The sequence below is a fragment of the Nostoc sp. ChiVER01 genome, from assembly GCF_034531155.1.
In the GTDB taxonomy this organism is placed as follows: domain Bacteria; phylum Cyanobacteriota; class Cyanobacteriia; order Cyanobacteriales; family Nostocaceae; genus Nostoc.
On the sequence record NZ_JAVRBS010000033.1, the window covers coordinates 1 to 91201 of the forward strand.

A 91201-nucleotide genomic window follows, 5' to 3' on the forward strand; every position below is an offset into this window, starting at 1 on the left:
TGAAGTACCTCAATACGACTTTGAAGTACCTCAATACGACTTTGAAGTACCTCAACATGACTTTGAAGTACCTCAACATGACTTTGAAGTACCTCAACATGACTTTGAAGTACCTCAACACGACTTTGAAGTACCTCAATACGACTTTGAAGTACCTCAACATGACTTCGAGGTAAGTAGAACGACGTGAAAAAACCACACTGTGTAAAGATAAGTAAATAAGGCTGAAACTCTTTCTACCCCTGCCCCCTGCTCCTTGCCCCCTGCCTTATGCCAACAATAATTATTTACGCCGCCCTACTTATCTGTATGCTGTGGAATAGCTAAACTTCTGAGGCGATCGCTTGGGGTTTGCTCTTGGTTCATAATTATCTCTACTTGGAGTCTTTAAACTAAGTTTTGCATCAAAGCCCAGCAGGTGCGTAGTTTACAGCCGTAGGCATCGCTTATACTTTAAGTAACGTAATTGGTGATGGACTTATTTTGATACCATTATCTTACTTGTTGACTTAATATGCTATTATTAGCATAATTAGCAATAGATGAGTAAAAAACAAGAAAAACCCCTCAAATGGATTGCAAGCGCTCTTGATGATTTAAAAAATTTCCCTGAAGATGTGCAAGATGTAATGGGTTATGCTCTGGATTTAGCACAACATGGTGAAAAGCATCCTGACGCAAAACCTTTGTATGGATTTACAGGCACTGGGGTTTTAGAAATTGTAGATGATTTTGAAGGAGATACATACAGGGCAATTTACACTGTTAAATTTGCAGGATTTGTTTACCTATTACATTCATTTCAAAAGAAATCAAAACACGGTATTGCTACACCAAAACAAGATATAGATTTAGTTAAGAAGAGACTCAAGGTTGCTCAGGAAGATTATTTACAAGAAATAGCAAAAACAATGGAGTAAAAAATGAGCAAAGAAAATGATGTTTATATTAGTAACGGAAATGTCTTTGCTGATCTAGGACTGTCTAATCCTGAAGAGCGCTTAATTAAAGCAGAACTTGCACGCAAAATTAGTGAAATTATTGCTAATCGCCAATTAAATCAAGTCCAAGCAGCCGAAGTTCTTGGAATAGATCAACCAAAAATATCTGCTTTAACTAGAGGGAAACTAAAAGATTTTTCAATAGATAGATTGATCAGATTTATAAACATTTTAGGTAATGATGTAGAAATTACAATTAAGCCTAAACCAGAAAGCCGTTCAATTGCTTGCACGACTGTAGTTTGTGAATAATTATTAACCTAAAAGGCATACAGATAGTAATGATTTAACGCGCATTATTTCTGCAAGAAAGGCAACCAAATATGAGCAACGAGTCTATTTCGAGCAATTCTCAGACTGATTGGCAAAGGCTTGATGCGATGAGCGATGAAGACATTGATTTATCAGATTGCCCGGAAATTCCACCAGAACTGTTTGCTAAGGCTACAGTTCGCCGGGGTTTACCTGCGGCAGAAAATAAAGCACAGGTTACATTACGCATTGACAGTGATGTATTAGAGTGGTTTAAGTCGCAAGGACGGGGTTATCAAACGCAAATCAATACCTTACTGCGAGCGTATATGGAAGCTCATCGATAGTCAGTAAATCGATGCTGTGGAATAGCTGAACTTCTGAAGCGATCGCTTGGGTAAGCTCTTTGTTCATAATTTGATCGACTCTGTTTTTTGAAAAAAATTAGATCGTTCCGCTTCGCTACACTCAAAAAGGATAAAGAAAAGAAGGGTAAAGGGCAAGAGAGCTAAAGCATAAAGGGCTAAAGATTCCTTCCAACCGCGCACACAACACGAAAACCAAAAGCGCTGTTGCGGACGACGCGCGAGTCGTTGAAGTTGCGGGACGCGGAACGGCAGTATTCAGGAATGCTGAACCAGGAACCACCCCGCAGCACTTGACGTTGATTATCATTATTTATCCATGCACTTCCATCACTAGGCGCTCCTTTATAGGTGTCATGCCAAGTATCATGGCACCACTCCGAGACATTCCCGTGCATATCGTATAATCCAAAGGCGTTAGGTGGAAAACTTCCTACTTCTGTTGTTTCTTGACGAGATTTTCCTTTTGGTGCAGAAGCGTAGGTGTAATTCCCATTGTAGTTGGCTAACTCAGTCGTAATCGTCTCGCCGAAGTGAAATGGTGTTGTTGTTCCTGCACGACAGGCGTATTCCCACTCTGCTTCACTAGGTAGCCGATATTTACGCCCAGTCTTTTGACTCAGCTTTTTGCAAAATTCCACTGCATCATTCCAGGACACTAGCTCTACAGGACGTTTTGCTCCCTTGAAGTTGGACGGATTGCTACCCATTATTTGCTGGTACTGTTCCTGAGTCACTTCAAACTTGCCCATAAAAAAAGCAGGCACATTCACAGTGTACTGTGGTTCTTCACTGTTGGTTCGACCATTTTCAGCAGGTGGCGAACCCATCTTAAATGAACCAGCAAGAATCTCAACCATATCTAAAGTTATGTCATTGCCTAAGTCTTCTTTAAAGAACTTAGCTTGCTTGTTAGAATCTCGTTTAATTACCTGTCCCTTTTTATCTACCGTTACCGTTTCAAACTTAAAAGAATCAAGTGTTGGTGATTGACGCTTAAAAATTTCACTACCTACTACTGCTGTCACCAAACTTACACCTCCCAAGCCAGCCCACTTCAAAAACTTTTGTCGGCTTATTCGCTCTTGAGTCGGCTGAGTGAATTGAGTACGACTTGGCTGTTGAATATACTGCTGTAATTTTTGTTGTTTTTCTGCTTCCTCTTGCTGCCGTTGTTTTTCTGCCTCTTGTTGCTGTCTGATTCTCTCTTGCTGTTTCCGGTATTCTGCTTCTGAAAACGGTCGAATAATAATTGCTTCAAGTGCAGCTATTTCCGCATCATCTAATTCTAAAATTCGTTGGAAGCGCTTAAGTTCTTCACGAGTAACATTACTAAGAGGATATTCAAACTGTATCGACTCTCTAAACACCTGCTCATATTGTTGCAACTTTTGCTGATGTTCCTTGATCGCAGCCACAATTCGATTTTCAATTGCAGTCACATTCTCAGCAGTCAGATTCAACGCTTGATGACGTTGCGTTAGTTGAGAGCGTTTTAAAGCACTGAGCGGATATTCTTGCTGAATAACCTCTGTAAACTCCTGCTCATATTGCCGAAAGTTTGCTTGATGCGTTTCAATCTCCGCATTAATTCGCCTCTCGATCGCACCCACATCTCCCTCACTCAACCCCAACGTCTGCCACGTTTCCTGCAACTGCTTTTGCGTCACTTCATCTGGATAATGCTGGCGCTGCGTCGCCTTCACAAACGCCTGCTCGTACTGCTGGAGTTTTTGATGATAGCTTTCAATCTGTGTTGTGATTTGGGCTTCAATTGGTGCAACATCTACATCCGTCAGTCCCAAATGCTGCTGCTGCTGGCGTAAATCATTGCGGGTTGCCTCACTCACGGGATATTCCTGCTGCGTGGCAGTAAAAAACAGCCGTTGGTAGTTCCGGAGTTTTTGATGATATGCCTCTACCTCAGCCGTAATCTGAGATTCAATCGCCGCAACATCACTATTTGCAAGCTCTAATTGCTGCTGGGTTTGCCGTAAGCGATCGCGGCTTGCTGCACTCAAGGGAAACTCTTGTCGCAGTGCCGTTGTAAACGCTTGCTGATATATTTGCAGGTTTTGCTGATGCGTTTTAAACCGTGCAGTCACTAGTGCCTCAATCGGCATCGTGTCCTCATTCCGCAGCCCCAAAATTTGCTGGAGATTTTGCAAATCGTGGCGATCGCTATCGGTAATCGTCTCGTCTCGCTCCAGTAACTCAGTGAACACCTGCTGATACTGCTGGAGTTTTTCGCCAAACTGCTTGCGGTACGGTTCCAACACCTGATCTTCGATCGCTTTCGCCTCAGTTACCTCTAACCCCAAGCGAGTCCTCTGATAATCCAATGTGCGACGACCAACAAGAGAAATTTCGCCTCGATGAATAAATCGCGCTACCTCTTTACGGTATCGCTGTTTGGAATCACCCGGAGCCACCTTTGCCAGTCGAATTTTAAAGCCTTCTCGAATTGCATAGATTTCCGGTTTCATCGCAGGTTGAAGTTCTCGCACCTTCTGACTGGCGTATTCATGAAGTTCATCGATGGAGATAAATTCATCTTGATCGCGATCGGCTTCTCCCGACTTAATACCTTCAACCAAAAAACGAGTGTAAATTGATAAATCTTGCCCTTCTTGCTCAAAGGAATATTGAGTTGAAGTAGAAGAAGTCAATACGGCTCGTCCTTCACCACCCAACTGCTCCCGGATGTCAATTGTGCCGTCATCTTTGGCAGACATTCCCTCAGCAAACGCGCCACTAAAGCAGCTATCTAGGATTACCACCTGCCGACGCGAACGGCTTTCGCTCATGCGATCGTGAATAAAACTAGCAGACACCGATGTTGAGCGAATCAATTCGCCTTGCGGCGTTTTACTGGTGTTGCGAGTCGCCAGATACAGCCTACCGCGATCGTCTTTGATGCCGTGTCCTGAAAAGTACAGCAGCAGCAAATCATCTTTGTGCCGTCCAGAGAATAGCGTTTCGATCGCAATTTCTACAACTTGCCGTTCAGGATTTTTTAGCAGCTTAATATCTGAGGCAGCAAATCCGCCCATTTCTGGATTCAGCAGTACCTCGTACACTGCTTTCACGTCTCTAACTGCACTGGGCAAAGGGTTTAGCCCTGGTTCATACTCACTGACCCCAATCAGCAACGCTACCTTTGCCATTTAACTCACCTATGCTGCGATCAAATCCTATGTGGCTTTAATCTCTGTGTTGTTTCGCTCATACTAAGTTTTAGAATATCACTTATATCAATTGGACTAGTTATGAGCTAAATCTTTACAGCAAAATTTAATTAAGGGATGAAATTTTACCTATTTATGCAAGAAAAATCCAGGCAGCTACTGTATCATTATCCAACCACGACTTAGTATATTTTTTGCATCTATAATTAACCCTCTTAGCTGTTATGACCCTCCGCCCTGATTCTACCCTTAGCTTGGTTTCTCCTAGCATTAGCGATATATGCCGACAAGTCGCCCCTTTAAAACTGGGAATTATGGCTTCTGGGAATGGCAGCAATTTTGATGTAGTTGCCCAAGCTATCCAAGATGGACAGCTAAATGCCCAAATTCAAGTTTTAATTTACAATAACCCCTCGGCGAAAGCAGCCGTAAAAGCAGCTAATCGAGGTGTAGAAGCTGTTTTATTGAATCACCGCAACTATCAAAATCGAGAAGAGTTTGATGAGAAAATTGTGCAGACATTGCAGCACTATGATGTGGAATGGGTAATTTTGGCAGGTTGGATGCGATTGTTAACATCAGTTTTCATAAATGCCTTTCCCAATAAAATTATTAATATCCATCCTAGTTTGTTACCTAGTTTCAAAGGAATTCATGCTGTAGAACAAGCCTTAGCATCTGGGGTAAAAATCACTGGTTGTACAGTGCATATAGCTTGTTTAGAAGTAGATAGTGGCCCAATATTAATGCAAGCCGCAGTACCAGTATTGCCAGATGATACAGCAGAAACACTCCACGCCAGGATACAAATTCAGGAACATCGAATTTTACCATTAGCGATCGCTCTAGCAGCTTCTTCGTCAAAAACTACACTCAGCCCAATACAGTTGGGTTAAAAGAGGACAAGGGGCAGGGGGCAGGGAGAAAGAGGGCAAGGGGCACGGGGCAGGGGGAAAAGGGGAAAAGAAAAGAACCTGCATCAAGCTTTTGACTTTCCCCCTGCTCCCTGCCCCTTGCTTCTTCTACAAAGCTATACACCAGAGTTGGCTTCAGTAGCTTGATACGCTTGTAAGAGCCTAGCATGATCGAGAGTAAATCCTACTTGCATCGCTATCTGGGTAAATAAATCAATCTCAGGCTGTTGCCACTCACGCGGGCCAGAACACTGATGTGCAATTAACAAGCCGAATAGCTGGTCATCTTTAATAATGGGTGCTACTAAATTTGCTTTCACACCAAAGGATTCGAGCAGGTTAATATGACAATCAGCCAAACCGGACTCGTAAATGTTGTTTGTTGCGACAACACGACCAGACTGGTACTTTTCTACATAGTTTTCTGTAAAACAAGGGTCGTAAATTTTAGACCGCAAAACTTTGGGATAACCTGGAACTACTGATTCAGCAATTATAATTCCGAACCAATTAGCGTAAAAGCTATAAACTAATACTCGGTCAACACTCAGTGCTTTGCGAACTTCTTCCACAGTGGTTTTGATGACATCCTCTTCGTTAAGCGATTGGCGAATGCTGCGGGTAATATCCACCAGTAACTGACTTCGCCTACTTTCAGCTTCGATTCGTTGCAAGAGTCTTGCATGGTCGAGAGCAAATCCCACTTGCATCGCTATTTGACCAAATAAATCAATCTCAGATTGTTGCCAATCACGAGGTTTGGAACACTGATGTGCAATTAATAAACCAAATAGCTGTTCATCTTTAAGAATGGGGGCTACCAAATTTGCTTTGACAGAAAAGGATTCGAGTAGGTTAATTTGATAATCAGCCAAACCAGCTTCGTAAATGTTATTTATTGCTAAAACGCGACCAGACTGATAATCTTCTACATAGCCTTGACCAAAATATAAATCTTGGATTTCAGATCGCAGAACTTTTGGATAGGTGAGAACAACTGATTCGGCAATCACAGTTCCAGAGTAATTAGCATTAAAGCTATAAACCATCACTCGGTCAGCACTTAATACTTTCCGAACTTCTTCTACAGTGGTTTTTAGAACATCCTCTTCATTGAGTGATTGGCGAATGCTGCCGATAGTATCCGCCAGCAATTGACTTTGCACATTCTCAGCCTCGATTCGTTGCAGGAGTCTGGCGTGGTCGAGAGCAAATCCCACTTCCATAGCTATTTGGGCACATAAATCAATCTCAGACTGTTGCCAATCACGGGGTCTAGAGCATTGATGTGCAATTAATAAGCCAAACAGCTGTTCATCTTTGAGAATGGGTGCGACCAAATTTGCTTTCACACCAAAGGATTCGAGCAGGTTAATGTGACAATCAAGCAAACCGGCTTCATAAATGTTATTCGTGGCTTGAACGCGACCAGACTGATACTTTTCTACATAATCTTGAGCAAAACATGGGTCTTGGATTTCAGACCGCAAAACTTTGGGATAACCTGGAACCACTGATTCTGCAATTACTGTTCCCGACCAATCAGCGCTAAAGCTATAAACTAGCACTCGGTCAGTACTCAGTGCTTTACGAACCTCCTCCACGGTGGTTTTGATGACATCCTCTTCGTTAAGCGATTGGCGAATGCTGCGGGTAATGTCGATAAATATCTGAGCTGTATCCGCCTTCGTATCAACCTGTTCTAGAAGCTTGGTGTAGTCAAGAGCGAATCCTACTTGTATAGCTATCTGAGTGAACAAATCAATCTCAGACTGCTGCCAAAAGCGAATTCTAGAACACTGATGTGCAATCAATAAACCGAATAGCTGTTTGCCTTTAAGAATAGGTGCTACTAAATTAGATTTGACAGCAAATTGCTCTAGCAACTCAATATCACTATTACTGAGATCGGCTTGATAGATATTATCAATAGCACGGATGGAACCATTCCGGTATTTTTCTATATATCCTGCCTCAAATCCAGGCTCAGAGACTGTAATCCCTAATATTCTAGGTAAACCAGGTGCTACTGACTCAGCGATAAAGGTTCCATTAGAGTTGGAGTTAAAGCAAAAAATGGTTACGCGGTCAATGCTTAAAGCTTTACGAATTTCTTCTGTGGTAATTTTGAGAACATCTTCTTCATTGAACGATTCTCGAACCCATCGCGTAACTTTCATTAATAGTTGGGAGTAATCAGCTTCGGTTTCTTTTTCCTTTGCCAAAACTGAAAGTAGCTCTGTAAATAAGTTTATGTTTCTCTCTAACATCACTAATTCATCTTCGTTAGCGATGAAATATTGAGTAAACTCACTATCTGGGCGTAGCTTGTTTTTGATACTATTAGAAATTGCCGCAGCTTTACTGACCCGACTCATAGCTCGATTAGTCACAAAAACAGCGATCGCACCTGTTAAAATTGCTGTTACTCCCATACCAGTTAACAAGAGCGACAATTGTCTCTGTAGAGCTAGTTCAGTTTCTGTTGAACTTGCCGCACTCTCAAGTCTTACTTGCGGAATTTGTTTAGTAATTAAATTAATGCCGTAGTTGTAAGTAGCTGTTCCAATTGCAACCACAGGAAGGACACTAATACTTAGTGCCCAAATAATTGCTTTAGTTTTTAAACTCCATTTCTGTTGCCGCAGCCTTTGTTCACGATTTCGTCTTGCTTGGTTTTGAGAAAAAGACTGATTCATAAATGAAACCTGGATTGCTGCAATTGAGAATCAAGTAAATAACCTCTTCACCAAATTCTACACAAAACTTATTAAACAAGGATTGTCTTTCAGGGGTATTTTGCGGCACTAAGCTTTTACGTCATGCGCCATAAAGCTTTTGTTGCTTTTGACCTCAAAAAATCAGGTCTAGTTAACGGGCTTGTTAACAATAAAATGGCGTAGTCGTAGCCCATCGTAGATATCGGTTTGTTTAATGTCTCATTTTTTATATTAGGTGTGTAGTTTTCTGACAAAACAGCCAAAAAATCTTTCTTTTTCAACAAGAACTATACAGACCTATCATAAGTTAGCCTCACCCCTCAAAAAGAGAAGAAACAACGCGATAATAAGCCTTTAAGCCGCTTGATAGGAGAGAAATTTACTACTCACCTTAGTTAGATTTGCGTAGCGGCAGAATGTGCAGAAAGAAGTTAGGGTTTAAGTGTATTTATTGTAGTCTACTTGACTAAAAACCTGTGTACCTGCGAACACACAAACACGCTTAACAAAAAAATTATAATATATAATCAAATCTGAATTTATATTTAATATAACTTAATTATAACTTATAAAAGATTGAAGCTGTAGTTACAATTGCTCATAATGCTATAAGTAAAATTGAAAATTGAGTTAATACAACTTAAGCATTGTTTATAAATGCTCAACCTGTAGTTAATACAGCTTCTTCTGCGATTATAAATGCTCAAGCTGTAATTAACACAACTTCTTTCGTAGTTATCAATGCTTGGCTTGGGCTACGCCTTGGCAGTAATTTCTAGAAGCTCAATATTTATTTTTTAATTGCCGTAATTGCGACATTTTCCAGAAATAGCTAGAAATCCAATTGGTAATAATGTGAGCGACAATCGGCACTAATAAGTTGCCAGTAAGCAGGGCACTATATGCAAATATCATCCCGACAATTGTTGCCCAAATCACATAAGGCCATTGTTGGGAACCACTAAAATGCAAGATGCCAAAGCAAAGACTAGATACAATGACAGCTAGATGATCTAAGCCTAAAGCTGGCAGCATTACACCTCTAAATAATAATTCTTCACTCAACCCTGGTAGTAACCCCAGCCAAATTAAGTCTGGTAAGGTTAAGGGTCTTAGTACCATTTCTAGATAATAATCTGCACTTTTACGATAAGCAATCCAAACGCGATAAGCTATGCCACTTAATGCGGTGATGACCAATCCTAACCCTACACCCAACAGCAACTCTCTTTGGTTCAAGTCCCAAGAAAATATGGAAAAGTTGCCAAGGTATAACGAGAGTTTGGCGACTATCAACAAAATGATTGCAGTCGCTCCCATCGCCCCAAGTATTTGGATGCGCGTCAGGTATGGAATTTCTGGCTTTTGCTTTTGTTGTTCAATCACGGGTTTTTAATTTTTAAGGGGCATTGGGCATTGGGCAGGGGAGGCAAGGGAGGCAGGCGGGAATAAACTAATGACAAATGACTAATGACTAATTGACTCCAAAGGTAATAAGTTGGGACGGAGAGCGGAGGGATTAATACCTGCTTTGTGTGCGACTAATACACCCACTGCTTCTAAATATGAGTTTACCTGTATAAATTTGATCCCCAACGGTTGAGGAGGAACTTTTATTAGAGTTTTATTTTCTTCTACTGTAATTATTTGGCATCGTCTTTGGCTTAAACTTAGTAAGGCACTGCTACCACAAGCATTTGCAGGTACGATCGCAACATCTACTTCATCTACCCAAATATCTTCTTGCTGCAATCCGATCGCTCCTCTCTCTATTATAAATTGTGGGGCACGGCTTAATCCTACAAGGACGCACGGCAAAAAGGTATAGCCCAATTCTTCGGCGGCGGAACGGGGAGATAAATCAGGTTGCGGAGGTTCGCTTAAAAGGGCGGGAGAATGGGCGCAAGGAATTTCAAAGGTTCGCACTAGCAAATGGCTAATTACGGCTTCTGCACCCGCTAAAGAATCAACGCCTTCACCCTGGCGATATTTTTGTACTGCTTCCTCATCCATATCATCAGGGAAACGGGCTACAACTGCGATCGCTTCTGCCCCTGCTTTTTTTATTAAAATCTCAGCTGCTCGTAATAAACTATCTGGGTTGCCAATTGTTCCCCAACTCGCTCCTGATGCTGTAGTCCGCAATTCTACATTTAATGGTGCATCTGTAATTACATAATCTGTTAAAGTTAATCCCAGAGTAGCTCTGACTGCATCTGCTGCTTGTATATGCCGTAGCCGTAACTCTGGCTCAATAGCTTGGTCTAAAAGCAAACCTACCTTGTTGCTGCGAACTGGACGCAAACCCCAACATCCAGAAGCGAATTTGTCAAGCCCGTAACCTTCAACATAGAAAGCATTTGGAAGATTCCAGTATAAACTTGCGCCATTCAAGACATTGGGGTGAGTAATTAGGCGATCGCAAACCTGTGCTATAACTTTGGCAACAGGTAAAGCATCTCCTGCATAACCGCCAATAGCAGCCCCAACCCCAGTTGGTACGATTAATATAGCGGTGTATGGACGTTGCATATTGACTTTTGCATAGCGGTACTAGCTTTGCTGCTTTAATTTTCTGAAGATAGGAGTAACTCTCCAAAGCACAGGTCGGTCTTTTGCGAATTCAGCAAATCCAGCTACAAGAGGTTCAAATTTATAATTTTGCTGTTTTGCTAATTCCTTAAGCCAGACTTTATTAGGATTATAGCGGTATAAAAAAACATCACTAAAGCGTTCTAATTCTTCTGCTGGTCGCAGATAAACTTTAAATGTCTTGGAAGGTCGAAGGAGAACTTGTACATTTGGGTTAAGTGAATAGCTTAAAGATAAAATATGACCTATTACTGCATCGCTAATTAAAAGAGGATTAGTTGTCTGATTAACAATTTTTGCAATAGCAATATTTTCCCCATTATGCTCTTTGTTATACCAAACTGTTGCTTTAGCACTGACACCACAGGACAAGATACTTCCCGAAACTAGGGTAACTAAGAATAATTGCCAAAATTTTTGATGCCAAGATTTTAACGAAGGATTAACTAAATTTATTCCTAGTAAGTAGGCAATAGCTAGTTGCACTCCTAATAAACTAGGAATTATGTATCGTGCTTGTGTGGAACGCATTCCTCCGAAAATCAAATCTGGTATTATTAAAGGCAGTGTGCTAACGCCAGCCAGAAGGATAATCAATAACCAAACTGATATGGGTGTTTGACGACAGAGGCAATAAAAAGCATATAGGATTAAGAGTAACAACACTTGATGCACACAAAAATCCCAAGGTTCTTGATTAAGATAAAAAAAGAGCCGACCAAGGTGCTGAATCCAAATATCCCTTAGTTCTGAGTTTTTAAGAGTGTAAATCACCGCCCAATTCAGACCATTCTTCGCTTGAGATTGATTAATAATGACAACCCAAGCCCAAGGAAGAAAAATGATAAAACCTAGCAGAGATGCGACAAGGTAACTTTTAAGAATATTTCGATGGCGGAACCCATAGATAATCATGACATAAAGACCATGAGCGATCGCCACCAATCCACCCAGGAGAAATGTATAAAGATTTAGTATTACAGTAAGTGCATAAATACCCCAGCTAATTCTAGTTTTTAGTCGTATTGCTGATAGTAAAGCTGCGGTTGAAAGTAAAGTAGTTACAGTCCATAGACTGTATTGTCTTGATTCTTGAGAGTAAAGTACATGAAATGGCGAGACAGCAATTAGCGCTATCGTTAACCATGTAGGCAAGTTTGAAATGAAAACACCTGTTTCAACAAATAGCTCTTGACACAGCCAATAAGTGCATGGGAATACTAACAGACTAAGAAGTGCAGGTAACAACCTAGCTAAGGCTACTGAACTACCAATACTCTGAAACCAAAAATTTGCCAAACTGTAGTATAAAGGCGGATGCTGCGGATCTTCCTTGGCTAGGCTTTTGGCTACATCAATAACGCTTCTTGTTCCATCAGGACGCTGATATTTCTGAAGTTCTGTTACACTAACTATTGACTTTTCAAAAAAGTGTTGAGCAACTTCTTCTTGAGTATAACCTGAAGCTCGCAGAGATGTTATGGCTTCATCATACCAGTATACTTTATGGTCAAGGTGAGTAAAACGGAAAAATATGCCCAACACCAGCACAATATAGAGGAAAAAACGCAAGGAAACCTCCTCTTTTATGGTCAATCAATTAAACTTCTAACTGTGGCAATTTTGAATTTTAGATTGTTCCTTCAATCTAAAATCCAAAATCCAAAATCGAATGACTCTTAACTACCGATTTTAGTCACCACAGCTTCAACTGTAGCTTTTTGTTCGTCAGTATCCACAGAAGTAACTGCCCAACGCAGAGGTTCGCCTTGTTTCTTTAACTCTGTTTCAATTACTTCTAATAACTCTGCGGGAGTTTCTTGTAAATCAATTTCTGCGGTAATAAAATGAGTCGTCATTTTGGTAAATCCTGTTGATTTGTAGTTTCTAGAATAGCTGATATCAGTTGCGATGAAATACTTATGTTATTCCTCAGTTTTGGTAATACCAGCGAACAGTTACCAATGATTAAATCAATATCCTGATAATTGATAACTGATAACTGATTATTTGCCTTTGCCAAATTGTAACTGATAAAGTACATCTTCTTTTTCTGTCTGAATTTTCAAATCAGAAAGTGGTTTGGCAATACAAAGCAATACGTAACCTTGCTTTTGCAAATCTGGACTAACGCCCATACCATCAGTTTGATCCACAGTTCCCTTGCTTATTTGTCCGGCGCAAGTTGTGCAAACACCTGCATTACAAGAACTCGGCAGTTCCAAACCAGCAGCATCGGCAACTGATAATATCGTTTCATTTTCAGGAACTTGCAAGGTATGAATTTTGCCTTGGTGATCAATTTCTACGGTGTAAGTTTTGGGCATATACAAAAGAAGCGTGATGCAACGGACAAATGTATTAGTTTATCTGAATTAGTTAAAAATATCCAGATGTTACTATAAAAATTTAGGTTAAATAGTGAGGATTATAGCAACTAATTCTGAATAAGTTATAGATGAGTAACATTATTTACTATACAATACACAAATAAATTAGTTAAATTTGCTTACTATAAATAATATGCGCGATCGCGTTTCTTTAGAGACTGTATCTGTAAGTCTGCCTTTTGGCATTGGTTCGATGTCTTGGAAAGTTGACACCACACAAAAGAAGGCGGCTTGGTCGCTGTATGTGGAATTGGTGACGCGCATTGCTGTACAACCTTTGTCAGTTGACCAGGGTTTGGTACGAGAAGCGATGAATTCTCTTTATAGTTTATTTGGTACAACCCGCGAAGTTCTCAAAGCCGCCGGGCCAGATGTGGGTGCTAGTCGTGATTCAGTGGGGGGAATTGCGATCGCTGTGTTAAATAATGGGTTAAGGCCGTTTTTGGCTAAATGGCATCCGTTGTTGCAAGCATGGGAAGCTAGACGACCTATTGGGGTGAGTCCCAAGGAACATGAGCAGAGTTGGTCGGAGGAACCCAAGTTGCGAAGTGAGTTGGAAGTTTTGCGCGGTGGGTTGGAAGATTACGCTAAGGCGTTGGCGGTAATTGCTGGCGTGGAGGAGTAAGGAATGGTACAGTTTGATGTATTTCTGGCTCACAATAGTTTAGACAAGCCCCAGATTATAGAAATTGCTCGACATCTTAAGCAGAAGGGTTTGAACCCGTGGTTAGATAAGGAGCAAATTCGAGGGGGAGATAAGATTATACAAGCTGTTTTTAAAGGAATTTCCCTTTCTAAAACAGGTGCTTTTTTCATTGGACAAAGCGGTTTAGGGAACTTTCAGGCAAATCTTGAATTAGATACAGTAATACACTCTTTTTTGGAGCGACAATCACAAGGTTTTCGCGTGATTCCTGTTCTACTTCCTGGGGTGAGCGATGTACCTCAAGAACTATGGTATTTGAAACAATGGCGCTGGATTCAATTTACTAAATCGAATGATGAAGAGGCGTTAGATGACTTAATCTTAAGTATTAAAGAACAGAGTACAGAAACACAAGCGCCACAGGAAAATGATGTAATTCTGCCAAAACCACAACCCACTCAAACAGATAACCTAGCCTCAGAAAAAGGCATAGACTACACCAGACTACGCGACCTACTAGCAGCAAAAAACTGGAAGGAAGCCGACGAAGAAACCTATCGGGTGATGATTCAGGCTGTAGGTAAAAAAGATGGCGACTACTTCACCTCAGATGAACTCTTAAATTTTCCTTGCACTGAATTACGCACAATTGACCGGTTGTGGGTAAAATACAGCAATGGACACTTTGGCTTCAGCGTCCAGAAGGAAATTTACTTGAGCGTAGGCGGTAAAGCTGACGGCAAGTATTACGAAGAAGCTTATGGAAAGTTTGGCGATCGCGTGGGATGGAGAGTGGAAAGTAGTTGGATCTCTTACTCAGAAGTTACTTTTGATACTTCTTCCCCTAGAGGACACCTCCCGGGGGGAGTTGGAGGGTTGTGGTTTATGTGGGGGGTGGGGTGGGTTTCTTCTCTCGCATCGAGACTTGTAAACTGTAACATCTAAGGCTTTCCAAAATTTCTAAAGATTTATTACAAGCCCCTAATGCACGGTATAGTCAACATTTCAGAATTCCGATACCTGGCACTGCGGGGTTATAGCAATTCGCTTGAATAAATTTTTCTGCTACCTCATCCACCTCCGTACTTTCAGTTAGCCTCTGCTTATCCCAAGGTAAACTCATCTGTCCCAGTGACTTCTTCTTACCCTTATTCTTCAAAGAAGGCAAAAACCGACTACCCCGCCCTAACGGGAAGTCAAAAGTCAAAAGTCAAAAGTCAAAAGTTTATTTTCCTAGCTTTGTTTTAGTCGTTACAATTGATTTGGCAATAATTTTAATTAATTGTTCACATTCATCTAAAATATTTCTAACTTGTGCCTCAGTCATCATTTCTGATTTAATTAACAGCTTCAACCAGTATCTTGTTTCTTTTGCTTCTTTTAGTGCTATCGATTGCTTGCTAATAAAATCCCTATCACTCTCAGCAGACTGAGACTCTTCAATATTTGCACCAATTGATGTCCCTGATCTGAATAACTGAGCAGCTAATAATCTTGGTGTTCCTGGTTGTTTATCTAGATGAGAACAAATTTTAGTTATTCTGACAGCGAATTCAAATGCTCTATCAGGAATTGAGATATAATTACTCATACTAAAAAGTATATCAAAACTCAATTATTATTTTTGACTTTTGACTTTTGACTTTTGACTTACCCAAAGGGTCAATGTAGCCCTAAAGCATCCAACAAAGAATTTAGACTGTAAAACTCAATTTCGCCTTTATCTGATAGCATCTGGTCAAGTTTATCGTAGAGTTCTTTGACTTGTGCAGAAAGTCGGTCAACCCCACCATACGCTTTTATAACATTTTTCAGCGCCTTACTCAACATTTTCGGGTCGCCTTCTTCTAAAACAACTTCGATATAAGCTGCTGCTTCTAGTGGATTTTTTAAATCTTGAATCAGTTTTTCATGATAACTTGTACTTCTAGGCATCATCTCTACTCCTGTAATCTTCCCAATATTCCTTGGCTTTAGCAATATCTTTATCTTGAGTGCTTTTATCACCACCACACAAAAGAATAATAACTGTTGAGCCTTGCTGTCCAAAGTATATGCGATAGCCAGAACCGTAGTCTATTCTCAGTTCAAAAACTCCATCACCAACTGATTTGCAATCACCTAAATTACCTGCTTCTACTCGGTCAAGCCTAGCTCTAATTTTAGCTTTTGCTCTTATATCGCGCAAAGAGTCAAACCACTCAGAGAAAGGATTTATACCATTAACACTTAAATAACTTTTGATCTCCTTTGGTGAAACTTCCATCGTGAAATTTTTTCCAACTCTGCGATCGCTGTAAATCAACAATATACACTATGTAGCGATGATTGCACTCACCAACGAACTTTGGTCATCAATGTTATAAGGTTGACTCTTAAGGTTACAGCATTAAGGCTTAAAGCTAGAACATTAAGCCTTAAGGTTACAACATAAAGGCTTTAGGTTATAACATTAAGGCTTAAGGTTACAACATTAAGCCTTAGAGTTAGAACATTAAGGCTTAAGATTACAACATTAAGGCTTAAAGTTAAAGCGATCGCTGTTTACATAGAATACAGACCATTTGTAGGGACATAGCCATGCTCATAGGTGTCAACTTAACGTAAAAACCATGTCCCGCAAGGAACTTCAATTCCTTGCTAATAGCTCAAGTCATCTAAAGATGACTAAATAATCCGAAAAATCTTTAGTCTACTTGAGTAGACTTTAGCTAAAAGCCAAAGAACTTTATTTCTAGGCGGGTGAGTCAGCTAACAGTTAAGCTACCTTTGCTTATTTGGACACCAATGAGCAATGCTTGACTGAAAATCAACCTTTGATGATTAAATTCCGAGAAATCACGGACATAAATAAAAACTTTTATTCAAAAAATGCGCTTTTTCCTGAACCATAAACCAGGCTAATTGAGACACAATTGCTCTGTAAAGCTTTTAACAGTGTAAAATTATGGCTCGAAGAAAACGTAGTTCCCGGATTTTAGAAAAAGCTGAGTTTAGAGTTGCTGGGCTAAAAGCAATCGATCCAAAAATCAATTTTGATGATACTCACAACTTGCAAAATCTGACTCATTTAATAGACAATTTCCACAATATGCTTGATGATTATAACGCTGCGATCGCTATGATTGACTCTTCTAGAAAAAAGCTGGATGAGATGGAAAAAAACTTAAGTCAGGTTTCAGACAAAATGCTGATGGGGGTTGGTTTCAAGTACGGCAAAAACAGCAATGAATATGAACTTGCAGGCGGCGTTAGAGACAGCGAACGTGTCCGTAAAAGCAGATTGACACGCTTAAAATCTAACATAGATACATCAGATGAAAATGCAATAACTGCCACGTCCTAACGGGAAGTCAGCCCCTTTGGGGAAGTCAAAAGTCAAAAGTCAAAAGGCTTATAGAATCTGCTTTTAACTTTTTTAGAATAGTATCTGTGAAAATTAAAGGTGTCCAGCAGATCCCTGACTCTTCAAAGAAGTCGGGGATCTATTTCATCACAAATGATTCAAGACTGCTATATAATAAGACTTTGCATTAACCCAGAACTTCCGAAATCTTAAAATTGAATGACCCGTTTTATCCATGATAAATTTGCCAAAGACTATTTAGAAGAACTACTAAAAGATTACGGTGAAGTCAAGGCATCAGAAAAAGTCTCAGGAGAGATTAAAGAAATAGATGTTTTATTCACTCCTACTAAACAGCAAAGCTCTAATATACAAATACTGGGTTTGTTAGGAAGATTAGCTGAACATCCTGCCATTATAGAACCCTTTCGCAATCCAGCTTCTACCGATGAAATCTGCGACTGTATTTTAAAATTATTATAAATCAAGGCTCTCCTGCGACGAGAAGCTAAAGCCAACAAAACCAAACTTCAGCATTTAGAAATTCCCAAATTGTGGGTTCTTACACCTACCATATCTGAAACTAGATTGTCTAGCTTTGGAACTATACAAAAAGCAGGTTGGTTATCGGGAGTACATTTTCTCCCAGATGCCTTACGAACAGCAATTGTAGCGATACACCAACTACCACAAACACCAGAGACATTATGGTTGAGGCTTTTAGGTAGGGGAAACGTGCAGTCACAAGCAGTTATCGAGTTGCAAGCGTTACCATTAGATCATCCATACCAAAAAGCAACTCTTGAATTAGTTTACAACTTGCGCGAAAACTTGAGAGTAAACCAAGAATTAGAAGCAGATGATAGGGAGTTAATTATGCGACTAGAACCACTTTATCAAAGAAACAGAGAACAAGCCAAAGAAGAGGGAAAGCAAGAAGGAAAACAAGACTTAATACTGCGTCAACTTAATCGCCGTATTGGTGAGATTGATACATCATTAATCGAGCGAATTAAAGGTTTATCCATTGAACAACTAGAGAATTTAGGAGAAGCATTGCTAGATTTTTCTAGTGTTGCTGATTTAGAAACTTGGTTAAACCAACAATCAATCTAATTTATTATTACTACACCTGGCGACTAGAAGTCGCGGCTATACAGACAAAACCCACCTCCGTGGGTTAAAAATTCTTGATTTACTCTTAATCCACGTAGGTGGACTTTTTTTGTGTAGTAGCAAATTTCATTCGCCTCATACTTTTCAAACTTTCAGTATAAAAAAACCTGCTAATAAACGATTACCAGTAAGGCTTTCATCATAAAAGTAAGCTAAACTTTTATAGCCAATGATTGCCCAAAAATTTCATAATTAAAGATAGAACATCCCAATGGAGAATATAAAAATGCTAGAACAATATCGTAAACACGTTGCCGAAAGAGCAGCACTCGGTATTCCCCCTTTACCATTGGATGCGAAGCAAACCTCAGAATTATGTGAATTACTGAAAAATCCGCCAAAGGGTCAAGAGGAGATATTATTACATTTATTGCGCGATCGCGTTTCTCCTGGTGTTGATCCAGCAGCTTATGTCAAAGCTGGATTTCTCACCGCGATCGCCAAAAAGGAAATCACCAGCCCTTTGGTTTCGCGCATAGAAGCAGTGCAATTGCTGGGCACAATGGTAGGTGGTTACAATGTGCAAGCTTTAATCGATTTGCTGCAATGGCCCACCGTATCCGTCTCAGACTCATCTGAAACACCTTTAGTAATGGGTGGACAAGGAAAGGAACCCATCGCCGCTTACGCCGCCAACGCTTTAAGCAAAATCCTTTTGGTGTATGACGCTTACCACGATGTTTTAGAATTGTCTAAAACCAATCCTTTCGCCAAGCGGGTGGTTGACTCTTGGGCGGAAGCTGAATGGTTTACCAGTCGCCCCACAGTTCCAGAAGCGATTACTGTCACTGTTTTTAAAGTTCCTGGCGAAACCAACACCGACGATTTATCCCCCGCCCAAAGCGCCACAACTCGTCCAGATATTCCCTTACACGCCTTAGTAATGTTAGAGTCACGGCAACCGGGAAGCTTACAAACCATTGCCGAACTGAAGAAAAAAGGGCATCCTGTAGCTTACGTGGGAGATGTAGTTGGTACAGGTTCCTCGCGGAAATCTGCCATCAACTCAGTATTGTGGCATTTGGGAAATGATATACCTTTTGTGCCAAACAAACGCGCAGGGGGTTATGTTTTAGGTGGTGCGATCGCGCCAATCTTCTTTAACACAGCAGAAGATGCCGGTGCTTTGCCTATTCAGTGCGATGTCACCAAACTCGAAACTGGCATGGTAATTACCATCCATCCTTACAAAGGCGAAATCACCAACGAAACAGGCGAAGTTATTTCCACCTTTGCCCTTAAACCTGACACCATCCTTGATGAAGTCCGCGCAGGTGGACGCATCCCCTTACTTATTGGACGTACCCTCACCGATAAAACCCGTCTTGCACTAGGTTTAGAACACAGCACAGTCTTTATCCGTCCTCAACAAGCCTTTGATACAGGCAAAAGCTACAGCCTAGCACAGAAAATGGTAGGTAAAGCTTGCGGATTACCTGGTGTGCGTCCCGGCACATCCTGCGAACCCATCATCACCACCGTTGGTTCTCAAGATACCACAGGCCCCATGACCCGCGACGAATTGAAAGAACTCGCTTGTCTTGGTTTCAGTGCAGACTTAGTGATCCAAAGTTTCTGCCACACAGCAGCTTATCCCAAACCAGTAGACATCCAAACCCATCACGAACTCCCCGATTTCTTTGCTTCTCGTGGCGGTGTCGCCCTCCGTCCCGGTGATGGTATTATCCACTCTTGGTTAAACCGGATGCTACTACCCGACACCGTGGGAACTGGCGGCGACTCTCACACCCGCTTCCCCTTGGGTATTTCCTTCCCCGCCGGTTCTGGATTAGTGGCTTTTGCAGCCGCCTTGGGTGTGATGCCTTTAGATATGCCAGAATCAGTTTTGGTAAGATTTAAAGGTGAATTGCAACCAGGTATCACCCTGCGCGATGTCGTGAATGCCATTCCCTACGTAGCAATTCAAAAAGGTTTGCTGACAGTAGAGAAGCAGAACAAGAAAAACGTCTTCTCTGGGCGAATTCTAGAAATAGAAGGTTTGCCAGATTTAAAAGTTGAACAAGCCTTTGAACTCACCGATGCTAGTGCCGAACGTTCTTGTGCCGGATGCACAATTAAGCTGAGTGTAGAGACAATTTCTGAATATCTGCGTTCTAACATAGCGTTGTTGAAAAATATGATAGCACGGGGCTATCAAGATGCGCGTACCATGCTGCGCCGTGTGGCAAAAATGGAAGAATGGTTAGCAAATCCGGTGTTATTAGAAGGCGATGCCAATGCAGAGTATGCTGAAATAATTGAAATTGATTTAAACGAAATCAAAGAACCAATTGTTGCTGCTCCCAATGACCCCGATAATGTTAAATTATTATCGGAAGTTGCTAACGATCCAGTGCAAGAGGTGTTCGTCGGTTCTTGCATGACAAATATCGGTCATTATCGGGCAACAGCGAAAGTTTTGGAAGGCGCTGGTGAAGTGAAAACTCGCTTGTGGATAGCACCACCAACCCGCATGGATGAACACCAATTAAAAGAAGAAGGTGTATACAGCGTTTTTGGGGCTGCGGGTGCTAGAACAGAAATGCCAGGATGCAGTTTGTGCATGGGTAATCAGGCGCGAGTTGCTGATGGCACAACAGTGTTTTCTACCTCTACCCGCAACTTTAATAATCGCATGGGTAAAGATGCGCGAGTGTATCTTGGTTCAGCAGAATTAGCCGCAGTTTGTGCGCTGCTGGGACGGCTTCCGACAGTGCAGGAATACTTAGATATTGTGGCGAGTCGAATTCATCCTTTTGCAGATGATTTATATCGGTATTTGAACTTTGATCAAATCGTCGGTTTTGAGGATGAAGGAAGAATGATTTCTAAAGAGGAGCAGGCTTTGTTGGTCTAATCTAAATTGAGGTGGGCTTTTTTAGCTCACCTTGACATTAAATATTTTGAGGACGCGATCAATCGCGTCTCTACATGTGGCGATCGCCTTTCAAAGGCATCAACTTTTTCTCGGCTTGATGAAGATAAACATACAAACCTCATCCCTAGTAGTGTACCAACCCAAAATTGCTACGTGGAGGTAAGCAAGGGAGCAGGGGAGAACAATTGCAGTAAGTCTTTCCCCCCTGCCCCTCTGCCCCTCCGCTCCTCTGCTGACCACAACGCAAAGTTTCCTTGACAGACTACTAGTAAGAGAGACTCAAGCTTTCGCCAAAAACTCATCTAGGCAGTCAAAAGTGGAGTTCCACCCTTCGATCACACCCATCTGTTCATGCTTACGCCGATCCTCAATAGACTCATGCATAATTTGGAGCGTGAGTTTGGTATTGCTATCTAAATCCTCGAAAATGGCTGTTACAACCATTCCCTTTGGTAAATCAGCATTTACGACTTTTTCAAAGCCTTCATCAAATTCATCAGTGGTAACAATCCTCTCAAAGGGTACGATTTCACGAAAAACACCTTTGGCCGGGTACTCCTTGCCGTCTGGGCCAGTCATCACGTAGCGCCATTTCCCGCCTGGACGCACATCCATCTCAATCACACGGGTTGTGAAACCTTTGGGCCCCCACCACTGCGCTATGTGTTTTGGATCAGTCCATGCCTGGAACACAACTTCGCGCGGCGCTTTCAAGATGCGGACGATCGCGATCTCACGTTGAGATTGAGCATCAGTGTCATCCTCAATGTTGCTCATTTTGTTTCTCCTGAGTTTGTAATTCGTGCAGGTAATCATCAAGCCTCTCAAGCCTCTGTTCCCACAATTGACGATATTGCTCAATCCAATCCGCCGCCTCCCTGAGCGGCTGTGCTTGAATCTGGCATGGTCGCCATTGAGCTTCGCGACCCCGCACAATCAGTCCGGCACGCTCTAGTACCTTTATATGTTTGGAGATTGCAGGAAGACTCATCTTAAAAGGCTTTGCTAACTCACTCACCGATGCCTCACCCTTGGCAAGGTGAGCCAGAATTGCACGCCGTGTAGGATCGGCTAGGGCAGCAAAGGTAAAGCTCAGTTGTTCGTTAGACATATTTATTTAACCTAATGGTTAATTAACTACTAGGTTAAATGCACTCTTGAAGAATGTCAAGCCCCCACTTAAGAGAAATCCGCGTGCAAGTAGCAATGGAACGAATCTCAGTTTGCAGTCCTCCAGATTCAGGGCGATCGCACGGCATTTCTGAAACCCCTACTGGATAAGGATCTTGACGAAAAAATAGGCTAAATTAAAAAACGCCAAAACCCTTGCTATTAAAAGATTCTTATACTTTTAGATGCGTTTGCCCTGTCTAACTACGTTAGAAAGAAGGCGCGTCCATGTCGATTTATTTTCATCGTTAGACTGTAAACTCTATAACCCACAGAGTACACTCAATCTAAGCCCTAGCGATAGCCGTTTCTACGTCAATTGAAACAAGTTTATTTAATTTTGAGAGATTAATCTCTGAAATAATGAGATATTAAGTTGAAAATGGTTCTTCAGATAGAAACTTATGGCAACCGAGCAAGAGCTTCAATCTCTTTTTAATAAATTAGATACCGATCAAGACGGCAAAATCTCCCTTAATGATCTTTTTTTAAGTCCTGGCTTAAGTACAGTCATTTCATCAGAAACAAATATCAGTACTCCCCAGGAATTAATAGTAAATTATGATTCAGACGAAGACGGTAGTATTACCTTTGAAGAGTTAAAGTCAGCAGTTGAAAAAGCAAATAATTTAACCTAACAGTCAAAAAACCCAATACCAAATATTAATACCCAAAATCCCTCAAAGCGCCCACGCTTTGAGGGATTTGCACGAAAAAGACAATTACAATTGTGTGTTCGTTTCCAGAAATTAAATTATTCAATTTTCTGAGCGAAGATGATTGTTAGATTCTTCCTCCCCTGCTTCCCCTGCTTCCCCTGCTTCCCCTGCTCACCAAAGCGATTGTATATTTTTTTAGTTGGAAGTCCCTTAATAAACTTTTTTTAGTGCGTCCGCCTGCCCTTGCTAATATTCCTCTTCAAATTGTCCCAACCCTAAACGCTGCAAAACTCACAGGCGTTGAGCATATCGTGTTTCTTTCAATACTTGGAGCCGAACACAACCGTTTTCTGCCACACTCCCAAATTGAACGCTATATCAATCAATTAGGTATTAAAGCTACCTTTTTACGCCCCAGCTTTTTTATGCAAAATCTTAATACCATACACAAAGAAGACATCAAAATTCGTGGTGAATTGCTTCTTCCGGCTGGTAATGGTAAAACAAGTTTCATTGATGTGCGGGATATTGCTGCCGTTGCAGTTCGTACTTTAATTGAAGATGGGCATGAGGGGAGAGCATATCCCCTTACGGGTGCAGAAGCCTTAACCTATTACGAAGTTGCAGACATCTTCACATCAGTTTTAGGTAAACGGGTACGCTATAATCCCTCTGTGATAAACTTTGTTCGACAAATGCGCTCCAAAAAGTTGCCAATAGACTTTATTTTTATAATGGTAGCAATCTACACTAGCGCCCGTTTAGGATTTTCCGGCAACATCACACCTGAGACAGAGCAATTACTCAATCGTTCACCTCTGACCATACAGCAGTATATCGAGGACTATCGACAGTTCTGGTTATAAGTTAATCTAGTATATCTAATTGGCTGGAATTTCTTTGTTTGTTGCTATGTCATTAATTCCAAATCATATTAAGAAGGTTTTCTTAAAATCACTGTTAAGCTTATTAATTGGCAAGGATAAACTCAGATTTTATGAGACTATTGATTGGTCACAGTCAAGTGCTTGCTTCCATAAAACAGATTTCAACTACCCACTTTATTACAGCAGCCAAAACTTTCATGGTATTTCAGGCGGTTACTTAAATCCTGTGGCTGCTATCACTTACGATTTTGTAACAGCTTTGGCTTCTCCACCTCATGAAGCCTGGACTCGTCAACAACTAATTTCTAATATTTTGGGTCAGCCACAAACTGTTCTTGATTTAGGCTGTGGTACTGGTTCTACAACGTTACTATTAAAACAAGCTTTTCGTGGCGCGGTTGTCACTGGCTTAGATTTGTCCCCTTATATGCTAGTTTTAGCTAACTATAAAGCACAGCAGCAACAATTGAATATTCGCTGGCTACATGGTTTATCTGAGGACACTGGTTTTGAGACAGCTACAATTGATTTAGTAACTGCCTCTTTTTTATTACACGAAACACCACCTCAAATTGCTCAATTAATTTTACAAGAATGCTTCCGTTTAGTTAAACCAGGAGGACAATTAATTCTTCTGGATGGGAATCAAAAAAGGCTCTCTCATCTCCAATGGTTGATCAAAATTTTTCAAGAACCTTATTCAAAATTGTATGCTGCTGGTAATTTAGATGTATGGATGAAAACTGCCGGATTTGAGCAGGTGCAAACAAAGTCGGTGGGCTGGCTCAACCAAATAACACAAGGTATTAAGCCAAATAATTTCGCTTCTTGCCGTGAAACCACGTAAATTTTTATTCTGAGATGAACATAGGAATAATTGAGCCAAAAAATGATGGGTTTTAGAAGTGAAGCCAGAGGGGGCAGGGGGGCAGGGGAGCAGGGGAGCAGGGGAGCAGGGGAGCAGGGGAGCAGGGGAGCAGGGGAGCAGGGGGCAGGGGAGCAGGGGGAAAGATACGCTCATTAGACCTGCCACAAGAGTTTTAGGGCAAATAAATTTATGCAACTAACTAATGGTTAGTGGTTGAACCACCAACCACTAACCACTAATTATTGTTATGTTCTAATGAGCTGCTACTACCTCTCCTTCAAGGCGAACTAGTCGGTCTGCTAAAAGTTTCTCAAGGTCTTCTAGTGCCTTGGTGAAACCTTTGATACCCTCATCTAGTTTGTCGGTTGCCATGCGGTCTGCGGCGTGCATCTTGTCATAAGTAGCTTTGTCAATGGATATCTTTTCGATTTCCAAGTTTGCTGCCTTAGCGGGGTCGAGTTTGCGTGGCAAGTCTCCAATGGTTGCTTGCAATTCAGCTAAAAGTGATGGCGAAATGGTCAGCAAATCACTACCTGCAAGTTCAGTAATTTCACCAATGTTACGGAAGCTAGCTCCCATAACTTCGGTTTTATAGCCGAATTTCTTGTAGTAGTTGTAGATTTTGGTGACGGACAAAACTCCTGGGTCTTCGGCTGCTGGGTAGCTATCGCGTCCGGTATCTTTTTTGTACCAGTCGAGAATCCGACCGACGAAGGGAGAAATTAGAGTAATGCCGGCTTCTGCACAGGCGATCGCTTGGTGAAGACCAAACAACAAGGTAAGGTTACAGTGAATACCTTCTTTTTCGAGAATTTCCGCAGCGCGAATACCTTCCCAAGTGCTGGCGATTTTAATTAAAACGCGATCGCGGCCAATTCCAGCTGCTTTATACTGAGCAATTAATTCCCGTGCCTTAGTGACGGTAGCTTCGGTATCATAGGACAAACGAGCATCCACTTCCGTAGATACGCGACCGGGAATAATTTGCAAAATCTTTAATCCAAAGGCAACTGCCAAACGGTCAAAAGCTAGAGAAACTATCTGTGCTTGAGTGGCTCCGGCTCCAGCATCTTTCTTCGCTTGCAGTAAAGTTTGATCGACAATTCCCTGATATTCTGGCATCTGCGCCGCAGCAGTAATCAGCGAAGGATTGGTGGTAGCGTCTTGGGGTTTGAACTTTTCAATTGCCTGGATATCCCCTGTATCTGCGACCACAACAGTCACTTGTCGCAATTGTTCCAGTAAATTCTTAGACATAAAATACTCCGTGATGAATGTTACAGGATTTACTTATTCCCCAGTTTTTTACACTTTTTACTCTTCCTTCAATTCTGATTCTGGCAATTTTTCTTAATCATTGCCCAATTTTGCTTACTATCTTCAGCCACAGCCCTATTCTAAGTGCCTTATGCAGAAATTGGCTGTCCAATGGAATGCACTTTAATTAAACTAGTTGTTCCTGATTTACCAATTGGAACACCAGAGGTAATTACTACTTTATCGCCCTTATTGGCTAAACCCATGTCTACAACTGTGTTCACTACATTGGTAAACATCTCTTCAGCATTGTGGACTGGTGGGATCAGCAAAGCTTCTACACCCCAAGAAAGGGCTAGTTGGCGATAAGCGGTGATGTCAGAGGTAAGGGCAATAATGGGAGAAGTAGGGCGATATTTAGACACCATTCTCGCCGTACTTCCTGATGAAGTGTTACAGAGAATTGCTCGTGAGCCTGTTTCATAAGCGATGCGACACACGGATTCTGCTACAGATTCAGTAACGCTGAGACTGCCTGCTTCATGACACCAGGCATGTTTGCTACCCTCATCTAAAGCCTGTTCTGTCCGCACAGCGATATTGTGCATCATCTCGACGGCGGCGATGGGATATTGCCCGACAGCTGTTTCACCAGAAAGCATTACTGCATCTGTTCCATCTAAGATGGAGTTGGCTACATCGGTGGCTTCGGCACGGGTGGGATCAGGGGCGCTAATCATCGACTCTAGCATTTGGGTGGCTGTAATCACCGGCTTGCCAGCACGATTGCAACGACGAATAATATCTTTTTGAATTAGGGGGACTTCGTGAATTGGCACTTCTACCCCTAAATCGCCACGGGCAATCATAATCGCGTCGGCAACATTCAGAATGGAGTCAAAATTCTCTACTGCTTCTGCTCTTTCAATTTTGGCAATTAAGCGAATGGAAGCACCAGCAGCTTCAATCATTCGTTTGGCGGGTTCTAAGTCTTGTGGCGATCGCACAAAAGACACCGCTACCCAGTCTACACCCAACTGAATCCCAAAGCGCAGATCCAGCAAGTCTTTTTCGGTGATGGAACTAACAGGTAAAGGAGTTTGTGGTAGGTTTACTCCTTTGTGTGTGGAAATTAACCCGCCAATTTTCACTTGTGCCCGAATGCGATCGGCATCGCGATCGGTAACAATTAACTTGACGCGACCATCATTAATTAAAATCGGTTCGCCTGGTCGCACCATTGCGAACAAAGTCGGTAATGGTAAAGGTAGTTCGTCGATACTTTCACCTTTTTCTTGCAAAACAAAGGTAACTTCAGTACCAGCTTCTAAATTTAACCCTTCCGGTGGCAAAGTTCCCAAACGAATTTTCGGGCCACACAGGTCTTGCATAATTGCGATCGGCTTTTGCTGCTCATTACTAATTTGTCTGAGATAGTGAGCAGTTTGGGCGTGGAATTCATAAGCGCCGTGGGAAAAATTCAGCCGTGCCACATTCATTCCAGCTTTTACTAAGGCTTGCAGCTTTTCGGGTGCAGATGTAGCTGGGCCAACAGTACAAATGATTTTGGTTCGACGCATAGGGATTAGGGGTTGAGGAGTAACCTGCAAATTTGGATGGTTTATACCAATTCGTAATTCGTAATTCGTAATTCGTAATTAAGAGACTTCGCATCCAAATTCACATGTGCTTCATATCACTGGTTTGCTAAATAAAGATACTAGATTGTGTTTTGTTTTCGCGGTATTTACCATTTGACCCAAATCCCAAAAGTCCCTAGTCAAGAGTCAGCAGTCAAAAGCTAACGACTAATGACTAATGACTAATGACTAATGACTAATGACCAATCAAACCACAGCAGCTGTCGGTGCAAGTTTTTCCTTTTGTGACATAGACAACATCAGGTCAATTACGCGATTCGAGTAGCCCCACTCGTTGTCATACCAGGCAATTACCTTAAAGAAGTTTGAGTTTAACTCAATCCCAGCACCTGCGTCGAAGATACTAGAATGGGTATCGCCTTGAAAATCTGTGGAAACTACTTCTTCATCTGTGTAACCCAGGATACCTGCAAACGAACCTGTGGCAGCCTCCTTCATGGCAGCACAGATTTCTTTGTAACTGGTGGCTTTGGCAGTTTTGAAAGTTAAATCAACTACAGAGACATCAGGAGTCGGAACTCGTAATGCCATACCAGTCAACTTACCCTTCAATTCTGGTAAAACTAACGCTACAGCTTTAGCTGCGCCTGTGGAGGAGGGAATAATATTCTGGCTTGCACCTCGACCACCCCGCCAGTCTTTCTTACTGGGGCCGTCTACAGTTGGTTGAGTGGCGGTCATGGCATGAACTGTAGTCATTAACCCTTCAGTCAACCCAAAGTTGTCATTGATGACCTTAGCTATGGGAGCTAGACAGTTTGTAGTGCAGCTAGCATTAGAGACAATGATATCCTTGCTGGGGTCAAACAAGTGATGATTGACACCCATTAACAGGGTAGTAACTCGATCTGGATCTTTGGTAGGAGCGGAAATTACCACTCGCTTTGCACCTGCCTTCAGGTGGTTTGCGGCTCCTTCGTGGTCAGTGAAGAGTCCGGTAGCTTCCACCACATAATCTGCACCTAATTTTCCCCAAGGTAACTCTGCTGGGTTCCTCACCGACACGCAAGGAATGAAGTGCCCGTCGATGAGGATACCATCTTCCTTGGCTTCAACCTTATGCTTTAATCTGCCGTGGGTTGAGTCGTACTTTAATAGGTAAGCGAGGTTATCTGGTGGTACTAGATCGTTAATACCTATAAATTCAATGTTGGGGTTATCGATGCCAGCGCGAAGCACAAGTCGCCCGATTCGACCGAAGCCATTGATACCAACCTTCAATTTAGTCAAGATTAAACCTACCCTTGTGGAAAGTTGAACAAAAGGAGAAAGTTAAAAGTCAAAATAGATTGCCTTTTACTCTTTACTCTATGATCGTGACAGTCTCAGTCAGCTAAGGCATATTTGCTTGGCATATTTTAATGATTGGGGCATTGGGGATTGGGAAGAGGACTTGGGGACAAGGGAAAGACTTGTTGCAAGTTCTCACAAGTCACCTTGTCCCCTTGCCTCCCCTGCCTCAAGAGCTTATCCGAACGGTATTGGGGGTGATTCAAGGATTTTTGCAAGAGGTTCATTGACAAAATCATGAGTTTCATTGACAAAATCACGATTTTCATTGACAAAATCATGAGTTTCATTGACAAAATCACGAGTTTCATTGACAAAATCACGAGTTTCATTGACAAAATCATGATTTTTGCGCTAAATGTTTAAACAATTTGCCTTTGTAACCCACGATTCGTTAGGAGGTAAACAGCAAAAGTACCTACCCAGTGACTAGCTGCATAATGTTCACTTACAATATCTACTAATCCATGCTGACGATGGTGAAGGGCAGTAGAGCGAAGTGTTTCGATACGGCGATCGCTATTTGCCAATCCAGATATGATACCCTCAAGCATCCAAGCACGACTGAGATTAAGACCGTAGAAATGGGCTTGCATATAATCTTTAGGATTATCTACACCGGGTGATTGTAACCAATTTGCTGAATTCTCAATCGGTATTTGGGGAAGAAAATCGGTCAGCCAGTCAGCGAAAGCTGTTGTTGGCAGGACTCGCCGCATTAGGTCTGCTTCAGCAAGGCCAGGAGAGAGAAAATCGTAACCAAGCGGCTCGAATTGTAACGAGTAGTTGCGATCGCTAAGATAAAATTGCTTTGCTTTGTTCTCTATTAACTGAATAAACTCAGTATTTTCGGTAATCCTTGCCCAATCTAGCATCAAACCAAGTGCAAAAGCTGTTTGGCCATGCATCCCTGTGCGATTTGGGAGTTTCAGTCCGTTAATCCAGCGCTGTAAATTACCTGCAATTAACTTTTCTAGCGGTTCCAATACAACCCGCCATTGTTTCCCTTGAGGATGATTCCACTCGTGAAGTTCGGCAGCCAGTTGCAGAAGCCATGCCACACCATAAGGAAATTCAAAAAAGGGCACTCGTTGGAAATGGGCAATTTCTCCTTGAATCTTCTCAGGTGTTAAGCTTTGCCCAAGTGCTTGCTTTGACGCTGCATTAAAGGAGGCTTCAGGAAAGTGATGCATCAGACGTACCAGCAACCAGTGACCATGTACGGCTGAATGCCAATCTAAACAGCCATAAAAAGCAGGAGTCAATTCACGCGGTGGTTTTATATCCTCGTCGCTATCAGCCCAATACAGACCACTATGGGGATATTCCCGCCCGATACAATCCAGCACTAATTGAGCAAATTGTGCCGCAGTCGTTTCATTTATCTCCAATTTATTGGGTGGCATAGTAGCCCCTTTGGGGAAGTCAAAAGTTAATAATTTTGAACCCCATAAATAAATTTAGGGGCTTTCTCGGCGCGGATAGCTTGGTAAAAACGTAGCGTTTCTAATGCAGACGGATACATTGGCATTGCAGGGCGACGCATTAACATTGTATCGGGATACATTGGCATTGCAGACGAACGCATTAACATTGTATCGAGATGCATTGGCATTGCAGGCGAACGCATTAAGATTGCATCGGGATGCATTGGCATTGCAAGGCATTGCCAAATTTAATTCGCTACGAATTAACCATCACTTGTGCTTTGGGTTTTACCTTAGCTTCTGCTTCCAAAAATTCAGCGACTTGAGCCTCAATTTCATCCCGGACAATTTGGCGATACTCCAAGAAATGCTCAATTTGGGCACAAACAGCTAAGTAACTACTCACCCCGCCCGGATTATGCTGATACATGTTCCACAAGTTACGCCAGAATTGCCAGCGCGTCTGACGACGTACACCCTGCCGCCAGCAAATGATTAGAAACGCTCGGAGGACTTTCCAGTTCAATGGTTTCTTAGCAGCTTTGCCTTTTTTGGGGTAGGTTGCTTCGCCCAAAAGCCGGAAGTGTTTGTATGTACGCTCCAAAAACCGCTCTGGCTCATACAAATCACAGAATGCTTGCACATATTCACGAGCGATGTCTTCTAACGGTCGAGTTGGGACAAAGTTCATCAACGTAGTTTGATTGATATTGGCTGATTTATTGCGGAGTCGTCCTTCCTTTTCTAATCTATGCCAAAGCGCTGTATCTGGAAGGGCTTGCAACATACTAAATAAGGCCGTGGGTATTGCTGTTTGCTCAACAAACTTGACAATTCGCGCCCCGGCTCCCGCCTTCTCGCCATCAAACCCAATGATAAAGCCTGCCATAACTCGCAACCCTGAGCGGGTAATTCTATTTACCGCCTCACTGAGTGAGTCTCTGGTATTTTGGTATTTCTGAGTGAAAGTAAGACTTTCTTCGTCTGGGGTTTCAATTCCCAGAAAAACAGCACCAAAATTACACGCTACCATCAAATCCATCAGTTCTTGATCTTGGGCTAAATCAACTGAAGCCTCTGTGGCAAAGGAAAAGGGATAGTTATGTTCTACCATCCAGGGCAGAAGGGACTTTAAAAATAATTTGACATTCCGCTTATTGCCAATAAAGTTGTCATCCACCATAAAAATACTGCGTCGCCAACCCAGTTTGTAGAGATAATCTAGTTCTGCTAAGAGTTGCTCTGGGTTTTTGGTGCGGGGTTTGCGACCATATAGCACAATAATGTCGCAGAATTCACACTGGAAGGGACATCCACGCGAAAATTGCACCGACATCTCCGCGTAGGCTTCAAATTCTAGCAAGTCAAAGCGAGGAGTTGGAGTGTTGGTAACATCTGGTTTTTCACCACCAGAGCGAAATATACCTGTGCGATCGCCCCGTGCGATCGCTGCTACAAATAAGGGTAGGGTAATTTCCCCTTCGTCCAATATCAAGTAATCTGCTCCGGCGGATGTCATTTCATTTGGTAGCGCTGTCGGGAAAGGGCCACCCACGGCTACCCGTTTACCTCTACGTTTTGCTTCTAATATCTGAAAGAGTAAATCCTCTTTTTGCACAATCATCGCCGACATAATAACCAAATCTGCCCAAGCCCACTCTGCTTCCGTACAAACGCGAACATTTCGATCTACTAACTTATACTCCCATTCTTGAGGTAATATCGCAGCTACAGTTACCAAGCCTAAAGGCGGTAGCATTGCTTTCCGATCTAATAAAGCCAGTGTTTTTTCAAAAGACCAAAAACTTTTTGGAAAACGGGGGTATAGAAGTAAAACATTCATATTTGACGCTTGTAAACCTTCATCTTAGCTGCTAGTTGATTTTACATACAACTTAGTTACTCTGACGACACATTAGAGCAGCCTTTGTATTTAGTAGCAGTAACCTCTACTATGACTGATTGAGACAAAGCAATGTTTTTTAAGCGCATTCATGATAGATATTTAATTAAAAATTTATTTACCGATAGATTCAAAAAAATAGAGGAAAATACGGTATCCTAATGACAAGCTCCTAAATCTATTTATGCGGATTGTAATGTGTAAATTTTGACTTATGAGCGTATCCACTTTCTTAAGCAAGCACACACCGTCTCGTATAGAAGCGGCGTGACCTAATTACTTACCATTTATTTAAGAGATTTTCAGAGAATAAATTATCTAATTTTTTAGAGTAGGCATCTTAACTTGTCCGCAAACAGAGGCAAGCTTTTTGGGTCAGCCTACAATAACTAGTTGGATATTTTTTCTTGAGAAGTTTCTAACAAAATAATTAATGTTTTCTAACTTAGATTACGCAAATAGCAAATAATCTGTATCTAAGTGCTCAATAGTTCTTGGACTGAGGCTCAACTTACGTATTGGTGAGAAATTCAGGAGAGATAATATGGCTTTTACTTTCGGCACTACAAGTCCTGACAAGATAAATGGGACTTCGGGAAATGACACTATAGTTGGTTGGGCTAATGGTGGTAATGTCACTAGTCTGTCCGGTAACGATACCTTGAATGGTTTAGCTGGTGACGATTCTCTCGCCGGTGGGACGCTAAACGACAGTCTAATTGGTGGCAGTGGCAATGACATACTTAATGGCGGCACTGGTATCGACATCTTGGATGGGGGAACAGGCGACGATACTTACATTATTGACAGTGTTAGTGACACTATTCGGGAAGCGATTAATTCAGGCACAGATAGCGTTCGGTCTTCTGTCACCTACACACTGGGCGCAAATCTGGAGAACTTAATACTGCAATTCTCAAGTAACGCCATCAACGGTACAGGTAACAGTCTTAACAACTTTATCAACGGTAATGGTTTTAACAATACGCTGAATGGAAGAGCGGGCGATGACACACTAGATGGTAATTTAGCCGATGATATCCTCAATGGTGAGGACGGCGATGATAGCCTACAAGGCGGGCCAGGCAATGACGTACTCAATGGGGGGGCTGGAAACGATATTCTCATCGGTGTTTATCCTGGTAGTCTACTTCCACCTGGAGTAGGGGAAACTGATAGTTTAACTGGCGGGACTGGCGCAGATACATTTGTCTTAGGGGACGCTGCAAATATTTTCTACGACGATAACAACTCTACGAATACTGGTTTTGCGGATTTTGCTACTATTACTGACTTTGACTCTAGCCAAGATAAAATTCAACTCAAAGGAACTCCACAAGACTACCGTCTGCAAGTTGCTGGAAGCAACACACGAATATTCTCACAGCAACCGGGACAGGTAAATGAACTTATAGGTATTGTGCAGGGAAAAAACAATCTCAGACTTAGTAGCGATGACTTTCTTTTCTATGAGCGGGAAAATGCTGAACAAGCTACAAACAACACACTAGGAAACGCTGAAAATTTAGGTTCTTTCTCATCAGGCTCAAAAATTAATATTTCAGGCCAGTTAGCAACAGTTGAATCGAGTCGCAATCCCGATGTTGACTTTTTTACATTTTATTTACCAACTTCAGGAACCGTCACTATCGACATAGCGACATCGGGAAAGGCAAATATCGGACTGTTTAACTATGGGACTTTAGTGACTAGTCAAAATTCGTCATCAATCACTGGTTTAGTGAGTGCAGGTGTATACTCAGTTTCAGTGAGTAAAGATTCTTTCTTGCCTCAAAATAATGGAGCTTTCTTTGGTACCAACTCTGAACCTGATTTTTCCTATACGCTAGGAGTCGGTTTTACAAAATAAGAACTTTATCAATTTAAGGGGTACTGACATTAGAAGGCAGATTGAAGGAGACTACTTTTTCTGTTGACTAGGGAGACACGTTACTGTGTCTCCCTTTACCATAAAAGTTGTTTTAAAAGTATTAGACAAATAGAATCCGCTTCTTATTCAAGCTCGTCAATCGTCAATATATTAAATATATATTTAATATATTTAGATACCTTTACCCTGATAGAGTCCAAGCCAGTGTGGGTAGTTCACGCTATTACTCCGGAAAGCGGGTGCAATATTGTTAAATGAAAGCTATGCTTAGTTTCAGCTTTCAGATACCGTTCTTGTAAGGGTTGCCACTTCTGCCACGACTGGTAGCGATTTTCAGTTAACAAAGCAGCAAGGGTAGGGAGTTCAGTCTGGATTTCTGACTTGAACACATCTGTAAGCCAGTCAGTTAATACAGCACTATCTTGCATCGTACCCAAAATTTCTTGGATATTTTTCACTTCTGTAAGATAAGCTGCGTAAGACTCGCCATATAAGTCAGTAAATAACTCCATTTGATAACGTAGACGTTTTGCTTCTTTTCGCAAACTGTGAATAATTTCACCTTCTGTGGTCAATTGTTTTTCTATCTTTTCTGGTTTCCAGTTTTTCTGGATTATCACTTCTGATTCTACAAATTCAGTGCCAACTAACCAAGCCGGATGCAGTAAAAAACTACTTACTTCTGGTAAAAGTAAATCTGGTAGTACCTGCTGAATGGTAAAAGATGCTAACGGTTGATAACTAGGTTTCTCTAACCACTTATCTAATGCATCTTTTAGAGACTTGTAAGATTCATCTTTTAACGTTTTCTGTACCCTTGATTCTACATCTTCACGTTGTTTAGCTAAAGCGTTGAAAGCTGTTTTTAGAGATTCTTGCTCTTTACAGGGTAAGTTTGGTTTGTAACCGTTTTCCAAACTTTCTTTAAGTACGTCTAAATCTCTCAGACTACCAAGACGACGGGCTATTTTACCAATATTTTTATCGTTGACTGGTTTCGGCACATCCACCGCTAGCCCAAAGCTAGTTACAGATGTTCGTAAGCGGCGCATTCCCACTCGCATTTGATGCAACGCTTCTGGATCTTCATCTTTCTTTACTAATTTTTCCCACTTCAAGGTTTTCTTAAAGTGTTTTTCAATCGCTTGGTAGGCGTAGTCCCCTAGAGTTTTTACTGTAGTTTGTGTGGCTAGTTTCATAATCGATCTTAATTGACATTACCTTATGAGGTTATTGCATAATAACATTAGTTAAAAATTTGTATCTGGCTTCGATATTTTTTATTCAATAGAGTACTATCAATTATGTTAGTAAGTATTAATACCTGCATCCTCTTTAAGAAACATCCAATATCTATCAAAGGTCTAAAGAAAAATTTATTATAACGATTCCATATAATATCAATAGCTTTTGTAAGTTTTAATTATTATATTAAATTGTTTATTATAATAACATGATTAATCTTTCTAAGATCAAAAAATGTCAAACTTAAATTTGCTCAATCAAGTTTTCTTAACTTTTGTAGACAACTTTAAAGAACATAGAGAAGACTTATCTGCGCTGCTGATAACACACCATCAATATTTATGGTTGGGGTCAGATAAAACCTCAACTATATTCAGATAGTCGCCTTGGAAATTGGCTAATTCACCACTAGCGATCGCTCGCCATACTGTCAAGTTTTGTCCTTTTAAGAGTAAAAGTTGGGTTTTGGCAGTTGATCGTTTAACGCCCAATTTCCTATATCTTGGATTTTGTAATCTACTGGATCGTGGAGAGTGAATGTGCGGAGATTACGCCAATAGCGGTCAAAACCATATTTGGCATTAGTAGCGCGTGCGCCCATAACTTCAAAGATGCGGTTGGTAATGTCTAAGCCGACTTTAGTAGCGACGACTTTGGCTGTAGCGATAAACAGCGCACATTCTCCCCGTTGTTCTGCGGTGAGCGACCATTCCTGCTCCCAAGCTGTTTGTAGTAATTCTCCTGCCTGTTCAACTAGACAAGTGGCTGCCTGAAGATCAACCCACATATTGCCGTAATGCTGGATAATGTATGGATCTTGGGTTGCACTTTCTACACCTGATGTCAGCCAAGGTTTTGTGCTAGTGCCAGTATACGTTTTAGAAGCTTCAAATGCTCCTTGTGCAATTCCCAGGTAGATATTAGCAAGATTCAATTGAGTTAAGCAGGCGCGAATAGTACTGAAGGGATGACTGGGTTTATCTCTACTACCAAGAATTTCGTCAGGGTACACCAGCACATTTTCAAATGTCACACTACCACTGTCTGTTTGGCGTTGCCCCATATTATCCCAATCATGATGAACAGTAATGCCTTGCCTTTGAGTAGGAATTACCAAAATACTCAATTCACCAGTTTCTTGATCAGTGGCAGTGATCGGTAATATATCCGAATCGTGGGAGCCAGAGCAAAAGCTTTTGATGCCGTTAAGACGGAAATAATTACTTTCCGGTGTCAAAGTAGTTCTTTTATCTAAAGGGTTGAGAGCATTGCACCAAAACCAATTGTTGTGAATAGTTTCTGAATAATATCGCTGTTTCTGCTCTGCCGAACCAAAGATGTGAGGAACTACTACACCTAAATGATGGTAAGAAAAGACGTGAGCAATAGAACTATCAACCTTGGCAAACTCGCGGGTAATTTGTAGAACAGTAATCCAGCTTTCTCCTAAACCACCGGACTCTATAGGTACGATCAGTTTCAGCAAGTTGCTTTGGCGGAGGCGATCGCGTTCATGCTTTGGTGTTCCCCCTTTTGTATCCCGTGCTACAGCAGTAGCAGCAAATTCCTTTGCTAAAGACTTAGCTATCTCAAGATAATTTTGAGACTCTTTAGTTTTGATTAATTGCATATTTTGCAACTTCTCCTGCGAATACATTTTTAAGGAGTAAATATAATTTTGATAAAATAAATAGATTCAGAATAAGTTTTTAAAGCTATCTTTATTATTGCAAAATTAGTAGCTACATCTGAGTTAGTTACCAAAAAAAACTTAACTACCTTACAAAGACTGCAAGAAAAATTATGGGATTGGTTTGACTTATGTAAATGCTTATCAAAATCGGGTAACAATAATAGTGATGTAAGTTAATTTTGTACCCATATTTAGCTGAATAATTTGACCAAAGATGAGTTCAAAAATATAGCTAATGAACAGCAATGACAGCAATAGAAAGCAACGCCTTAAATGGCTGGCTTTGCCAAATGCTCCGTCTCTGGGTTGAGTTCGTAACGCTCATAGAATCAACTAAAGTGATGTTGGATTTATTAGGGGCAAAACATTCTGGTAATCATTCCCTCTGAATGCTTCACCCCAACAGAGAATGGGGCAATTACAGCCAAGGATGGCGTGGGGGATAAATACCATTGAGGAAGTAGTTACCAACAGCGTAGTATTTCCAACGCACAGGATCGTGGAGTGTGTGAGCGCGGGCATTTCGCCAGTGGCGATTATAGTTAAATTCCTCCAATGTGGACTTAGTACCTGCTAGTTCAAACAGTTTGTTGGTAGCTAGTAATGCTGCTTCCGTGGCTAAGGCTTTGGCTTCAGCAACTGCAATTGATGCTTCAACTACCTTGGGTTCTTCTAAACCTGACTCGTTAGCGATATCAAGAAATTCGCCTGCACGACGCAGCAATGCTTCTGAAGCGTGAACCTGAATTTGTACATTGCCTAAGTTGTACAGTGTCAGGGGGTCTTCGTAGCCTTTTTCTAAATTACTGTCAACCCAAGGACGGGTATGCTTGCGAACAAAGTGGATGGTGTCACGGACTGCGGCTTTAGCAATTCCCACGTCTACAGCGGCTTGGATGATTTGTGCGATCGCACCCATTGGTGTTGCCCGTTCAAAGGCTAAGTAATGCGGTATGACGTGTTCTGCCTTGACTTTGACATTTTCAATAATGGTAGTACCACTGGCTGTGGTACGCTGTCCGAAGCTCGTCCAGTCATCAAGTAGGGTTAGTCCTTCCGCATCTCTTTCGACAAATGCTACCACTGTTTTACCATCTGGATTGCTGGCAATGACGGGAACCCAATGTGCCAGTAATGCCCCAGCAGAATAGTATTTGCGTCCGTTGAGTACGAAGTCAGAACCATCTGGCTGTAACTTTGTTTGCACATCAATAACAGATTTTGTGCCAATTTCCGAGAAGGCATTACCGAACCGCTTGCCTTGTAGAACCAAATCAAAGAAGAATTTCTTTTGCTCATCTGTACCATCCAAGCGGACTGCTTCTACCATGTAGAGGTGGTTTTGGGGAATTTGACCAAGGCTAGAGTCAGCTTCAGAGATGATTTTAATGACTTCTGCGAGGGTGGCGTTCGATACAAAAGCACCGCCATACTCTTTAGGGACTGTAATTCCCCATAATCCACTCTGGGAGAACTTTTCCACCTCTTCAGCAGGTAAACGCCGAGTTTGGTCGCGTTCTGAGTCTCCCTTGGCAAACTCAGCTGCTAATTCGTGAGCGATCGCGATCGCTTCTTGGTCATTCTGAATTATATGTGCCTTCTGGTCAGTATTAATTACTGATGTCATAGTAAAACTCCTTGATTGTGATTGAGTGACTCATAATCGCCACTACTATGAGACAACACAAAATATCTGTATTTGATCAGCACATCCCATTTGAGGAATGGACATCTTGTCCATCACTAATACTTAGATGGGCAAGATGGCCATCCTTCAAATTGAATTTGAAGGAGTTTGCAGCTATAAAAGATGCGCTCGCTGCCACAACTCCCTCATTCATCCCAAAAATCGCTGCCACCATCAGGGAAACACCTTTCAAATTCACTGTCACAATTTGCACAACCCAAAAAGGATACCTGCAACTACGACAATCCGCGCCAACTTTGTACCGCTATAACGCACAGATACAAATTCACTAATGGTGTAGCCATGAGGCATTAGCCTTTTGAGCGAATGCAATGACGGCAACGACTGATAAACCATTGGTACGGTAAACCACCACAGTCCTGATAGTCCATATTTGTACGTCACATAAATGGGCAATAAAACACCAATTATCTATGTCCAGACTGAAAGTAAATCTGCAATCCCAAACCCTAATTTAATTTGCTACGAAATTTATGCAATTATGAAGATGATTTGAGTTAGGCGAATCGATTTTGTTAATGTTGACATCTGCGTAGCGTTTCGCTGTTGCAGTAGAAGTGGGTTTAGCTATGATCTCAACAGATTGGCCCAACAAAACCCACTCTTACAAAGGATGTTCCTGTTAATCTACACTACAACTAACTCATCAGCTGTCCGACGATTAGATTTAAGTTCGCGCACAATGGGTATTACTGTTTTACCAAATGCTGGCAAATCATCTGTGTAGTGTAAGAAGCCACCAAGAATTAGATCAACTCCCGCTTCATGAAACTGGCGAATCTTCTTTGCTACTTGTTCAGCAGTGCCAATCAAGCCTGAACGGAAGCCATCGTTATACTGCACCAAGTCTTCAAAATTGGAATTTGCCCACATTCCTTGACGTTCACGAGTCGAAGATCCTGCCTGTTTCACCGCTTCGCCAAATCCTTTCACAGCTTCTACATCAGCTTGGGCAATAATATCACGCAATACTTCATGGGCTTCTGCTTCCGTATCTCGCACTATGATAAAGGAATTCAGACCAAATTTAATTGTGCGTCCTTCAATACTCGCTAATTCAGATACTTCTGCAATCTGCTCTTTCACACCTTCTATGGTGTTACCATTCATAAAATACCAATCAGAGACACGGCCAGCCATCCGCCGCGCTGCTTTGGAATTACCACCTTGGAATATCTCCGGGTGGGGATTTTGATTAACTGGTCTAGGCTTCACCCAACCGCCGTTAATGCGGTAAAAGTCGCCCTTAAAATGAAACTCATCCTCAGTCCACAAACCTTTGAGAACGCGGATAAATTCTTCTGAACGACGATATCGTTCGTCATGGTCTAACCAATGTTCACCATATATAGTGAATTCATCTTTGAACCAACCACTAACTACATTTAAAGCAAACCGACCATTAGAGAGAAAATCAATGCTAGCACCAATTTTAGCAACTACTCCCGGATGCCACAATCCAGGGTGAACTGCTGCAATTAGCTTCAATTTCTTGGTGACTGGAGCTAGGGCTGACACAGTTGTTAATGCTTCTAGCTGGTACTCAGCACCATAGCTGGCGATAAATCTAGCTTGTGCTAAAGCATATTCAAACCCAACTTCTTCAGCTGTTTGAGCTAGTTGAGCATTATAATCATAAGTCCAATCTGTCCGTTGGGGAATTTTACTAACAACTAACCCACCGCTGACGTTAGGAATCCAGTATGCGAACTTAATATCTACCATAATTGTGCGTTTGTAATTGAAACTGCTTGGTTATTTATCTAAGTTTGCAAGTAAAGCAACAAAGCCTAATTTTTCATCATTAACAAATCAGCTAAAACTTGATACGGCAAAATCTTAGTCAAAATCGAAAGCTTGAGAGCGGCTGTAAACTACTAGTCCGCCAACCCAAAAATCCGCTTGTGAGGTCTGGGGAAAGGGGAAAGGATTTAAAAGCTTTCCTCCTTACCCTTTACCCCGCCAAGTTCACTTGGCAGACTACTACTCTAAGTTTACAAATAGACAATTTTATGATCTGATTGTGACAATATACCATAGCCCGACCGTGCTACCGTAGTTTTTTATGAATCAGACTTTATCACGATAAATTTTCTAATGTCGTGATTCGATATACTTAAATTCCATTTTCATATTCCATTTTGGAATACAGCCCAATTTTGCTGGGTGTTGAATTATGATTTGATATTTGCTGGTTATTAACCTGATTTAGTCAGAGCAACCAGAAATCAGGACTCGATAAAGTATCGATACTATTCCATATCGTGATAAGTAAATGCTTATCATGTATCATCTGCAACTATACACAGCAGAAATAAATATGGTAGTGTGAACTATTAAACCACGGCAAACCTATATAAATACCATAGTTAATTTAATCTCTCGTAAAAAAAGTTATAGGAGAAGATTTATGCCACTTCAGTTTGGAATTTGGTCGCCCGTCTGTGGTGGATGGTTGCGAGTTGCCAACCATGAGGCTAATTTATCCACTCAAGATTTGGTAAAACTGGCAGTTCAGGCAGACGAGTTAGGTTATCACTTCTATTACATTCCTGAACATTACTTGAATGCAGTTCATGGGCCTAACTATAATGTCGCTGACGCATGGATTACAGCAGCTTTAGCAAGTTTGAACACTAAAAATATCAAGATTGTTGCGGCTGTACAGCCTGGTTTTAAACTGCCTGCTGTGGTTGCCAAGCTGAGTGCAAACATTCAAAATCAGCTTAGTAACGGCAGATTTGCTCTCAGTGGTATTGCAGGTTGGTGGAAGTTAGAAGTAGAAAGCTATGGAGATATCTGGCTACCTCACAGCGATCGCTACGCACGATTAGAAGAGTACATTGATGTAATCAAGGGGCTATGGACAGTCGAAGGCTTTAATTACGTTGGCAAATACTACACTATTAAGGGTGGTATTCTCGCGGATAAGCCTATACCAACACCACCCATTTTCATTGCTGGTGAATCAGATCGTGCAATTAATCTAGCGGCTCGTCTGGGAGATTATTTATTTATTAATGCTGATGCTCCTGAAAAAACGGCAGCATTAGTGCAGAAAGTAAAACGATTGGCTAGCGATCGCTACGGTCGTCAGATTAAAGTAGCAATGAGTGCTTTTGCGATCGTTCATGAACATACCGCCAAAGCCGAAGCTAGATTAGAAGCGATTTATCGTTCTGCGGATCAGCAACAAATCAAATACTTTCAAGAGCAAATCGATCCTAACGTAGTTGCCCACAACAAACTAGATATCAGTCAAACCATTGAAGCCAATCTCGGTTTATCTGCTCAACTGGTTGGCGATCGCTATACTATTATTCAACGTCTGAAAGAATACGAAGCCGTTGGCGTTAACTTAATCGTACTCAAATTTGAATCTATGTTAGAAGACACTATTCGCTTCAACCAACTAGTGATTTCCGAATATACACAGCAAAATAGCTTAATTTCGTTGTAATTAAAAATCTTGCCCTACTCAGCATGAATAAGATTAAACTCGAAGATATTACCCTAAATCACCTCAAAATATTAAAAGCAGTAGATGACTGTGGTAGCTTCTCCAAAGCAGCACAAAAACTAGGGTATAGTCAAGCCTTAATTAGTAAAAAAGTAAAGCAAACAGAGGATTATTTCGGAGTAATTTTGCTAAATCGCTCTCCTGGCTCTATATGCTTGACTAATAAAGGCAAGAAATTGATTTCCCAGACACTTAATGTCGTAGAAACTGTAGAAAATCTGCGAGAAGAATTTCATGCAACATTTAGCGCTGAGGGCGAAGATTTGATATTGGGGGCTACAAGTTTAATTCTAGAAGTCTGGCTCAAACAATATTTGCAGCGATTCCAGCTTTGTTTTCCAGGTAGAAATATTAAAGAGATTGTGGTGCAAAATAGCAGTTTTTCTTCAACGTCTCAACTCTTAGATATGGATCTCTTACTCAACAGTTTCCCTGGCTATAAGGACGAACACCACTGCACTAGATTAACAACTCATAAAATGCTGTTGTTCTCATTTGGGACATATAAATATTTTAATGAGCATAGTTTGATTAAAATAAATGATATTGATTTGGCTGATATTGTACTTTTACATGAAATCCATCAAGAACTATCTAAAAATGTATTTTTGATGAATAAATTAAGTGGTATCAAGATACTAGACAGTTATCAAGATGTACTCAAATATGCTTCAGAGAATCAAAGGTTAACTATTTTACCTGACTTTTGTCAAGCTGATATAATATCTCAAAATCAAGTAGTAACCCTGACTATACAAGATGTTAATGAATATGGTATTTATATTCATGTTCCCCGCTTTAGTGAGTTGTTAATATCCGCAGAGGGTTTGGTCAGAAGTTTTAGACTTGAACAAAATAACTTGGCAAGTTTGCCTAACGTAAATTTAATTTTAGGTAACTATTCTTCCAAAGAGGACAATGTTCTGAGGATAGGTATTCAGAGTGATTCCATAGGACAATTTATTGCTGGTTATGGAACTAAATATATTTTTGATTTACAAAGATCATCTTCATCACTTGAACAGCCTATTTTCAAAAATATTGGAATTAATCGAAATTTTGAGTTAAAAGTTCTGCCATTTTCTTCTGGAGAAGAAATGAACCGACAGATGAAAAGGGAAGAACTAGATATTTGTATTTTAGATGATATTTCTCTCTTGAATAATGGTAGTCAATTTTTCAATGATTTAACTTTCGGTTCTAAACTAATTGGGATTGCTTCGTATAATATTTTGGGTCAGGATGTTAACATTGTTCTCCATAAAGATTCTGCTATAAACACTGTCCAGGAGCTTAAAGAGAAACGGATTTCTACTTTATTTGGTTCAAATGCTCATAGGTTCATCATTACTCTTTTTGATCTCTATAATATGGATGTCAGTAAAGATTGCAGATTAGTGAATGAAGATCCTCGGAGAGCTAGCAGGAGTCTGGCTAACAAAACTATAGATGCCTACGTTTGTTGTCACACTTTTGCATCAATTTTAGAGACTTATGCTTTTGTGAGAAAGCTCCCTCCATCTGAAACAGATAGTTTAAGGATTCCATCAATTAGAGGAATTGTTTGTCGTTCGCAGTTCATTAAAGAAAATCCCAAAATTGTTGTTGCTTATTTACATGATTTACTAGTTGCTAACTATTGGTTTAATTCATCTCCAATTAAGGCGACAGACTTATTAACTAAAGTGATTGATGTGAGAAAATCTCAAGTCAATCAGTTCTTTAATCCTGTATTTGGTAATCGCATCGACCCGACCCTCAAACCGCAATGGTCTTGGTTGTTGAAAACTTTAAATCGCAGGTTGGAAGGAAAATATGGTATTTCACTGTTTGATGTAGATTTCTGGATAGATGATTATTTATTGAGATTAGTCTATAATTTGCTCAATTTAGATTATCATTTTCATCAAGTTTCTTTTGCAAGTGAATTTTCTAGCAGTTATTTTATAGAGGAACAGTTTAGCCGACACATGAAAGTTCTTTATGATAATTATGATTTACCACTACAAGATGAAGATATCAGTCATACGTCAATATCCAGCATCAGTCAGTAGGCAGTATTAAAAATTTAAAAAGAGTTTTCAATTTCTACACAATGTTATCCCTAATACTGTGGTTTGAGTATAGTGTCAGATTTTTGGGAAATTATCTTTTAGCTTTTCTAATGGTTGACGTTTTGAAACTACTCAAAGTCTGCGACACTAAATCGTGTAAATCACGCATGGGCGAGGCGATTTCGCTCCAGTTCCACAGCAATCTTCCGTAGCCGTTCCCTTTCAATCAATTGTCCGCGTAGCTTCACCGCTCGATTCAGTTTTTCCCTTTTTACAGGTCGCATATTTGACAAAAGCAACAATCGCCTCATGCAGCCATTTTTCAGGATTTGGCACAGACACGGCGGAACTTTCACCCTCATCAACTGCTTTGACTTCTCCACCCGAAACTGAATTTTCAACCAACAACGAAGTGGGATTACCCTGTTCTACCTGCTCCTGAGTTTGATTAGCGATCGCTGCATTCGCCAACGACTGAACCAACCGCGCACGATGGAACTCCTGCTGCAAAAAAGACAGAACACTCAGTACGCCTAATTCAGACCAATCCCCCAAATCCTCGTTGTGCAGAGATATAAAATAGGTGTCCAAAAGCACAAACTTCAAAGACGGCTAAAAAATCGATGTTGCTAGATTTGCATGATGTCTGATGATACCATGCTAGAAGGAGCGGTGGAAGCCGCATTCTTTCTTCAAGAGAGCAGCTAAATTTCTTTACCCTAACTTAGAGCGATTGTCCAAGGTTTTTCAGATTATGGAAAACCATAAGCAGAAATCCAAATGAACTACGACATTAAAGATAAAACCATTTTGGTTACGGGCGCAAATCGCGGCATCGGTAAGGCGATAGTTGAGTCGTTTATTGAACACGGAGCTACCAAAGTCTATGCGGCTGTTCGTCAGATCAACAGTGTCTCCTCGTTGGTTGAACAATACGGTGATCGGGTAGTACCAATTCAGGTTGATTTAGGTGATCCCCAATCTATTGTTGCTGCTGCTCAAGCTGCCCCAGATGTACAAATAGTTGTCAATAATGCAGGAGTTTTTCAAGCTGGAACTCCCTTCGCTGAGAATGCGATCGCCGCTCTCGAATTTCAGATGAACATCAATGTATATGGATTGATCTACATGGCTCAGGCGTTTGCCCCGATACTCAAAGCCAATGGAGGTGGTGTATTTGCCCAAATCAATTCTGTTGCTTCGCTCAAGGGTTTCCCCGACTCTGCCACTTATTGTGCCTCAAAAGCTGCGGCCTATTCAATTACCCAGACATTACGAGAACTATTGAGCCAGCAGGACACGCTTGTGCTAAGTGTTCACCCTGGCCCGATTGCCACGGATATGGGCGATGCGGCAGGAATAGGTGAAGTTTCACAGCCACCTGCACTTGTGGCAGAGGGGATAATAAAAGCTATCAAAGCTGGAGATTTTCACGTCTTTCCTGACCCGATAGCTAAACAAATGGGCGATGCTTATAAGAGCTTTGCCCAAAATGTTGTTGAAGTGTCATCAAGTTAACTACATTGCAGGGGAACGCTCTAGACAAGGAAATTTGGGTATTAAATAGCAAGCCCAAACTCTTCCCAATTGATGAACAAACCAATCACAGTATCATGCATCAAATCCATTTAAAATAGGAAATCACTTGTACAGAAACTCTCCCCCGCTCCCCTGCACCTCATCAAGCTTGTAAGAAATGCGGGTTATCACTCCAATATGCAACCAAATGATTTTACTATTGCTGGGATGAAGCTTGATAACAATAAAAGTTAACTTTTTTCTTGAAGAATCGTAAATGTACAATTTTACTGTTGTGCATCACCTAATTATATGGACATGATTAAATACGTTCTGACTGAAAACCAAATGCCAAATGCTTGGTACAACATCCAAGCTGATTTACCACAAGCCTTACCATCAGTTTTAAATCCTGCTACTGGTAAGCCAATTACACCAGATGAATTATTACCTTTGTTTCCATTGGCACTGATTGAGCAAGAAGTTAGCCAACAAAGATGGATTGAAATACCAGATGCAGTCCGCTCTATTTATTGCCAGTGGCGACCAACTCCTCTTTATCGTGCCCGTCGTTTAGAACAAGCTTTAGATACGCCTGCCAAAATTTACTACAAATATGAGGGTGTTAGTCCCTCTGGAAGCCACAAACCCAATACTGCGGTCGCCCAAGCATACTACAATAAACAAGCTGGAGTCAAAAAGCTAACTACTGAAACGGGAGCCGGACAGTGGGGATCATCTCTAGCTTTTGCCGGTGCGCTATTCGGTTTAGAAGTCTTAGTTTATATGGTAAAGGTTAGCTACCAGCAAAAGCCTTACCGCCGAGCTTTAATGGAAACCTACGGTGCGAGGGTCGTTGCTAGCCCAAGTATTCAAACCCAAGCCGGACGTAAAATTCTTGCACAACATCCCAATAGTAATGGCAGTTTAGGGATTGCTATTAGTGAAGCTGTAGAAGTAGCTGCTGCTGATGAACAAACTAAGTATACTTTAGGTAGTGTTCTCAATCATGTACTGCTACATCAAACCGTGATTGGTCAAGAAGCATTGACTCAATTAGAAATGGCAAGAGATTATCCTGATATTGTTATTGGCTGCACTGGTGGCGGTAGCAACTTTGCTGGAATTGCCTTCCCATTTATCGGTGCTAAACTGCGAGGAGAACGAGATATACAAGTAATAGCTGTCGAACCTGCTGCTTGTCCCTCATTGACTCGTGGAAAATATGCTTACGATTTTGGTGATACTGCCCACTTAACCCCACTTACCAAAATGCATACTTTAGGTAGTAGTTTTGTTCCTGAAGGAATTCATGCTGGAGGCTTGCGCTATCACGGTATGGCTCCCCTTGTTAGCCATATTGTGAATTTGGGACTAGTTGAATCGCGTGCTGAATCCCAACTCGCTTGCTTTGCTGCTGGATTAACTTTTGCCCGTGCAGAAGGGATTTTACCAGCACCAGAAGCTAATCATGCTGTCAAAGCAACAATTGACGAGGCTCTGCTCTGCAAAGAAGAAGATGTTACTAAAACTATACTGTTTAATCTTTGCGGTCATGGACATTTTGATATGCAAGCTTATATCGATTATCAAGCTGGACGGCTTGTTGATACTGAATATAGTGTAGAAGAAGTGGCAATGGCCCTAGCAGGATTACCTGTAGTTGATTAGTGACCCAACAATTCCCTATTCGCAGTGACGCTCGAAACAACCATACAGTTGAACCAACAAGCGATCGCTTGGAACAGACAGTAAACTGATACTATGCCAAAACTTCCAGAGTGCGATTGCTGTCTCTTATACTCACATAATCCTTATCTTGTCTGTACCGTCCACCCTAATGGATCAGTTGCTGACAGATGCTTGGACTTTCGAGAAGATCCCAACGCCGAACCAGTAGAACTATGGGAACTAGAAGGAGCCACTTATTACAATGGGGAGTTAATTGTGCAACCACAACAGATCTGGACACAACAGCAAAAACTCGAAAAGTTCTGCCATCGCTGCACCATACAATAGTCGATTAGAACGCACACGCATTAATTTAACGTGATAACAATAAATCAGAAACTAGATACATTAGGGAAATAATTTATGGTAAAAAAAGAGCGATAACTTATTGGGAAATAACTACCGACACAAAAACCATGCCGGAGAATTCTACTTCTTTCGTAATGACAAACCTTCAAGGGAATCTGAAGAAGACTTTAGGAGATTTGTATGGATTAAGAACTTGGGTAGAATATGGTTTTCGACAATATAAGCAGGAACTTGGCTGGACTGATTACCGTTTTACCAATTCTCAACATATTGAGAGGTGGTGAGCCAGCGCGGTCTTGGGGGTTTCCCCCATGAGCGACTGGCGAACCCGAAGGGTGGGAGATTATTTTTTGTGTATATACAACAATGATTAGTTTAAATTCTCCGGCATTTTTAGGCTTAAATAAAGCTAATCAAATTAAGACTGAGGAGCAAGAAACTAGTCATGTTGATTTTTCTACTCATCAACAATGGAATCATGAATCTGGATGGAAGAATGTTTTAAATAATCTGCGTCTAATTGTCCAACCACTCTTACTATTTTGGTTGATTTATCCCTGGTTAGATATTTTGCCTAATTCACAGTTATTACTCGGATTCAATCATTTAATTGCTGCCATGAATCAATTTAAACCCTGTTATGTTTCTAGATGATTTCACTTATTTACTACTTACTTATCCCGGAAAGTGACAGAAGAGGGATAAATTCGCTTTGGCTAATTAATTCTTATTAATAATTAGAATGTGTTGATTGTGAGTAATGGTAGAAATAAAGGAGACCGATCCACAGATGTTTGCTCAATTGGTAGCGGAGACTCCCGATTGGGTGCAGTAGATGGATGGAGTGAATCGGTCAAAGCTTGAAACCAAGATAACTGTTAACTAGGAGAGTTGCGCGATCTGTTAATACGGGTGCCTAAATTCTACTTGATGACAAAGTTAGACGGGTCTTGATCTCGTCGATGCTGAGTGGGAATGGGGGCTGGTTGCCCATCACCCGCAAGGGCTGCGGTTTTTTCCAGGGATTCCCTCAATCGCTTGGCTGCGTAGATAGACATATCTCGTGGTACATTAATGCGATCGCGTAAATATCGGAGAGCGACATCAGATCCCGATGGAGGTATACAGTCTTCACCAATCATCATGTGTGTTAAAGCACAACGTAGGGCTTGATCAAACAACTTATCATCTAAAGGGTTGACTCGGATAATATTAATGCGGTGGTCGATAGTTCGTTGAAGAGCTTCCATACGGGAGTTTTCGGGTTCTGGATAAGTCACATCTGGTAGCCCGAACCAGGGGCCGTTATCCACCCGCGCTTTATTAAGAAGCATCTGGGATTCGCCGTTTTCCCAACAGCCCCCCATCTGGGGCGGTAAATCATGTACGTGGGTGTGAAAGTCGCTCTGGGTTCCGCAGTAGGTAGGTCGGCTTTCCATTGCCGCAAACCATGCACTCAAGCGAGAGTTTTCCGAACGCAGTGAGTAGCCCTTGTAGTAGTAAAGGCTCGCATTCATCCGTTCGAGATATGGCGTAAAAATGACATCGACGATGCCGAAGCTATCTAAAAAATAAGGGCTTGGGGTGCGACCTAGAGCTGACTCTACCCTAGCCACCACTGCGATAAATTGTTCGCGGTTGCGTTGTTCTTGTTGAGAGGAACCGGCTTTAGAACACAGCCAAACACACCAGGCTCTAAATAAAAGTCGTTCTAATTGACGTAGTGGAAGCACCGTGGGGTCTTCCATCCCTTGGCTTAATGGAGCAAAAACTTTTTCCAAAGCGATCAAAATGTTATCGCTTTCCTTTATAATCCGTCCATCTAGCTCGATTGCAGGAAGCATTCCTGACGGTACCTTACGTTTATACCAACTTTCTTTCTCCCCGTAGCAGAACATTGTCACTTTTTCGATCCGGTAGGGGATCTGTTTTTCCTCTAGCCATAACCAAACTTTTTGACAGTAAGGACACCAGGCGTGGTTATCGCGGTATAGCGTTACCCGCACATCAGATTCTCGCTGACCAAACAACCGCAACCTGGCTCTAGCGTTGGTAAGACCATTAACGGTATCTATTTGATGATAGTCCGTGAGGGTTTCTAGTTCTTCCCAGCTTAAGGGTGCGGTAGTCATAGGGTGAGTTGCGTCGGGCAATACTGAGGACAATTCTATACTCTACAATATTTTCAGTTACACCAAGGCATAATTTTACCGATAGGTTCGCCCACTTGAAAAAGATATTGAACAAATAGCAATATTGAGCCAATTAAATTTGGTTAACTCGTAGAGACTCCACACGATTGGGTTGAGTGACAATTCTCACCGCTAATTGCAAGTATGTAAATTGTTATTAGTCGGGAACAAAAAGCTTTGGCAAAAGCAGCAGTGAACTTACTGCGCGAGGGTCTAGCTAAGAATTAGTGCAGACTTAGTAAACAGAGTGAATCAAGAAACTGTTAAAAGGATGCTAGAGACAACATCTTCGACTTTAGCAACTGAATCAACTGAATCAACTCAAAAAAAACAGAAGAATTAGAAAAAGAATATAACACGCCAAGAAATCGAGGAAAATTAATATTAGATGCGACTTGTGCGCCAGCAGACATCAGCTATCCAACAGATTTAGAGCTATTAAATCAAGCCAGAAAACAGACATAACGAATCATAGACCTTTTTTATGAACAGATAAAAAGTACATTGGAGAAAAAACCAAGGACTTATCGAGAAGTAGCGAGAAAAGACTACTTATAAGTCGCTAAAAAGCGTTGTGTATCCCAAAAAGATAGGAAAAAAGCGATTAAAAAGCAGCTTCAATATATCAAAAGAAGCTTATCTCATATTGACTAGCTAATCAGAGCGGGAGCAACTCTAGAAAAAATAAGCACTAAACAATATAAAAAGTTGCTGATAATTGTAGAAGCTTATCGTCAACAACTATAGTTGTATGAAAATAAAAAACAGAGTATTGATGACCGAATCGTTAGTTTAAACCAACCACATATCCGTCCTATTGTCCGTGGAAAAGCCGGGAAAGCCGTGAGATATGGGGCAAAACTATCAGCCAGTTATTTTGATGGATATGTATTTTTAGACCATATTAATTGGGATAATTTTAATGAATCGGGGGACTTAAAATCACGAGTATAAGTATTTGAAGAAGAATTCAGAAGTCATAATTCAACAGTCAGAATTAATCAGTCGGGGATTCAGACCCGCGACTGATTGAAGACCTCCAAATCTATGATTTGGAGGGGGTTTTAGACCCGTTGATTCATCTGCCAGTCGCACAGAATTCAGTATGAATTCTGGCTCCTGACTTCTGAATTCTGTTTGATAAAAATTATACTGGCTATTATCCAGAATCGGTTCATGTAGATAAAATTTATCGCACAAGAGAGAATAGAGCTTGGTGCAAAGAAAGAGGTATTATCATGAGTGGCCCTCCTTTGGGAAGACCACCAGCCAATGTTAGTAAAGAAAAAAAGAAACAAGATTTACAATCCGAGAGCATTCGTAATTGTATTGAGGGAAAATTCGGACAAGGTAAAAGAAGATTTAGTCTCAATCGAGTGATGACAAAACTGTCTCATACTTCTCAAACAGCAATTGCTATTACTTTTTTAGTAGCGTTTGTAGTTCGCTGTATGCCATTGTTTCTCCTCCATGACTATGCTACTAGTATCTTCATTGTGCTATCTGCGAGCGCCAACTGGCACACCGTCTCACTATTTATTCAGGAGGTCTAATGAAGCTTCAGCAACTAGCAATGGTCAGTGCAGTATTTGTTTTGGCATCTGTGCCAAAAATTGCGCTTGCAGATGAAGTGTGGGATAGCAGCTATGGCAGGGTGGTCTATCAAAGCGAACGTGGTAAAACTGCAATATGGACTTATCCAGGAGGAACTATCTTCATTGAAGGGCTAGCTGGAATAACGAGCAATCGTGGAATTTATCACGGCTATTGGGTTGGTAAATCCAATGTCAAATGTGACACGTCACGAGAAGATGCGTCAGGCAAATTGAGCAACACATGGGGACGATTTTCAATCCGCTTTCAGGTTCCGAATTTTCCCATGCCCTGGTTTGAACCACGATCAGGTGTAATTGGGCGACCGCAGCTAAGTTTTTATTGAGAATCTACCTTTGTAACTGAGAATTAAAGTCCGATCTAACTTTGGAGCATCGCTCCTTCTGCACCTGCCCCAGATAGCCATTTCAAAATTAAATAAACTTGTTTCAATTGACGTAGAAACGGCGAGCGCTGGGGCTTAGATCGGATGTACGCTGTGATACAGGGTATACAGTTGGGACAATGAAAATCAATTGGCACGGTTGAGCCAAAGTTCTCATTCATACCAGATACAGCTAATTTTCAGTCATGGCTTAGACAATAATGGGGGGGTGTGGACAGAGCATTAATTCCATACTGACTGAGCTTGTATCCTCGTTTTCGTGAAAGTTATGAAGGCTTAAGGGGAGCAGGGATATCAAGATAAGGTACGTGCAATAATTTTAAAAGTGTTCAAAAAAGATACCAACCCATCTGGAACAAGGGATGCAAACATTAGGGAAAGGAATCAAGTCCTCAGTGTCGAAGGTAATTGTGATCGGGGGTGGAATTGGCGGGTTAACTTTGGCCCGTGCCTGCCTAGACGCAAATATCGAAGTAGAGGTATACGAGAAGCGCCAATTGGATGCAATGCTTTCTGGAGCAGGAGGTATATTTATTCAAATAAATGCGATACGAGTTTGTCAACTTCTTTGGTTAGGAAAAATTTATCAACGTTTATATGCACAGGGAGGCAAAATTTTAAAGGGTGGTTTTTCTAGTAAAGATGGAACTCCACTGTACATTTAAGCCTGATTAGCACAAGTCTCGTTTTTCTCTCTTGTTTGTACCCATATTTGTCAATCTTAAAAATCTGTCATTAACCTCGCCTTGCGGAGTACAAATTGCAGTACAGTTTCTTCGCGGGTAATAATATCAACTCTGCCATCCATACCCAATTGAATTTGACATTTCTTTGTACTGCGACCTAATGCTAGTTTCTCTGGTTCAATTGTGACTTCGTAAAAAGCACCTACAGCAGTTGCTTTGGGGATAGAGTTCGTATCAGCATCTGCATCGTTTTTTTGCGACTTAACAGCATCCGGGGAAATTGCTTTGACAACGCCATTAAGAGTACCGTAATCAGGATAAGCACAAGCACTAACTCGCATTTGCACTTTTTGACCGACTTTTATCTTACCTTTTTCTCCAGAACCAACAGCTGCTTTAATAACTAAAGGTGCATCACTAGGAACAATTTGCACAACTTCCTCCCCTGCCCGGAGAGTTTGACCAGGGTTTCTCAAATTTAGCTTAGAAATAATCCCGTCTGCTGTAGCGGTAATAGTAGTTTGCTTCAGGTCAATTTCAGCTTGCTTGAATTCGCTAGTATCGCGCTCTAATTGTTTTTCCGTTTCAATTTTCTGTTTTATAAGTGCTTGAAGTTCCCTTTCTAAAGATGCTTTATTTACTTCTCCAGAGGCTTTTTCTTGAGCAATACGTTCAATCGCCATTGCTACCTCTGCATTGCTTGGGTTGAGAGCTGCAATAGCGCGATCGCGTTTCGCAATAGCCCCATTAACAGCTTGTTTTAGCCGTTCATTTGTTTTTTCTTGGGCTTTATAAGTGGCTTTTTGTGCCTGTACAGCTTGTTGTTGCTGTTTGACAGCCAGTTGTACTTCTTCTAATTGATCGCGGGATAATGCCCCTTGTTTAGCAACACTTTCATATCGGTTCTGTTTTGATGTCGCTGCTCCTAAAGCCGCCTCTGTTGCGTGGAGATTAGCTAATGCTGATTGTAACTGTGCTTGCCCTGCATATAATTCTTCTTGAGCCATTTTGACATTGGCTGATGCTTCTTTAAGTTCAGTGATACTGGTAATTTTTTTGTCTTGATGATCGCGATCGCGTCCCTGCAATTCAGCTTTAGCAGAGGCGATAGTCCGATTGGTGCGATCGCTTTCGGCTCGAATTTGACTTTCGATTGCATTTATTTGAGGAACGGTTTGAATTAGTTGTAACCTAGCTTGTTGAATATTAGTTTGCAGCTGATTTTTTTTGGTTTGCAGTCGAGAGTCATCAAGAGTAGCAATTGTATCTCCTTTTTGCAACGTTTGATTTTCTTTAACATAAATCTGCATTACCTGTCCTTCTGTCGCCGCCTGCACAATTGGCAATTCACCCGCAGTCCGGACAACCGCTTGTCCACTCACCGTAACTTTATATTTAGCAACCGCAGCCACAGGAACAGCTAACGCCAAGGCAAACACGATAAATAGTCCGCCAAATGTAGTCCAACGACTAATTGGTGGAAGAAATTCGTTGTCTTGAACTAAGGGTAAAAAATTTGTTTGAGACTTACTAATCATAAGTTTTGAAGAAGAATACAGAATACAGAATTCGGAATTCAGAATCAAGACGCTCGATAGCGCAGCGTTAGCGGCCCAGAAGCGTCTAACTCGCTAATCCGCCAGTCGTACAAAATTCCCAAGCTGAATTCTGACTCCTGATTTCTGAATTCTGTTTGATAAACATTAACTAATTCCGAAAAATTAAAGAAGATTTTAATCCATTACCATTATTAGAAGAATAAATCTCATCAAGAAAGCTTAAATGCTCTCCAGGGATATGACGTAATTCTTCTGGAGTCCCTTGAATTTTTAAGCGCCCATCTTCAAGCAATACAATCCAATCAGCCCGTTTAATAACTTGAGGACGGTGGCTAATCATAATTGTGGTTTTACCTTGACGGTGATTAAGTAATCTATCTAAAACTTGAGTTTCACTTACTGGGTCAAGAGCGCCTGTAGATTCATCTAAAATTAATACAGGTGGGTCAATCACAATTGCTCTAGCTATAGCTAATCTCTGCCTTTGTCCGCCAGAAATATTTGCACCAAATTCGCCTAAAACAGTTTGATATTTATCAGGTAATTTGCTAATAAATTCATCTGCACCAGCAATTTGACAAGCAAGGACTATCTCCTCAAAACTCATGTTAGGATAACTAAAGTGAAAATTTTCTACAATTGAACGACTCCAAAAATGAGGTTCTTGGGGAACTAATACGACTTGCTGCCGCAAACATTCCAAAGATAAATCTTGCTGGTTATATATGCCATAACGAATATTACCAGATTGAACGTGATATAAACCAGTAATTAATTTGCCAAGGGAGCTTTTTCCACAGCCTGATTGACCGATTAAGGCTATTACTTTACCACCAGGAATAGTTAAAGAAAAATTTTCTAACAGGTCAGTTCTACCAGGATGGTGAAAGTTAATTTGAGAACAACTAATCTCTGCATTGCCAGGAATTTCTGCCCAAGGTTTTTTAAAGTCATTTTCATCTTCTGGGGTAGAATCGATCACTTCTGTCAAACGTTGAACGACAATTTGAGCAGTGATAAATTCATCAATTAGCCCGACTGCTGATTCTAAAAATTCAAGAAAGCTACTACTCATACCACTGTACGCCAGCAGTTGACCGATGGATAATGTTTGATTAATCACCAAGCTAGAACCTAACCAAAGTATGCTAATACTCGTCAATTTGGAAAGAATACTAGTGATTGTGCCGCTGTAAAGCTCTAACTTCATCGTAGTCCAGTCTAAGTTAGCAAGGCGACCAAAATTTGTCTGATATTCTTGCCAAGCTTGCTCTGTAGCTTGGGTGGTTTTCAGGACTTGAACACCGCGAAAGGTTTCGACTAAAAAGCCTTGATTTTCTGTACCTTTAACGATGAGGCTGCGGGTTTTCTGGCGCAAGGCGGGAAGAAAAAGCAGGTTGACTCCTGTGACGATCGCAAAAGCGGCAACGGAAGCCAGAGTCAGTTGCCAACTATAGAAAAGCATGAAACCCAAGGAAACCAGAGCCACAAAAAATTGACTGGGTAAACCAAGGACAATTTGAGAGACTAGATTATTGATGGTATGAACATCAGCAATCCGGCTAACGACTTCCCCACTGCGACGTGCTTCAAAATATGATAGGGGTAAGCGCAACAGTTTTCGACCGTATTCTAGAATTAGCCCGTATTGCAACCGTTGACCAAAATGACCAATCAGGTGAGATTGTACCAAACCAATGGCACTTTCAATTAGGTTCATGGCAATGACACCAATTGCCACTGTTGTTAACAGTTGGGTATCTCCCCGCACTAGCACATCATCGGTGAGGAGTTGCATCATTAAAGGAGCAGCCAAAGACAACAGCCCGATCGCAAAGTTGATGGCGATCGCCTGAACCAAAAGATTGCGATAGGGCATAACACGGGCTATAAAGCGCCCAAAACCGCCAATTTTATCTTCTGGTTGCTCATAGAAGCGGCTATCGTCTGGCATCAGCAGCAGCATCACACCATCACTCCAACCCGCGATTAACTCCTGGGAGGTGAGGTACATAATACCAACGGCAGGGTCAGATACAACATATTTTTTCCCCTTTTTCCCGTATAACACTACCCAGTGGTAACCTTTCCAGTGAACGATCGCTGGTAAGGGAATTTCATTTAATTTCTCAAACAGTTCTGGGGTAGCTTGAACTTGACGGGCATGGAATCCCAGGGTTTCTGCTCCCCGCCTTAAACCTAATAGTGTAGTTCCTCGCATTCCGGTGCCCACTGCTTCTCGCACGCGATTGAGAGCAAAGGTGCGTCCGTAATATTTGGCGATCGTGGCTAGGCTTGCTGCACCACAATCTTCTTCACTGTGTTGCAATATGCTGTGGTATTTCATTGTTTAAAAAATCAGTACCAACGGCAGTTAACAGTACCAGCCGCAGCGAACAAGGGGTGGACAAGTCCGTTTCCTACCTGATAACTGTTAACACCGTTTACGTTTATTTGTACTATCTTGATATGAATGAAAAAGTAGGAGCGAAAACGACCTCTTTGAGGAACGAAACCCAACATCCCTGCGTTTGTTGGGTTAAGCAAAGCAAAACCCAAGAAAGAGTTAGTATTTTCAACCCCTATTAATGGTGAGGTGTACTAAGCGCTAGGTCATTATGCAAGAGTAGCTTTTACAAAGGAAATGGTATTATCTATAGCTTTTGTAAATCTTGGATACTTACCCGGTCTAAGTGTTATACCTAAACCGCCTTTACCGTTACCGTTTGTCCTTAAATCCCATATACCAGATAAAACCTTAGCTGATGATATTGAATTATTGAACTGACCGGTAAGTTTCTTGCTCAGACCGGCCTTATTAATAGTAAGCAACAAAGATTTTCCCGTAAAGTTAGCACCCAGAAATAATTGAATTTTAGCACCACCCTGAATGGTAGCAGCTTGTTCACAAGTAAGTTCTTGAAGATGTGGACTAAGCTCAATATTGTTCATACTTACTCCGTGGTTGTTGATGTTAGACATTGTTTTGCTCCTGAATTTTAGATTGTGTTTGAACTGAAGGTAAGCTTGTTTTCTTACTTCTGATTGTTAATTGGTAGCAGTGAGATAAGTTTATTCACGGCTGGGAATCAGAGGTTTTTTAGCTTTGCCTTCTGATTGTTAATTGGTATAGGACTTATGTCTGATTTCTGAACAGGATTTTAGATAAAATCCTGGTAAAATGGGCTTTTCAGCCTCAATATGTTTTCAAAAATTAAATCTGAGTCCTATACAACCTAATATATGGAGTTAGCTTGAAGCTGTCATCAATTCTGAGTCCATATTTTAAGTGATAAAAAGATTGGCGATGAGCGATCTAAAGTACTCAGATTCAACTGTACTTAAGTTCATATCTATTCCAACTTAAGTTGGAATAATGAGAGTGAAGAAGGCAGCTATGCTAAGGGCATAAGGTTTGCTCTTTACCAGGGTTAGCGTGTCTCAAACCCTCTTGACAGATGGATTCTAGCAGAGGGAAGAGTTTGGGTGAGCCGCCGCCAACACAGAAATCATGTACAGATCATTCGTAGCTGCTTGCCCTGATTTTTAGCCAATACCGCAGTGGAAAGATGATTAAGGCATTGAAGGCGATCGCAATGAGTGTGTTAAGCAATAAAATGCCCTCCAAGAAGAAAATTAGGAGGGCTACATGCTAAACGAAATAATTGCCATATATGCTATCACAGAGTATCTAATTAAGCTTTGTACTGAGGTTTGGAAGTAAGAATGAACAATGGTTTTGAATTTGACGCGTAGGCGCAGCCAGCCGAAGGCATCGCTGGCTAAAAACTTGTGTTTCCAACCTTAAATTTTGGCAAGAATTTAAGCATTATTACTTATTGACAAATAGTTAATGACCTTAACTTGTCACCAATGACATGCAGTCACTTATAAAAGGTTTTTACTTAAGCTATAAGCATTCATTTTTTCTTTTACTCTTCACAAGCTTTTATGTAAAATGTAATTTAAATCACAGAAAACTTTTTAAGTATTTGAAGACAGGCAACAAAGTGGCGTTGGCGCTACCCGCCAACGCCACTTTGTTGCACGCGCAGGCATAGTCCATACTTCGACAAGCTCAGTGACCACCGTAGGTCTCGCATGAATTGATTGGTAACAACCAAACATCAGTCGATAAGCCGCAACTTGGGTTAAAAAAATTAACTTGATTTATTCCCGTGGATACATAAACAAGTTACTACCCAAAATGGTACTGTGTTAAACAACATAATATCAACAACTCAACAACATACTAACAGTTACTTTTAACAACAGTAAGTCTATTAAAATTAGAGTTGTTAATGACACTCATTGGGAGAGAGATGAATGATTACCCTACCTGGAGTTGTCATCTTAAGCAAAATCTATGAAAGTCCAGCAACTCTAGTGTATCGGGGTATTAGAGAGCAAGATAACTGTGCAGTTGTGGCGAAAGTCCTCAAGCAAGATTACCCCTCTCCTCAAGAATTAACTCGCTACAGGCAGGAATATGAAATTACCCATTCTCTCAACATTGAAGGTGTAGTTAAGGCATACAGCCAGCAGGACTATCAGCGCACGCTCGTCATGCTTCTAGAAGATTTTGGTGGAGAGTCTTTAGAGTGCTTGCGGCAGCAGCAATCGGACTTCTACCCCATGCCCTTATCGAATTTTCTTGGGCTGGCGATCGCCATTACAGAGATTCTGGGCAGAATCCATGCTGCTAACATTATTCATAAAGATATCAATCCTAGCAACATCGTCCTGAATCCAAATACTGGCGTTGTCAAAATGATTGATTTTGGGATTGCCACCCGATTCAGCCGCACCAATCCAAGATTTAAAAGTCTCTATCTTCTAGAAGGAACCCTTGCCTACTTATCTCCAGAGCAAACCGGACGTATGAACCGGATGCTCGACTACCGCACCGATTTTTACTCGCTGGGTGCAACATTCTACGAACTTTTGACCGGACAGTTGCCGTTTCCCGCTACAGACATCCTAGAACTAGTTCATTGCCATATTGCCAAAACACCTGTTTCACCACACGAACTGAATTCAAAGATTCCCAAACCTGTTTCCGAGATAATTTTGAAACTGATGGCGAAAAATGCGGAAGATCGCTATCAGAGTGCTTGGGGTATTAAAGCGGATTTAGAACACTGCGCCCAACAATTAGCAGAAATTGGTCAAATTGACTACTTCCAACTAGGTCTTCAAGATATTTCCCAGCAATTTCAAATTCCCCAAAAACTGTACGGACGAGAAGCGGAAATTGAAGCATTATTAGCGGCATTTGACAGAGTAGCTAAAACGAAACACGAAGACAATTCTTCACAACTCAACGTCGAAATGATGCTGGTTTCTGGTTTCGCTGGAGTAGGCAAATCAGCATTGGTACAGGAACTCTACAAACCCATCACGGCAAAGTGGGGCTATTTTGTTTGGGGTAAGTTTGACCAATTTGGGCGTAATATTCCCTACAGCGCGATCGCCCATGCCCTGCAACAATTAATACAGCAAATAGTAAGGGAACCAGATGAGCAAGTGCAACAGTGGCGCAATCGCCTGCTGACGGCATTGGGAAGCAATGGACAACTGATCGTTGATGTCATTCCTGAAGTTGAGTTAATTATTGGCAAACAGCCACCTGTACCGGAAGTTGGAGCAACTGAAGCACAAAATCGCTTCAATCTAACGTTTCAAAAATTTGTGCGGGTGTTTTGTTCAAAGGATCATCCCCTGGTAATTTTTTTAGACGATTTACAGTGGATCGACTCTGCCACGCTGAAGTTAATCGAGCTAATATTACTCGACGAGCAAACCCAATATCTATTTTTGATTGGAGCTTACCGAGATAATGAAGTGACTCCAACGCATCCATTAGCATTGACGCTGGAGAAACTCAGAAAACAAGGAACAGTGCTTCAGAAAATTACCTTAGCACCCTTAACGCCCGAACCGTTGAGTCAATTGATTGCCGAGACGCTAGATTGCAATATTGACACCGTTCATTCCCTAACCCAATTAGTATTACGTAAGACCGAGGGTAATCCCTTCTTTGTCAATGAATTTTTGCGAATGCTTCATAGCGAAAATCTGTTTTCTTTTGATGCACAACACTTATGCTGGCAGTGGGACATTCCTCAGATTGAAGCCCAAGATATTGCTGATAATGTGGTGGAGTTGCTGCTACTCAAGCTGAAGAAACTGCCAGAAGAAACACGGCAAATTCTCAGTTTAGCCGCTTGTGTTGGCTCTGAATTTAATTTAGAAACTTTAGCGATCGCTTGTGAAAAATCACCTAAAGAGATTTTCCAAGATTTACTAGCAGCAATCCAAGCTGGATTAATTCAACCTATATCTGAATTAGACGAAAACTTGTTAGTTCAAGACTATAAGTTTTTGCATGATCGCGTACAGCAAGCTGCTTATGCCTTAATTGATGAGTCACACAAACAAGTTGTTCATTTGCAAATCGGTCGCAATTTACTCGAAAAAAATTCACAAGAGCAGCGATCCGAACGACTGTTTGAAATTGTCGATCATTTTGCTCGGGGAATTGAGCTTGTCACCGATCACGCCCAACGAACGGAAATTGCCAGATTGAATTTAATCGCAGGTCAGAAAGCAAAGGCAGCAACGGCTTATGAAGCATCTCTTAAGTATTTTAAGACAGGGCTGAAACTCATAGATACAGACAGTTGGCAGAGCAAGTATGACCTTACCTTAGCACTGTACTCCCAAGCAGCAGAAGCAGCGTATCTTCACGGTTGCTTCGATGAGATGGAACAATTCGTAGAAGTGGTACTCAACCAGGCGAAGACAGTGGTTGACAAAGTGCAGGTTTATGATAGCAGAATTCAAGCATTTTTGTCACAGAGCAACCTGAAAGAAGCACTTAAAACTGGGCTGGAAGTGTTAAAGCTCCTGGAAGTAGACTTAATAATAACTCCAAGTCAGTTAGACGTTGAAAGAGAATTGGAGGAAACATCTGCAATACTCGCTGGACGAGAAATTGAAGACTTAATTAATTTGCCAAGGATGACTGCACCAGAACCGCTGGCAGCAATGTATATCCTGGCGAATATCACGGCTACTGCATGTATGGTGTCACCAGCACTGATAGTGCCGATTGGGTGCAAAATGGTAAATTTATCAATCAACTACGGTAACGCTACCTGGTCACCAATGAGTTATGTTACCTACGGATATTCTCTATGTGCAGTTGTTCAAGACATTGAACTCGGCTATAAATTTGGCAAATTGGCTCTAAGCTTGGCAGAACGATTGAATACTAAAAAAGGGAATGCTAAAGCATTAGTGTTATTTAGTGCCCACGTCATGCATTGGAAGGTGCATCTTAAGAACACAATACCAATGCTGGTTGATGCTTATCAAAACGGAGTAGAAACTGGAGACTTTGAATTTGCTAGCTATGCTGCATATCATGCATGTTTTCGCTCGTTTTTTGTTGGTAAGGAACTTATCCAACTGGAACAAAAAACGGCAACCTACAGCAAAGCAATCAGACAAATCAGACGGGAAAACCCCTCTAATTGGACTGCACTGTTATGGCAGACAATCCTTAATCTGTTAGATAAGTCTGAGAATCCCAGCCGTTTAATGGGTTGTGTCTATGATGAAGAGCAAGCCCTATCGCACGCTATTGCCGTTAAAGACGGACATGAAATTCAATTCTTTTATTTATTCAAAGTTATATTGTGTTATCTATTTGGGGAGTATCATCAAGCTGCACAAACTGCTATTTTAGCAAGGCAGTCTTTAGAAGAGTTAACAGCAATAACGTTTGTACCTTTATTCTATTTCTACCATTCTCTGGTGCTTCTAAGCCTATGGGTTGAGGCTTCAAACTCTCAAAAAGAAGCTTGGCTAAATTGTGTGAGCACCAACCAAAAAGAGATGCAGAAATGGGCAGATCATGCTCCAATGAATTATTTGCATAAATATCATTTAGTCGAGGCAGAGAAAGCGCGAGTCTTAGGGCAATTTTTTGAGGCTGAAGAGTTTTATGAACAAGCGATTCAAGGTGCTAAAGACAATGAGTATCTTCAAGAGGAAGCATTAGCTTATGAGTTAGCGGCTAAACATTATTTAGCGCGAGGTCGAGAAAAAATTGCACAGACATACATGAAAGAAGCCCACTATTGCTACGAACGCTGGGGTGCAAAAGCTAAAGTTAAAGACTTAGAAAATCGCTATGAGCAGTTTTTTTCTCAGTCTTATAGAGAAGCTCCCGCGTCAACCCCTACTACTTCTAAAACTACCTCTAATACCTCAAACATCGCTTTAGATTTAGCGGCGGTGATGAAAGCATCCCAGGCGATTTATCGTGAAATTGAATTAGAGCAGTTGCTTCGTTCCTTAATGCAGATATTAATTGAGAATGCTGGTGCTCAAACTGGATTTCTAATTTTGGAAAACGCAGGAGAATGGGTAATTGAAGCGGCTGGTCAACTAAATGATAATGATGATGATGAGAATGTCTACACTACACAAGTGCTGCAATCCGTTCCGATTATAAGTTGCCTGCCTGAATCAATTATTAATTATGTCATTCGGACTCATGAAACTGTTGTCTTAAACGACGCAATTTGTGAAGGTGCTTTTATCAATGAGCCATATATTCAACAAAATACAGCTAAATCTATTTTCTGTTTGCCGCTACTCAATCAAGCTAAGTTAGTTGGCGTATTGTATTTAGAAAATCAATTAGCAGTTGGGGCATTTACACCCGAACGAGCGCAAGTTTTGCATTTATTATCAACTCAGGCAGCGATCGCGATCGAAAATGCTAAACTCTACTCAAAGCTGCACGCTAGCCAAAGCAAGATGACTCAATTTCTCGAAGCTGTCCCAGTGGGAATTGGAGTCGTAGATGCGGTCGGTCACCCATCGTACCTCAATCAACGGGCAATTCAGCTATTGGGTAAAGGAAGCGATCCTGAGGTGACATCGGATCGGCTTGCAGAAGTTTATCAAATTTATTTAGCGGGAACAGAGCAACCCTATCCGACTGAGAAAATGCCGCTTGTGCGGGCATTGAGCGGCGAACGCACTAGGGTTGACGACGTAGAAATTCGCTCCGACAACGCCAAAATTCCAGTCGAGGTTTGGGGAACTCCAGTTTATGACGAACGGGGCAATGTAGCCTATGCGATCGCCACCTTTCAAGACATTACCGAGCGCAAACAAGCCGAGAAACTGCTAGCAGACTATAACCGGACTTTAGAGCAACAGGTCGTCGAACGAACAGCAGCGTTACAGAAAAGTGAAACGAATTATCGCAACTTAGTTCAAACCGCAAACTCAATCATTCTTCGCTGTGATGCAAAAGGACGGATTCAATACCTGAACGATTACGGGCTGAGATTCTTTGGCTATGAGGAACATCAGATTTTAGGGCGTACTTTACTCGAAACAATCGTTCCAGAAATCGAAACTTCTGGGCGCAATCTCAAACAATTCATCCACAATGTATTTTATCATCGTCTCGACCCTACCTCTTACCTGCAAATGGAGAATGAAAACCTGTGCAGAGATGGCAGACGGGTTTGGGTTGCCTGGTCAAATCAAGCCATTTTGGATGAAAAGGGACAATTAGTTGAAATTTTATCGGTTGGCAATGACATCACCCAGCGCAAACAAGCAGAAAAAGCCCTACAGCGCAGTGAAACTAAGTTCCGCAACATCTTTGAAAACTCACAGGTCGGCATCTTTCGCTCGCGACTCTCGGATGGATTAGCTCTCGATGCGAATCAACGCATTGCAGAGTTGTTTGGCTTTAATTCACCCGATGAGATAATTGGGATCGTATATTTCCCAGACTTTTATGTAAATCTGTGCGAGCGCCAACAAGTCGTTGAATTGCTACAGCGTCATGGCGATCTGCAAAACGTTGAAATTCAGATGCGAAAACGAGACGGCACAAAGTTTTGGGGGCTTAACTCTTTTCATCTGAATGCAACCGATGGATATATGGAAGGTGTGATTACAGATATTAGCGATCGCAAACGTGCCGAAGAAGCTTCGATTTTGGAAGAACGCAACCGGATGGCACGAGAAATTCACGATACGTTAGCGCAAGCCTTTACAGGCATTGTGCTGCATAACGGCACAGCGATAGAGCTAATGACAAAGAAACCACAGAAAGCTCAGGCACACATGGAAACGGTGGATGAATTAGCCCGCACTGGACTGACTGAAGCACGGCGATCGGTGGCGGCGCTGCGACCTCTCCTGTTAGAGTCGGGAGACTTAATAAGTGCCCTCAAACACCTAACCACGCAAATGAAATCTTCTACCGATACCCATATTACCTGTGAAGTCATCGGTACAGCCTACTCTGCATCACCTGATGTCGAGAATAATCTACTACGCATTGGACAAGAAGCCCTAACCAATGCGATTAAATATGCCCATGCCACAGAGATTCAAGTTGAATTAGTTTACGAGCAAATGCAGTGCTGTTTACGAATAAAAGACAACGGGCAGGGATTTGACACTAATCAAATAATGATGAATCACGGATTTGGTTTATTGGGGATGAGCGAACGGGCAGAGCGTATTGGCGGTGAACTAATCGTCAACAGTCAGCCTGGTTGGGGCACAGAAATTATTGTTATAGTGAATCGGGAGTAATGTCATGAGTCTAGTCATTCGCGTTCTGATTGTTGAAGATCATGCCATAGTTCAGCAAGGATTAGCAGCCATCATCAATGAAGAATCCGATATGACTGTTGTGGGTCAAGCCAAGGACGGGATTGAGGCGATCGCGTTATTTTGCCAAACGCAACCCGATGTCACCCTCATGGACTTACGAATGCCCCAAATGGGAGGTGTTGAAGCGATTAGTACGATTTGCGCCCAATTTAAAGCAGCTCGCATCATGGTATTGACGACTTATGACGGAGATGAGGATATTTATCAAGGGCTACGGGCAGGGGCAAAGGGATACCTGCTCAAGGACTGTAGACCTTGCGAATTGCGAACCGCTATTCGTACCGTTCATGAGGGGCAGCAGTATATTCCACCGCATGTTGCTGCCAAATTAGTACAGCGCATGAATCATCCAGAATTGAGCCAGCGTGAGTTAGAGGTGCTTCAATTGGTGGCACAGGGTATGAGCAACCTGGAGATTGCTACTGCTTTGAATGTTAGCGAAAGCACGGTCAAATCAAATATCAACCGGATTTTAAGCAAGTTAGGGGCTAAAGATCGCACCCAGGCAACCATTATCGCTTTAAAGCGAGGAATTGCTAGCCTTTAGTTTCATTATTTCAACTTAAGTTGAAATAAATCTGAACTTAAGTACAGTTGAATCTGAGTACTTCAGATCGCTCATTCTTAAAGCTCTATTTCACGAAGCTTTATTCTATGCATCTTCATAGAGAACTGGTATAAGTATCATAAGCTACAAGCCTTTTAGCGATCGCTCTTCTTTTAAAAACTTTTTGGTTTACTGTTCTTTGCTTCCACAATATTAGACCTGAATCCTTACGAATTTGGAAATCATTAAAACGCTAATTATGGCGAGTGCCAAACTGATTGCGAAGACTCCCCAATAACCAGTTGCCTGGGCAAGAAAGCCACTAATTGCAGCTCCAACAATACTACCAAAGATGCCGACTGATGTTTGGATTGTATAATCGGTGCCGGGCGATTCTGACCTGGCTTTATCCATCATTATGGTGAACGTAGTTGTGCCAATCATACCACCAGCAAACTCTGTGCTAACTACCACAAAATAAAGAATAAATAAACTAGTCACACCAAATGCAGGAATTAGATAAGCCGCCATACTCATTGCCCATAGTAAACTAAATATAGTTAGTGAACGCTTTCGTCCCCAAGGAGCAATCAGAAAACCTGCGATAATTCCGCCAAGTATCGCAGCAACAGTATTTACAATTCCCATCAACCAACCAATATCTGCTAGAGAAAGCCCAATATCCACCAGCAAAGGACGAAACATAGTACCTGCCATACTGCTGCTTGCTGAATACAACAGTAAGACCAACAACCAGTTCCTCATACCTGGACTACGGCAAAAATTGATAAATATTTTAAAGTAAGAAATAGGAAGTAAAAAGTTGGTACTAAGGGTGATAGTAGGCTTGGTAACAGATGAAGATACAGCAGATACCCGATCTGTGAGATTTGTGTATCGCTCATTTATGGCATTATCTAATGCAATTTGTTTGTTCTTTACCTCCTCTCGATGCCAAAAAAGTGGTATCAGTGCGACAAACATTATTACTGCCAAAATTTGCAGACTGGCTGTCCACCCCCAATAATTAAGCAAAATTAGCATTCCTCCTCCACCGATAGCTGCACCAAGAGATCCACCCGCACTTTGCACTGCATTCCCTAAACCTCGTTCATGCGGCTCTAGTAAACTTACAGCCAGAGCATCGGTAGCAATATCTTGACTGGCACTAAATAAACATATGATTGTCATACAGACCAGCAACGCATTAAAGTTGTGTTCCACATCAAGCCAAGCACTAACAGCAGTGATGGAAGCAATCAGGATTTGAAAACAAATAATCCAGAAGCGATAGTGTCCCCAGCGTGTAAAACCATAGCGGTCAATCAAGGGCGACCAAAGAAATTTCAATGTGATGGGAAGCGAAAGCAATGGCAGTAAACTAATCGCTTCCAAAGAAAGCCCCTTTTGACGCATAAACACAGGTAAAGCCTGGTATAAAAACCAAAATGGCATGAACTGTGATAAATACAAACTACCGAGCAACACAAATTTTTTTAAGCTTTTAATGCTAATCACAACAGATAAAGTCCTGTAATGTTGAGTGCAACTTTTGTTGGGGGAGAGTTTTGGCTAGAACTGCACTGAAATTGAACCAATCACAGTAAAAGGCTCCCCTGGGTAGATACCGCTGATTCTGCTGAAAGGCACACCAGTAATATAATTGACATCAAAAACATTCTTGAAGTTGAGAGCAAACCGCCAATTATCTCGGCGATAAAAAACAGCTGCATTGGTGAGAAAGTAACTGTCTAGGTTAAAAGTGTTTTCCAAGTCTCCTTCACGTTCGCCGATAAAATTAAATCCCACTCCAAAGCCTAAACCTTGCAAACTACCACTTTGTAACTCATAGGTCGTCCACAAACTAGCGCTATTTCTGGGAACACCTGTAAGTGTATTGCCAACAATAGATCTATCAGTGTCATCTGTAATTTCGGCATCTGTGTATGCGTAGGAGGCAATAATATTCCATCCTGGTAAAATTTGCCCGCTAATATCGAATTCAAATCCTCTACTTCGCTGCTCACCTGTTGCCACTGAAAAGCCTAACCCAGGAAAATTCGGGTCTTCTGTAGCAACATTTGTTTTAGTAATGTCAAAATATGCCAAGGTGGCAAAAATTCGACCTTCTAGTAATTCAGTTTTAATTCCGATTTCATAACCTTCACCTCGTTCCGGTTCCAGTGGGCTTCCATCGACACTAAAAACATCAACGTTAGGATTAAATGATTGTGAGTAGCTCCCGTAAAGGGAAACTTGTTTGATCGGTTGATAAACAATTCCTATCCTTGGAGTCAAAGCATTGCTGAATTGACTGGTGTCATCGCCAGAATTAAAAAATGCTGGCTCGTTTTGTACTTTTTGATTTACAGTTTCATAACGCAAACCTGCTAGTAATTTGAAATTGTCAAAAAAGGCAATCTCATCTTGGATATAAATACCGAACCTATCTGTTGTAGATTTACTATCGAAGAGTAAATCGTTTAGCTCTGGCCTTGGAGAACTGTCGTAAACTGGATTGAAGACATTAATTGATACTGGGTTAGAAAAATTCGATCTAGCAAAACTAGTAGAGTTGTTTCGATTTAAATCAACACCAAACAACAGAGTATGTTTTATCGAACCTGTAGCAAATTTACCAACTACATTTGTTTGTAGAGAATAGTCATCCGAATTGAAATCATCATAAGCGTATACACGAGTCAGATCGCCAGTGGTCTCATCAAAGGCAATTGGAATCGTCAATCGATCGCTAAAGACACTACTTGTTGCATATCGAAATGCATTGCGGATTGTCCAGTTATCGCTAAAACGATGTTCTAGGCTATATCCGGTATTGACGAAATTACGCTCGATGTAATCGTCTGGTTCATTGAGAACGCGATCGCGAGGCAAATCGATTACTCTGTCCCCAAGGGCAACCAAACCGGTATCTTGTGGTCGTCTGCGGTATGAATACTGCAAATCAATGGTTAGATTTGTGCGATCGCTAAACTTCCAAGTTAAAGCAGGTGCGAGAAAGAATTGCTCAAAATTCTGGTCAAAATCTCGAAAACCATCACTATTTAGATACGCCAGATTCAATCGATAAAACTCTTGTCCGTTCGTAGTCAGCGGCCCAGAAATATCAATCCGGGGTCGAATCAAACCATAGTTGCCAAACTGTAACTCTGCCTCATAAAAAGGTTCTGTCAAAGGCTTTTTGGTAACAACATTAACGATCCCACCAGGCTGAATTTCTCCATACAGCACTGAAGCCGGGCCTTTGAGAACTTCGATACGCTCTATATTTGCTGTTTCTGGAACCTCTTGAAAATCGTATTGCCTGAAGCCATCAATCAAGACAGGAGCATTATCAAAACCTCGAATAGTGTATCTAGCTTCCGAGCCGGTATCAAAACCACCAGAAATAACATTACTGACGTTGTTTAATGCCTCATCCAACCGAATTATTTGTTGATCCTCAATCACCTTTTCAGGCACAACTTGAACTGATTGAGGAATATCGAAGATACGAGTGTCGGTTCTAGTACCAGTCGTAGCGTTGGATGCGTTATATCCATCTTGCTCGCCAGTTACCACTAGTTCAATTGGCTCATCAGTCTCAGCAGTTGGTTGTTCTGGTTGAGTTTCGCCCTCTGATTGTGGTGGAGTTTCACCTTCTGATGGTTGTTGAGATGAAGGCGTTTGTGCTGTTTCTGGCTCTTGTTGCGGCTGTGCTTCAGGCGTTTGTGCTGTTCCTGGTTCCTGTGGAGCAGTAGTAGAAGTTGGAGTTGTTACAAAGCCAAAAATTAAACCCTCGTCACTGTCAAATAATTCAACTTTTGGCAAAGCTGTCTCTCCTATTACCGCTAACCGGATAGCGTTCGCATCTTGGTTACTAACCGTGATTTCTGTAATTCCTGCAACTGGTTTTTCCTGGCGGAATACATTACCCCCAGCTAGCCGCAGTTGAGTATTGGGAATATCGGCAATATATGCACTACCCTCGCTTTTCGGTAATACTTGTAACTTGTCTCCTGAAGGAGTTTCTAAAATTACCTCTACACCTTGAGCAGTAGGATTAACCCGGACTCCAGTGATTTGTATAACTTCTGATGAACCTGCTTGGCTAAGTTTAGACGACTGCTCTAACATTTGAGCATTGGTCAGCGGTTGGATTATCTCACTTAGTGGCCGAATTTTTCTACTTGGTTCTACAGCCTGGCTTTTAGAAAGTTTGGGTGGTGCTTGGTTGGCACTCTCACCAGTTTCAGTATACGAAAAAGAAGATTTTACCTCTTTCTGTGCGATCTGCTCTCCTTGGACAGGAGTTGCAATTAACATGACAACTGAGACGGTGAACAAAAAGCTGTGAACGAATTGCTCTGGTTTCATTACTTTCCTCATGCTCCATCGCGTCATTCATTGTTGGTTAATGACACGACTTTAAATAATTGAAATTTATTAGTGTTAAATTTGCAAGTTAAATAATTTTATTGCAAACAAGTTTCATAAACAAGCCAGATTTATAAATTATACTTTTTGTCAATTTCGTCAAAAATTTATTGAGTAGTAAAAACTAGTAATAAAATCTACAGGTAAGTTATTTTTAATACATTTTTAAAAAAGCTACAGTAAAAAAACTCTTTTAAATCAATACTATAAAAGTTTTATACTGAGGTTTTTATAATACCTTGTTTTTCTATTAAATCAGCCAAACAACATATCATAAAACGGTTACATTTTAGTCATCAAGTTTTAGTAATATAATTAAAAAAAATATTTTATAAACATATTGATATGTAATTATTATAATAAATCTATTGCTAAATGCAACTATTTCCCATTAATATTGGCTGAGGTTAATTGAAAAAAATTGCAATTAATGCATATAAATTTTGTCTCTAACCTTGTAATCGTTGGTATCAAACAATGCTAGTACTGAATAAAATCAAGGCATTAATTAGGTCATCAGTGACTTATGAGGAGTCTAATGTACCATAAGCAGCCGCTATCAAAAGTTCATAGAGCGTGCTCCCAGGATGTATCTTTAAAGTTTGAGCATTAATTATGTATCAACAAAAAGCAGGTGCTGATCAAGAAGTGTTTGATATCTGTTGTTCTATCAAAACACCAGTTAGGAATCAAAATGAAACTAGTAGTTCGCCAAGGAAACTTTGCGTTGTGGTCAGCAGAGGAGCGGAGGGGCAGAGGGGCAGGGGGGAAAGACTTACTGCAATTGTTCTCCCCTGCTCCCTTGCTTACCTCCACGTAGCAATTTTGGGTTGGTACACTACTAGAAACCAGTTAGGATATATCGCTGACTCAAATCTACAATGCGGTCAAATCGAATATTACCCATTAAAGCTTAGAGTTTTGGGCAATCGCAGTCAAACTAAAATCAGACATTGCAAGTATGTTATGCAAGTATAGAACTGTGAGGAAAATACTAGATTTATTGAATGATGCGATTTCCAGAGCCTCAACTTGTAGTTCACTTCCCGCAAAACATATCCCTATGTCTAGCTTTCGGTATTACATAGTCAGCATTGGCTGAAAACAAATACTGAAAATAACTTCAGCAACAGCTTGAAGAATTTACTAATTTAAGAAATCTATAACTCAAAAGCGTGAAGGAAATATTTTCACTGATGAACAGTTGAAAGTAGCATTTCTCAAGCGTCTTTTGATTTTAAAGCTACAAAATGATGTTTGAGAAAAGTGTAAAATCCATTCAAGGTTGGTTAGTTTCGCAGCTTGCATCTCTACTAGAAACTACTTTCCAAAATATTGATCTTGAAAGTAGCTTTAGCGACTATGGACTTGATTCAGTTAGAGCAACTAATCTGATTGAAAACTTAGCTACTGAGTTAGGGTGTCAGTTATCTCCTACTCTCATCTGGGAATATCCTAATATTAAAACTTTGGCTGGTTATCTTGCTGGGACTCCAAATCGTCAGTTAGTTGGCAGTAATAATAGGCGCAAATCTCAGAAATTAGCCACTGAACCAATCGCAATTATTGGTATTGCCTGCCGCTTTCCCCGCGTTCAAAGCACTGCTGCTTTTTGGCAATTGCTTAAAGATGAAGTAGATACTATCAGCGCGTTGCCTGCTGAACTTTGGCGCAAAGATACTTTTAATAATGACGCGAGCAGTAACCGTTGGGGTGGCTTTCTAGACGACATCGACAAATTTGATGCCAATTTCTTTGGCATTTCTCCAAAAGAAGTCGTTCAGATCGATCCTCAACAGCGTTTGATGTTGAAACTAACTTGGGAAGCATTAGCAGATGCCGGGCTGCCAGTTGAAACCCTCAGAAGAAGTCGTACTGGTGTGTTTGTGGGAGCAATGTGGGCTGACTATGCAAATCTCATCAAACAAGCAGGGTTAATTGCCCAACATACAGCCACTGGCCAAGATTTAAGTATCATTGCCAATCGCATTTCTTATATTTTTGGTTTCCAAGGAGCGAGTTTAACGGTAAATACAGCTTGTTCATCTTCCTTAGTAGCTGTTCACCTAGCTTGTCAAAGTCTACGTTCAGGAGAATCTACCCTGGCATTGGCTGGTGGTGTCAACTTAACGATTGACCCTAATAGTACCTCAATCATGTCCAAGTTTGGGGGTTTATCTGCTGAAGGCCGCTGTAAAACTTTTGATGCGAATGCCGATGGTTACGTTCGAAGTGAGGGCGCAGGGATAGTTGTCCTAAAACCTCTTTCCTTAGCATTGGCTGCGGGCGATCCCATCTATTGTGTCATTAGGGGTAGTGCAGTCAACAATGATGGTTTCAGTAATGGTTTGACCGCTCCTAATCCCAAAGCTCAAGAAGGTTTATTGCAAGATGTATACGAGCAAGCTGGTATTAACCCCAACCAAGTACATTATGTTGAAACCCACGGTACTGGAACAAAATTGGGAGACCCAATAGAAGCTAAAGCTTTAGGTGCAGTTTTGAGTCGCGATCGCCCTGTAGAACGTCCGTTAATTTTAGGTTCCGTCAAAACTAACATCGGACACCTCGAAGCTGCGGCAGGTATAGCTGGATTGATCAAAGTTGTTCTAGCCATTAAACACCGACAAATTCCACCCAACCTTCATTTTCACCAACCCAATCCAGAAATTCCTTTTGACGAACTACATCTAAAAGTACAAACATCTTTAACTAACTGGCCTTATCCAGAGGAGCCAGCTTTGGCTGGAGTAAGTTCCTTTGGTTTTGGAGGAACTAACTGCCATGTTGTAGTTCAAGAATTGCTCAACATCTCGGCTTCTCGTTTTCCCTTACTAATTCCTCTAGCGGCAAACAGTGAAAAAACACTTCAGTCTCTCTGCCAAGAATTAAAAGTTAAATTACAAACCCCTAAATTGCCATTAAAAGAACTCATAGCTTTTGATCAACTTGATGGAAGTCACAAATTAGCTATGGTTGTTGATTCCCACACTAGAGCCGCAGAATATTTAGAGAATTTTCTGCAAGGTAAAAATTCCACGGGATTATACAAAGGCACTGAAACTCGCGATCGCCCGATTGTGTTCGTGTTTTCCGGGCAAGGATCGCAATGGTTCGGGATGGGCAAGCAGTTGTTAGAGAGTGAACCTGTATTTCGGGCGACTCTAGAACAGTGCGATCGCTTAATGCAGCAATATGTAGATTGGTCTTTGCTAGAAGAACTTACCGTCTGGTTTGAGGAAAAATCTCGGCTGAATGATATTGATGTGATGTGGCCGATTCTCTTTGCCATTGAAGTTGCTCTAGCATCTTTATGGAAACACTGGGGTATTAAACCTGATGTTGTTGTTGGTCACAGTATAGGAGAAGTTGCAGCTGCTCATGTAGCTGGTATTCTCAACTTGTCTGATGCAGTGCGGATTATTTATCATCTTAGCCATAATGCTGCTATTTTGAGTGGTTCGGGAGCAATGGCACTTGTAGGACTTCCTTGGGAAAAAGCCAAAGCAGCCACCTTGTCTTATGAAGGCAGTGTTTACCCAGCTATTGACAATAGTCCTATTTCAACTGTCCTTTCAGGCAACCAAGCAGTATTAGAAACATTATTAGCGCAACTACAACGCGATAATATTTTTGGACGACTAGTTAAGACGAATATTGCCGTTCATACTCCACAGATGGAATCTTTAGATGTTCCGTTGTTGGAAATTCTTCAAGATATCAAACCTCAACCAGGTGAGACTTTGATGATTTCAACATTGACTGGTACTCCATTGGATGGGCATCAGTTTAATGCATCTTACTGGGCAGGTTTGCTGAAAAAACCAGTATTATTTTCTCAAGCCATAGCTTATTTGTTAACAAAAGACTTTAACACTTTTTTGGAGGTAAGTCCACATCCGATTCTGGTGCCAGCGATTCAACAAACCTTACAACATTATGGTCAAGAAGGCACAGTGCTAGAGTCCTTACGCAGAGGCAAAGAAGACCGATATGTGATTTTACAATCTCTCGGTCAGTTATACACTTTAGGAAAATCTATCCGTTGGCATCATGTTTACAATCAACATTTTGAGACAAAGATTATAGATTCTCAGAACTCTTTACTCACGAGTCAGCCTCAAGTTCAGATTTTTTCACTCTCAGCTCAAAATCCCGCAGCACTTAAAGATTTAAGTAAAAAGCTATATATTCAATTAACTGAACAAACTCAGATATCTCTTAATGACCTTTGTTACAGTGCCAGCCGCCGATGGAGTCATCTTAACCACAGATTAGCTGTAGCGATCGCATCCATTGAGGAGTTAAAACAATACCTGAATTTGTTTGCACAAGACAATTTAGATAGCACTTGCGACTTTATTTGGGAGAATCGTCGGCGACAAGATACATCTGTAGTTTTTGTGTTTTCCGGTCAAGGTTCTCAATGGCCGACTATGGGACAGGAATTGCTTGGTGAAAGTGTGTTCCAAGCTGTCTGCCAAGAGTGCGATCGCGAGTTCCGGCGTTATCTCAATTGGTCTGTCTTGGAGGAGATACAAAAACCAGAAGATGAGTCTCGTTTAGGGGAAACGGCATACGCACAACCAGCAATTTTTACCATTCAAGTTGCTTTAGCCGCCTTATGGAATTCTTGGGGAATTATTCCCAAAGCAGTTGTAGGCCACAGTTTGGGAGAAGTAGCGGCGGCTTATGTAGCCGATATCCTAACTCTTGCAGATGCTGTGCAGATAGTTTTTTACCACAGCCAATTGATGCAACAAACAACAAGTCGGGGGAAAATAGTTTTTCAGGAGCAATTAACCTCTCTTGTCCAAAGAATTAAACCACAAGAGCCGTCAATTCCTATTTTCTCAACAGTGACAGGAAGTGCTTATAAAGTTGGCGACTTTAATGCTAACTACTGGATTGAAAACATCAAAGAACCAGTGTGCTTTGCACAAGCAATCAGCGCGATCGCCAACGAAGGTTATGACATCTTTGTTGAGATTGCACCTCATCCAGTTCTTTCTCAATCAATTATTCAGTGCGTCCCAGAGAAGCAAGTGATTACACTTCCCTCCCTGCACTTTAACCAAAGCGATCGTACAGTGATGCTGAAATCTCTTGGACAACTTTATACATTAGGACATCCAGTTAATTGGCTCCAACTCTATCCAACTCCAGGAGGGTTTATTAGTCCACCCTCATACCCTTGGCAAGAACAACGATATTGGTTTGAGGAAAGCAATCCTCCGTCCACACCACAAAAAATTGTTCCTAAGGAGCAAGAATCTGTTTTCCAAAAGCAACAAGCCTCCAAATTACCACAGTTACAACTAATTCCAGAGAGCGATCGCTTGGATTTTTTAATTACCCATATTCAAACAGAAGCTGCAAAAATTTTGGGTTTGCGTTCTGGACAATTACCAGATATAAAAATTGGCTTTTTCGCAATGGGTATGGATTCTTTAATGGTTGTGCAATTAAGAGATAGATTAAAAACTACTCTGGGATATTTTGTTTCTGCAACTGTGACTTTTAATTATCCAACCATTGAGGCTCTCGCAGGATATTTTGCCAAGGAAATATTTTTTGTTTCAGGAAAATCTAATGATTTATTAGGCCAAAATGAAAATTATTTGGAGACAAATGCTACTATGATAGAATATTTTTCCGAAGCAGAAATAGAAGCATTATTACTCAAAAAATTGCAATCTTTTTAAAAAAGATAATTTTCCATAATTCAAGACATTTATATAATTTCTATAAGTGCAGAATAGTCTGATATGTATTAATAATTAGTAGTAAAATTGAGATGGATCAGATTTCAGAACGCTTCTCACATTTATCTCCACTGAAACAAGCATTTCTCAAATTAGAAGAAATGCAATCTAAGCTTGAGGCTATGGAGCGAAGACAAAATGAGCCAATAGCGATTGTTGGTATGGCGTGCCGATTTCCGGGAGGAGCCGATTTAGAATCTTTCTGGCAACTATGCAAAGATGGAGTAGATGCTATTAAAGAAGTACCATCAAATAGGTGGGATTTAAATATCCATTACGATTCAAACCCTGCAAGTGCTGGTAAGATTTATACCCGTCGAGGGGGATTTTTGGAACGGGTAGATGAGTTTGATGCTGCCTTTTTTGGAATTGCTCCCCGTGAAGTTGTCAGTTTAGACCCTCAGCAACGGCTGTTACTGGAGGTGAGTTGGGAAGCTCTGGAGAATGCATCTCAAGCACCAGACAAACTGCACAACAGCAGTAGTGGCGTGTTTATAGGGATAAATAGCGATGACTACAAACAACTTCAGCTGATGTCTGGCGATGCTACTAACTTAAATGCTTATACTTTTACAGGCAACACTGCCAGCGTCGCAGCAGGTCGCTTATCTTACTTTCTAGGTTTACAAGGGCCTACCTTAGCCGTAGATACAGCCTGTTCGTCATCTTTAGTAGCAGTCCACCTAGCTTGTCAAAGCTTGCGTAACGAAGAATGCCGCCTTGCCTTAGCTGGCGGGGTAAATTTGATGTTATCAGAGAATTTAAACATTGTTCTCTGTAGAATGCAGGCTTTGTCCCCTGATGGTTACTGTAAAACTTTTGATGCCGAAGCCAACGGTTATGGACGGGGAGAGGGTTGCGGGATAGTAGTCCTTAAACGTCTTACGGATGCCATAGCGGATAATGACAACATCCTAGCTGTGATTCGAGGCACGGCAATTAACCATGATGGTCGTAGTAGTGGACTGACAGTTCCCAATGGATTAGCCCAGCAAAAACTGATTAACACTGCCCTTGCTAATGGTCGGGTAGAACCTGCACAAATCAGTTATGTAGAAGTCCACGGCACAGGCACAGCATTGGGAGACCCCATAGAAGTTGAAGCTTTAGCAAACGTATTAGGCAAAGGGCGATCGCCAAATCAGCCCCTAGTCTTAGGTTCTGTAAAGCCTAACATTGGTCATTTAGAAGCAGCAGCCGGGATAGCTGGTCTAATCAAAGTCGTACTAGCAATGCAACATAGGGAAATCCCGCCGCATCTGCATTTGAAAAAGCTAAATCCTGCGATCGCCTGGGAAGAACTTCCCGTTGCGATTCCCACTGATCTAACCCCTTGGCCTTCAATAGATGGTCAACGCCGCATTGCGGGAGTCAGTTCCTTTGGGATGAGTGGCACCAACGCCCATATAGTCTTAGAGGAAGCAGGAGAACTGGGGAGTCAGCATCGTAGGGCGACTGAAACGTTTGAGCGTCCGCAGCATATTCTCACTTTATCTGCCAAGAATGAAATTGCTTTGCAGGAATTGGCTCAACGCTACTGCGATTACTTAACAGCCAACCCCACAGAATCCCTAGCAGATATCTGTTTTACAGCCAATACAGGGCGATCGCATTTTGAACATCGTTTAGCCATAGTAGCTGATTCGCTATCGTCTTTACACCAACAGTTAGAAGCCTCAGGAGTTGATGAGTACTCAGTAAAAAGCGAGCATCCACACAACAGAAAAATCGCATTTCTCTTTACAGGACAAGGTTCCCAGTACATCAACATGGCACGGGAACTGTACCAGACTCAACCGACATTCCGCGCTTGCATAGATCAGTGCGAACAAATTCTACGTCCCTACTTAGAAACATCATTACTGGATGTTCTTTATCCTAGTGAAACGGCAAATGCCAAATTAGACCAGACAGCTTACACCCAACCAGCCTTGTTTGCGGTGGAGTATGCCCTAGCTCAATTGTGGCAATCTTGGGGAATACGGCCGACAATCGTCATGGGTCATAGTGTAGGAGAGTATGTTGCTGCCTGTATTGCCGGAGTATTTAGTTTAGAAGATGGGTTGAAACTGATTGCCGAGCGGGGACGGTTAATGCAAGCTTTGCCGTCCGGGGGTGAGATGGCAGTGGTATTTTCCGACTTGAAGCAAGTAACAACAGCCGTAGCTCCTTATGCTGAACAAATCTCCATCGCTGCGATTAATGGCCCGGAGAGCATTGTAATTTCGGGTAGGTGTGAGGCAGTCCAAGCAGTACTAGCTAAACTAGAAGCAAAAGGAATCGAAACCCGACAGTTAAAAGTGTCGCACGCTTTTCACTCTCCTTTGATGGAACCGATCCTAAATACTTTTGAGCAAATTGCAGCTCAAGTTAAATATTCATCTCCCAAGATTGCGCTGATTTCCAACGTCACTGGCAAGTTGACAACAGGAAAAGAGATTGCTAAACCTGGATATTGGAGTCGGCACATTCGAGATACGGTAAGGTTTTCAGCCAGTATGCAGACTCTGCACGAGCAAGGCTATGAAATATTTATCGAAATTGGTCCAAGTCCCGTACTACTGGGGATGGGTCGTCAGTGTTTACCAGAGAATAACCAGGTTTGGCTACCTTCATTACGCAAAAAACATTCTAATTGGCAGACTTTACTCAGTAGTGTAAAAAATTTGTATTTGCGTGGTGTTGAACTGGATTGGAGCAGATTTGACAAAAACTATCCGCGCCACCGCCTACAATTACCAACCTATCCATTCCAGCGATCGCACTATTGGATTGAATCGGTTAAATCGGCACAGACAGCGACACTTGCTCCTGATAAAGATTGGCTTTACGAAGTGCAATGGCAGCCAAAAACTCGCATGGCAGCAGGATGGCAGAGAATGCAACCAGAACAACCCGGTAGTTGGTTAATTTTTGCTGACCGGGGTGGTGTAGGTTTAGCTCTAGCATCTTTGTTTGAGAAGCAAGGCGAAACCTGTTTCATTGTATTTGCTAGCGAAGCCGATAAAACTTCCCAGCCAGGACACAAGCAGATCGACCCAAGACAGCTGGAAGATTTCCAAAGCTTGTTGCAGGAAGTATTAGCAAGCGATAATCGCCCATCCTGCCGGGGAGTAGTGCATCTATGGAGCCTAGATAGTACAGCCACCGAAGTAACGACAATAGATTCCTTAGAGACAGACCAAGACCGCAACTGTGGCAGCATTCTTCATTTAGTACAAGCTCTTTGCTCAGTAAAGTTTCCCCAGTTGCCTCGTCTATGGTTAGTAACTCAAAATACTCAACCCATAGAGGTAGACTCATTAGCAGTAGCGCAAGCACCAATTTGGGGACTCGGCCGGGTTATAGCCTTAGAACACCCTGAAATGTTCGCAGGGCTAGTAGATTTAGGAAATAGTGCTTCCTTAGAAGCAGCAGCCCAAATGCTATTCGAGGAGCTGAGGAATCCAGAGGTTGAGATGCAGGTAGCACTCCGCGATACACATCGGTTTGTAGCTCGTCTAGTCCCCAGCCAAGGCGAGAAAGTGCAAACAAAGTCTTTCAGGATTCAAAACGATCGCACTTACTTAATTACCGGTGGTCTGGGCGGCTTAGGATTGAAAGTAGCTCAGTGGCTAGTAGACCAAGGTGTTCGTTACTTGGTACTAGTAGGACGTAGTGCTGTTTGTGCCAACATCCAAACGCAGTTGCTCTCACTCCAAAACCAGGGAGTTCAAGTCCTAGTAGCTCAAGCAGATATCTCTCAAAAGGTTGAGGTAGAAAGAGTTTTTGTAGACATTAGCAAATTCCCCTCTCTAGCAGGCATTATTCATATGGCAGGGGTTCTTGACGATGGCGTACTGCTCAAACAAGATTGGAACCGCTTTGTGAAAGTCATGGCTCCAAAGGTAGCAGGAGCGTGGAACCTACACACTCAAACCCAAGATATGCCTTTAGACTTTTTGATTAATTTTTCGTCGGCGGCTTCCTTACACGGTTCACTAGGTCAAGGTTCTTATGCCGCAGCTAACGCCTTTTTAGATACTCTGGCTCACTATCGGCAATTACAAGGATTACCAGCCTTAAGCATCAACTGGAGTTCCTGGGATGAAGTCGGAATGGCAGCAACGATGGCTAGCCGCGACCAACAGCGATGGACAGATGCAGGTGTAAGTTTTATTGCCATAAAGCAAGGTTTGCAAGTTCTAGGACAACTACTTAAACAAAAACTTCCTCAAATTGGCGTACTGGCGGTAGATTGGTCGAAATACTTCAAACTATTTCCTAGTAATTTTACATCTTCATTTCTGTCTGAGATAGCTAGCGAAACTCCATTAACAACGCAATATCAACAGGCGGAAATTTTACAAAGGTTAAAAAAGACTCCTCCAAATCAACAGAAAAATGCTTTAATTTCTTATATTCAAAATAAAGTCGCTGCTGTTTTGAGACTTGATGCCGAGTTAATTAAGCCCAATGTTGGCTTTTTTGAGATGGGTATGGATTCCTTAATGGCTGTTGATTTAAAAAATATTCTGCAAAAGAGTTTAGGGCATAATCTAGATTCAACTTTAACTTTTGAATACCCAAATATTGAGTCTTTAACCGAATATTTACTGAAAGAGATTATTTTAGTTGAATCACTTCCCGATTCTCAGAAACAATCTGATCAAAACACCGAAGAACAGGCAAAAATCTTGGCACAAATCCAAGAATTATCTGAAGAAGAATTAGCAGCATTAGTTGATAAAGAGTTAGAAACATTAGGTATAGGAAATTAACGTGAGCAGCACTTCAGAAAGCATTAATCAACTATCTCCATTACAACGTGCGGCTTTAGCTCTCAAAGAAATGCGCTCTAAACTTGATGCCATTGAGAAATCACAGAGTGAGCCGATCGCGATCGTTGGTATGGGTTGCCGATTCCCTGGTGCCAAAGATATAGAATCTTTTTGGCAGGTATTGCGTGATGGTGTAGATGCCACAACAGAAGTGCCTGCCTCAAGGTGGGATACAGATGCTTTCTACGACCCCAATCCAGAAACTCCGGGCAAGATGTATGTGCGACGGGGTGGCTTTTTGGATGGTGTAGAAGAGTTTGATGCTGAGTTTTTCGGTATCTCTCCTAGAGAAGCAATCAGCTTAGATCCACAGCAACGGCTATTACTGGAGGTAGGTTGGGAAGCTTTAGAAAACGCAGCTCAAGCACCAGAAAAGCTCAACGGTAGCTTAACTGGGGTATTTGTTGGGATGTGTAATAACGACTATGTCCAACTAGAAGCTTTCTCTGCACCGAGCAACATTGATGTTTACACAGCCACAGGTAGCATTAACTTTGGTGTTGGGGCAGGTCGTTTAGCTTATATTTTAGGACTGCACGGGCCGACATTAACTGTAGATACATCTTGTTCGTCGTCTTTAGTCACAGTTCATCTAGCTTGCCAGAGTTTGCGTTCGGGAGAGTGTAACTTAGCCTTGGCTGGTGGAGTCAACTTAATGCTGTCACCCATCACCACTATTGCCATGTCTAAAGTCAAAGCTTTAGCTGCTGATGGCCGTTGCAAGACTTTTGATGCTGCCGCCGACGGTTATGGGCGAGGAGAAGGATGTGGGATGATAGTTCTCAAACGCCTTAGTGACGCAGTTGCAGACGGCGATCGCATCCTTGCCCTAATTCCAGGAACCGCCATTAACCATGATGGGTGTAGCAGTGGACTGACGGTTCCCAATAGTCTCTCCCAACAGAAAGTGATTCGTGCTGCTCTCAAAAACGCCAAAATAGAGCCGACTGAAATTAGTTATGTAGAAGTCCACGGTACAGGCACAGCTTTGGGCGACCCGATTGAAATTCAAACATTAAAAGCCGTGTTTGCTAAAGAACGTACAGCAGCACAACCTCTAATGATTGGTTCAGCAAAGACGAATATCGGTCATCTAGAACCAGCAGCCGGGATAGCTGGTCTAATTAAAGTAGTGTTGGCAATGCAGCACCAAAAAATTCCAGCACACCTACATTTCAAACAGCTGAATCCTCATATTTCTTTGACAGGGACTTGTCTAAAAATTCCTACCGAACAAACTCCCTGGTCTGTAGCAGCAGGACAACGTCGCCTAGCTGGGGTGAGTGCTTTTGGTATGAGTGGAACTAATGCCCATGTCATAGTTGAGGAAGCACCAGTCAGAGAATTGGAGCGATCGCTAGTTAAACGCCCGATCCATCTATTAGCACTATCAGCTAAAAGCGAGACAGGATTAAAAGAACTCACAACTCGCATCACAAATTACTTAACAGCCAACCCCACAGAGTCACTAGCAGATATCTGTTTTACAGCCAATACAGGGCGATCGCATTTTGAACATCGTTTAGCCATAGTAGCTGATTCGCTATCGTCTTTACACCAACAGTTAGAAGCCTCAGGAGTTGATGAGTACTCAGTAAAAAGCGAGCATCCACACAACAGAAAAATCGCATTTCTCTTTACAGGACAAGGTTCCCAGTACATCAACATGGCACGGGAACTGTACCAGACTCAACCGACATTCCGCGCTTGCATAGATCAGTGCGAACAAATTCTACGTCCCTACTTAGAAACATCATTACTGGATGTTCTTTATCCTAGTGAAACGGCAAATGCCAAATTAGACCAGACAGCTTACACCCAACCAGCCTTGTTTGCGGTGGAGTATGCCCTAGCTCAATTGTGGCAATCTTGGGGAATACGGCCGACAATCGTCATGGGTCATAGTGTAGGAGAGTATGTTGCTGCCTGTATTGCCGGAGTATTTAGTTTAGAAGATGGGTTGAAACTGATTGCCGAGCGGGGACGGTTAATGCAAGCTTTACCGTCCGGGGGTGAGATGGTGGCTGTGTTTGGCAGTGAAGCGCAAGTGTTAGCCGCAGTAGAATCCGGCCAACAAATTGCCATTGCTGCGGTTAACACTCCTGGGAATGTGGTAATTTCCGGGGAGAGTGCAGATATCCGATCTTTAGTATCTAAACTGGAAGCTTCAGGAGTTGAGACTCGGCAGTTAAAGGTATCTCACGCTTTTCACTCTTCTTTAATGGAGCCGATGCTGGATGATTTTGAACGGATAGCAGCTGAGGTTACATACTCACACCCCAAGATTAGTTTAGTTTCCAATGTCACCGGGCAACTAGCTGAGGGAGAAATTGTTGCTAGTGCTGATTACTGGTGTTGTCATATTCGGCAAACTGTCAGGTTTGCTGCAAATATGCAGACTCTACACGAACAAGACTGTGAAATATTTGTAGAGATTGGGCCAAACACCACCTTAATTGGTATGGGTAAGCAGTGTTTACCTCAAGGTGTCGGCATTTGGTTGCCTTCTTTAAGGAAAGGACAACAAGACTGGCAAGTGTTGTTGCAAAGCTTATGCACGTTGTACGCCCAAGGTCAAGAGGTTGATTGGGTTGGATTTGATTGCGACTATCGACGTTATCGGCTGTCGCTTCCTACCTATCCTTTTGAGCGACAACGATACTGGACTAAAGCTGTTAAGCTACAGCCTCAAGAATCGCTCCCATCTTTACCAGAAATAGCTCATCCTTTTTTGGGCAAACGCCTGCAATCTCCACTCCAGCAAATTCAGTTTGAGTCTCTATTCAGCATTGATTCACTGCCGCTTGTGCGCGATCATCAAGCCTATGGGATACCACTGGTTAATTTTGTAATTTATTTGGAGATGGTTTTTGCTGGGGTAGTGGAAGCCTTTGGTACGAAACCTTGTGTTTTGGAAGATATATTTATTTTTCAGGCTCTACTGTTACCTGAAAAAGTAGCTCGTACCGTGCAGTTGATTTTATCTGAAGATTCTGGCAAACTTTCTTTCCAAATTTTTAGTCTTACAAATGAACAGACAGCTTGGACGCTCCACGCTGCGGGAAAAGTTGTGATCGCTAAAACAAAAATAGCCGCCTCTAGTCGAAAATGCATTTCTTTAGAAAAAGTTCAGGCACAATACGACAAGGAAATTTCCAGAACTGAGTTTTACCAGATTATGGCAGAGCGGGGAATATTTTTAGGGACAAGTTGCCAAGCCTTAGAGCGAATTTGGGTAGGTAATGGACGTGCGCTAGGGGAAATACAACTTCCCCAAACAGCAGAGCTATTTGATAACCGATATCATCTGCCGTTGGCAAGTATGGATGCTTTATTCCAAATTGCTATCCCTTATCTGACTAACCAACCTCATAATTACCTACTTTCAGGTTGTGAGAACTTGCAATTTTATGGTTATTCAGGAAACCGATTGTGGTGTGAAGCTATTGTTCGACTTGGTGACGGGCAAGAAAATTACCAGGAAACAGTTTCCGCAGACATCCACCTATTTGATGAAACTGGACAGCTAGTAGCAGAAGTTGTCAATACACAACTAAAGCGTGTAAGTCATGAAATTATCCAACGTGCTACTGAAGCAGGTAAAAAAACCAGCTTCAATCCAACCGCCACCCAGCAAATTAAAAAAAACAGTCTGTCTAGAGAAAAACTCCTGGCTGTTGAACTAGGGAAACGTCAGCAGATGCTAGAGATATATCTTTTAGAAGGGCTGGCCAGTTCACTACAACTGCCATTAGCTAAACTCAACCCGCAACAGCCACTCGCTTCACTGGTTGATTCTCTAATGATTTTTGAACTTAAAAGGCGAATTGAGGCCGATCTCCAGGTGCGAGTGCCAATGGAGAAATTCTTTGGCGAAAACACCATCGCTCATCTAGCCGAATTATTACTTGAGCAAATCACACTAGCCAACCTCATCCTATCAAACCCCTCATCCACTGATAGCAGTGCAAATATGGAGGAAATTTCACTATGAGCTTATATAAACTTTTATCTGAACTCTCTGAGCGAGGGGTGAATTTGTGGGCTGAGGGCGACCAACTACGCATTCGTGCTCCTCAGCAAGCACTGACACCAGAACTACGTAACTCACTAGCTGAGTCTAAAGCTGAACTTCTATTGTTATTACGTCAGAATAATATAGTAGCTAATAATACTGATTTGCCAGTGGTTGTGCCATGTTTAGCACAACGGCACGAACCTTTTCCTCTCACCGATATGCAGCACGCCTTTTGGGTAGGCCGTAGTGGTATCTTAGAGCTTAGCAATGTTGCCAATCATGGTTATTACGAAATTGAATGTATTGATTTAGACCTAGAACGGTTGAATCAAGCCTTGCAAGCATTAATTGAGCGTCACGATATGTTGCGGGCTATAGTCTTACCCAGCGGTCAGCAAGTGATTCTTGAACAAGTCCCTTTTTACGAAATTGAAGTTTTAGATTTGAGAGGACAAGACGATGCAGTTGTCGCCTCGGCGATCGCGAATATTCGTGAGCGGATGTCTCATCAAGTGCTGTCGGCTGACCAATGGCCAGTGTTTGAGTTGCGAGCCACACGTTTAAATGGGCAACGCATCCGTCTGCATTTCAGCTACGATTTGCAGATATTTGATGCCTGGAGTATGTTTCGTTTTTTTGACGAATGGTATCAAATTTACCAAAATCCTCATGTGGAATTGCCACCTTTAAAACTTTCATTTCGGGATTATGTCTTAGCAGAGCAAAAACTGCAAGATACAGAATTATACAAGCGATCGCAAGAGTATTGGTTCAATCGTTTAGATGACTTACCCCCAGCCCCTGACTTACCGCTAGCAAAAAATCCCAAAGAAATCAAACAACACCAAAATCAGCGTTATCAAGGACGATTAGAGCCAGCTGATTGGCAACAATTAAAGCAACGAGCTGCTCATGCTGGTTTAACTCCCTCTGGAGTTTTGCTAGCTGCATTTGCCGAAATCTTGACTATTTGGGGGAATCCGCGATTTACGATTAATCTTGCCTTATTTAATCGTCTGCCATTGCATCCCCAGGTCAACGACATTCTAGGAGACTTTACCTCCGTAACCTTATTAGCTGTTGACAATTCTACTCCAGAGCCATTTAGCGATCGCTCTCGTCGGCTACAACAACAACTCTGGCAAGATTTAGAACATCGCTATATCAGTGGAGTGCGTGTAACGCGGGAATTGGCTCGCAGACGGGGTAAAGCTCCCAGTGCCATGCCAGTTGTATTCACTAGCACTCTGGGTTTTAGCTCTCTTGGACAAGAAACATTGACCTTTAGTCATTTTGGGGAATTGGTCTATGGTATCAGTCAAGCTTCCCAAGCTTGGATGGATATTCAAGTTTGGGAAGATCAGGGAGCATTGACCTTCAACTGGGATGTGGTCGAAGAACTTTTCCCAGAAGGATTGATTATCGATATGTTTGAGGCTTATTGTCGTTTCCTCGAACAACTAGCAACTTCTGAATTAGCTTGGACTCAGACGAATCGACAATTAATTCCTCCTGCTCAATTGGCGCAACGGGAAGTGATTAATGCAACTACCGCACCAACACCCGACAAACTGCTACATACTTTGTTTGCGGCGCAAGTTCAACAGCAAGGAGGGGAACCCGCCGTTATTTCATCCGAGCGTACCCTAACTTACCAAGAGCTATACACACTTGCCAATCAAGTCGGTCATCGACTGCGGCAACTAGGGGTTATGCCTAACCAACTGGTAGCTGTGGTTATGCAGAAAGGATGGGAGCAAATTGTGGCTGTCATGGGAATTTTGGCTGCTGGTGCGGCTTATGTTCCCATCGATCCCGGATTGCCACAACAGCGCAGAGAATATCTTCTAGAAAATAGCCAGGCCAAAATCGTTCTGACTCAATCTTGTTTGGATAAAAAATTGGCATGGTCGTTGGAAATACAGCGTTTGTGCATAGATACAGAAACATTCGCCAACGAGAACAGCCAACCACTGCCACCAGTGCAAACGCCTGACGATTTAGCTTATGTAATTTACACCTCTGGTTCCACTGGCTTGCCCAAAGGAGTAATGATTACTCATCGCAATGTCGTTAACGTACTTGCCCACACAAACCAACGGTTTAATATTAATTCTCAAGACCGCATCCTAGCTTTAACGGCTTTGAATCACGATTTGTCTGTTTATGACATATTTGGTCTTTTAAGTGCTGGCGGTGCAATTGTGATGCCCGATGCTTGTGCAGCCAAAGATCCGGCTCACTGGGCTGAGTTGATGGTGCGGGAAAAAGTGACACTGTGGAACTCAGTACCCGCAATGATGAAGATGTTGGTGGAATATGCAGAGAATCAATCTGTGACATTATCAACAAGCTTGCGTTTGGCAATTCTAGGCGGTGATTGGCTTCCAGTTTCCCTGCCTACCCGTCTGCAAACTTTAATACCAAAAGTACAAATACTCAGCATTGGTGGCCCGACAGAAACAACTATTTGGAATATTGGTTATTTGATTACAGAGGTTAACCCAAATTGGAAAAGTATTCCTTATGGGAAACCGATGGCAAATGCCAAATACTACATTTTGAATGAAGCTTTAGAAGATTGCCCTGTTTGGGTTCCCGGTCAAATGTACTGCGCTGGAGTCCAAGTTGCTAAGGGTTATTGGCAGGATGAAGAAAAAACTGCTGTGAACTTCCTCACCCATCCCCGCACAAAAGAACGTATTTACCGTACAGGCGACCTCGGTCGTTATTTACCTGATGGCAACATTGAATTTTTGGGGCGCGTGGATTTCCAAATCAAACTCCGGGGATATCGTATTGAAACAGGAGAAATTGAAGCGGCTTTAAAACAGCACCCAGATATTAAAGATGCAATAGTCACTGCTGTCGGGGAGTCAGAGCAAAATCAACATCTGGTAGCTTATGTGGTTCCCAAGCAAGATCAAGTATTAAGTTGCTTGGAAACGGAAAGTGCAAACGCTGAGAAATCTCAGCTAATTTGGCAATCTCTGGTACAAGCAGGACTGCAACAAGCTGAAAATAGTTTTTGGGAAGCAGATGTTCCCACTTTCGCTGCAATATGGGAATACCAAAATTATCTATACACTATTTCAGTGTGTCGGGCGTTGAGAAAGCTTGGTGTTTATAACTCACCAGGAGAGAGGTATGACGTAGATGATTTAATGTCTCGATGTCAAATTGCTCCTCGCTATCAAAAATGGTTAAATCGGGCTTTGCAAATATTGGTTAAAGAAGGTTGGTTGCAGCAGCAGGGAAAAGTTTTTACCAGTGTTGTGGAATTACCAATTGCGGTGTTTCAAAAACTGTCAAAAGAAATTCAGATAAATCATGGGTTTACTAAAACCTGGATGGATTTAATACCTGATGCTCCTTTTGAGGACTTAGCAGATATTATTACCGAAAAAATCCATTCGGCAGAAATTTATGTCTCCGAAAAGACTCGCGAGATATACAAAATCATGTTCGCTGATTGCAATGCGATCGCAAGCGAAATGATTGCCACAATGGTAAAAAACCTAGAGCCAGGAAACCAACTACGAATTTTGGAAGTTGGAGGTGGTTATGGTTCGACTACAGAACATTTACTGCCCCTATTACCATCAGAAACTACCTACATTTTTACCGATATTTCGCAGTTCTTTCTCCAGCAAGCTCAAGAAAAATTTGCCAACTATCCTTTTGTGAGCTATGACATTTTAGACCTGGAGAAAAATCCTGTCGAGCAAGGTTTTGAAGCACATTCCTTCGATTTAGTTATTGCGGCAACTGTTATCCATAACACTCAATATATAGAGCAAACACTGAAAAATATTCGCTCATTGTTAGCTCCCAATGGTTTACTTTTGGCAATTGAAAAAACCCAATTTCATCCCTCATTTGATTTGAATATGGGACTACAGCAAGGGTTTGAACGCTTTGATGATCGAGAACTCCGCTCAGAACATCCAGTGCTGTCAAAAGAACAATGGCAGAAAATCTTAGCTGCTTTGGAATTTACAGACAGCGTTTTTATGAACCAGTCTGGTTCTATTGCTGATTTAATTGGGTTTGATGTTTTTGTTGCTCAAGCACCATCAACTGTGCAAAGTTTTAAACCTAAAAAGTTACGTGATTTTCTTCAGACAAAGCTGCCTGAGTATATGCTGCCTGTTGAATTTGTCCTTTTGGATACTTTGCCACTGACAGCAAATGGCAAAATAGATCGTCGTGCTTTACCTGGGTTACAAGGTTTGCGATCGCCAGTGAAAGCAGCTTATGTCATGCCGCAAACAGAAACAGAAAAAATCGTTGCTGGTATTTGGCAAGAAGTTTTGCGAATAGAGAAAGTGGGTATTAACGATAATTTTTTTGAACTGGGGGGAGATTCTCTACAAGTTACTCAAGTTGTCTCGCGGGTACATGAAAAATTCCAGATCAATATACCCATGCAAAGTTTGCTGCAAACTCCAACTCTAGCTAGCTTGGCGAAGTCCATTGACGAGATTAATATCACAGCTCAAAAACTCCAAGCTCCCATCGACAAAGCATTAACTAATCGCGTGGAAATTGAGTTATGAAATCTATTCAAGAGTTTTTATCCTATATTAGTAATCTAGACATCAGGCTTTGGTTAGATGGCGTTAGCGGAGCGCCTCTGGAAGAGGTTCGTTTGCGGTGTAATGCCCCTCAAGAAGTACTGACACCGATTCTGCAAGCACAAATAGCCGAACGCAAAGCTGAAATCATCCAATTTCTCAAACAAGTTAATTCTGCTGCTAGTTCAACTGTTGAAGCGATTCAACCAGTTCCACGGGACGCAAACCTACCCTTGTCCTTCGGGCAACAAGGACTGTGGTTTATCGATCAATTGGAAGGCGGTAGCGCGGCTTACAATCAGATATTTGCTATCCAAATCACAGGATTGTTGAATGTAACTGTTTTGGAGCAAGCTCTTAACGAAATCGTACAGCGTCATGAAATTCTCCGCACTACATTTAAGAGTGTAGATGGACAAGCCTTCTGTGCTGTCGCTCCTCAATTGAATTTGCAACTATCGATAGTAGATTGGCAGCATTTATCTAAAACCGAGCAATGGCAAGAAGCCCGGCAGTTATCTGTAGCCGAATCTCAGCAGTCTTTCAACTTAGCACAGGGAATATTACTGCGAACCACACTGCTGAAATTCGCTTTAGAAGATTACTTGCTGATATTTACGATCCATCACGCGATCGCAGATGCTTGGTCGAGTGCGATTATTATGCGAGAACTAAGCGCACTCTACGAAGCCTTCTCTCAAGGTAAGCCTTCACCTTTACCAGAGTTACCTATTCAGTATGCTGACTTCGCTAATTGGCAGCAACAAAAGTTGCAAAAGTCAGATTTTCAAACACAACTGAACTATTGGCAGCAAAAACTAGCTGGTAATCTCCCCATCTTACAATTACCAAGCGATCGCCCACGCCCAGCTGTTCAAACTTTTCGAGGAGCCACTACTACCATCAAAATTGGGGCAGATATTACCCAAAAGTTGAAAAAGCTCAGTCAGCAGGAAAAAGCCACTTTCTTCATGACCATGCTAGCAGCTTTTAAAACGCTTCTTTATCGCTATACTGACCAAGAAGATATTTGTGTTGGTACTACCATTGCCAATCGTCATAACCGCGATTTGGAATCACTTATTGGTTATTTTCTCAATACTCTTGTGATGCGTACCGACTTGTCGGATAATCCGTCTTTTCGAGAGTTGTTAGGGCGGGTGCGGGATGTCGCTTGGGAAGCATTTAATCATCAAGATTTGCCTTTTGAACTTTTGGTAGCACAATTACAGCCAAAGCGTGATTTAGCTTATACTCCGCTATTCCAAGCCATGTTTGTGCTAGAAAACGTATTAACAGAAGAAGTTAAAATCCCAGGATTGACCCTTAAATTTTTAGAAATGCCAACGGCAACAGCTAAGTTTGATTTAACCTTATCAATAAGGGAAACTGAGCAAGAGTTGTTAGCAAAATTTGAATATAATACTGATTTATTTGATGCCGCTACTATTAATAAAATGGCAGCATATTTTGAGAATTTGCTTTTGGCGATCGCGACAAATCAAGAGCAACGTCTTAGCGAATTACCTCTACTAAGTGTAGCTGAACGGCATCAGTTATTAGTGGAATGGAACAACACAAAAGTAGAATACCCAAACAGTTGCCTACATGAGTTATTTG

General features: G+C 41.7%; 61 protein-coding genes and 4 pseudogenes. 33 read left to right on the forward strand and 32 right to left on the reverse strand.

Annotation, left to right across the window (positions count from 1 at the left end; genetic code table 11):
* The 4 genes from RMY00_RS30175 to RMY00_RS30190 all read left to right on the forward strand — a co-directional run.
* On the forward strand, nt 1-190 hold a 190-nt coding region (locus RMY00_RS30175; RefSeq protein WP_322651046.1), incomplete at its 5' end, for a hypothetical protein.
* Nucleotides 191-542: 352 nt separating this feature from the next.
* Nucleotides 543-920 carry a type II toxin-antitoxin system RelE/ParE family toxin gene (locus RMY00_RS30180; RefSeq protein ID WP_322651047.1) on the forward strand — a complete coding sequence of 126 codons (378 nt, stop codon included), beginning with the start codon at nt 543-545 and terminating at the stop codon, nt 918-920.
* Nucleotides 921-923: 3 nt separating this feature from the next.
* Nucleotides 924-1253, forward strand: coding sequence for a helix-turn-helix transcriptional regulator (locus tag RMY00_RS30185; protein ID WP_322651048.1), 330 nt, complete (start codon nt 924-926; stop codon nt 1251-1253).
* 71 nt (nt 1254-1324) lie between these two features.
* Nucleotides 1325-1600: a BrnA antitoxin family protein gene (locus RMY00_RS30190; protein ID WP_322651049.1), complete on the forward strand. Its 276-nt coding sequence runs from the start codon at nt 1325-1327 to the stop codon at nt 1598-1600.
* Between the two features lie 176 nt (nt 1601-1776).
* Here the strand turns inward: RMY00_RS30190 and RMY00_RS36280 are convergent, their stop codons facing one another.
* Nucleotides 1777-4785, reverse strand: coding sequence for a caspase, EACC1-associated type (locus RMY00_RS36280; RefSeq protein WP_416212117.1), 3009 nt, complete (start codon nt 4783-4785; stop codon nt 1777-1779).
* 245 nt (nt 4786-5030) lie between these two features.
* On the opposite strand from RMY00_RS36280, the gene purN reads away from it, so the two are divergent.
* A complete protein-coding gene (purN, locus tag RMY00_RS30205) occupies nt 5031-5702 on the forward strand; it encodes a phosphoribosylglycinamide formyltransferase (protein WP_322651050.1) in 672 nt (223 codons plus the stop codon).
* Between the two features lie 134 nt (nt 5703-5836).
* On the opposite strand, the gene RMY00_RS30210 is transcribed toward purN, so the two are convergent.
* The gene (locus RMY00_RS30210) at nt 5837-8419 is read right to left on the reverse strand and encodes a GAF domain-containing protein (protein WP_322651051.1); all 2583 of its coding nucleotides are present in this window, start codon (nt 8417-8419) and stop codon (nt 5837-5839) included.
* 668 nt (nt 8420-9087) lie between these two features.
* Between RMY00_RS30210 and RMY00_RS30215 the strand changes: the two genes are divergently transcribed.
* Complete coding sequence (locus tag RMY00_RS30215) at nt 9088-9219, forward strand: hypothetical protein (RefSeq protein ID WP_322651052.1); 132 nt, start codon at nt 9088-9090, stop codon at nt 9217-9219.
* A gap of 4 nt (nt 9220-9223) precedes the next feature.
* Here the strand turns inward: RMY00_RS30215 and RMY00_RS30220 are convergent, their stop codons facing one another.
* The 5 genes from RMY00_RS30220 to RMY00_RS30240 form a co-directional block, all read right to left on the reverse strand.
* Nucleotides 9224-9826 carry a CPBP family intramembrane glutamic endopeptidase gene (locus RMY00_RS30220; protein ID WP_322651053.1) on the reverse strand — a complete coding sequence of 201 codons (603 nt, stop codon included), beginning with the start codon at nt 9824-9826 and terminating at the stop codon, nt 9224-9226.
* A gap of 81 nt (nt 9827-9907) precedes the next feature.
* Nucleotides 9908-10972: a DUF3326 domain-containing protein gene (locus RMY00_RS30225; protein WP_322651054.1), complete on the reverse strand. Its 1065-nt coding sequence runs from the start codon at nt 10970-10972 to the stop codon at nt 9908-9910.
* Nucleotides 10973-10993: 21 nt separating this feature from the next.
* Nucleotides 10994-12604 carry a hypothetical protein gene (locus RMY00_RS30230; protein ID WP_322651055.1) on the reverse strand — a complete coding sequence of 537 codons (1611 nt, stop codon included), beginning with the start codon at nt 12602-12604 and terminating at the stop codon, nt 10994-10996.
* 107 nt (nt 12605-12711) lie between these two features.
* Nucleotides 12712-12891 carry a hypothetical protein gene (locus tag RMY00_RS30235; RefSeq protein WP_322651056.1) on the reverse strand — a complete coding sequence of 60 codons (180 nt, stop codon included), beginning with the start codon at nt 12889-12891 and terminating at the stop codon, nt 12712-12714.
* A 147-nt stretch (nt 12892-13038) separates the two neighbouring features.
* Nucleotides 13039-13359, reverse strand: coding sequence for a 2Fe-2S iron-sulfur cluster-binding protein (locus RMY00_RS30240; RefSeq protein WP_322651057.1), 321 nt, complete (start codon nt 13357-13359; stop codon nt 13039-13041).
* Nucleotides 13360-13555: 196 nt separating this feature from the next.
* Between RMY00_RS30240 and RMY00_RS30245 the strand changes: the two genes are divergently transcribed.
* Both RMY00_RS30245 and RMY00_RS30250 read left to right on the forward strand, forming a co-directional pair.
* A complete protein-coding gene (locus RMY00_RS30245; protein WP_322651104.1) occupies nt 13556-14047 on the forward strand; it encodes a hypothetical protein in 492 nt (163 codons plus the stop codon).
* A 3-nt stretch (nt 14048-14050) separates the two neighbouring features.
* Nucleotides 14051-15013, forward strand: coding sequence for a GUN4 domain-containing protein (locus RMY00_RS30250; RefSeq protein ID WP_322651058.1), 963 nt, complete (start codon nt 14051-14053; stop codon nt 15011-15013).
* 52 nt (nt 15014-15065) lie between these two features.
* Here the strand turns inward: RMY00_RS30250 and RMY00_RS30255 are convergent, their stop codons facing one another.
* From RMY00_RS30255 to RMY00_RS30270, 4 genes are all read right to left on the reverse strand, one after another.
* The gene (locus RMY00_RS30255; RefSeq protein WP_322651059.1) at nt 15066-15275 is read right to left on the reverse strand and encodes a hypothetical protein; all 210 of its coding nucleotides are present in this window, start codon (nt 15273-15275) and stop codon (nt 15066-15068) included.
* An 18-nt stretch (nt 15276-15293) separates the two neighbouring features.
* A complete protein-coding gene (locus tag RMY00_RS30260; protein ID WP_322651060.1) occupies nt 15294-15659 on the reverse strand; it encodes a four helix bundle protein in 366 nt (121 codons plus the stop codon).
* A gap of 71 nt (nt 15660-15730) precedes the next feature.
* Complete coding sequence (locus RMY00_RS30265) at nt 15731-16003, reverse strand: hypothetical protein (RefSeq protein WP_322651105.1); 273 nt, start codon at nt 16001-16003, stop codon at nt 15731-15733.
* Nucleotides 15996-16334 (reverse strand): type II toxin-antitoxin system RelE/ParE family toxin, encoded by a 339-nt coding sequence (locus RMY00_RS30270; RefSeq protein ID WP_322651061.1) that lies wholly within the window; start codon nt 16332-16334, stop codon nt 15996-15998. Before RMY00_RS30270 ends, RMY00_RS30265 begins: the two co-directional genes overlap by 8 nt.
* A gap of 681 nt (nt 16335-17015) precedes the next feature.
* Between RMY00_RS30270 and RMY00_RS30275 the strand changes: the two genes are divergently transcribed.
* The 3 genes and pseudogenes from RMY00_RS30275 to acnB all read left to right on the forward strand — a co-directional run bounded on the left by RMY00_RS30275 (nt 17016) and on the right by acnB (nt 21447).
* Nucleotides 17016-17414: a hypothetical protein gene (locus RMY00_RS30275; RefSeq protein ID WP_322651062.1), complete on the forward strand. Its 399-nt coding sequence runs from the start codon at nt 17016-17018 to the stop codon at nt 17412-17414.
* A gap of 219 nt (nt 17415-17633) precedes the next feature.
* Nucleotides 17634-18530, forward strand: a pseudogene (locus RMY00_RS30280) (DUF4351 domain-containing protein).
* A 286-nt stretch (nt 18531-18816) separates the two neighbouring features.
* Nucleotides 18817-21447, forward strand: coding sequence for a bifunctional aconitate hydratase 2/2-methylisocitrate dehydratase (acnB, locus tag RMY00_RS30285; RefSeq protein ID WP_322651063.1), 2631 nt, complete (start codon nt 18817-18819; stop codon nt 21445-21447).
* Between the two features lie 300 nt (nt 21448-21747).
* On the opposite strand, the gene RMY00_RS30290 is transcribed toward acnB, so the two are convergent.
* The gene (locus RMY00_RS30290; RefSeq protein ID WP_322651064.1) at nt 21748-22245 is read right to left on the reverse strand and encodes an SRPBCC domain-containing protein; all 498 of its coding nucleotides are present in this window, start codon (nt 22243-22245) and stop codon (nt 21748-21750) included.
* Entirely contained in the window at nt 22232-22579 is a 348-nt protein-coding gene (locus tag RMY00_RS30295; RefSeq protein WP_322651065.1) for a metalloregulator ArsR/SmtB family transcription factor, read from the reverse strand. Before RMY00_RS30295 ends, RMY00_RS30290 begins: the two co-directional genes overlap by 14 nt.
* A gap of 463 nt (nt 22580-23042) precedes the next feature.
* On the opposite strand from RMY00_RS30295, the gene RMY00_RS30300 reads away from it, so the two are divergent.
* The 3 genes from RMY00_RS30300 (at nt 23043) to RMY00_RS30310 (ending at nt 25031) form a co-directional block, all read left to right on the forward strand.
* Nucleotides 23043-23276, forward strand: coding sequence for an EF-hand domain-containing protein (locus RMY00_RS30300; protein ID WP_322651066.1), 234 nt, complete (start codon nt 23043-23045; stop codon nt 23274-23276).
* 248 nt (nt 23277-23524) lie between these two features.
* Complete coding sequence (locus tag RMY00_RS30305) at nt 23525-24163, forward strand: NmrA family NAD(P)-binding protein (protein ID WP_322651067.1); 639 nt, start codon at nt 23525-23527, stop codon at nt 24161-24163.
* A gap of 46 nt (nt 24164-24209) precedes the next feature.
* Nucleotides 24210-25031, forward strand: a complete 822-nt coding sequence (locus RMY00_RS30310; RefSeq protein ID WP_322651068.1) for a class I SAM-dependent methyltransferase — start codon at nt 24210-24212, stop codon at nt 25029-25031.
* Nucleotides 25032-25304: 273 nt separating this feature from the next.
* On the opposite strand, the gene RMY00_RS30315 is transcribed toward RMY00_RS30310, so the two are convergent.
* The 6 genes from RMY00_RS30315 to RMY00_RS30340 form a co-directional block, all read right to left on the reverse strand.
* Nucleotides 25305-26309, reverse strand: coding sequence for a transaldolase (locus tag RMY00_RS30315; RefSeq protein WP_322651069.1), 1005 nt, complete (start codon nt 26307-26309; stop codon nt 25305-25307).
* A 149-nt stretch (nt 26310-26458) separates the two neighbouring features.
* The gene (gene pyk, locus RMY00_RS30320) at nt 26459-27889 is read right to left on the reverse strand and encodes a pyruvate kinase (RefSeq protein ID WP_322651070.1); all 1431 of its coding nucleotides are present in this window, start codon (nt 27887-27889) and stop codon (nt 26459-26461) included.
* Between the two features lie 267 nt (nt 27890-28156).
* Complete coding sequence (gene gap / locus RMY00_RS30325) at nt 28157-29200, reverse strand: type I glyceraldehyde-3-phosphate dehydrogenase (protein ID WP_322651071.1); 1044 nt, start codon at nt 29198-29200, stop codon at nt 28157-28159.
* A gap of 422 nt (nt 29201-29622) precedes the next feature.
* Nucleotides 29623-30666, reverse strand: coding sequence for a DUF2891 domain-containing protein (locus tag RMY00_RS30330; protein WP_322651072.1), 1044 nt, complete (start codon nt 30664-30666; stop codon nt 29623-29625).
* Nucleotides 30667-30692: 26 nt separating this feature from the next.
* A complete protein-coding gene (locus RMY00_RS30335) occupies nt 30693-30911 on the reverse strand; it encodes a hypothetical protein (RefSeq protein WP_322651073.1) in 219 nt (72 codons plus the stop codon).
* A 32-nt stretch (nt 30912-30943) separates the two neighbouring features.
* Nucleotides 30944-32530: a B12-binding domain-containing radical SAM protein gene (locus RMY00_RS30340; protein WP_322651074.1), complete on the reverse strand. Its 1587-nt coding sequence runs from the start codon at nt 32528-32530 to the stop codon at nt 30944-30946.
* A gap of 604 nt (nt 32531-33134) precedes the next feature.
* Here RMY00_RS30340 and RMY00_RS30345 point away from each other — a divergent pair.
* Complete coding sequence (locus RMY00_RS30345) at nt 33135-34460, forward strand: calcium-binding protein (RefSeq protein WP_322651075.1); 1326 nt, start codon at nt 33135-33137, stop codon at nt 34458-34460.
* Nucleotides 34461-34696: 236 nt separating this feature from the next.
* Here RMY00_RS30345 and RMY00_RS30350 read toward each other — a convergent pair whose 3' ends face one another.
* Together RMY00_RS30350 and RMY00_RS30355 are read right to left on the reverse strand one after the other, a co-directional pair.
* Nucleotides 34697-35680: a CHAD domain-containing protein gene (locus RMY00_RS30350; protein ID WP_322651076.1), complete on the reverse strand. Its 984-nt coding sequence runs from the start codon at nt 35678-35680 to the stop codon at nt 34697-34699.
* Between the two features lie 491 nt (nt 35681-36171).
* A complete protein-coding gene (locus RMY00_RS30355) occupies nt 36172-37356 on the reverse strand; it encodes an acyl-CoA dehydrogenase family protein (protein WP_322651077.1) in 1185 nt (394 codons plus the stop codon).
* 308 nt (nt 37357-37664) lie between these two features.
* On the opposite strand from RMY00_RS30355, the gene RMY00_RS30360 reads away from it, so the two are divergent.
* The gene (locus RMY00_RS30360) at nt 37665-37808 is read left to right on the forward strand and encodes a hypothetical protein (RefSeq protein ID WP_322651078.1); all 144 of its coding nucleotides are present in this window, start codon (nt 37665-37667) and stop codon (nt 37806-37808) included.
* A 29-nt stretch (nt 37809-37837) separates the two neighbouring features.
* Here RMY00_RS30360 and RMY00_RS30365 read toward each other — a convergent pair whose 3' ends face one another.
* The 4 genes from RMY00_RS30365 to sfnG all read right to left on the reverse strand — a co-directional run bounded on the left by RMY00_RS30365 (nt 37838) and on the right by sfnG (nt 40852).
* Nucleotides 37838-39046 carry an SfnB family sulfur acquisition oxidoreductase gene (locus RMY00_RS30365; protein ID WP_322651079.1) on the reverse strand — a complete coding sequence of 403 codons (1209 nt, stop codon included), beginning with the start codon at nt 39044-39046 and terminating at the stop codon, nt 37838-37840.
* Nucleotides 39047-39122: 76 nt separating this feature from the next.
* Nucleotides 39123-39311, reverse strand: a complete 189-nt coding sequence (locus tag RMY00_RS30370; RefSeq protein WP_322651080.1) for a hypothetical protein — start codon at nt 39309-39311, stop codon at nt 39123-39125.
* Entirely contained in the window at nt 39308-39511 is a 204-nt protein-coding gene (locus RMY00_RS30375; RefSeq protein ID WP_322651081.1) for a hypothetical protein, read from the reverse strand. Before RMY00_RS30375 ends, RMY00_RS30370 begins: the two co-directional genes overlap by 4 nt.
* 243 nt (nt 39512-39754) lie before the next feature.
* A complete protein-coding gene (gene sfnG / locus RMY00_RS30380) occupies nt 39755-40852 on the reverse strand; it encodes a dimethylsulfone monooxygenase SfnG (protein WP_322651082.1) in 1098 nt (365 codons plus the stop codon).
* A gap of 685 nt (nt 40853-41537) precedes the next feature.
* Here sfnG and RMY00_RS30385 point away from each other — a divergent pair.
* On the forward strand, nt 41538-42587 hold the full coding sequence (locus RMY00_RS30385; protein WP_322651083.1) for an LLM class flavin-dependent oxidoreductase: 1050 nt from the start codon (nt 41538-41540) through the stop codon (nt 42585-42587).
* 23 nt (nt 42588-42610) lie between these two features.
* Complete coding sequence (locus tag RMY00_RS30390) at nt 42611-44701, forward strand: LysR family transcriptional regulator (protein WP_322651084.1); 2091 nt, start codon at nt 42611-42613, stop codon at nt 44699-44701.
* Between the two features lie 222 nt (nt 44702-44923).
* Here RMY00_RS30390 and RMY00_RS30395 read toward each other — a convergent pair whose 3' ends face one another.
* The gene (locus tag RMY00_RS30395) at nt 44924-45292 is read right to left on the reverse strand and encodes a hypothetical protein (protein WP_322651085.1); all 369 of its coding nucleotides are present in this window, start codon (nt 45290-45292) and stop codon (nt 44924-44926) included.
* Between the two features lie 189 nt (nt 45293-45481).
* On the opposite strand from RMY00_RS30395, the gene RMY00_RS30400 reads away from it, so the two are divergent.
* The 4 genes and pseudogenes from RMY00_RS30400 to RMY00_RS30415 all read left to right on the forward strand — a co-directional run.
* Nucleotides 45482-46219 carry an SDR family oxidoreductase gene (locus RMY00_RS30400; protein WP_322651086.1) on the forward strand — a complete coding sequence of 246 codons (738 nt, stop codon included), beginning with the start codon at nt 45482-45484 and terminating at the stop codon, nt 46217-46219.
* A gap of 312 nt (nt 46220-46531) precedes the next feature.
* Nucleotides 46532-47890, forward strand: coding sequence for a TrpB-like pyridoxal phosphate-dependent enzyme (locus RMY00_RS30405; protein ID WP_322651087.1), 1359 nt, complete (start codon nt 46532-46534; stop codon nt 47888-47890).
* A gap of 93 nt (nt 47891-47983) precedes the next feature.
* Entirely contained in the window at nt 47984-48238 is a 255-nt protein-coding gene (locus RMY00_RS30410; RefSeq protein ID WP_322651088.1) for a hypothetical protein, read from the forward strand.
* A gap of 35 nt (nt 48239-48273) precedes the next feature.
* Nucleotides 48274-48913 (forward strand): annotated as a pseudogene (locus RMY00_RS30415) (IS701 family transposase); the annotation flags it as partial.
* A 269-nt stretch (nt 48914-49182) separates the two neighbouring features.
* Here RMY00_RS30415 and RMY00_RS30420 read toward each other — a convergent pair.
* The gene (locus tag RMY00_RS30420; protein ID WP_322651089.1) at nt 49183-50391 is read right to left on the reverse strand and encodes a glutathione S-transferase family protein; all 1209 of its coding nucleotides are present in this window, start codon (nt 50389-50391) and stop codon (nt 49183-49185) included.
* Between the two features lie 280 nt (nt 50392-50671).
* Between RMY00_RS30420 and RMY00_RS30425 the strand changes: the two are divergent.
* From RMY00_RS30425 to RMY00_RS30440, 4 genes and pseudogenes are all read left to right on the forward strand, one after another.
* A pseudogene (locus RMY00_RS30425) lies at nt 50672-51470 on the forward strand (IS5/IS1182 family transposase); the annotation flags it as partial.
* A gap of 129 nt (nt 51471-51599) precedes the next feature.
* Nucleotides 51600-51884: pseudogene (locus RMY00_RS30430) on the forward strand (transposase); the annotation flags it as partial.
* A 119-nt stretch (nt 51885-52003) separates the two neighbouring features.
* Nucleotides 52004-52390: a hypothetical protein gene (locus RMY00_RS30435; protein ID WP_322651090.1), complete on the forward strand. Its 387-nt coding sequence runs from the start codon at nt 52004-52006 to the stop codon at nt 52388-52390.
* A 455-nt stretch (nt 52391-52845) separates the two neighbouring features.
* Nucleotides 52846-53115 (forward strand): NAD(P)-binding protein, encoded by a 270-nt coding sequence (locus tag RMY00_RS30440; protein ID WP_322651091.1) that lies wholly within the window; start codon nt 52846-52848, stop codon nt 53113-53115.
* A 56-nt stretch (nt 53116-53171) separates the two neighbouring features.
* Here RMY00_RS30440 and RMY00_RS30445 read toward each other — a convergent pair whose 3' ends face one another.
* From RMY00_RS30445 to RMY00_RS30455, 3 genes are all read right to left on the reverse strand, one after another.
* Nucleotides 53172-54674 carry an HlyD family efflux transporter periplasmic adaptor subunit gene (locus RMY00_RS30445; protein WP_322651092.1) on the reverse strand — a complete coding sequence of 501 codons (1503 nt, stop codon included), beginning with the start codon at nt 54672-54674 and terminating at the stop codon, nt 53172-53174.
* A gap of 169 nt (nt 54675-54843) precedes the next feature.
* Nucleotides 54844-57042, reverse strand: coding sequence for a peptidase domain-containing ABC transporter (locus RMY00_RS30450; RefSeq protein ID WP_322651093.1), 2199 nt, complete (start codon nt 57040-57042; stop codon nt 54844-54846).
* Nucleotides 57043-57311: 269 nt separating this feature from the next.
* Complete coding sequence (locus RMY00_RS30455) at nt 57312-57677, reverse strand: beta/gamma crystallin-related protein (RefSeq protein WP_322651094.1); 366 nt, start codon at nt 57675-57677, stop codon at nt 57312-57314.
* 1344 nt (nt 57678-59021) lie between these two features.
* Between RMY00_RS30455 and RMY00_RS30460 the strand changes: the two genes are divergently transcribed.
* Together RMY00_RS30460 and RMY00_RS30465 are read left to right on the forward strand one after the other, a co-directional pair.
* A complete protein-coding gene (locus RMY00_RS30460) occupies nt 59022-65336 on the forward strand; it encodes a PAS domain S-box protein (protein WP_322651095.1) in 6315 nt (2104 codons plus the stop codon).
* 4 nt (nt 65337-65340) lie between these two features.
* Nucleotides 65341-65964 (forward strand): response regulator transcription factor, encoded by a 624-nt coding sequence (locus tag RMY00_RS30465; RefSeq protein WP_322651096.1) that lies wholly within the window; start codon nt 65341-65343, stop codon nt 65962-65964.
* A 213-nt stretch (nt 65965-66177) separates the two neighbouring features.
* On the opposite strand, the gene RMY00_RS30470 is transcribed toward RMY00_RS30465, so the two are convergent.
* The gene (locus RMY00_RS30470; protein WP_322651097.1) at nt 66178-67482 is read right to left on the reverse strand and encodes an MFS transporter; all 1305 of its coding nucleotides are present in this window, start codon (nt 67480-67482) and stop codon (nt 66178-66180) included.
* Nucleotides 67483-67536: 54 nt separating this feature from the next.
* A complete protein-coding gene (locus RMY00_RS30475) occupies nt 67537-70341 on the reverse strand; it encodes a TonB-dependent siderophore receptor (protein WP_322651098.1) in 2805 nt (934 codons plus the stop codon).
* Nucleotides 70342-71651: 1310 nt separating this feature from the next.
* Here RMY00_RS30475 and RMY00_RS30480 point away from each other — a divergent pair.
* The 5 genes from RMY00_RS30480 to RMY00_RS30500 all read left to right on the forward strand — a co-directional run.
* Complete coding sequence (locus RMY00_RS30480; RefSeq protein ID WP_322651099.1) at nt 71652-76106, forward strand: acyltransferase domain-containing protein; 4455 nt, start codon at nt 71652-71654, stop codon at nt 76104-76106.
* A gap of 92 nt (nt 76107-76198) precedes the next feature.
* Entirely contained in the window at nt 76199-80926 is a 4728-nt protein-coding gene (locus tag RMY00_RS30485; RefSeq protein ID WP_322651100.1) for a type I polyketide synthase, read from the forward strand.
* Between the two features lies 1 nt (nt 80927).
* Nucleotides 80928-84980 carry a beta-ketoacyl synthase N-terminal-like domain-containing protein gene (locus tag RMY00_RS30490; protein ID WP_322651101.1) on the forward strand — a complete coding sequence of 1351 codons (4053 nt, stop codon included), beginning with the start codon at nt 80928-80930 and terminating at the stop codon, nt 84978-84980.
* Nucleotides 84977-89563 (forward strand): non-ribosomal peptide synthetase, encoded by a 4587-nt coding sequence (locus RMY00_RS30495; RefSeq protein ID WP_322651102.1) that lies wholly within the window; start codon nt 84977-84979, stop codon nt 89561-89563. Before RMY00_RS30490 ends, RMY00_RS30495 begins: the two co-directional genes overlap by 4 nt.
* Nucleotides 89560-91201 (forward strand): condensation domain-containing protein (locus RMY00_RS30500; protein WP_322651103.1); only part of this gene is annotated, 1642 nt, incomplete at its 3' end. The genes RMY00_RS30495 and RMY00_RS30500, both read left to right, overlap by 4 nt.

Bases quoted from the DNA above. Each gene is read 5' to 3' on its own strand.
- RMY00_RS30180 (WP_322651047.1), top strand. From the start codon at position 543: ATGAGTAAAAAACAAGAAAAACCCCTCAAATGGATTGCAAGCGCTCTT.
- RMY00_RS30185 (WP_322651048.1), top strand. From the start codon at position 924: ATGAGCAAAGAAAATGATGTTTATATTAGTAACGGAAATGTCTTTGCT.
- RMY00_RS30190 (WP_322651049.1), top strand. From the start codon at position 1,325: ATGAGCAACGAGTCTATTTCGAGCAATTCTCAGACTGATTGGCAAAGG.
- RMY00_RS36280 (WP_416212117.1), bottom strand. From the start codon at position 4,785: ATGGCAAAGGTAGCGTTGCTGATTGGGGTCAGTGAGTATGAACCAGGG.
- purN (WP_322651050.1), top strand. From the start codon at position 5,031: ATGACCCTCCGCCCTGATTCTACCCTTAGCTTGGTTTCTCCTAGCATT.
- RMY00_RS30210 (WP_322651051.1), bottom strand. From the start codon at position 8,419: ATGAATCAGTCTTTTTCTCAAAACCAAGCAAGACGAAATCGTGAACAA.
- RMY00_RS30225 (WP_322651054.1), bottom strand. From the start codon at position 10,972: ATGCAACGTCCATACACCGCTATATTAATCGTACCAACTGGGGTTGGG.
- RMY00_RS30235 (WP_322651056.1), bottom strand. From the start codon at position 12,891: ATGACGACTCATTTTATTACCGCAGAAATTGATTTACAAGAAACTCCC.
- RMY00_RS30240 (WP_322651057.1), bottom strand. From the start codon at position 13,359: ATGCCCAAAACTTACACCGTAGAAATTGATCACCAAGGCAAAATTCAT.
- RMY00_RS30245 (WP_322651104.1), top strand. From the start codon at position 13,556: ATGCGCGATCGCGTTTCTTTAGAGACTGTATCTGTAAGTCTGCCTTTT.
- RMY00_RS30250 (WP_322651058.1), top strand. From the start codon at position 14,051: ATGGTACAGTTTGATGTATTTCTGGCTCACAATAGTTTAGACAAGCCC.
- RMY00_RS30260 (WP_322651060.1), bottom strand. From the start codon at position 15,659: ATGAGTAATTATATCTCAATTCCTGATAGAGCATTTGAATTCGCTGTC.
- RMY00_RS30265 (WP_322651105.1), bottom strand. From the start codon at position 16,003: ATGCCTAGAAGTACAAGTTATCATGAAAAACTGATTCAAGATTTAAAA.
- RMY00_RS30270 (WP_322651061.1), bottom strand. From the start codon at position 16,334: ATGGAAGTTTCACCAAAGGAGATCAAAAGTTATTTAAGTGTTAATGGT.
- RMY00_RS30275 (WP_322651062.1), top strand. From the start codon at position 17,016: ATGGCTCGAAGAAAACGTAGTTCCCGGATTTTAGAAAAAGCTGAGTTT.
- acnB (WP_322651063.1), top strand. From the start codon at position 18,817: ATGCTAGAACAATATCGTAAACACGTTGCCGAAAGAGCAGCACTCGGT.
- RMY00_RS30290 (WP_322651064.1), bottom strand. From the start codon at position 22,245: ATGAGCAACATTGAGGATGACACTGATGCTCAATCTCAACGTGAGATC.
- RMY00_RS30295 (WP_322651065.1), bottom strand. From the start codon at position 22,579: ATGTCTAACGAACAACTGAGCTTTACCTTTGCTGCCCTAGCCGATCCT.
- RMY00_RS30300 (WP_322651066.1), top strand. From the start codon at position 23,043: ATGGCAACCGAGCAAGAGCTTCAATCTCTTTTTAATAAATTAGATACC.
- RMY00_RS30310 (WP_322651068.1), top strand. From the start codon at position 24,210: ATGTCATTAATTCCAAATCATATTAAGAAGGTTTTCTTAAAATCACTG.
- RMY00_RS30315 (WP_322651069.1), bottom strand. From the start codon at position 26,309: ATGTCTAAGAATTTACTGGAACAATTGCGACAAGTGACTGTTGTGGTC.
- pyk (WP_322651070.1), bottom strand. From the start codon at position 27,889: ATGCGTCGAACCAAAATCATTTGTACTGTTGGCCCAGCTACATCTGCA.
- RMY00_RS30330 (WP_322651072.1), bottom strand. From the start codon at position 30,666: ATGCCACCCAATAAATTGGAGATAAATGAAACGACTGCGGCACAATTT.
- RMY00_RS30335 (WP_322651073.1), bottom strand. From the start codon at position 30,911: ATGCATCCCGATGCAATCTTAATGCGTTCGCCTGCAATGCCAATGCAT.
- RMY00_RS30340 (WP_322651074.1), bottom strand. From the start codon at position 32,530: ATGAATGTTTTACTTCTATACCCCCGTTTTCCAAAAAGTTTTTGGTCT.
- RMY00_RS30345 (WP_322651075.1), top strand. From the start codon at position 33,135: ATGGCTTTTACTTTCGGCACTACAAGTCCTGACAAGATAAATGGGACT.
- RMY00_RS30350 (WP_322651076.1), bottom strand. From the start codon at position 35,680: ATGAAACTAGCCACACAAACTACAGTAAAAACTCTAGGGGACTACGCC.
- RMY00_RS30355 (WP_322651077.1), bottom strand. From the start codon at position 37,356: ATGCAATTAATCAAAACTAAAGAGTCTCAAAATTATCTTGAGATAGCT.
- RMY00_RS30360 (WP_322651078.1), top strand. From the start codon at position 37,665: ATGACAGCAATAGAAAGCAACGCCTTAAATGGCTGGCTTTGCCAAATG.
- RMY00_RS30365 (WP_322651079.1), bottom strand. From the start codon at position 39,046: ATGACATCAGTAATTAATACTGACCAGAAGGCACATATAATTCAGAAT.
- sfnG (WP_322651082.1), bottom strand. From the start codon at position 40,852: ATGGTAGATATTAAGTTCGCATACTGGATTCCTAACGTCAGCGGTGGG.
- RMY00_RS30385 (WP_322651083.1), top strand. From the start codon at position 41,538: ATGCCACTTCAGTTTGGAATTTGGTCGCCCGTCTGTGGTGGATGGTTG.
- RMY00_RS30390 (WP_322651084.1), top strand. From the start codon at position 42,611: ATGAATAAGATTAAACTCGAAGATATTACCCTAAATCACCTCAAAATA.
- RMY00_RS30400 (WP_322651086.1), top strand. From the start codon at position 45,482: ATGAACTACGACATTAAAGATAAAACCATTTTGGTTACGGGCGCAAAT.
- RMY00_RS30405 (WP_322651087.1), top strand. From the start codon at position 46,532: ATGGACATGATTAAATACGTTCTGACTGAAAACCAAATGCCAAATGCT.
- RMY00_RS30410 (WP_322651088.1), top strand. From the start codon at position 47,984: ATGCCAAAACTTCCAGAGTGCGATTGCTGTCTCTTATACTCACATAAT.
- RMY00_RS30420 (WP_322651089.1), bottom strand. From the start codon at position 50,391: ATGACTACCGCACCCTTAAGCTGGGAAGAACTAGAAACCCTCACGGAC.
- RMY00_RS30435 (WP_322651090.1), top strand. From the start codon at position 52,004: ATGAAGCTTCAGCAACTAGCAATGGTCAGTGCAGTATTTGTTTTGGCA.
- RMY00_RS30445 (WP_322651092.1), bottom strand. From the start codon at position 54,674: ATGATTAGTAAGTCTCAAACAAATTTTTTACCCTTAGTTCAAGACAAC.
- RMY00_RS30450 (WP_322651093.1), bottom strand. From the start codon at position 57,042: ATGAAATACCACAGCATATTGCAACACAGTGAAGAAGATTGTGGTGCA.
- RMY00_RS30455 (WP_322651094.1), bottom strand. From the start codon at position 57,677: ATGTCTAACATCAACAACCACGGAGTAAGTATGAACAATATTGAGCTT.
- RMY00_RS30460 (WP_322651095.1), top strand. From the start codon at position 59,022: ATGATTACCCTACCTGGAGTTGTCATCTTAAGCAAAATCTATGAAAGT.
- RMY00_RS30465 (WP_322651096.1), top strand. From the start codon at position 65,341: ATGAGTCTAGTCATTCGCGTTCTGATTGTTGAAGATCATGCCATAGTT.
- RMY00_RS30475 (WP_322651098.1), bottom strand. From the start codon at position 70,341: ATGAAACCAGAGCAATTCGTTCACAGCTTTTTGTTCACCGTCTCAGTT.
- RMY00_RS30480 (WP_322651099.1), top strand. From the start codon at position 71,652: ATGATGTTTGAGAAAAGTGTAAAATCCATTCAAGGTTGGTTAGTTTCG.
- RMY00_RS30485 (WP_322651100.1), top strand. From the start codon at position 76,199: ATGGATCAGATTTCAGAACGCTTCTCACATTTATCTCCACTGAAACAA.
- RMY00_RS30495 (WP_322651102.1), top strand. From the start codon at position 84,977: ATGAGCTTATATAAACTTTTATCTGAACTCTCTGAGCGAGGGGTGAAT.